The organism is Streptomyces sp. NPDC059454 (assembly GCF_042749965.1).
GTDB lineage: Bacteria > Actinomycetota > Actinomycetes > Streptomycetales > Streptomycetaceae > Streptomyces.
Map to the genome: position 1 here is coordinate 1 of NZ_JBHYVC010000013.1, position 111859 is coordinate 111859.

At 70.9% G+C, this 111859-nt stretch carries 101 protein-coding genes, 4 tRNA genes and 3 pseudogenes (1 of these 108 cut by a window edge); 49 read left to right on the plus strand and 59 right to left on the minus strand.

Features of this window, described 5'->3' with window-relative positions:
• Positions 1 to 173: 173 nt before the first annotated feature.
• From ACFXAE_RS12000 to ACFXAE_RS12015, 4 genes are all read left to right on the plus strand, one after another.
• Complete coding sequence (locus ACFXAE_RS12000) at positions 174 to 548, plus strand: VOC family protein (RefSeq protein ID WP_384711925.1); 375 nt, start codon at positions 174 to 176, stop codon at positions 546 to 548.
• 95 nt (positions 549 to 643) lie between these two features.
• Positions 644 to 1228: a sugar O-acetyltransferase gene (locus ACFXAE_RS12005; RefSeq protein ID WP_384711927.1), complete on the plus strand. Its 585-nt coding sequence runs from the start codon at positions 644 to 646 to the stop codon at positions 1226 to 1228.
• Between the two features lie 16 nt (positions 1229 to 1244).
• Entirely contained in the window at positions 1245 to 1790 is a 546-nt protein-coding gene (locus ACFXAE_RS12010; RefSeq protein WP_384711930.1) for a TetR/AcrR family transcriptional regulator, read from the plus strand.
• Between the two features lie 40 nt (positions 1791 to 1830).
• Positions 1831 to 2289 carry a PPOX class F420-dependent oxidoreductase gene (locus ACFXAE_RS12015; protein WP_384711933.1) on the plus strand — a complete coding sequence of 153 codons (459 nt, stop codon included), beginning with the start codon at positions 1831 to 1833 and terminating at the stop codon, positions 2287 to 2289.
• A gap of 120 nt (positions 2290 to 2409) precedes the next feature.
• Here the strand turns inward: ACFXAE_RS12015 and ACFXAE_RS12020 are convergent, their stop codons facing one another.
• The gene (locus ACFXAE_RS12020) at positions 2410 to 3033 is read right to left on the minus strand and encodes a hypothetical protein (protein ID WP_384711936.1); all 624 of its coding nucleotides are present in this window, start codon (positions 3031 to 3033) and stop codon (positions 2410 to 2412) included.
• A gap of 244 nt (positions 3034 to 3277) precedes the next feature.
• Here ACFXAE_RS12020 and ACFXAE_RS12025 point away from each other — a divergent pair, with 244 nt between their 5' ends.
• The 4 genes from ACFXAE_RS12025 (at position 3278) to ACFXAE_RS12040 (ending at position 7070) form a co-directional block, all read left to right on the plus strand.
• Positions 3278 to 4120, plus strand: a complete 843-nt coding sequence (locus tag ACFXAE_RS12025; RefSeq protein ID WP_384711939.1) for an aldo/keto reductase — start codon at positions 3278 to 3280, stop codon at positions 4118 to 4120.
• A 383-nt stretch (positions 4121 to 4503) separates the two neighbouring features.
• Positions 4504 to 5559: a peptidoglycan-binding protein gene (locus tag ACFXAE_RS12030; protein WP_384711942.1), complete on the plus strand. Its 1056-nt coding sequence runs from the start codon at positions 4504 to 4506 to the stop codon at positions 5557 to 5559.
• 326 nt (positions 5560 to 5885) lie between these two features.
• Positions 5886 to 6236, plus strand: coding sequence for a hypothetical protein (locus tag ACFXAE_RS12035; RefSeq protein ID WP_384711945.1), 351 nt, complete (start codon positions 5886 to 5888; stop codon positions 6234 to 6236).
• Between the two features lie 264 nt (positions 6237 to 6500).
• Entirely contained in the window at positions 6501 to 7070 is a 570-nt protein-coding gene (locus ACFXAE_RS12040) for a L,D-transpeptidase family protein (protein ID WP_384711948.1), read from the plus strand.
• A gap of 347 nt (positions 7071 to 7417) precedes the next feature.
• Here ACFXAE_RS12040 and ACFXAE_RS12045 read toward each other — a convergent pair whose 3' ends face one another.
• Positions 7418 to 7828: a RidA family protein gene (locus ACFXAE_RS12045; RefSeq protein ID WP_384711951.1), complete on the minus strand. Its 411-nt coding sequence runs from the start codon at positions 7826 to 7828 to the stop codon at positions 7418 to 7420.
• Positions 7829 to 7909: 81 nt separating this feature from the next.
• Between ACFXAE_RS12045 and ACFXAE_RS12050 the strand changes: the two genes are divergently transcribed.
• The 4 genes from ACFXAE_RS12050 to ACFXAE_RS12065 all read left to right on the plus strand — a co-directional run bounded on the left by ACFXAE_RS12050 (position 7910) and on the right by ACFXAE_RS12065 (position 10159).
• Entirely contained in the window at positions 7910 to 8281 is a 372-nt protein-coding gene (locus ACFXAE_RS12050; RefSeq protein WP_384711954.1) for a winged helix-turn-helix transcriptional regulator, read from the plus strand.
• A 281-nt stretch (positions 8282 to 8562) separates the two neighbouring features.
• The gene (locus ACFXAE_RS12055) at positions 8563 to 8898 is read left to right on the plus strand and encodes a hypothetical protein (protein WP_384711957.1); all 336 of its coding nucleotides are present in this window, start codon (positions 8563 to 8565) and stop codon (positions 8896 to 8898) included.
• Positions 8899 to 9019: 121 nt separating this feature from the next.
• Positions 9020 to 9397: a hypothetical protein gene (locus ACFXAE_RS12060; protein WP_384711960.1), complete on the plus strand. Its 378-nt coding sequence runs from the start codon at positions 9020 to 9022 to the stop codon at positions 9395 to 9397.
• 243 nt (positions 9398 to 9640) lie between these two features.
• Positions 9641 to 10159 carry a DinB family protein gene (locus ACFXAE_RS12065; protein ID WP_384712306.1) on the plus strand — a complete coding sequence of 173 codons (519 nt, stop codon included), beginning with the start codon at positions 9641 to 9643 and terminating at the stop codon, positions 10157 to 10159.
• Positions 10160 to 10274: 115 nt separating this feature from the next.
• Here the strand turns inward: ACFXAE_RS12065 and ACFXAE_RS12070 are convergent, their stop codons facing one another.
• Positions 10275 to 10511 (minus strand): hypothetical protein, encoded by a 237-nt coding sequence (locus ACFXAE_RS12070; protein WP_384711964.1) that lies wholly within the window; start codon positions 10509 to 10511, stop codon positions 10275 to 10277.
• A gap of 214 nt (positions 10512 to 10725) precedes the next feature.
• On the opposite strand from ACFXAE_RS12070, the gene ACFXAE_RS12075 reads away from it, so the two are divergent.
• Complete coding sequence (locus ACFXAE_RS12075; RefSeq protein ID WP_384711967.1) at positions 10726 to 11634, plus strand: ADP-ribosylglycohydrolase family protein; 909 nt, start codon at positions 10726 to 10728, stop codon at positions 11632 to 11634.
• 505 nt (positions 11635 to 12139) lie between these two features.
• Here the strand turns inward: ACFXAE_RS12075 and ACFXAE_RS12080 are convergent.
• The 3 genes from ACFXAE_RS12080 to ACFXAE_RS12090 all read right to left on the minus strand — a co-directional run bounded on the left by ACFXAE_RS12080 (position 12140) and on the right by ACFXAE_RS12090 (position 13681).
• Positions 12140 to 12436 (minus strand): DUF6247 family protein, encoded by a 297-nt coding sequence (locus ACFXAE_RS12080; RefSeq protein WP_384711970.1) that lies wholly within the window; start codon positions 12434 to 12436, stop codon positions 12140 to 12142.
• 199 nt (positions 12437 to 12635) lie between these two features.
• On the minus strand, positions 12636 to 12836 hold the full coding sequence (locus ACFXAE_RS12085; RefSeq protein ID WP_384711973.1) for a DUF397 domain-containing protein: 201 nt from the start codon (positions 12834 to 12836) through the stop codon (positions 12636 to 12638).
• The gene (locus tag ACFXAE_RS12090) at positions 12833 to 13681 is read right to left on the minus strand and encodes a helix-turn-helix domain-containing protein (protein WP_384711976.1); all 849 of its coding nucleotides are present in this window, start codon (positions 13679 to 13681) and stop codon (positions 12833 to 12835) included. The genes ACFXAE_RS12085 and ACFXAE_RS12090 overlap by 4 nt, the downstream gene beginning before the upstream one ends.
• A gap of 211 nt (positions 13682 to 13892) precedes the next feature.
• Between ACFXAE_RS12090 and ACFXAE_RS12095 the strand changes: the two genes are divergently transcribed.
• Positions 13893 to 14558 (plus strand): ATP-binding protein, encoded by a 666-nt coding sequence (locus ACFXAE_RS12095; RefSeq protein ID WP_384711979.1) that lies wholly within the window; start codon positions 13893 to 13895, stop codon positions 14556 to 14558.
• Positions 14559 to 14565: 7 nt separating this feature from the next.
• On the opposite strand, the gene drmB is transcribed toward ACFXAE_RS12095, so the two are convergent.
• The 4 genes from drmB to ACFXAE_RS12115 are packed head-to-tail and all read right to left on the minus strand — an operon-like array spanning position 14566 to position 26334.
• Positions 14566 to 16401 carry a DrmB family protein gene (gene drmB, locus ACFXAE_RS12100; RefSeq protein WP_384711982.1) on the minus strand — a complete coding sequence of 612 codons (1836 nt, stop codon included), beginning with the start codon at positions 16399 to 16401 and terminating at the stop codon, positions 14566 to 14568.
• Positions 16398 to 19646, minus strand: coding sequence for a helicase-related protein (locus tag ACFXAE_RS12105; protein ID WP_384711985.1), 3249 nt, complete (start codon positions 19644 to 19646; stop codon positions 16398 to 16400). The genes drmB and ACFXAE_RS12105 overlap by 4 nt, the downstream gene beginning before the upstream one ends.
• Positions 19643 to 21553 carry a UvrD-helicase domain-containing protein gene (locus ACFXAE_RS12110; RefSeq protein WP_384711988.1) on the minus strand — a complete coding sequence of 637 codons (1911 nt, stop codon included), beginning with the start codon at positions 21551 to 21553 and terminating at the stop codon, positions 19643 to 19645. The genes ACFXAE_RS12105 and ACFXAE_RS12110 overlap by 4 nt, the downstream gene beginning before the upstream one ends.
• Positions 21550 to 26334, minus strand: a complete 4785-nt coding sequence (locus tag ACFXAE_RS12115) for a sacsin N-terminal ATP-binding-like domain-containing protein (protein WP_384711991.1) — start codon at positions 26332 to 26334, stop codon at positions 21550 to 21552. Before ACFXAE_RS12115 ends, ACFXAE_RS12110 begins: the two co-directional genes overlap by 4 nt.
• A gap of 970 nt (positions 26335 to 27304) precedes the next feature.
• Between ACFXAE_RS12115 and ACFXAE_RS12120 the strand changes: the two genes are divergently transcribed.
• From ACFXAE_RS12120 to ACFXAE_RS12130, 3 genes are read left to right on the plus strand one after another with little or no spacing between them, the layout of a single operon-like run.
• Positions 27305 to 29428 carry a helix-turn-helix transcriptional regulator gene (locus tag ACFXAE_RS12120; protein ID WP_384712309.1) on the plus strand — a complete coding sequence of 708 codons (2124 nt, stop codon included), beginning with the start codon at positions 27305 to 27307 and terminating at the stop codon, positions 29426 to 29428.
• Complete coding sequence (locus ACFXAE_RS12125) at positions 29425 to 30408, plus strand: hypothetical protein (protein ID WP_384711994.1); 984 nt, start codon at positions 29425 to 29427, stop codon at positions 30406 to 30408. Before ACFXAE_RS12120 ends, ACFXAE_RS12125 begins: the two co-directional genes overlap by 4 nt.
• 2 nt (positions 30409 to 30410) lie before the next feature.
• The gene (locus tag ACFXAE_RS12130) at positions 30411 to 31274 is read left to right on the plus strand and encodes a DUF6339 family protein (protein ID WP_384711997.1); all 864 of its coding nucleotides are present in this window, start codon (positions 30411 to 30413) and stop codon (positions 31272 to 31274) included.
• A 39-nt stretch (positions 31275 to 31313) separates the two neighbouring features.
• Here ACFXAE_RS12130 and ACFXAE_RS12135 read toward each other — a convergent pair whose 3' ends face one another.
• The 3 genes from ACFXAE_RS12135 to ACFXAE_RS12145 all read right to left on the minus strand — a co-directional run bounded on the left by ACFXAE_RS12135 (position 31314) and on the right by ACFXAE_RS12145 (position 34018).
• The gene (locus ACFXAE_RS12135) at positions 31314 to 32468 is read right to left on the minus strand and encodes a DNA cytosine methyltransferase (protein ID WP_384712000.1); all 1155 of its coding nucleotides are present in this window, start codon (positions 32466 to 32468) and stop codon (positions 31314 to 31316) included.
• 78 nt (positions 32469 to 32546) lie between these two features.
• The gene (locus ACFXAE_RS12140) at positions 32547 to 33521 is read right to left on the minus strand and encodes a DNA cytosine methyltransferase (RefSeq protein WP_384712003.1); all 975 of its coding nucleotides are present in this window, start codon (positions 33519 to 33521) and stop codon (positions 32547 to 32549) included.
• 113 nt (positions 33522 to 33634) lie between these two features.
• Entirely contained in the window at positions 33635 to 34018 is a 384-nt protein-coding gene (locus ACFXAE_RS12145; protein WP_384712006.1) for a very short patch repair endonuclease, read from the minus strand.
• Positions 34019 to 34216: 198 nt separating this feature from the next.
• On the opposite strand from ACFXAE_RS12145, the gene ACFXAE_RS12150 reads away from it, so the two are divergent.
• Positions 34217 to 34732 carry a hypothetical protein gene (locus tag ACFXAE_RS12150; RefSeq protein ID WP_384712008.1) on the plus strand — a complete coding sequence of 172 codons (516 nt, stop codon included), beginning with the start codon at positions 34217 to 34219 and terminating at the stop codon, positions 34730 to 34732.
• A 130-nt stretch (positions 34733 to 34862) separates the two neighbouring features.
• On the opposite strand, the gene ACFXAE_RS12155 is transcribed toward ACFXAE_RS12150, so the two are convergent.
• Complete coding sequence (locus tag ACFXAE_RS12155; RefSeq protein ID WP_384712010.1) at positions 34863 to 35777, minus strand: alpha/beta hydrolase; 915 nt, start codon at positions 35775 to 35777, stop codon at positions 34863 to 34865.
• Positions 35778 to 35884: 107 nt separating this feature from the next.
• On the opposite strand from ACFXAE_RS12155, the gene ACFXAE_RS12160 reads away from it, so the two are divergent.
• The 3 genes from ACFXAE_RS12160 to ACFXAE_RS12170 all read left to right on the plus strand — a co-directional run bounded on the left by ACFXAE_RS12160 (position 35885) and on the right by ACFXAE_RS12170 (position 37729).
• Entirely contained in the window at positions 35885 to 36331 is a 447-nt protein-coding gene (locus tag ACFXAE_RS12160) for a MarR family winged helix-turn-helix transcriptional regulator (protein ID WP_384712012.1), read from the plus strand.
• Between the two features lie 57 nt (positions 36332 to 36388).
• Positions 36389 to 36580: a hypothetical protein gene (locus ACFXAE_RS12165; protein ID WP_384712016.1), complete on the plus strand. Its 192-nt coding sequence runs from the start codon at positions 36389 to 36391 to the stop codon at positions 36578 to 36580.
• A gap of 312 nt (positions 36581 to 36892) precedes the next feature.
• Entirely contained in the window at positions 36893 to 37729 is an 837-nt protein-coding gene (locus ACFXAE_RS12170) for an MBL fold metallo-hydrolase (protein ID WP_384712019.1), read from the plus strand.
• Positions 37730 to 37748: 19 nt separating this feature from the next.
• Here ACFXAE_RS12170 and ACFXAE_RS12175 read toward each other — a convergent pair whose 3' ends face one another.
• Together ACFXAE_RS12175 and ACFXAE_RS12180 are read right to left on the minus strand one after the other, a co-directional pair.
• Positions 37749 to 38207: a DUF3592 domain-containing protein gene (locus tag ACFXAE_RS12175; RefSeq protein ID WP_384712022.1), complete on the minus strand. Its 459-nt coding sequence runs from the start codon at positions 38205 to 38207 to the stop codon at positions 37749 to 37751.
• Positions 38208 to 38301: 94 nt separating this feature from the next.
• Positions 38302 to 39315 carry an SEC-C domain-containing protein gene (locus tag ACFXAE_RS12180; protein WP_384712025.1) on the minus strand — a complete coding sequence of 338 codons (1014 nt, stop codon included), beginning with the start codon at positions 39313 to 39315 and terminating at the stop codon, positions 38302 to 38304.
• Positions 39316 to 39471: 156 nt separating this feature from the next.
• Between ACFXAE_RS12180 and ACFXAE_RS12185 the strand changes: the two genes are divergently transcribed.
• The 4 genes from ACFXAE_RS12185 (at position 39472) to ACFXAE_RS12200 (ending at position 42652) form a co-directional block, all read left to right on the plus strand.
• Entirely contained in the window at positions 39472 to 40233 is a 762-nt protein-coding gene (locus ACFXAE_RS12185) for a hypothetical protein (protein ID WP_384712028.1), read from the plus strand.
• Between the two features lie 153 nt (positions 40234 to 40386).
• Positions 40387 to 40701, plus strand: a complete 315-nt coding sequence (locus tag ACFXAE_RS12190) for a DUF6412 domain-containing protein (protein WP_384712031.1) — start codon at positions 40387 to 40389, stop codon at positions 40699 to 40701.
• Positions 40702 to 40805: 104 nt separating this feature from the next.
• Positions 40806 to 41522, plus strand: coding sequence for a YidC/Oxa1 family membrane protein insertase (locus ACFXAE_RS12195; protein ID WP_384712034.1), 717 nt, complete (start codon positions 40806 to 40808; stop codon positions 41520 to 41522).
• Between the two features lie 272 nt (positions 41523 to 41794).
• Complete coding sequence (locus ACFXAE_RS12200; protein WP_384712037.1) at positions 41795 to 42652, plus strand: fumarylacetoacetate hydrolase family protein; 858 nt, start codon at positions 41795 to 41797, stop codon at positions 42650 to 42652.
• 182 nt (positions 42653 to 42834) lie between these two features.
• Here the strand turns inward: ACFXAE_RS12200 and ACFXAE_RS12205 are convergent, their stop codons facing one another.
• The 3 genes from ACFXAE_RS12205 to ACFXAE_RS12215 form a co-directional block, all read right to left on the minus strand.
• The gene (locus ACFXAE_RS12205; protein ID WP_384712040.1) at positions 42835 to 44220 is read right to left on the minus strand and encodes an erythromycin esterase family protein; all 1386 of its coding nucleotides are present in this window, start codon (positions 44218 to 44220) and stop codon (positions 42835 to 42837) included.
• 240 nt (positions 44221 to 44460) lie between these two features.
• Complete coding sequence (locus tag ACFXAE_RS12210; protein ID WP_384712043.1) at positions 44461 to 44964, minus strand: heme-degrading domain-containing protein; 504 nt, start codon at positions 44962 to 44964, stop codon at positions 44461 to 44463.
• Positions 44961 to 46037 (minus strand): Gfo/Idh/MocA family oxidoreductase, encoded by a 1077-nt coding sequence (locus ACFXAE_RS12215; RefSeq protein ID WP_384712046.1) that lies wholly within the window; start codon positions 46035 to 46037, stop codon positions 44961 to 44963. The genes ACFXAE_RS12210 and ACFXAE_RS12215 overlap by 4 nt, the downstream gene beginning before the upstream one ends.
• Before the next feature lie 56 nt (positions 46038 to 46093).
• Here ACFXAE_RS12215 and ACFXAE_RS12220 point away from each other — a divergent pair, with 56 nt between their 5' ends.
• Positions 46094 to 47251 (plus strand): ROK family transcriptional regulator, encoded by a 1158-nt coding sequence (locus ACFXAE_RS12220; RefSeq protein ID WP_384712050.1) that lies wholly within the window; start codon positions 46094 to 46096, stop codon positions 47249 to 47251.
• Positions 47252 to 47384: 133 nt separating this feature from the next.
• On the opposite strand, the gene ACFXAE_RS12225 is transcribed toward ACFXAE_RS12220, so the two are convergent.
• The 3 genes from ACFXAE_RS12225 to ACFXAE_RS12235 form a co-directional block, all read right to left on the minus strand.
• Positions 47385 to 47993 (minus strand): Fic family protein, encoded by a 609-nt coding sequence (locus ACFXAE_RS12225; protein WP_384712053.1) that lies wholly within the window; start codon positions 47991 to 47993, stop codon positions 47385 to 47387.
• Entirely contained in the window at positions 47980 to 48744 is a 765-nt protein-coding gene (locus ACFXAE_RS12230) for a hypothetical protein (protein WP_384712056.1), read from the minus strand. The genes ACFXAE_RS12225 and ACFXAE_RS12230 overlap by 14 nt, the downstream gene beginning before the upstream one ends.
• Positions 48745 to 49111: 367 nt before the next feature.
• Positions 49112 to 50629 carry a PQQ-dependent sugar dehydrogenase gene (locus ACFXAE_RS12235; RefSeq protein WP_384712059.1) on the minus strand — a complete coding sequence of 506 codons (1518 nt, stop codon included), beginning with the start codon at positions 50627 to 50629 and terminating at the stop codon, positions 49112 to 49114.
• A 325-nt stretch (positions 50630 to 50954) separates the two neighbouring features.
• On the opposite strand from ACFXAE_RS12235, the gene ACFXAE_RS12240 reads away from it, so the two are divergent.
• The 3 genes from ACFXAE_RS12240 (at position 50955) to ACFXAE_RS12250 (ending at position 53955) form a co-directional block, all read left to right on the plus strand.
• Positions 50955 to 51734, plus strand: a complete 780-nt coding sequence (locus tag ACFXAE_RS12240) for an HAD-IIA family hydrolase (protein WP_384712062.1) — start codon at positions 50955 to 50957, stop codon at positions 51732 to 51734.
• A gap of 107 nt (positions 51735 to 51841) precedes the next feature.
• On the plus strand, positions 51842 to 52471 hold the full coding sequence (locus ACFXAE_RS12245; protein ID WP_384712065.1) for a sortase domain-bontaining protein: 630 nt from the start codon (positions 51842 to 51844) through the stop codon (positions 52469 to 52471).
• A gap of 455 nt (positions 52472 to 52926) precedes the next feature.
• Positions 52927 to 53955, plus strand: a complete 1029-nt coding sequence (locus ACFXAE_RS12250; protein WP_384712068.1) for a glycoside hydrolase family 6 protein — start codon at positions 52927 to 52929, stop codon at positions 53953 to 53955.
• 115 nt (positions 53956 to 54070) lie between these two features.
• On the opposite strand, the gene ACFXAE_RS12255 is transcribed toward ACFXAE_RS12250, so the two are convergent.
• From ACFXAE_RS12255 to ACFXAE_RS12265, 3 genes are all read right to left on the minus strand, one after another.
• Positions 54071 to 56011, minus strand: a complete 1941-nt coding sequence (locus tag ACFXAE_RS12255; protein WP_384712071.1) for a galactose oxidase-like domain-containing protein — start codon at positions 56009 to 56011, stop codon at positions 54071 to 54073.
• Positions 56008 to 58014 (minus strand): glycosyltransferase family 2 protein, encoded by a 2007-nt coding sequence (locus ACFXAE_RS12260; protein WP_384712074.1) that lies wholly within the window; start codon positions 58012 to 58014, stop codon positions 56008 to 56010. Before ACFXAE_RS12260 ends, ACFXAE_RS12255 begins: the two co-directional genes overlap by 4 nt.
• Positions 58015 to 58480: 466 nt before the next feature.
• Positions 58481 to 58554: transfer RNA gene (locus tag ACFXAE_RS12265), tRNA-Lys, on the minus strand.
• A 207-nt stretch (positions 58555 to 58761) separates the two neighbouring features.
• On the opposite strand from ACFXAE_RS12265, the gene ACFXAE_RS12270 reads away from it, so the two are divergent.
• The 3 genes from ACFXAE_RS12270 to ACFXAE_RS12280 all read left to right on the plus strand — a co-directional run bounded on the left by ACFXAE_RS12270 (position 58762) and on the right by ACFXAE_RS12280 (position 62082).
• On the plus strand, positions 58762 to 60084 hold the full coding sequence (locus ACFXAE_RS12270) for a peptidoglycan-binding protein (RefSeq protein ID WP_384712077.1): 1323 nt from the start codon (positions 58762 to 58764) through the stop codon (positions 60082 to 60084).
• A gap of 87 nt (positions 60085 to 60171) precedes the next feature.
• Positions 60172 to 61350, plus strand: coding sequence for an SPFH domain-containing protein (locus ACFXAE_RS12275; RefSeq protein WP_384712080.1), 1179 nt, complete (start codon positions 60172 to 60174; stop codon positions 61348 to 61350).
• Positions 61351 to 61476: 126 nt separating this feature from the next.
• Positions 61477 to 62082, plus strand: coding sequence for a lytic polysaccharide monooxygenase (locus ACFXAE_RS12280; RefSeq protein WP_384712083.1), 606 nt, complete (start codon positions 61477 to 61479; stop codon positions 62080 to 62082).
• A 54-nt stretch (positions 62083 to 62136) separates the two neighbouring features.
• Here the strand turns inward: ACFXAE_RS12280 and ACFXAE_RS12285 are convergent.
• From ACFXAE_RS12285 to ehuB, 6 genes are all read right to left on the minus strand, one after another.
• A tRNA-Lys gene (locus ACFXAE_RS12285) sits at positions 62137 to 62210 on the minus strand.
• A 95-nt stretch (positions 62211 to 62305) separates the two neighbouring features.
• Positions 62306 to 63064: an IclR family transcriptional regulator gene (locus ACFXAE_RS12290; RefSeq protein ID WP_384712086.1), complete on the minus strand. Its 759-nt coding sequence runs from the start codon at positions 63062 to 63064 to the stop codon at positions 62306 to 62308.
• A 263-nt stretch (positions 63065 to 63327) separates the two neighbouring features.
• Entirely contained in the window at positions 63328 to 64137 is an 810-nt protein-coding gene (ehuA, locus tag ACFXAE_RS12295) for an ectoine/hydroxyectoine ABC transporter ATP-binding protein EhuA (protein ID WP_384712089.1), read from the minus strand.
• Entirely contained in the window at positions 64127 to 64777 is a 651-nt protein-coding gene (gene ehuD, locus ACFXAE_RS12300) for an ectoine/hydroxyectoine ABC transporter permease subunit EhuD (RefSeq protein WP_384712092.1), read from the minus strand. The genes ehuA and ehuD overlap by 11 nt, the downstream gene beginning before the upstream one ends.
• Positions 64774 to 65490, minus strand: coding sequence for an ectoine/hydroxyectoine ABC transporter permease subunit EhuC (gene ehuC, locus ACFXAE_RS12305; RefSeq protein WP_384712095.1), 717 nt, complete (start codon positions 65488 to 65490; stop codon positions 64774 to 64776). Before ehuC ends, ehuD begins: the two co-directional genes overlap by 4 nt.
• Complete coding sequence (gene ehuB / locus ACFXAE_RS12310; RefSeq protein WP_384712098.1) at positions 65487 to 66401, minus strand: ectoine/hydroxyectoine ABC transporter substrate-binding protein EhuB; 915 nt, start codon at positions 66399 to 66401, stop codon at positions 65487 to 65489. The genes ehuC and ehuB overlap by 4 nt, the downstream gene beginning before the upstream one ends.
• 188 nt (positions 66402 to 66589) lie before the next feature.
• Here ehuB and ACFXAE_RS12315 point away from each other — a divergent pair.
• From ACFXAE_RS12315 to ACFXAE_RS12325, 3 genes and pseudogenes are all read left to right on the plus strand, one after another.
• Positions 66590 to 66997: pseudogene (locus tag ACFXAE_RS12315) on the plus strand (decarboxylase); the annotation flags it as partial.
• Positions 66994 to 67725, plus strand: a complete 732-nt coding sequence (locus ACFXAE_RS12320; protein ID WP_384712101.1) for a decarboxylase — start codon at positions 66994 to 66996, stop codon at positions 67723 to 67725. The pseudogene ACFXAE_RS12315 and the gene ACFXAE_RS12320, both read left to right, overlap by 4 nt.
• 294 nt (positions 67726 to 68019) lie before the next feature.
• Positions 68020 to 69120: an LLM class flavin-dependent oxidoreductase gene (locus ACFXAE_RS12325; RefSeq protein WP_384712104.1), complete on the plus strand. Its 1101-nt coding sequence runs from the start codon at positions 68020 to 68022 to the stop codon at positions 69118 to 69120.
• Here the strand turns inward: ACFXAE_RS12325 and ACFXAE_RS12330 are convergent.
• On the minus strand, positions 69096 to 70937 hold the full coding sequence (locus ACFXAE_RS12330) for a putative bifunctional diguanylate cyclase/phosphodiesterase (protein ID WP_384712107.1): 1842 nt from the start codon (positions 70935 to 70937) through the stop codon (positions 69096 to 69098). The two genes, ACFXAE_RS12325 and ACFXAE_RS12330, sit on opposite strands and share 25 nt — an antisense overlap.
• Before the next feature lie 331 nt (positions 70938 to 71268).
• On the opposite strand from ACFXAE_RS12330, the gene ACFXAE_RS12335 reads away from it, so the two are divergent.
• Positions 71269 to 72612, plus strand: a complete 1344-nt coding sequence (locus ACFXAE_RS12335) for a M6 family metalloprotease domain-containing protein (protein WP_384712110.1) — start codon at positions 71269 to 71271, stop codon at positions 72610 to 72612.
• Positions 72613 to 72658: 46 nt separating this feature from the next.
• Here the strand turns inward: ACFXAE_RS12335 and ACFXAE_RS12340 are convergent.
• From ACFXAE_RS12340 to ACFXAE_RS12360, 5 genes are all read right to left on the minus strand, one after another.
• Positions 72659 to 72732, minus strand: a tRNA-Lys gene (locus ACFXAE_RS12340).
• Complete coding sequence (locus ACFXAE_RS12345) at positions 72723 to 73316, minus strand: bifunctional DNA primase/polymerase (protein ID WP_384712114.1); 594 nt, start codon at positions 73314 to 73316, stop codon at positions 72723 to 72725. The genes ACFXAE_RS12340 and ACFXAE_RS12345 overlap by 10 nt, the downstream gene beginning before the upstream one ends.
• Before the next feature lie 134 nt (positions 73317 to 73450).
• Positions 73451 to 73819: a hypothetical protein gene (locus ACFXAE_RS12350; RefSeq protein ID WP_384712117.1), complete on the minus strand. Its 369-nt coding sequence runs from the start codon at positions 73817 to 73819 to the stop codon at positions 73451 to 73453.
• Positions 73820 to 74013: 194 nt separating this feature from the next.
• Positions 74014 to 74424: a type II toxin-antitoxin system VapC family toxin gene (locus tag ACFXAE_RS12355; RefSeq protein ID WP_384712120.1), complete on the minus strand. Its 411-nt coding sequence runs from the start codon at positions 74422 to 74424 to the stop codon at positions 74014 to 74016.
• Positions 74421 to 74645, minus strand: coding sequence for a hypothetical protein (locus ACFXAE_RS12360; protein ID WP_384712123.1), 225 nt, complete (start codon positions 74643 to 74645; stop codon positions 74421 to 74423). Before ACFXAE_RS12360 ends, ACFXAE_RS12355 begins: the two co-directional genes overlap by 4 nt.
• A gap of 307 nt (positions 74646 to 74952) precedes the next feature.
• Here ACFXAE_RS12360 and ACFXAE_RS12365 point away from each other — a divergent pair, with 307 nt between their 5' ends.
• Positions 74953 to 75282, plus strand: a complete 330-nt coding sequence (locus ACFXAE_RS12365) for a hypothetical protein (RefSeq protein ID WP_384712126.1) — start codon at positions 74953 to 74955, stop codon at positions 75280 to 75282.
• Between the two features lie 195 nt (positions 75283 to 75477).
• Here the strand turns inward: ACFXAE_RS12365 and ACFXAE_RS12370 are convergent, their stop codons facing one another.
• From ACFXAE_RS12370 to ACFXAE_RS12385, 4 genes are read right to left on the minus strand one after another with little or no spacing between them, the layout of a single operon-like run.
• On the minus strand, positions 75478 to 76827 hold the full coding sequence (locus tag ACFXAE_RS12370) for an AAA family ATPase (protein WP_384712129.1): 1350 nt from the start codon (positions 76825 to 76827) through the stop codon (positions 75478 to 75480).
• A complete protein-coding gene (locus tag ACFXAE_RS12375) occupies positions 76824 to 78425 on the minus strand; it encodes a hypothetical protein (RefSeq protein WP_384712132.1) in 1602 nt (533 codons plus the stop codon). The genes ACFXAE_RS12370 and ACFXAE_RS12375 overlap by 4 nt, the downstream gene beginning before the upstream one ends.
• Positions 78416 to 79555 carry a hypothetical protein gene (locus ACFXAE_RS12380; RefSeq protein ID WP_384712135.1) on the minus strand — a complete coding sequence of 380 codons (1140 nt, stop codon included), beginning with the start codon at positions 79553 to 79555 and terminating at the stop codon, positions 78416 to 78418. Before ACFXAE_RS12380 ends, ACFXAE_RS12375 begins: the two co-directional genes overlap by 10 nt.
• Entirely contained in the window at positions 79506 to 80465 is a 960-nt protein-coding gene (locus ACFXAE_RS12385; protein ID WP_384712138.1) for a phosphatase PAP2 family protein, read from the minus strand. The genes ACFXAE_RS12380 and ACFXAE_RS12385 overlap by 50 nt, the downstream gene beginning before the upstream one ends.
• A gap of 187 nt (positions 80466 to 80652) precedes the next feature.
• On the opposite strand from ACFXAE_RS12385, the gene ACFXAE_RS12390 reads away from it, so the two are divergent.
• A complete protein-coding gene (locus tag ACFXAE_RS12390) occupies positions 80653 to 81252 on the plus strand; it encodes a histidine phosphatase family protein (RefSeq protein WP_384712141.1) in 600 nt (199 codons plus the stop codon).
• 321 nt (positions 81253 to 81573) lie between these two features.
• Here ACFXAE_RS12390 and ACFXAE_RS12395 read toward each other — a convergent pair whose 3' ends face one another.
• Positions 81574 to 83022: a hypothetical protein gene (locus ACFXAE_RS12395; RefSeq protein ID WP_384712143.1), complete on the minus strand. Its 1449-nt coding sequence runs from the start codon at positions 83020 to 83022 to the stop codon at positions 81574 to 81576.
• A 256-nt stretch (positions 83023 to 83278) separates the two neighbouring features.
• On the opposite strand from ACFXAE_RS12395, the gene ACFXAE_RS12400 reads away from it, so the two are divergent.
• The 6 genes and pseudogenes from ACFXAE_RS12400 to ACFXAE_RS12425 form a co-directional block, all read left to right on the plus strand.
• The gene (locus tag ACFXAE_RS12400) at positions 83279 to 83665 is read left to right on the plus strand and encodes a hypothetical protein (RefSeq protein ID WP_384712147.1); all 387 of its coding nucleotides are present in this window, start codon (positions 83279 to 83281) and stop codon (positions 83663 to 83665) included.
• Positions 83666 to 83780: 115 nt separating this feature from the next.
• Positions 83781 to 84650, plus strand: a complete 870-nt coding sequence (locus ACFXAE_RS12405) for a spermidine synthase (RefSeq protein WP_384712150.1) — start codon at positions 83781 to 83783, stop codon at positions 84648 to 84650.
• A gap of 113 nt (positions 84651 to 84763) precedes the next feature.
• Entirely contained in the window at positions 84764 to 85996 is a 1233-nt protein-coding gene (locus tag ACFXAE_RS12410; RefSeq protein WP_384712153.1) for a sensor histidine kinase, read from the plus strand.
• On the plus strand, positions 85993 to 86667 hold the full coding sequence (locus ACFXAE_RS12415; protein WP_384712156.1) for a response regulator: 675 nt from the start codon (positions 85993 to 85995) through the stop codon (positions 86665 to 86667). Before ACFXAE_RS12410 ends, ACFXAE_RS12415 begins: the two co-directional genes overlap by 4 nt.
• Before the next feature lie 127 nt (positions 86668 to 86794).
• Positions 86795 to 86962 (plus strand): annotated as a pseudogene (locus ACFXAE_RS12420) (ABC transporter ATP-binding protein); the annotation flags it as partial.
• 5 nt (positions 86963 to 86967) lie between these two features.
• Positions 86968 to 87255: pseudogene (locus ACFXAE_RS12425) on the plus strand (ABC transporter permease); the annotation flags it as partial.
• A 240-nt stretch (positions 87256 to 87495) separates the two neighbouring features.
• On the opposite strand, the gene ACFXAE_RS12430 reads toward ACFXAE_RS12425, so the two are convergent.
• Positions 87496 to 88050: a hypothetical protein gene (locus ACFXAE_RS12430; protein WP_384712312.1), complete on the minus strand. Its 555-nt coding sequence runs from the start codon at positions 88048 to 88050 to the stop codon at positions 87496 to 87498.
• A 110-nt stretch (positions 88051 to 88160) separates the two neighbouring features.
• On the opposite strand from ACFXAE_RS12430, the gene ACFXAE_RS12435 reads away from it, so the two are divergent.
• The 3 genes from ACFXAE_RS12435 (at position 88161) to ACFXAE_RS12445 (ending at position 91869) form a co-directional block, all read left to right on the plus strand.
• A complete protein-coding gene (locus ACFXAE_RS12435; protein WP_384712159.1) occupies positions 88161 to 88898 on the plus strand; it encodes a response regulator transcription factor in 738 nt (245 codons plus the stop codon).
• Entirely contained in the window at positions 88895 to 90307 is a 1413-nt protein-coding gene (locus tag ACFXAE_RS12440; protein ID WP_384712162.1) for a sensor histidine kinase, read from the plus strand. The genes ACFXAE_RS12435 and ACFXAE_RS12440 overlap by 4 nt, the downstream gene beginning before the upstream one ends.
• A gap of 107 nt (positions 90308 to 90414) precedes the next feature.
• Positions 90415 to 91869: a cellulose binding domain-containing protein gene (locus ACFXAE_RS12445; protein ID WP_384712165.1), complete on the plus strand. Its 1455-nt coding sequence runs from the start codon at positions 90415 to 90417 to the stop codon at positions 91867 to 91869.
• A gap of 91 nt (positions 91870 to 91960) precedes the next feature.
• Here ACFXAE_RS12445 and ACFXAE_RS12450 read toward each other — a convergent pair whose 3' ends face one another.
• From ACFXAE_RS12450 to ACFXAE_RS12465, 4 genes are all read right to left on the minus strand, one after another.
• Positions 91961 to 93400: a GH1 family beta-glucosidase gene (locus ACFXAE_RS12450; protein ID WP_384712168.1), complete on the minus strand. Its 1440-nt coding sequence runs from the start codon at positions 93398 to 93400 to the stop codon at positions 91961 to 91963.
• Between the two features lie 112 nt (positions 93401 to 93512).
• Positions 93513 to 94418, minus strand: coding sequence for a carbohydrate ABC transporter permease (locus ACFXAE_RS12455; RefSeq protein WP_384712171.1), 906 nt, complete (start codon positions 94416 to 94418; stop codon positions 93513 to 93515).
• Between the two features lie 12 nt (positions 94419 to 94430).
• Positions 94431 to 95444: a carbohydrate ABC transporter permease gene (locus tag ACFXAE_RS12460; protein ID WP_384712315.1), complete on the minus strand. Its 1014-nt coding sequence runs from the start codon at positions 95442 to 95444 to the stop codon at positions 94431 to 94433.
• 5 nt (positions 95445 to 95449) lie between these two features.
• Positions 95450 to 96808, minus strand: coding sequence for an ABC transporter substrate-binding protein (locus ACFXAE_RS12465; protein WP_384712174.1), 1359 nt, complete (start codon positions 96806 to 96808; stop codon positions 95450 to 95452).
• A 343-nt stretch (positions 96809 to 97151) separates the two neighbouring features.
• Between ACFXAE_RS12465 and ACFXAE_RS12470 the strand changes: the two genes are divergently transcribed.
• Positions 97152 to 98207 (plus strand): LacI family DNA-binding transcriptional regulator, encoded by a 1056-nt coding sequence (locus tag ACFXAE_RS12470; RefSeq protein ID WP_384712177.1) that lies wholly within the window; start codon positions 97152 to 97154, stop codon positions 98205 to 98207.
• 4 nt (positions 98208 to 98211) lie between these two features.
• On the opposite strand, the gene ACFXAE_RS12475 is transcribed toward ACFXAE_RS12470, so the two are convergent.
• The 4 genes from ACFXAE_RS12475 to ACFXAE_RS12490 form a co-directional block, all read right to left on the minus strand.
• On the minus strand, positions 98212 to 99063 hold the full coding sequence (locus ACFXAE_RS12475; RefSeq protein WP_384712180.1) for a DUF6461 domain-containing protein: 852 nt from the start codon (positions 99061 to 99063) through the stop codon (positions 98212 to 98214).
• A 132-nt stretch (positions 99064 to 99195) separates the two neighbouring features.
• Positions 99196 to 99268: transfer RNA gene (locus tag ACFXAE_RS12480), tRNA-His, on the minus strand.
• Between the two features lie 118 nt (positions 99269 to 99386).
• On the minus strand, positions 99387 to 99989 hold the full coding sequence (gene orn, locus ACFXAE_RS12485) for an oligoribonuclease (protein ID WP_384712184.1): 603 nt from the start codon (positions 99987 to 99989) through the stop codon (positions 99387 to 99389).
• Between the two features lie 165 nt (positions 99990 to 100154).
• Positions 100155 to 101381 carry a helix-turn-helix domain-containing protein gene (locus tag ACFXAE_RS12490; protein ID WP_384712187.1) on the minus strand — a complete coding sequence of 409 codons (1227 nt, stop codon included), beginning with the start codon at positions 101379 to 101381 and terminating at the stop codon, positions 100155 to 100157.
• 824 nt (positions 101382 to 102205) lie between these two features.
• On the opposite strand from ACFXAE_RS12490, the gene ACFXAE_RS12495 reads away from it, so the two are divergent.
• Positions 102206 to 102733, plus strand: coding sequence for a universal stress protein (locus ACFXAE_RS12495; protein WP_384712190.1), 528 nt, complete (start codon positions 102206 to 102208; stop codon positions 102731 to 102733).
• A gap of 113 nt (positions 102734 to 102846) precedes the next feature.
• Here ACFXAE_RS12495 and glmS read toward each other — a convergent pair whose 3' ends face one another.
• The 8 genes from glmS to ACFXAE_RS12535 all read right to left on the minus strand — a co-directional run.
• Positions 102847 to 104664 carry a glutamine--fructose-6-phosphate transaminase (isomerizing) gene (gene glmS, locus ACFXAE_RS12500; RefSeq protein ID WP_384712193.1) on the minus strand — a complete coding sequence of 606 codons (1818 nt, stop codon included), beginning with the start codon at positions 104662 to 104664 and terminating at the stop codon, positions 102847 to 102849.
• 26 nt (positions 104665 to 104690) lie between these two features.
• Positions 104691 to 104948, minus strand: coding sequence for a hypothetical protein (locus ACFXAE_RS12505; RefSeq protein WP_030217181.1), 258 nt, complete (start codon positions 104946 to 104948; stop codon positions 104691 to 104693).
• Between the two features lie 85 nt (positions 104949 to 105033).
• Complete coding sequence (locus ACFXAE_RS12510; protein ID WP_384712197.1) at positions 105034 to 105918, minus strand: DUF4429 domain-containing protein; 885 nt, start codon at positions 105916 to 105918, stop codon at positions 105034 to 105036.
• A gap of 140 nt (positions 105919 to 106058) precedes the next feature.
• Positions 106059 to 107831: an IucA/IucC family protein gene (locus ACFXAE_RS12515; RefSeq protein ID WP_384712200.1), complete on the minus strand. Its 1773-nt coding sequence runs from the start codon at positions 107829 to 107831 to the stop codon at positions 106059 to 106061.
• Positions 107828 to 108385, minus strand: a complete 558-nt coding sequence (locus ACFXAE_RS12520; RefSeq protein WP_384712204.1) for a GNAT family N-acetyltransferase — start codon at positions 108383 to 108385, stop codon at positions 107828 to 107830. Before ACFXAE_RS12520 ends, ACFXAE_RS12515 begins: the two co-directional genes overlap by 4 nt.
• Positions 108382 to 109674: a lysine N(6)-hydroxylase/L-ornithine N(5)-oxygenase family protein gene (locus tag ACFXAE_RS12525; protein WP_384712207.1), complete on the minus strand. Its 1293-nt coding sequence runs from the start codon at positions 109672 to 109674 to the stop codon at positions 108382 to 108384. The genes ACFXAE_RS12520 and ACFXAE_RS12525 overlap by 4 nt, the downstream gene beginning before the upstream one ends.
• Entirely contained in the window at positions 109658 to 111100 is a 1443-nt protein-coding gene (gene desA / locus ACFXAE_RS12530) for a lysine decarboxylase DesA (RefSeq protein ID WP_384712210.1), read from the minus strand. Before desA ends, ACFXAE_RS12525 begins: the two co-directional genes overlap by 17 nt.
• A 182-nt stretch (positions 111101 to 111282) precedes the next feature.
• A protein-coding gene (locus tag ACFXAE_RS12535; protein WP_384712213.1) for an ABC transporter substrate-binding protein crosses the window boundary here: on the minus strand, positions 111283 to 111859 show its 3' portion. The gene runs 473 nt beyond the window's last position; only the last 577 of its 1050 coding nucleotides appear in the window; the start codon falls outside the window, past its right edge; the stop codon is at positions 111283 to 111285.

Here is a 111859-nt window from a genome sequence, read left to right on the forward strand (position 1 = left end):
CCGCGGCGGGCGGCCGCGCCCCCGGGCCGGGCCCCCGCGCCCCCCCACGTCCGGGTTCCCGTCACCACCCCCGAGTGGTTCGACGACACCCCTCAAATGGTTCGACGGCACCCCTCCCCGCGCGCCATCCTGCGAGCCGGAAGCCACACCGACCGCCCGCCCCCGGAGGACCGTTGAACCCCGCCATCCGCCACATCACCTTCGACTGCACCGGTGACCCCTACGACCTCGCCACGTTCTGGAGCGCGATGCTGGGCAACCCGCTCGCCGACGACGACAAGCCCGGCGACCCGGAGGCCCTGATCGCGGACCCCGCCGGCGGACCCGGCCTGCTCTTCGTGCGCGTGGCGGAGGGCAAGACCGCCAAGAACCGCCTCCACTTCGACCTCCGGCCGACCGGCCGCACCCGCGCACAGGAGGTCGCCCGCGCCATCGGGCTCGGCGCCCGCCAACTGGCCGACCACACCCGCCCCGACGGCGGAGGCTGGGTCACCCTGGCCGACCCCGAGGGAAACGAGTTCTGCATAGAGCGCGGCGACCTGGACTGAAACGAACACGCGGTGACCGAAGCGCACGGACGCGCGTGCGTCCCTGCGTCCCTGCGTCCCTGCGTCCCTGCGTCCGAGAGTGTACGATCGTACGCATGTCGACGGACGACCACTTCGCGAACGATCCGCGCACGAATCTCGAGCGTATGCTCGCGGGCGACCTCTACATCGCCGACGACCCGGAGATCGCCCGCCGTCAGCAGCGTGCGATGCGGCTCGCGGCCCGCTACCAGGCCGCCTACCCCGAGAACCCCGCCGAGGCGAGGCCGATCCTGACCGAGCTCCTCGCCTCGGTGGGCGAGGACGTCGACGTACGCCCGCCGCTGTACGTCGACTACGGCAGCAACATCAGCATCGGCGCCCGCACCTTCGTCAACTACCACCTGACCGCCCTGGACGTCGCCCGGATCACCATCGGCGAGGACTGCCAGATCGGCCCGAACGTCCAACTCCTCACGCCCACCCACCCCGTGGAGCCGGAGCCCCGCCGCGACAAGCTCGAGGCCGCGCTCCCCATCACCATCGGCGACAACGTCTGGCTCGGCGGCGGCGCGATCGTCTGCCCCGGCGTGACCATCGGTGACAACTCCGTCATCGGCGCCGGCGCGGTGGTCACCAAGGACATCCCCGCGAACGTGGTGGCCGTGGGCAACCCGGCCCGCCCGGTCCGCACCCTCTGAGCCCCGGCCGCGGACCATGGCCACCGGACACACCGACCCCCGCCGCCGCGAGCGCATCCTCGCGGCGGCGCTCGACCTGATCGCCGAGGAGGGCGTCGCCGGCGTCTCCCACCGCAAGATCGCCGCCCGCGCCCGGGTCCCCCTGGGCTCGATGACGTACCACTTCACCGGCATCGACGACCTGCTGCTCCAGGCCTTCACCGGCTACGCCGACCACGTGGTGACCCTCTTCGAGGACCACCTCGCCGGCGCCACCACCGCCGACGAGGCCCGCGAAGCGGTCACCGACCTCATCCACACCCTCTCCGAGGGCCCCCGCCGCGACCTGATCCTCACCCAGGAGCTCTACACCCTGGCCGCCCGCCACGAGCCGTACCGCGACCTGTGCGCACGCTGGATGCGCCGCAGCCGCACCCTCCTGGAGCACCACTTCCCCCCGTCCACGGCCCGCCGACTGGACGCCCTCATCGAGGGCCTCGCCCTCCACCGCGCCCTGGACGACACCCCGTCCGACCGCGCACTCACCCGCGAGGCGGTCGCCCGCATCACTTTCACACCCTGAACCTTGAAATGCCGCGGGAGAAAAGGTTGTTGACGACTGCATGACCCGACAACCGGCCCCCCGCGCCCTGTCCGACGAAGCCCTCTCCGCCCTGCTCGGCCGACAGCGGTTCGGCACCCTCGCCACCGTCAAGCGCAGCGGCCACCCCCACCTGACCACCATGCTGTACAGCTGGGACCCCGGGGCCCGCACCGCCCGCTTCTCGACCACGGCCGACCGGGTCAAGCTCAAGCACCTGCGACACGACCCGCGCGCGGCCCTCCACGTACAGGACGGCGACCCGTGGTCCTTCGCCGTGGCCGAGGGCGAGGCCGAGGTCTCCGGCCCCACGACGGTCCCCGGCGACGAGGTCGGCCGTGAACTGCTCGGTCTGGTCCCGGAGACCGCGGGACCCGAGGACGAGGACGCGTTCCTGAAGCAGCTGGTGGCCGAACGCCGGGTGGTCATCCGGCTGAAGGTGAACAGGCTGTACGGAACGGCCCTCGACATCGAGGGGTAGGCGGACGGGGTGAGGGTGCGAGGGCCGGTGCGGGCGGTGATGACGCATCGGCCGCCCGCACCGCTCCGATGCCGGTACCCGCACCCGAGTGCCCCCGGGCGCGGGCCGGTTCGGTTCGGTTCAGTTCAGCATGTTCCAGATGACCGCCGAACGGGCCTCGGAGACCAGATCGTCGAGGGCCGAGCCGCCGTCGCCGCCGCGTCGGGGCTCCGGTGCCCGCTGCTGCGGCCCCTCCGGCTTGATGGCCCACAACGAACCACCGCCGGGGAGGGCGGCGACGCCCGGGAAACGCAGATCACCGGCGATCCACAGCACCCCCCGGCCGTCGGCCATCCCGAGCCAGACGTCGGCGGGGACGTTCCCCCGGAACGACGCCGCGACGCTCTTGTCCGGTGCCAGCAGCAGTACGCGGCGCTCGGCAGACTTCTCCGGGGTCTCCTCCAGCCGGCACGGCCACACCTGCCAACGGTTGTTCTCCAGGACCCGCAGCAACCGCTTCGGAGCCACCACCGACATCGATATCCAGGCCACCGCGCCGCCGATGAGGACGGGAACGAGCACGAGGAAGGGTATGTACGTCCCCAGCACCGCGCTGAGGACGGCCATGACGACCAGCATGAACAGGATCAGCCAGAGGCAGCCGCGGTTCGCGCCTCTCCTGATCTGCTCCACCTGCGCCCGCACCCCGGGCGTGCCCACCGCGGGATGCGGTGACACCTGGTACCCGTACTCCTCGGCAAGCATCCGTTCCCCCGATGCGTCGGCTGTGCCGGACGTGTCGTCCGCATGCTAGGGCAGCCGTCGGCGCACCTGCCAGACGGGTTCGTGCCGGACCGGAACACGCGCTCCGCGTCCTGACCGCCCGTGCCGTTCCCGCACGGTGGCGCGCCGGCGGCCTTGACCCGTCTCCGCGTGACCTGACGGGCCGGACGGCCGGCCGTGGTGCGCTGTTAGCGTTCCTCCTCGGGCGAGGGGGAGAGGACACGAGATGACACCGACGGCGTTTCCCATCGGCGGGGACCTCCCCGTAAGGCGGCTGGGGTTCGGGGCGATGCACCTGCCCACGGAACCGGGCCCGGCCCGCGGGACCTCCCTCGCGGTCGTCCGGCGGGCCGTCGAACTGGGCGTCACACTGATCGACACCGCGTACCTGTACGGCGGGGGAGCCAACGAGGAACTCCTGGCCGAGGCCCTGCACCCCTACCCCGAGGGCCTGTTGGTCACCACCAAGGTCGGCGTCGCCCGGACGGGCCACGGCGGCGAGTGGAAGCTCGACGGCCGGCCGGCCGTCCTGCGCGACCAGGTCGAGCAGGCCCTGCGCCGCCTGCGCGTCGAACGGATCGAGCTGCTCCAACTGCACCGCGTCGACCCCGAGACACCGCTCGCCGACCAGGTGGGCACGCTGCGGGACCTGCGGACCGAGGGCAGGATCGGCAGGATCGGCCTGTCCGAGGTCACCGTCGGCCAACTCGACGAGGCACGCCGGATCACCGACATCGCGAGCGTCCAGAACCGGTACAACCTGCTCGACCGCGAGCACGAGCCCGTTCTCGCCGCCTGCGAGGCGGCGGGCATCGCGTTCCTGCCCTGGCGCCCCGCCGCCTGGGGCGAGTCGGGGGCGAGGGAGGAGGTCACCGCCGTCGCGGCCGAGCTCGACGCGACCCCCACCCAGGTCGCCCTCGCCTGGCTCCTCGCCCGCTCACCGGTGATCCTCCCGATCCCCGGCACCACTCGGATCGACCACCTGCAGGAGAACCTCGCCGCGGACCGCCTCGACCTGCCCCCGGAACACCGCGAGCGCCTCGACCGTCTGTCCGGGGCGGTGGCGTAGGGCTCCGTGAGGACCGATGGGGGCCCGCTGGACGCCGACGCGGGCCGGCTGTCCTTCCTGTGGGTGAGTGACGTGTGCCGGGAGCGCATCGCCCCGGCACTCGTCCGGGTGAACGCGTGCTCTTTGCACCGGTTCTCGGCGCGACTCCCCGAAGGGGCCGTGGGCAGCCCGGTCGCGGGGCCGCGGAACGTCTGACGGCCACGCGGGGCTGCGAAGGGTCCGGAACGGACGTGCCGGACCCTTCGCCCGGCATCACTACGATCTGCGCTGCTGTGGGCCGATGCATCCGCACCTACCGCCATGCACGCGATCGACCTGCTGCTATGCGGCGATGCAGGCGGCGTGGACGCCCGGCCGTTCCGCGAGACGACGGGGAGGGACACATGGCGCACGAGCCGGAGGTGCAGGACCGGGGACAACGGCCTGGGCAACAGCCGGGGGAACGGCCGGGGGAACGGCCGGGGGAACGGCTGGCGCGGCTGCTGCGACGCTGGTGGGAGGAGGCCGGGAGCGTGTCCGGCGGCACACGCCCCACACAGCAGGCACTGGCCTCGCGACTGGGCATCGACCAGACGACGCTCTCGCGCTACCTCAACCCGAAGCACGCGTCGACCGCTCCGCCGAGGGTGGTGGAGGCGCTGCACGCCCACCTGCGTGCCCCGGCGGCGGAGCTGGAACGGGCACGTGAGCTGTGCCGGGCGGTGCTGGAGGAGAACAGCGGCCAAGCGGCCGCCGTCACCGGCCCGGAGCCCACCGACGCGGCCGACGCCGCGGGCGGCACGGGCGGGCGCGACACCTCGGATCGGCCGGGGCGGTCCCGGTGGGTGCGGCCGACGCTGGTGGCCGCGGCGGTGGTACTGGCCTTCGTCGCCGGAGCGGTCGTACGTGACCAGTACACCCCCCACCCCCGGACCGCGGCCGACGGCGTGGCGGCCGGCGCCGTTCCGGCGAGCGGCGCGCCGCTGGAGTGGCCGCTGCTGAAGAAGCGGAAGGAGGACCAGTTCACCCGTGGCCGCGCCCTGCAGCACCTGCTGAGGGCGCACGGCTACGAGGTGAAGGCGGACGGGTTCTTCGGGGACGAGACCCGGGACGCCGTCATGGACTTCCAGCGCGGGAACAACCTGCCGTCCGACGGCAAGGTGGGCAAGGACACGTGGCCCGAACTGGTGAAGCCCTTCGGACGGGGAGCCGACGGGCACGCGGTCCTGGCCCTCCAGGAGCTTCTGCACAACGCGGGCCAGGGCGGCACGGAGGTCTCGGGGAAGTTCACCGCGGCGACCGCCGAGGACCTGAGGTTCTTCCAGAACAGCCACGGCCTGCGGCCGAACGGCCACGCGGACGTCGACACCTGGCTGGCCCTGCTGGTGTTCCAGCGTCCGCCGGCCGGCGCCCCCGCGTACCAGGGGTCCACGAGCCCGCTGCCCTCCACACCGGCGTGAGCGGGCCGTCCCGGCCGTCCACGTGAGACACCCGCACGGGGCGGGCGGCCCGTATGCACGCCGCCCGCCCCGTGCCGCATGATGCGCGACGTCCTCTCCCGTCGGGCATAACAGCAGGTCAAAGCTCCTTCCTGTGGATTGCACGAGGGCTGCATGGATGCGCCTGTGCAGACCCCCGGGAATGTCTTCCCGCACCCCGCTCCCGCGGTCAGTCTGGGTGCTGTGCCCGGCGCTCCCCGGACAACCCGCCCTCGTCGGCGGACGACGTGCCCGGGGCGCCACGCCGGTGCGCTTCCCGACCACTCTCCACCCGAAGGGGTACCTCCATGTCCGCTGTCCGCAAGACCGTCCTGTCCGCGCTGTCGACGATCGTCCTCGCCGGTGGGCTGGCCGTCGGCGCCACCGGCACGGCGAGCGCCGCCGCCTGCCCGTCCACGGCCTCCCCGAAGATCGACGGCGCGATCGCCGGCTGGTCCCTGAGCTGCTCGGGCGGCTCCGTGCGGGTGTCCGGCTGGCTCGAGGACACCCGCATGGACGGCAAGTGCGCCCTGGTCCGCATCGTCGGCGGCAACGGCGAGTACCGCACGAAGCAGGCCTGCGGCTCCGGGGTCCGCGAGCAGTTCGACTTCGCCTTCGCCGGGACGAGCGAGGCCCAGGTGCGCCTGGCCATCGCCTGAACCCCGTTCCGGAGCGGGCCGCGACGCCCGCCCCGGAACGTCCGAGGTGCGCACCCGCCCGACGGGGAGCCCGGGCGGGTGCGCACCCCCTGCCGGCACGACCGGCGGCGGAGGCCGGTGCGCGCCGCCGGTCCGGCGGAGAACCGGCCTCCGCCGGCCATGGCGGACCGCGGCATCCAGGACAGCCGTCCTTCCGGGTCCGTCCACGGATGCGTGGCCGTACGGAGCCGGCCGCGAGGAAAGAACGAGGAACGAGGCAGGCACGTGAACGCGGACAAGGGTTCCCTGCGCGACCTCATGACGGCGTGGGCGGTGATGACTGCCCTGGCCCTCACCCCGGCCGTCTTCACAGGCGCCCCTGCCGGAGCCGAGGCCGAGGCGCCGGCGACCACCCTGGTCTTCGACAAGAACCCCGACGATCCCACCGATTCGACGCTCTCGGTCCACCGGGGCGGGAAACCGTGGGCCACCTACCGGGCCGGATCGGGTCTCGGCGTCCAGGACGACTGCGCCCGCGCCAAGGGCTGGATGCCGGTCGGGAACTGGCGGATCCGGTCCAGGACGCGCACCTACGACGGCAACCTCGTCAAGGGGTACGCCGTCCACCTCCAGGACATGACGTGCTCCCGGGGCACGGTGACGCGCACGGAGATGTTCATCCACTCCGAGACGAACCGCGACGGCAGCGCGGGCACGTCCGAAGCCCGGCGTTGGGACGGCCCCGGCGACTACAGGTCCAACGGCTGCGTGAAACTGCACCCGACGGACATCAGGGCGATGTTCCGCCTCCTCGACCGCATCGGCTGGCCGACCCACCTGCGCGTGGTGCCCTGACCCGGGCGGAGCGGCCCGGCATGTCGGGCGGAGCGGCCCGGCACACCGGGCGGAGCGGCCCGGCACACCGGGCGGAGCCACCCGGCACACCGGGCGGAGCCACCCGGCACACCGGGCGGAGCCACCCGGCACACCGGGCGGACCCCCGGCCGCCGGAGGGCTTCGGCAACGGCTGCTCCGGCGCCGCGGGGGCACGTCACCGGTCGGGCAGGTCCCCGGGTGACGAACCGGGAGAACGGGACCGGACGTCCTCGCCCGGCCGGGGCACGCGCAGCCCACGAACACGCGCCGCCGAGGAGCGCGATCCCTTCACCCGCCCAGGCGGACGGGCCCGTGCGAGCGGCCGGTCAGTCGACGAGGGCGGTGGCCTCGATTTCGACGAGGACGCCCGGCTCGAAGAGGCAGTCGACGCCGATGAGCGACGACGGGGGAAAGGGCTGCGGCAGCCCTATCTCGTCCGCGACGCTCTCGACGCCCGCCATGAAGGCGCCCATCTTCTCCGGCTCCCACTGGGTGACGTAGAACGTCAGCCGCACCACGTCGTCGAACGTCGCGCCGGCCCCGGCGAGACCGCGTGCGGTGTTCCGCAGCGCCTGCGCGACCTGTCCGGAGAGGTCTCCTGGCGCGACGGCTGTCCCGTCCGCGAGGCTGGAAATCTGCCCACTGACGTGGACATGCTTGCTTCCGGTGCCGACGGCGACGTGATGGTAAGGCGTGGGCTGCAGCAAGCCCTCAGGGGTGAAACGGCGAACGGACATGATGGTCTCTCCTTCGGATGACGGACCTGGTATAGCTTTGATATCTAGGAGACGAAGGACACTTCAACGAGACCAGGTTTCATGACCGATACCGCCGCTTCCCGTGACGATGAGCTGAGCATCCCGGCGCCGCACCGTGAACTGCTCGACCAAGTGCTGGACAAGTGGTCGTTGAGCGTGCTCAGCGAGCTGTGCGAGGGACCGTGCCGGTTCAACGAGCTGCGTCGCGCGATCCCCTCGGTCACACAGAAGTCACTGACCGCCACCCTGCGCAGGCTGGAGCGCAACGGCATCGTCGAGCGCGAGGTCGTGAGCTCCAGGCCCGTCGCGGTGGAGTACCGGATCACTCCCCTGGGGAAGACCATGCGCCCTCCCGTCGACGTCCTCCTGGACTGGGCGCGGACGTACATGCCCCAGATCGAGAAGGCACGAGAGGCCTTCGACGCCGAGTGAGAAGCGGAACGGGAAACCCGCCCGCGCTCCACCCCACGCCTCGGTCGTCACCGACAAGGCGACATGCCGCTCCGCCCCTCCCTCCGGACGAACCTGCCGGGCCTGTCACCGGTTCCCCGGAACCGGCCCGCCCCGCGCCACGACGTGCACACGGTCCGCGAACCGGGCGCCGGGAAACAGCGAACGAAGAAGCCGGCGAACCCACGCCCCGCCGCACCGGCCAAAGACCGGGCCAGGCCCGCCCGGCGGGTCACGGGGCCGTACGCCGTAGGCTCCCGGCCATGCACAGCACCCTGACGGAGCACGCCCGGTGCCTGTACGGCGACGAGTACCGCCCCGCACCGGAGTGCGGCCTCGACCACGACGAGAGCCACTTCCTCGAGGAGCTGACCTTCGCCGACGCGGACGCGATCCTCACCATGCTGCGCGAGCTCTGCCCCCACCTCGTCGACGGCCATCTGCCCGTCCGGATCCGCAACCTCGCCTACCGGCTGGCGCTGCTGCAACGCCCCGACGACGCGCCCCTGATGCGCGAGGCCGCCGACAGCCTGCGGCTCCACGGCCCGGACTGGGACCACATCGCGGCGGACCTGACGAGACGCGCGGACGCCCTGTGAAGAACGGTCTGCTCAGGCCCTGATGCGTAGGCAGCGCCGAGGGAAGGCCGAAAAGTGGTGCTTGACGGTTCAACATACTTGTTGTGAGCATGCGCATGACGTCCTGAGATCGGAGTCCTTCATGCGTCTGAAGTCTCTCGCCCTCGCGGCGATACCCGCGGCCTTCCTCGGTGTCATGGCATCCGCGCCCAGCGCGTCGGCGTGGTCTCCCGGGAACTGCCAGACGGGTACGTTCTGCGTCTGGCCCGAGTACTGGTACGGCGACACGGACATGCCGCCGTCGCTGGTGACCGACGGTGAATGGTCGGGCAGCGCTCTCGGCCACATCTTCTACAACAGGACGTCCCAGGACGTCACGATGACGTACGTCGTCGTCGGACACGAGGAGCAGGGGCCTGAGACGGCATGCGTCTCCAGCAATCACGGCAGCTACTTCACGATGCCCATGCACGTCACGGACATCGCCTGGCGCGAGGACGACGGCAGCCCCTGCTGGTGACCGCCCCGAGCCGCCGTCTCCAGCAGCGCCGGAGCACGCCGAGTGTCCTCGACCCACGGGTGGAGACCTCTCCGGGGGAGAGCCTCCACCGCTGACGGTCAGGAGACACCGGTACGGCCGTCTCGCGGGCTCCGCCGTCCGGGAGGGCCGTTCACCCGATTCCCAGCGGCACCGACGGTGTGCGAGGCTCGGCCGGTGTCCGTCTCCCGAAACGAATCCGCCTCGCGGTACGCCCTCGACCTGATGCGCCGGCAGTTCGACCTGACGTGGTCGCTGTTCGAATACCACCTGGAGAGGCTCGAACCCGACGACTTCCTGTGGGAGCCCGTCGGCAACTGCTGGACGGTGCGTCGGGCCGACGACGGGACGTGGGCGCCGGACTGGGCGGAGAGCGAGCCCGACCCCGTCCCCCTGCCGACTGTCGGCTGGCTGAGCTGGCACATCGGCTGGTGGTGGAGCGTGGCCATCGACCACGCCCGGAACAGGACGCCCCGGGAGCGGGGCGACATCACCTGGCCGGGCGCGGGCGAGCCGACCGTCGAGTGGCTGCGCGCTCTGCGCACCGACTGGCTGGAGGCCCTGGACCGGCTCACCACCGCCGACCTGGACTCGACCGCCCCGTTCCCGTGGCAGGACGACCCCCGGCACACCGTCGCGGACATGGTCGCCTGGGTGAACGCCGAGCTGATGAAGAACGTCGCGGAGATCGGCCAACTCCGCCTCCAGCGAGCGGCCGACCACCCGCCGGCCGCCACGAACTGACGGCCGGTCCCTGCGGCAAGGCCCCGCTCACCACCATGCGTCGAGGACCGCGGCCGGCACGGCCGCCTCGGAACGTGATCACCGTGCAGGGGTGAGCAGGAGTCCGGAAAACCTTTCAGCCGGCCCGGCCCAAGGCCACGGTGCGGGAGCCGGGTGCGAAGTCGCCGAAGGACTGGTGCCAGGACTCACCGGGCCAGTAGTACGTCACACGGCCCTCGACGGGCCGGTAGCGGGCTGTGTAGAGCGTCCCCGGCCCCTGCTCGTCGGCGGATCGGTACAGCGGCGGCTTCAGCATCGCCGCCACGTCCGCACCCGCGGCGCGAACGGCGCGCAGCCGCTCCTGCGTCCGCATGGCCCGCCGGACGAGGAGAGGGCAACCTAGCCAATTGTGCGGGAGATCCACCAGGCGTCCGCCGTCACACCGCTCACGCGCGTGGATCCTCGATCTCCCCGTTCCACGGAGAGCGTTCCGCACGTCTGCACCCTGTGCGGGCATCGCCCGGATCAGAAGCCCGGCGGCTCCGAAAGGGAGTGCGGGAGAGCCGTCGTGCTGCGAGACTGCGCCGATGATCGACGTGCCTGCTGCTGTGCTGGATTCGTTGTACGGACTCGCGTTCGGCGACGCGTTCGGCGACCGCTGGTTCGGCATCCTGCGCAGGAACGGTCCGGCAGCCCTGGAGGCGCGGACGCCGCCCCCGGAACCGCTGTGGCGGTGGAGCGACGACACCGCTCAGGCGCTGGTTCTCGTCCGGGAGCTCGTCGAGGGCGGGGGCATCGTCGACCAGGACCGCCTGGCCCTGCGCCTCGCGGCGGCCTACGCCGAGGACACGCACCGCGGCTACGGAGCCTCGATGCACGACGTGCTGCGCCGGATCGATGCGGGCGAGCCCTGGCAGGAGGTGGTCGCCGGACAGTTCGGCGGCCAGGGCTCCTGGGGCAACGGCGCGGCCATGCGCGCCGCCCCGCTCGGTGCCTGGCACGGCGCCGACCTCGACGCGGTCGCCGAACAGGCCGCCCGCCAGGGCGCGGTCTCGCACCACCACCCCGAGGCGGTCACCGGAGCGGTGGCGGTCGCCCTGGCCGCGGCGCTGGCGACTCGCAGCCGGGGCGGTCCCACCCCGGCCAGATCGGACTTCCTCCGGGCAGTCGCCGAACGACTCCCCGACAGCGACGTCCGGTCGGGAGTGCGGATCGCGTCCCGGATGCCGGAGCACACCTCGGTCCGGCACGCCGCGGAGGTCCTGGGCTCCGGCTACCGGATGTCGGGGCCCGACACCGTCCCGTACGCCCTGTGGTGTGCGGCGGGGCACCTCGACGACCTGCACGAGGGCCTGTGGGTCACGGTCGCCGGGCGCGGCGACATCGACACCACCTGCGCCATCGCGGGCGGGGTCATCGCCGCCCGCACCGGCGTTTCCGCCCTTCCTCCCGCATGGCACGCGGCCCGTGAACCGCTGCCCCCGGTCGTGGCGTAGCAAGGATTCCCACCGGGATGAGTTCAGCTGCCGCCGGCAGATGAGTGCGTATCCGGGAAGCGAGGAAGACTTCGTGGGTGCTGTCGTGGTTCTCCCGATGGCTCCGCAGGCGGTGGAACCAGTGCAGGTGGGCGAATGCGCGCTCCACGGCCGAGTGTCGGGTGTCCGGGCCGGAGCCGTGTTCGGTGCCGCGGCGGTATGACGCGATCGCATGTGCTCTTCTACTCTTCGCGGCCTCCGTCATCCGGTGTCACAGCGACGATCGCCACGGTCGGGGGCGGCGGAGACGGCGTGTACACGTACGCCACGGCCAACCCCGGCACGCCGTCTCGGGGCTCGATTCTCGTCTTGCGTACCTCTGTACCGTCGTGACGGGGAGGCCCGAGCCGCACGCCGAGACGCGGAGCCTGTTCAAGCTCCTGCCGTAGCGCTTCCAGGTCCTGCTCGGCTCCTAAATCCTTCGCTCGCTGGGCAGCCCGTACGGTGACGGCCGCAATCACACCACTCACGTGCGTGGATCCTCCTGCTTCAGCTGTGCCGCCAAGTCGAGGCCCTCCTGTATGGCGATGTCGAAGTCAGGGTCCTGGTAGAGGCGAATCCGTCCCCGGTAGTCGACGATCACTGCAGCGACCGCATTGAGGTCCGTCTCCGACGAGGCCTCCAACGCACGCTGGAGATCCGCTTCGAAGGTTTCCTGATCGCCAGGGAAGCCATGCCCGGACCGCAGAGCGGCCCGGATGTCGCCGATGGTCCTCAACGGCAATGGCGCAGGGATGGGTGTTTCTACGTGCTCCGCGCTCACGATCTTTCACTCCTTGATCTCCCGCGTCTTACGAAGAGTGTCCTACATGTCCGCATCCTGTGCAGTGATCGTTCAAGGTCGAAGGAGGGGGCCTCGGCAAGGGACGGCTTTCAGGTTTCCGCAGGTGCGCGAGGGTCGGGCATCGTCCTCTGACCTCGGCACATGGCATTGCCGGAGAGCGGGCAGGGAAGCGTGCCGGCTACTTCCGCCGGATCGTCCGTACGAAGGACGCCCAGGTGGCGTGGCCCACTGTGATCACGGGGCCCTCCTCGTTCTTGGAGTCGCGGATGTGCATCCTGTCGTCGCGGATCGCGCATTCCACGCACTCACCTCCGGCGCCGTTGCTGTACGACGACCTGACCCAAACCAGAGAGTGCCCTGCCGGGGCTGTGGTGCTCACTTCGAGTACTCCTTCACGACAGACTTGATGAGCTGGGCGGAGCGCTGTGGACTGAGCGCCGCGGCGCGTAGGCCGTCGAACGCCCTCGTGTACTCCCGGACATGGTGCTCGCCCTCCAGGTAGACGGCATCCGTGATGCCGTCCCGGTACACCAGGTCCGGGTCTTCCGGTGCCGGGAAACCGAGCATGGTGAAGGAGCCAGTGATCGGATAGGTGCCCGAGTCGAAGGGCAGTACCTGCAGGGTCACGTTGGACAACGCGGCTGAGTCGAGGACCCGCTCGAGTTGCTCCCGCATCAGCTCCCGATCGCCGATGACGTTGCGGACGGCCCCCTCGTTCACGATGAACCAGGCTTCGGGAGCGTCCGGTCGTGTCAGCATCTCCTGACGCTCCAGCCGCACACGTACGGCCCGGTCGATGTCCTCGGCCGACAGGTAGGCGCCCGTCGTGTGCAACTCGCGGGCATACGACGTGGTCTGCATGAGGCCCGGCAGCACCTCGCACTGGTATTGACGGAGCGTGGAGGCGTCCTGTTCCAGGCCGATGTAGATGTTGAACCACTCGGGCACGCCCGCACCATGGACCTGCCACCACCCGCGCGTCTTTGCCTCCCGCGCCAGTGACTTGAGGAACTCGCGCAGCTCGTCGCTCGTGTCGTAGAACCGGCACAGTGCGTCGATGTCGGACGGCTGGACCCTGCCGCTGCCCGTCTCCATGCGGTTGACCTTGGAGCCGCTCCAGTCCAGTGCCTCGCCGACCTGGACGCAGGTCAGTGCGCTCTTCTCCCGGAGCTTCTTCAGCTCGATCGACAGACGCCGTCGGCGTGCCGTCGGTGAACCGGCCATTTCGATCCTCTCAAACCCCGGGCCTGTAACGAGTGTTCAGTCTCGTGCCAAGAGGGTGACTTGCCAATCACACGGAAGTGGGAATCCCGCCGTGCACATTGCATGGCGGGATGTGCCGGCTCCATGCTGAACACCGGCGGAAGACGCAGAGTGATGACTCGTGACGCTCCGCTGGTGAACGACGGGTGTGAACACCGATGGGAGAGCCCTCTTGATCCAGGAAGCGTGCCCGACACGAAAGCCGTGGAACGTGGAGTTCACCGCCCACCCCGAGGAGGTGGCCGCACTGAGGCGCGTCGTACGCCTCTGTCTGACGGCCTGGAACCTGCACGGGCTCGTCGACGCGGCCCAACTGTGCGTCAGCGAGCTCGTGTCCAACGTCGTCACCCACGTCGGCCTCGGCACGCCGGGCTCACTCGCGGTCTCCGTGAACGGCGCGTACCTGCGCATCGAGGTCCACGACCCCGACACCCGGGCCCTGCCCACCCTCGTCACCGCCGACATCGACGCCGAGGGCGGGCGGGGCATGGCACTCGTCGAAGCCCTCACCGACCGCTGGGGTGTCCAGCTCCACGAGGACCGCAAGGTGACGTGGTGCGAACTGGCCACCGGGCTCACGCCACCGGCCGGCATCACGACGGACCCGTCGGTGACGCGTGCCGAGGCGCTGCTGGACATGTACGCGACGCTGAGGCCGCCGACCTGCCGCTACGAACTCGGGTTCGGCAGGGTGGGCCGTACGGTGGCGGAGGAGTCCGTGATCGACGTCATCACGGACTTCCTCCGTTGGCTCCAGGTCCACGGCTGCGACGTGGACGAGGTGCTCGACCGTGCGCAGAGCCGGTTTGACGATGCTTTGTCGAGTAGCGGGTCGTGAGGTTGGATCAGGACGTCAACGCATCTCGGAAGAAACCCACAGAAGGGCCCTCCGGTGCCCCCACTAGTAGGGCCCGATCGAGCAGCCCGTTGTTCTGTTCGCAACTGGTCTCCGGGAGCAGGACGCAGGCGTGACAGGCGGCGAGGTTGATGCTGTCCGCGCCGGACGCCTCCGACTCGATGCATAGGGGATCGGCGCTGCACCACTCGGCCCGGCGCAGCGCCGACCGAAGGCTCGTGACCAGTTTGCGAGGTTCACCCTGAGCGACGAGTCCACCGAGGCTCCCCGCCGAATCACTGGTCGCTGTGTAGATCAACAATCCGGCCATGGAGCCGTCGGTGTACAGACGCTCCCTCAGAGACGCCGCGGGGTAGCCGGCCTCCAGGCTCCACTCGTTGATGAGGACGTGGGCCAGCGTGTGCAGTAGCACCATGCGGGGCGTTGCAGGTGACGACGGAACCGACTGTGCGTCCGAGGCCCTCTCGCGCAGAAGACGTTCATGGTTCTTCCGGATTCGCTCCACGCGTGCCGCCACGCCGACCTGGTCGGCCCACTTGTCCAGACGCTCCGTCTCCAGGCGGAGGAAAACGCCCTCGCCCTCCACCTCCATGGCGGGCAGCCAGTCCTGTTCGGCCAGGGACAGGGGCGCCTCGTGGGTGTCGGTGTGCGAGTCGGGGGTGTGGACGCGGGTGAAGGACTTCAGGGCTCGCACCTCACGGAGTCGCTTCACCAGCATGGGAGTGGCCAAACCGTATGGCCGGAGCGATGTCGACGACGAGTTCGGAGGCTCGCAGATGAACTGCTCGTCGCGCGTGTTGTCGCGTTCCGCGTTCCCCGCTTGCAGGCGCTCGTACTCTTGCTTGCGTAGGGCGACATATCGACTGTTGTGGTCGGCTTCCTCCCCGGCCTGCGCCTCCTCGTGTCGTTCGGCCTCCAGTAGGGCGAGCACCGCCTCGACCGGGATTTCCTCTGCCTGCCGCAGTGTGAGTGCCTTGAGATATATCTTGATGCCGGCGCGGTCGAGGGTGCGCAGATCCTCCCAGTGGTCGGCGAGGCGGGCGGCGAGACCGTCGCTCCACGGCGGAATGGACAGCGCGGACCTGACGACGGGCTGCCAGGCCATGGAGGAGCCGCGTTGCAGTGTTCGCGGGCTCTCCGTGCAGAACTCCGTCGGGGCGTCCTTCAGCCATGGGCGTTTCCCTGTGCAGCGGACGTGCAGGTCCTGCAGGGCCCTGCTCCGGAAAGCGCCCTCCATGGAGACTTCGGGGATGCCGCAGGTGCACGAGATGACGATGGAACGCAGGGACGCGGTCCTGCCCGTCGTACGCAGACGCAGCTCGCCGCCGCAGAGGCCTGTCGCGCCCTCATCCCGGTTGTTCCGGTGCGCCCATTTCCAGTAGGGAAAGTCGTCAATGTGTCCATGGGGGCAAGCGATCACGAAGCGAGAGGGGACCAGGTCCTCCTGACAGTCGCCGCACTCGTTCTTCCCAGGTGGGGAGTTGAAACCCCGCACGTGCTGGAGGGAATTGCAGCTCGGGCAGGAATGCCAGAGTGGGAAGCGGCGGACGCGTACACCGTCCTTGCTCGTGTCGTCGGAAGCGGGAGGGAGCCGGAAGTCCTTCACTCCCAGGACACGGGCGAGGCGAGGTTCGTAAATGCGGGGTGCTCCCGCGGTGTTCCAGGAGTCCGTCCCCGCGACGATGAACGACTCACTGTCGACCGCGACCATCGAACCGACACCGTAGGTGGTGATCATCTGCGCGCGTCGGACGGATCCCTTGCGCGGGTAGCTGCGCTCGGGAGCACCGGAGCCGCGCCGACGGCGGGGCGGGGGAGGGGTCATCGGGATGCCTCCAGGAACAGGGCGGACTCGGCGTCGACGTCGCGCAGGCTCCACAGTGTTCGCCATGCCTCGTCGTTGATTTCGTCGTCGAAGGCGCACAGCAGGGACGGAACCCTGCTGCCACGCACGGGCTCGTAGTACAGGCCGCCGTGGGCCGCGGCCTCGCCGGACCACCAGTCGACGAACTCGTCGAAGGCCTGAGCGGTCGCCTCGTATTCGACGTCGCTGGTGTGCTGGTCTTCCTCGGGCAGAGCGCCACGCACCCGGGCGAGGACGACCGGTCGGACGATCTCCCGCAGTTCCCGGCGGAAGAGGTGGATCTGCCCGGCCCCGTCATTCGGGCGTGCGTCCGGGATGAGGAGACGGGCCAGGGCGACGACCACCGCGTGCAGACCTCGATCGCGGGCACGGGCCGAGAACGGGGTGACGGACGTCGATTCGACCTCGCGGTACAGCGCGGAGTGGAAGTGCTGGAAACCTTCGTAGTGTGAACGGTCCCTGGAGCGAGCCGAGTTGAGCATGACAGCCACCAGGCCAGGATGACTTCGGCCCACCCGGCTGGTCGCCTGGATGTACTCGGCCGTCGTCTGCGGCTGACCCATGACGGCCATGAGGCCCAACCGGTCCACATCGACGCCGACGGAGATCATGTTGGTGGCCAGGAGGACGTCGACCGTCTCCTCGTGCGGGAGCCCGCGCTCGATCTGCTTGAGGCGGGAGGGGATCTCGCTGGAGTTGGCACGACTGGTCAGCTCCGTCAACTCCAGGATCTTCCTCCGGGGTGTCCCGTCCCGCTCGGCCAGGTACTCCAAATAGGCCTCGACGTCGTCGTGGACCTGGAGCTCGGCGGCGGCGAGCAGGCGCAGACTGTTGAAGTAGCCGACGAGGGTCCAGTACGCGTCCCGCACCTCCTCGGTGGTGTCCATACGCAGCGCCTGATGCAGGAGAGTGGCGTACGTGCGGATCAACAGTGTCGACTGACTCGTGCTCGGCGTGAGCAGCCCCACGTACTGGCGGCTCGCCTTCTTCTCGCGAGGTGTCTCGACGGCGAACCAGGAGTCCCGGGCGTCCAGGCCGGCCGGCGGGAATTGCTTCACCTTCCGGTCGAACAGCGCTCGCCCCTGCTCGGAGGCCCGCCGGATGGTCGCGGTGGAGGCGATCACCTTCGGCCGGTCGGCCAGCGCGTCGACCGCCGTCTCGTACAGGCCGGTGAGTGTGCCGAGTGGACCGGAGATGAGGTGCAGCTCGTCCTGGACGATCAGCTCGGGAGGAGGCGTGTCGTCCTCACGGTCGCGATTGAAGAGCGCGGCCGTCTGCTCGCGCCACGGCATGGAGGCGAACTTGTCGACGGTGGCGATGACCAAGGTGGGACGGGCGTCGTACACGGCCTCGTCCACCAAGTGCACGGGGAGCCCGCCGGTGAATTCGCACGTGGGGTCGGGACAGCGGACGTGCATCCGTCGGGCGTCGAGCTCCACCTCGTACTGGTGGGCGTCCAGCCGGGTTCCGCACCACGGGCAGCCGTGCAACTGCACGGGATTCTTCTCCTGCAGGGACTTGCCCTTGCGCAGCTCCGCGAGGCTGTCGTCGGCGACCGTGAGTCGGTTGGGCGTCGCCGACTGCCCCACCCACATGCCGATGGAGATCGACTCGGAACCCAGCAATTCCTCGTCTGCCCGGCGCATTTGCTCCATGGCACAGATGAGGATGGCCGCGCGCTCGAACTGTTGCAGGGTGAGCAGTCGCAGGGTGTACCGCATCAGGACGGTCACGCCGGCGCCGCACTCCTTGCGCCGGATGCGGCGGAGGAAGGTGGTGAAGGCGATCAGGCCCAGGTACGCCTCCGTCTTGCCGCCACCGGTCGGGAACCAGAGGAGGTCGGCGAGTTCACGGTCGGGGTGGTTCGGGTCCACGATCCCTTCGAGGCACAGCAGTACGAAGGAAACCTGGAAGGGACGCCACCGACCGGCCTGCGGATCCGGGGAGCCCACGCGACCATCCTTGACCCAGGCGCTCCGCGCCCGCTGCTGAGCCATCGCCTCGTTCGCGAGCCGAAAGGCGCGCATCGCCTCGGGAGTGCTCCGCAGCACCTTGATGCCGCGCTGCATGCGCGCGAGAGCGTCGTCACACGCGGCCAGTTGTTCCCCGGCGGCCTTCTCGAAGGAGGTGCCCGCCAGGCTCGCCGCCTCGGAACGCTTGGCGTCGATCCAACCGGCGTACCCCGTCGTCAGCCCTTCGAGCGCACTCAGAACCCGGCTGTCGGGCAGCGTGGCGAGATCCCACATGCCGAGGGCCTCGCTGTCGATCTCCGGATTGGAGTCGGTGAGCAGCACCTCGTGTGTCGGTACGAACTCCGTGCGGACCATCGCCACCACGGCTCGCCTCGTGTTCGGTGCACCGATGGGCGGTGGTGTCCACTCCCAGTGCGCCGCGCACCCGTGCCCCACCGCGAACGTCGGGGTGTGACGGTGGAGCAACCGGCTGGTGGCCTGTTCGTCGTCGACGGCGCCCAAGGGAGCCGGGCGCTCCACGAACACCTTCTCGCCCGCCGGGCCGGTGACGGTGAGGCGGGGCTGGAAGAGGCTGAAGGCGTCCTGGAGTTCGTGCTCCCCGACGCGCTTGTCGTTGACGAGGGTGAGGGTGACGGTGACCGTGCCGGACGGTTCGGACCGCCTGCGCACGAGGGCACGCAGCAGAACTCCGTCGGCCAGGAGCTCGGGCTCACGCATGCCGGAAGTGGTCACGTCGAGGGTGACGGGAGGCAGAGACAGAGGCCGCCGACGCCAGTGCTCGGACTGCTGGTCGGTGCTGCGTGCCTGGGCCCTCTTGGCCGACACGACGCGTCCCTTCCCGTCGATCGGTTCGTACATCGCCGCCTCGGCCCTGACCACCACGGTGGACGAGACGGTGGGATCGACGGCGAAGGTGAGGCCCATGGAGGACGGCCGCCGGGCGTTGGCGAGGGAGACACCGAGCTCGTAGCCTGTGTCCTCTATGTCCTTGTACGCCTGAACGGGTGCCTCGTCCGGTCCGTCCGCCTCCTGAATGTCTGCGACCTGCTCGTGGTCTGCGGCCTCGTCGGCCGGGCGCGGGAACAGGACGCCGATCGGATACGTCGTGATGGGCGCGTCCCGGGTGAGGACCTCGTCCTCGGCTCCCGGCCCGAGCAGGTCCCGGCGGAGCTGCTCGACGAGGCTTTCCCGGGCTGTGTAGTGCGCGGAGTGAGGATCCTCGCTGTTCGTCATCGGTCTTTCCCCTTCTGGCCGTTCCCGTTCGACTTGTACCGCCCCAGCCCGATCAGACGGGGGACGAGCCAAACCCCGTGGTCACCGAGGCCCGCGCGGGCGCCGGACGCGGTGCTGCCCGCGATGCTTTCCAGCGTCTCCACCCGGAGGCCGTGCACCTCGTCCGGCCACCGGACCTCCCACGTCCTGTTGATCTTGAGCGTGGCGTGGAGATCACGTCGGAACCACTCCGAGACCACGGCTATGGGCCGTTCGTCGTGCAGGACGACGTACGGAGGGCTCTGGTCGGGACCGAGGGGCAGGTCGTGTGCGCGACGCAGCACCACGGAGTCGCCAGGACGGACCCCGCGTGCCAGGTGGTCCTGCAGGGCGAGGGGATCGTCGTGGAACACGTCGGTGCCCGGAGGGTGCTCCCCACACACGTCTCGGGCAGAGGCCTCGATGCCGTACCTCTCGTACGTCTTCCAACCACCGACGTACCAGCGGTCGGTGACCCGGTCGAGGCGCAATCGTGAGGTGTCGGGAGCGGAGAGCCGGAACAGGTCGTACCGGGGTCGGGTCATGGCGACGTAGAGAGCACGGGCCTCGGCTGCGGGATCGACGTGCGTGTGTTGCTTGTGCAGCTCGGCCATGGTGGGTGGTTCGACGACGACGACCCGGTCGAACTCCAGGCCCTTGGCCCTGTGCACGGTCGACACGAGCAGACGTGCCGGGGCGGGCGCGGACAGTTCATCGGGGAACCGCCCCTCGACGATCAGCCGGCGCACCCGGGCGAGGTCCACCAGACCACGACGGTCGCGTGCGACACCTCGCAGGGAACGCCACAGAAGATCGAGGTCGGTGCCGTCCGGCACACCGATCTCCTTGACGAGCTCCCGGAAGCGTTCCTCCCCGAGCGCCGTCGTGCCCGTGCGACGCAGCACACCGGCCACCCAGGCGGGAACCGGTCGGTCCCTGAGCGAGCGCTGCATACGGTGCGGGACACCGTGTTCGAACAGCGTCTGTGAGAGGACCAGAGCCTGGCGGTTGTCCCTGCACAGCAGGGCGCAGGTGTCGGGGAACTCCCGGAGCGAGTCGATCGTGAACGGGGCGGTGACATCCCCGAACGACGGCAGGTTCAGCAGCCGGGACCGCAGGTCCTGGTAGAACGCATCTCCGGCCGATGCGGTCTCGTCCATCTCCCCGGGGAGCGCCTGCAAGGAAGGACCCAGGGAGAGAGCGGTCCGGGCCTCCTCCGTCGAGGCCCGGAAGTTCTCCGTGAGTCGCAGTTCGACCAGGTCGTCGGGGTACGAGGCGCGAAGCCAGGCGAAGAACGCGTCGGTCTCGGCGGCCCGGGCCTCCGGGTCGGACACCTGGAAGCCGTAGATCGCCTGCGCGGAGTCCCCGACCAGGGTGAAGCCGCAGGATTCCTGGAAGTGGTCCAGCAACGTCTCGACCATGTTGCGTCGGTCGCCCACGAGGTCCTGCACCTCGTCGATCACCACATGCGCCGGCGCACCGTTCTCACCGGCCTCGACGGCGCCCATGACGATCGCGTCGTCCGCCGCACGAATGCGCTCATCGAAGCTGTGACGGCTCCACTCCTCATCCGGGTAGGCGGTGGTCAGCAGACTGTAGGCCCAGGAGTCGAAGGTCTGGACCCGCACCCGCCGGGCATGCCGCGCGTGCTTGCGAATCCGCTCCTTCAACTCTCGCACGGCAGCCCGGGAAAAACTCAGGACGAGGATCTCCCTGGCCTCCAGGGCGTCGTCCTCCCGGCTCATCAGGGCATCGAGTCGACGGACCAGAGTGTGTGTCTTGCCCGCGCCCGCTCCGGCGGTGACCAGGACCCGGGCGTCCCAGGGCCGGTCGACGACAGCCTGCTGCTCCGGGGTGAGCAGCGGGCTGTCGGCGTACACGTCGGTCACTTGACGCTCCAGAGGTGCTCGAACTGCGTGAAGGCCAATGCCTTGCCGTAGTTGGTGATGTTGTCGCGGACGTTGAGGATCAGACAGGTGTCCTTGCCGCCGTTGCGCGGGCCACGCAGACCGCGTCCGATCATCTGCTGGTAGACGTTCGGGCTGTAGGTCGGCCGGGCCACCACCACGGCGCGGGTTGCCGGGGCGTCGAAGCCCTGGGTGAGGACGCCGTAGTTGGTCAGGACCCGAAGTCGCTTCTGTCGGAAGGCCGCGATGCGATTGGTCCGGTCGGTGGCACTGGTCGCCGAGTCGACGGCCGCCGCGCTGATGTTGCGGTCATTGAGCTTCGCGGCGAGGAACTTGGCGTGCGCGACGGAGGTGGCGAAGACCAGCACGGGCCAGTCGTGCGGCATGGCGACGATCTCGTCGATGATGCGCCGGTTGCGGTCGTGATCCTCGGCCAGTCGCTGCTCGGCGGCTTTGGACAGGACGCTCAACTGATCGGCGCGCGCGATCTCGTCCTCGGTCAGCTCGATCGTTCCACCGGTCAGCTCGCGGTGCTCGACACGGGCCAGCATGCCGAGCTCCTGGAGTTCGGCGTACGGGTCGCCGGAGGTGAAGACGCCCTCGTCGAGTCGCCTGCCGCCGAACCGCCTGATCAGACGCCGGGTCTCCTCCTCGTTGGTGTTGCGGAAGGGGGTCGCGGTGAGTCCGAGAAGGTGACGATCGGCACGGGAGGCGGAAATGCCCAGGTGCGACAGCAGCTCCGTGTACTGGGGAGCGATCGCCACATGGGCCTCGTCCACGATCACGAGAGCCGCCTCGCGCAGCCAGGCGTATCCGTCCGTGTGCAGGCAGTTGCGCAGTTTGGCGTCGGTGGCGACCACCAGATGAGGACGTTCCGTCACCGGCCCGGCCTCGTTCGACGACCAGAGCCGGCTGATCGCGAGCGGAGTTTCGGCGCCCACCTTGGACCACACGAACTTCCAGCTCTGGACGGCCTGCTCGCACAGCTCCTCGGTCTGCGCGATCCACAGGACCGGACCACCGATGTCCCCGTCCTGCTTGATCCAGCGGATGACGGCCTCGGAGGCGACACGCGTCTTGCCCGCGCCGGTGGGCAGGGAGAGCATCCCGCGCTGGGGACTCACCCGGTCCAGCATGGCGAAGATGTTGGCGGCCAGTCGCTCCTGGTAGTCGTGCAGGCGGGGAAACTCCGACGGCCCTTCCACGTCGATCCGCGGCTCCAGGGAGGGCGCGCGGGAGCCGGCGAAGGAGTCCGGGAAGCCCAAGTCCGAGACGAACTTGACCGCCGGGCTCATGCCGGTGAAGGACGACGGCGCGTGGTTCGGATAGGCGGCCTGGAGATCCTTCACATGGACCTGGAGCACGCCGTCACCGTGGGAGTTGTATGCCATCTGGGCGATACGTTCCGGACTCGGATCTTCTCCACCCAACTCGCTCTGTTCGCTGGCCAGGAGACCGGCGGGAAGACGGTCGCGAAGGGCCTCCGGGCCCAACAGGAGGGCGAGTTTCCCCACCACGCTGTCGGCTTCCCGCACCGCCCTCAGGGCGGACTGCACTTTCTGGTCCTGCTCCTGCTGCCGCTGCGCCTCCAGGACGGCCCGACAACCGGACTCGCCCAGCCGTAGGCGGAGCTCGCGGTCCACGGCGATCAGCGCGTCCAACGGGGACTTCGGGTCGAGCACGAGCACCGTGGTGCCCTGCACCGCGCTTCTGAGCGGGGTGGACTTGATGCCGTTGGGAGTACGGGTGACCTGCTCCAGCTCCGAGCAGCGCAGGAGACTGTGGTTGCTGATCGAGTTGCCCACCCGCAGACGCAGGGTCGGGAACTCGTCACGCAGGGGGGTCGGCTCTCCGCTCGCCACGAACCGGATCTCCTTGGAGACGACATCCGTGTAGCGGAGCATGCCCCACCTGTTGACCAGGAGCTCGGCGTTCTCCGTGCTGCCTGCCAACAGCGCCGGCAGCCGTTCCGCCCTCAGTGTGCGGTACTCGTCGGGTGTCGCGGCGACCGCGATCTCGCCGTCCTCCTTGGTGCTCCACTCGTCACCGATACGGCAACGGGTCGGGGAGTCCTCTGGGAACGGGACGTCCAGGCGGGTCAGCAGTACGTAGGTGTTGCCGACGAAGGCGTCGTCCTCGCTGTGCAGGAGCTGCTTCAGGAGCTTCTCCCACTGGCTCTCGGGGACGGTGTCGACCGTCAGGGGCAGACCGAGCTTGCGGGCCTTCTCGGCACTGATGTCGGCGACGGGCAGGACGTCCGCGTAGGACGAGAGCTGCGGACCGACGGCCTCGGAGAGTCGCCTGGCACCCTGTGAGGTGGGCACCAGGCCGTACTTGCGTACCATCCAGCGCAGAGGGGACGAAATCACCCGGTGGGTGCTCGCCTGGGAACCGAACTGCAGGGTCCAGGAACCGACGACGTGCTGGTCCGGCAGGTGTTTGACGAACGCGGCCCTCCCCTCGTCGGAGAGGCGCAGCAGCAGATGCAGCGACGTCGCCGTGGCCGAACCGTTCAGGTTCATGCGGGCGATCTGGGGACGGCTGTCACGGGAGCCGAGGCTTCGGCAGTACTGCTCGTACTGCTCGTTCCGGTACCTGTTGAACCAGGGTTCCTCGTCCGGTTGGTGTCCTCCGGCCGGGATCGTGTGCAGTCCGAGCTCGCGCAGTACGGACATGTCGTCCGCGTGAAAGGCGGTGTCCACTGCAACGGAGGAGTCCCGCGACCCGTCACCCGGAACGATCGGCCCCGGGAGCAGGCAGTCCCGCATCGGGTGGAAGCGACCGTCCACGGTGCGCACGTGCAGCGTCTTGAGCGGCTCCTTGATCCTGGAATGCACTTCGGGGGTGGCAGACCTCCCTCCCGCGCTGCGGAAGAGCTCCCAGAACCGCGTCCAGTCCCGAGGGCCGTAGGTGGCGAAGCCCTGCTGGTCCAGGACGCCGGCGAAGCGACCGCGGTTGTCGGCCTGGCGGATGCCGATGGTGGTGAGGGCGCTCTGGAGCGAGGGGTCGTCCGCGAGGCTCGGATGCACGTAGACGAGGTCGTCCTTGAGACCGTCCTGGACGATGCGACGCCAGACCTCGCCCGCCACCGGCGGCACCATCCCGTGGGACTCGGTCAGGACGAAGTGCGCCGTGCGTGCTTCCTCCACGAAGGGGGAACCGGACGCGACCATCTCGGCGAAGATACGGATCGCGGTGGCCGAGGCCTCGGCGGTCCCGATGCCGACCAAGGCTTCCAACCACTCGCGTACCGTGGCCCGTTGGTGCTTTGCCTCGTGCAGGATGTGCTCCACCTTGCCGGACCGGATCTCCGCAGCCTCGACCGACGGGTGGACCCAGTTCGACGGTCGTCCGGGGTAGGTGTTCCACATACGGAGCCACTCGGGCTTGAGCACCTTCTTGCTGGCGCGTCCCCCGTCAGGGTGAAACCTCAGGTCGCGGGGGGCGCGGAGGACGCCGTCCTGGTCCGGCAGGGAGGGCAGGTCGGCAGCCAGCTTCCAGATCCGCTGGGTGAGCAGCAGGTCCGCCCAGCTGACCGTCTCCGACTCACGGGGGCGTCCCGGCAGGAGGGGCAGATAGGCGGCAGGATCGCTCAGCGGCGCGAGCTGGGGCAGGGACTCCACGACGAGGCGGGCCGCCACCTCAATCAACTCACGGTTGAAGACGGTCGAGTCGAGCAGGTTCTGACGGTCCTCGTTCGTCTTCCACGCGCCGTTGAGTGCGCCACTCAGGCTCATCTCGTACTTGGTGGGGAAGAAGGACCAGAACTTTCCGCGGCCCCTGGCCGTACTGAAAGGAGGCTTTCCCGTGTACTCCGGAACCGCCCACGCGATGTCGATGGTGCCCCGGTCGTGCATTTCGCCGGCACTGCGACGGGCCTCCGCGGTCGGTTCGTGCGTGACGGTGAAAACCTTCCAGTCACTGGTGACGTCCACCCGGCCGGTGCGCTGCTCCTTGACCGTGCGGCGGATCCCGTTCTGATCCGCCGTGATCACACGGCGGATCCTGGGTCGTCCGTTGCCCACCCGGCGGTCTTCCAGGACCACGGTGCCCACGTGGGGCGAGAAGAGCTGGAAGAGAGCGGGAAACTCCTCCTGCTCGGCGTCGGTCCCGGTCTGGTGTATGTCCTTGCCCAACCGGTCTGCGGCCCTCTCCAACAGGGGAAGCCTGACCACGGTGGTGGCCCACTCCAGCAACTCGTCCAGGACGGGGTCGGCACGTCGCTCCGCGGCTTCGTCCAACGGCCGGGCCATGCGGAGGACGGGGGTCTCGACGGCGTCGTCGGGGCGAGCGCCGATGGCTCGAAAGATCTCCGCCTGGGACCACTCGCGGTCGAAGCCGAAGCTCCCCGACCTGCTGAAGAATTGAGGAGTGTCGGTCACCACCAGTACGGACTTCACGCCCACGCCGAATCGACCGATCTGACCGCCTCGTTTCCGGGAGACGCTCATCCGAAGAATGGTCTCGGCGCCTTCCGGCGTCACTTCCGTTCCGGTGTTGGCGCAGTAGAGATGCGATTCGGTGAGAACCACGTGGACGGTCCCACCTGGCTCGTTCGCGATCTCGTCCGCGGCGTTCTGCACCAGTTCGAAGAGCTGCCTGTCTCCGTATCCGCCCTGCGTGATGCGACGTTCACCGTTGGCGTGTTCCTGTACCAGACCGGGATCGACACGGTAGGTCTCCAGCACGCGAACAGACTGCTCGAGAATCTTGGAGATGACGGGGCGCGTGGACGGAGCGCTCGACAACTGCTGGTCGGTCACGGGAAATCCGTTCTTTGTGCGATCCTAAGGGAGGCCGGGGCCGGCCGTGCGGTCACGTACGATGCGCGGCCGGCCCCGGTCACAAGTGAGAAGTGGGGGAAAGTACTTACGGCGAGATAGGAGGGTCGAGTCCTACGAACCGTCCGGGGAGTCAGGTGGGAGGACGATGACGAAAAAGACGACGCGGTTGCGGATGCTTCGGTTCCGGCGCGAGTCACCCGGCCGGGTGGTGTCATTCGTGCGAGAGGAAGGCGACGACAGAGCCCGTCGCGGACGCCTCCGGCGGGGGGTGCGGACGAAACCTTCCCCGGACATGGGCTGCGTGGGGGAGGCGCGAAGATCGGCGCGAGCGACGATCTTTCGGTAGTTGATGATGACGTCACGCGTTAAACCGCGAGCGTCCAAGTACTCGGACTTGAGCCAGGGGTCCTCACAGGACTCGCATTCGGCGACGATCCGGCGCATGCGCGCGATTTCGGGCGCGTCGGAATTAGGGTCGGGAAAATTCATGGACGGCATGAAGCGGCCCCCCTTGTTTGCTGACATGGGCGATGTGCGGATGCTGCGGAAAAGCGCGTGGGGGGAGATATGCCAAGGAGTGGAGGCATGCAAAACAAGGCCCATCGAAGAATATTTTGTATCCATCGGTGGAGCTGCTGACTCTACGACAAGATTATGTGATCGATGGGTGATGTTCAAGGGGAGGGGGGAGTTAAGTGTGTTGAATCTCGGCTGAGTTGAGGTGCCGTCATGTCGGGCTGGAGCGATCACGCGCATGGAGAAGGTCGACAAAAAAGACTTGTGGACCCAAGAGTGCGCAGAAGTTGACTTAAGTGAGAAAAAGTCATGCGGAAGCTGTTCATGAGTGGTCGACGAGCTCAACGTCAAAGGAAATTGTCTCAAGATTCAACTGTCAAATTCACATGCTAGGCTGACGCCTGACCTGCAATCGAACGAGTGGGGGCCGCACATGGACGACGGAAGCGGAGAGGACTTCGGTCCATGGCTCGCCCGGCAGTTGCGTCGTACGGGCATGAACCAGGCCGACCTCGCTGAGCGAGTGGGGCTCACCCGAGCGGCGGTCTCGGCGTGGATCACAGGGCGAGCCACCCCTCGCGAAGAGACGATGCGCGCCATCGCCGCCGTGTTCGGGTTGGACCACGCCAGCGTGCACGTCCGGACGACCGACGTGATGAGCAACCGCCCGGTCTCCTGGTACCACCGCCCGGCCTACGCGGACGGCGGCCGAGACTTCGGAAACGCTGCCACCTTTGCCTTCGAGGCCGACGTCGAGGTTCTCGCCCGTGAGGCCACCCAGAACAGCCTGGACGAACGACTCGACCGCACCAAGGCGGTGCGCGTCCGTTACACGTTGCACGAGTTGACCGGAGAGACCCTCGCCCGCTTCCGCGAGGCCATCGCGTGGGACTCCCTCTTCCCTCACTACGAAGCGGCGGCCGTGCAGGAGCAGAAGGTCGGCCGGGTCATCGCCGAGGGGCTGCGCGACATGTACGAGCGCGATCGGCTCGTCCTTCTCAGAATCGACGACTACAACGCCTCGGGTCTCACCGGGGACGACTATGAGGACGGCAGGTTCGCCGCCGTCGTGCGACGTCAGCTCGACAGTCACAAGTCCGACGCCGGCGCGGGCGGTTCGTACGGCTTGGGCAAGGCCACGCTCTGGGCCAGCAGCCGGCTCGGCATGGTGCTCATCAACTCCACGCTCTCCGTGCCGCACGAAGGCCGGACCGAACGACGTCTCGTCGGGCGCCTCGAACTGCCGTGGCGTGTCGTCGATGACAAGGCGTGGGCGGGACCGGCCTGGTTCGGTGAACCCGATACGACGCCCGGCAGCGAGAATGTGGCCCGTTCCTGGTGGGCGGACGGGGCGACCGTCGAGAGCCTCCACCTCACCCGGGAGAGTTCCGACCCCGGCACGTCCTTCCTGATCGTCGGTGCGCATGACGTGGCGAGCCTGGCGGCCGACGCGTCGGGAGGAGGGGAACGGGCCGATGAGGAGGAGACCGTTCAGGCGATGCACGAGCGCCTGGTGGAGGCCCTCGGTCGCAACTTCTGGGCCGCCATGACGGCCGGCAGGAACAGGACGCCGTTGTTGGAGGCGTCCGTTCGCACTCTGCGCAACGGACACGTGGTCATCGACGAGGAACGTGTCGAACCCCAGCGCGTGCAGCCGTCCCGCACCCGGGCGCTCAAGGCATACCTCGACGGCGAAACCGTGGACCGTATGACGGAGACGGGACAGGTCGCGCTGGCGCGCGTGCCTTTGAGAGTCCCGCCGTTGCGTGGCGGCAGGGGAATCGTCGAGCACGAAGCTGTCCTGTTGGTCACGGCCGCCGAGGACCTAGACGGCAAGCCGAACCAGGTCACCACGATGAGGGGCAACCGCATGGTGATCAGGACGGCCAGAGTGCCCGATCTGCCATGGGGAACGAACCCCTTTCAGGCGGTGTTGCTCGCCGGCCACGCAGCCGGTGAGGACGCGGAGAACGCGGACCTCGCCGAGGCATTCCTCCGGGCCTCGGAGCCGCCCGAGCACAACAAGTGGGGTCAGACCGACGAATTGAGGGCGCTCTACTCGTCCACCGCCCATCGCCGCATTAGCGAGTTCACCCGCGCGACCAATATCGCCGTACGGGAGATCGTCGGGTGCGCCAAGGAGAGGGGATCCGGGGGATCGAAGGTGTTGCGCGACCTTCTGGGACTCGACACGGGGTCGACCTCTCCTCCCGCACGCGCAGGAAAGGCGCCGACGATCCGTGGCCTGGACGCGGACTTGGACGAGACGGGCGCGTGGCGAGTCAGGGCGGAGATCAGACTGCCAGCGAGCCAAGACCCCTGGTTGATGACTCCCGTGGCGAAGTTCGACGTCCTTTCGGGAGGACGCCCCTCGGTCCGGTGGGCGGAGATCGTCGCCGGGCAGAACTGTGAGCTCGTGGACGGCAGACTGCGTTTCAAGGCGGGCGCCCGCACCGCATCCTTCAGTGGAGTGACCGATGTGTACACCCACCCCATCCGGGCGGAGCTGGCCGGTCTGATCGTCGAGCTGCAGAGGACCGGGGAAGGAGCCGCGTGAAGGTCTACCCGTACCGGAGACTGACCGGTGAACTCACTTTTCAGGTGACAGGTGTACGTCAGGAATTGGAGGGGCGTTACCAACACGACCTGGACACAAGGAGCTTCTCCACTCAGGAGCGTATTGTCGCCCTCCACCAGACCGATCGGCAGGACTGGGAGAGTGCCCGTCTCACGATCTCGGCCACCCTGCCGGTCAAGGAGCTTGCCGAAGGCCCGTGGACCGATGTGTCGGTCGTCGCGGTCCTGACGGAGAAGACCACCAACTCCCGTACGACAGCCCGACTGGTGAGGGAGAGCGGGACGGACGGGGAGACCTGGACCGGACATCTGCGCTTCTGGCGATCGGCTCATCGCAACCAGGCCGACTTGTCGGTCGTGGCCGTGGCCACGGTGGGCGATGTGCAGGGACGAATCATCGGCGAGTCCGAGGAGCCCTGGATCGTCGACCTGATGGCCACCGCCCCCACGCGTCAGCGGGAGATGGTCGTCAACGAGGTCGACTTCACTGTCGGACCGGAGTGGCTGCGCCCCTTCAAGGACGCACCCTGGATCGTGGAAATCTCGGGTGACCTGCCCACCGTGCACCTCAACACGGCTTTCGAAGGCGTCTCGCAACTCCTGAACTCGGCCGGCAGTCCGCTGGAGCGGGCGGTCCGTGACATGCTCGCGGCCCAGATCGCCGCCGACGTGTGGACGGCCGTCTTCCATTCTCTCGTCAGCGATCTGGAAGTGGACGAGCGTGGTGGTCCGCAATGGCCCGGCGGCTGGCGGGACGGCGTACTGAGCGGAATGCTCGCCGACGTCCTTCCCGACCGCTCCGAGGCCGACGCCCTCCGCGAGATCCACCTCCGCCGCTCCGAGGCCGCCTGGAACGAGCTGCAACCGCGCATCAACTACGCGGCAGTCCGTCGTGCGAAGGTGGCAAGGAACCTGGGAACGGCTATCCGTACCCTCGATGTGTCGCAGCGGGAGAGCTGAGCATGACCGACAAACCTGAGCACCTGCCGGAGCGACTGGCATGGCTCTCCGACATCAACGCGGCGAAGTACCTCAGTATGGAGGTGCTCTCCGGGCAGGAGGCGCCGCCGTACATCGCGCTGAACAAGCTCACCGAGCCGCTCGGAGACATGGGGGCACGCTCGGAAGTCGTTCCGGTGCGTGACCTCATCGACGACGTGATGCACCTTTTTCGGAACGACACTCCGACAAAGGCGGATGCCTGGCTCGCTCCCAGGCTGCACTCCATATTGAGGTTGAGGAGGAGCGAAGCGGCTGACAGCAGGTTGTGGAACTTCCTCGCCCTTGCCGTCGCTCCCGACTACGTGGTCTGGAGGCACCTGCCGGAGAAAGGGAGGGGCGACCTTCCTCCCATGGTCGCCGCGAGCCGTTTTCGCGGGCCGCACTATACCCAGGCCTTCTCCCGTCTGTGGTGGGCCGCCGAATTGTTCAGGGACGGGAACGACTATGGCCCGGTGCAGGTCGCCTGTGGAAACCAGGACGTCCTGAACACGGTTCTCCGCCTCGATATCATCGACCACCGCCCTACCGCACAGGCTCTGATACGTCTGGTGAAACGGGGAAAGGCCCGGACGGGGCGAGAGGTGAACGCCCTGGCACGAGCGGTGAACACCTCGGCGAGCACACTGCTGTACGACGTTCTCGCTGAGGACGAGGCGTGGGACGGCAGTCTTTTGGAGGAGTGGATCGAGGAGGCCGAATCGGCGCCCCCCGTCCCTCGCAAGATTCTCCCGGAAGGGCCCGACGACGGGCCTGTCCCCCCGGAAGCTGTGGATGCTCTCGAGGATCTTTTCGATGATTTTGCTTCGGTGAGCGGAAAAGGATGAACCAGCGGTGGTTGGCGTCCGTTCAGGACGTGTGCCGCTCTACGACCCGGATGGGAGTTCAGCAGCTGTTCCGGAGCGTGGATTCTTCGGTTCCCAGGAAGCGAGCAGGTTCAATGCCTCATCCGACGGGCGACCGAGACCGAGTGCCGCACTGATGATGTGCATTCCGAGCCTGGGTGGTACAGCATTTCCGATCTGTTGCGAGATATCCTTTCCGCTCCAGGGGTACTTCGCAGGGAACGTCTGTAGGCGACCTGCCTCGGAGAAGGTAAAACGGTCGGTTCCGGTAGGCCCGACCACCCGGTTCCTGGAAATTTTGCCCGTGACGGTCGCGGAAGGCTGGTCGGAAGTGCGCTCACCCCGGGCCTTGGGGTCACCTCCGGTGCCGTAGTTGGAGATGACGGTGAAGGGCGCGGGACGCTCCGGAAGCACCTTTCCCATGCTCACCCACTTCTGCCGCGCTGTGCCGTCCAGGGGGAGGCCGTCGCCCACGGGGATCGCCCTGCTGCGGTAGCGCTGATGGGTTGGCTCGGGAAGCTTGAGTGGCGGCACACCGGTCGAAACCGCAGTGTGGTCGCGACGTCGTGCGATCAGTACGGCGCGTCGACGCGTCTGAGGAACTCCGAACTCCTCGGTGTGGAGGATGTCGAAGTCGGTTTCGTACTCGTCGCTGAGCGCCTTCGCATACGCCTCCCATACAGGGAGGACCGCAGGCACCTGTTCCAGCACAATCGCGTGGAAAGGGTCGAGATCGGGATTGTCGATGGCTTCCAGGATCCAGTGCAGGGGTTGCAGGACCAAGCCGGTCCGTTCGTCTTCCAGGGCATCCAGATCTGCCGCGATGTCGGCCCACTTCTCGCGGTCCACGAGACGCTGGACGAACTGCAACACGGTGTCAAGGGCACGCCGGCCGGCGCCGTGGCCGGCGACGGTGAACGTCTGGCACGGCGGGCCCCCGGCCAGCACGTTGGCACCTTTGAACTCGGGATCAGTGGGCTTGCACTCGCGTACATCCTTGTGAACCGTGAGTAGCCCTGCCTCCGTCCGGGTGGCGTATGCGCCGGCGTCCCACTCGACGCCGACGCTCGGCACTCCAAGGGCCTCGGCTGCGATGTCAAGACCACCGGGGCCCGCGAACAGGTCGACGATGCGGAAATGCGCAGGGTGGGGCGATCGAGGCTCTACGGGGGTCATGGCATTGAAGTGTAGCCGGCGACGAGCGGTGGTCTTGTTCGAGCTTCGAAAACGGTTGGAACGACCTTGGTCGGTTGCTCAGTCCCCTCGCAGGGCTGCGGCGATTGCGGTGCCGACCGCCTCGCCCGCCGGAGGTGGGGACGCGTGTCCGATCTGACGGTACCGCGCGGTCTTCTTGCCTGCGAAAACCCAGTCCTCGGGGAATGACTGGAGCACGGCGGTCTGTTCCACGGTCAGCTTCTTGAGGGGGGAGCCGGATGTGTCCGATTCCTGGACACCGTTCGGTCCTGGCACCTCGTCACTCAAGGCTGATCCATTTATGCCCATTTGCGCCCAAAGGCTCTTAGTTCCCGTCAGTCCGAGATCTGCGCCTCCGCGCTTGTCGGAACCGCCGACGAGTGTTGGAGCCACGCGGCCGGCTTGAAGGGCCCACTCTGCGGCTCCCGTCCATCCGCGAGAGGACATCGACGGAAGCAGCGCCTCGCCTGCCGTTGTGTGCTCGGTCACCGTGGGTGCAGGTGAGTGGAAGCGGTCGAAGTGCGGTTCCTTCAGTGCAACCAGCAAGCCCTGCTTGCGGTCCTGGGGTACGCCGAAGTCTGCCGCGTTCAGGATGAACCAGCGAAATCGGTAGCCAAGGTGCGAAAGTTCGCTCTGTATGTAGTTGCGAACCTCTTCGAACTGTACGGAATCCACCAGGTCCGGCACGTTCTCGATGAGTACGGCCTTCGGCTGGATCGCGTGGGCGAGGAGAACTGTGGCCTTGAGCAGACGCAGCTCGAGACCGGTTTCCACGCGCTTCGTCGTTGCCGGCGACTTCACTCGGGGCAGGCCTGCGGACAGAAGGTCGACGTCGTAAGCCACTGGGTACTCAACGGGGTCGAAATCCAAGAGATCCAGCTCAACGACATTCCATGCCGGCCGGTTGCGGCGCAAGGTCTCGCAGGCGACCGGCTTGTTGTCCAAGAGAAGCACGGGGTCGAAGCCGGCGCGTTCCAGGCCCAACGCGAGACCCCCCGCGCCAGAACACAAGTCGACAGATGTCAGTCTCCCCATGGAGGGCCTCCCCACCCTAGTGGATCAACGAAACGGGTTCCGACAATAGGTGTAGTGGGCCGCGATGTCGATGGTGGGCACCCTGCTGCGACCTTCAGTTCCGGACCAAATACTCATCCTCGCGGCTTGTGCCGTAGAACGGCCGAGCGCACCTCTTGTGCCACGGTGTTTGGCGCCTCATGCTCCCAATAACGCAGCACTGTCCATCCTGTGGCACGCAAATGCTCAGTCGTTTCAATGTCCCGCGCCATGTTCTTGTCCAGCTTTGCTCGCCACCACTCCGCGTTGGCCTTGGGACTGGTTGCGTGCTGAGGGCAGCCGTGCCAGAAGCAACCGTCCATGAAGACCGCGATCTTGGCCTTGGGGAAGACGATGTCGATCGTGCGGCGAGACATTCCGGGGACGGGCACGTTCACCCGGTACCGCAGACCTGCCGCATGCAGGATTTTCCGGACAGCCACCTCGGGAGCCGTGTCGCGGGAGCTCTGGCGACTCATGCGGGCGGAGACGCTGGGGGAGGATGGGACAGCACCGGGCACACAAGCATTCTGCCGGCGCAGTGGAAGCAGTGGCGGACGACCTGGTGCTGCTCGGCGGACCTGTGCGCCAGGCTTGGTCATTGATCCAGGTGACCCCATGGTCTACCGCTGGCGTATGCGATAGACACACCTCTCGTGGATCAAGGATTAGCGGCGTTGCTAGGAGCGACGGTCGGTGTAGCAGGGACCGTCCTCGCCTCGGCGATCACCGGGTGGTCGGCGCGGCAGCAGGTGCAGGCCCAGGCGAGGGCCGAGCATGCGCACTGGCGCAGGCAGGTGCGTCGGGACGCCTACAGTGCCTTCCTCGCTCCGGCGTCCGAGTGCCAGCACGCTCTGAAGACGGCCGGGCGTGCGTTCATCGGCGAACGGGACACCGAGGAGGTCGATCGCAGACTGCAGCAGGCGCAAGGACAGCTGGCGCTCGCGCAGGCCGCGTGGGCCAATCTTGCCGTCGAGGGGCCGGAGGCGGTGGAGCAGACCGCCCGGAACGTCTACACCACGCTCAAGTCGACGCAGACGAACCTGCTCGCCTTCCGTGACGCGTCGGCGAACGCCCCGGACGGCAACGTCCGCTTCGTGGAGCGTCACGCCGTCGAAGTGGCCCGGCTCTCCGAACGTATCGGCGAGTTCACCGTGGCGGCCCGGTCGGCCCTGGACGACGTCGGGGACTGAGGTCCTGCGCTGTCGGTCCACGGGGACATGAGGCGCGCGGATACGGGGAGCGGGACGCGTGATGTCGGCGGCGGTGCTTACGCGGGCGGCGGTGCCGCCGACATCCGTGCGGAGGCCGTCGGGGCCGGCGTCAGTGGGCCGGTTCGGGGCGGTCGGCGTTCAGGTGGGCGGTCAGGAAGCGGGCGGCGCGGTCGAGTGCGGCGTCCGCCTCGTCGAGCCGGCCGTAGTGGTGCTGGAAGACGTGGGGGAGGCCGGGGCCGATTTCGAGGGTGACCTCGACGTCGGCGGCGCCCGCGCGGGCGGCCAGCCTGACCGCGTCGTCGAGCAGGACCTCGTTCGCCCCGACCTGGACGAGGAGTGGGGGCAGTCCGGTGAGGTCGGCGAGGACCGGGCTGGCCAGGGGGTGCGTCCGGTCGCCCGTGCCGACGTAGAGATCGGCGTAGGCGCGTATGTCGGCCTCGGTGAAGATGGGGTCGGCGTCCTCCTTGGAGCGGATGCTCTCTCCGGAGAGGGTGAGGTCGGTCCAGGGGGAGAAGACGACCACGGCGGCCGGCTGCGGCAGTCCGGCCTCCCGGGCCGCGAGCAGGGTGGCGAGGGTCAGGCCGCCGCCGGCGGAGTCGCCGGCCATGACGAGGTCCCGTGGGTCGGTGCCCGCCGCCAGCAGTTCGCGGTAGGCCGCGAGCCCGTCGTCGACGGCCGCGGGGAAGGGGTGTTCGGGTGCCAGCCGGTAGTCCACCGACAGCGCTCGCAGCCCGGCGCGACGGGCCAGTTCGCCGACCAGCCCCGCGTGGGTGTCCGGTGAGCCGACGACGTAGCCGCCGCCGTGCAGGTAGAGCAGCCGACCACGGCCGGAGGCTTCGGTCGGCTCCAGTTCCAGGGTCGGCCGCCCGCCCAGGACGGTCCTGCGGGTGACCACGTCCTCCGGCGCGGGGCGGGTGAGCACCGCGTTGAAATCGTCGCGCTGCTTCTCGGGAGTGGGCTGTGTCTCGCCGCGGGGGGCGGAACGGAGTACGGCGTCCAGGGCCTTGCGCTGCTGTCGGGACATGCGGGCCTCCACGAGTCGAGTGCGAGGATGGATTCCTGGGAATCCATCTGTCCGACGCCAACCGGATTCCGAGGAAGACGATTCCCAGGAATCCATTGGAGGCTGGTGTGGGCCACGTCACTTCTGTCTTTGTCGATCTCGTCCGTGTCGAGACCCGGCTCTACAACGCGGTGAACGCCCGGCTGCGCGCCGAACGGGGCCTGGGGCTCGGGCAGTTCGAGTTCCTGGAGGTCATCGACCGCGTGCCGGGGTGTCGCGTGCTCGACATCGTCGGCGAGCTGGCGATCACCGTGGGGGCCGTCAGCAAGGCGGTCGACCGGCTGGTGGCGGCGGGCTGGTGCCTGCGGGTCGCGCACCCCCAGGACCGTCGCTCGTCCGTCCTCCGCCTCACGCCCGAGGGCGAGGAGCAGTTGGCCGCTTCCCGCCCCGTCGTCGAGAGCGAACTCGCCTCGCTGACCGCGACGGTTCCCCCTGACGACCTGGCCCGCGTCGCCTCGACCCTGGCCACCCTTCGCGTGGCCCTCGAGGCGGGCTCCCATGGCCGGCCGGGCTGAGGGTCGCGAGGTCGGCCACGTTGCGGGAGGGGTGCGGCGGCAGGGGAGAATGAGGGCATGGCGATGTGCAAGAAGTGCGGTGCGCGCAAGCGCAGTTGGCCCCGTTCCTGCTCCCGGTGCCGCTCGGGGAGGGACTGGAAGGAGCCTGCCGCGGACGCCGTCGACCTCGCTTCGGGGGCAGGTCTGTTCGGCTGGCTCTGGCGAGGAGTCAAGGGGGTCGTGCGGCTGGTGCTGCGCGCGGGCGACTGACCGGACCCGGCGGACGCGTTCGGGCCGGGAGGGCTCCGCCGGGACGAGCCAAGGGGGAAGCGGCCTCCGGGTGACTCCCGAAGGCACCGGCACGGATCATGGCGCGGGGACGCGCGGCGGCTCCGGGGGTACGGCGGTCGGCCGGGTCCGCTTCCTGGACGCCTCGCCCCGAAGCCACTGCGGGAACGTCCCCACCCTCATTTTCGCCCTGAACACCGGTCGGCCCCGGACCACACGCCCCGGGAGGTGTAGAACCGCCCCCACCGCTCACCCGGCCCCCACGGGACCCGTGAACGACGGAGGGAGCCGGCCGTGCGGCAGCATCCGCCCGAGGGCACTGCGGAGATCCTCTTCATCGGCAACGCCACCCTGCTGATCCGCTACGGGGAGCTGACGCTGCTGACCGATCCGAACTTCCTGCACCGGGGGCAGTACGCCCACCTCGGCTACGGGCTCCGCTCGCGCCGGCTGACCGAGCCCGCCGTCGGCGTGGCGGAGCTGCCCCACGGGGACCTGGACGCCGTCGTGCTCTCGCACCTGCACGGCGACCACTTCGACCGGGTGGCGCGGCGCGGGCTGGACCGGGGGCTGCCGTTCGTCACCACCCCGCACGGTGCCCGTATGCTGAAGGGGCTGTACGGGTTCCGGCGCGCCACCGGGCTGCGCACCTGGCAGAGCCGCACCCTGCGGCACGGGGACTCCTCCGTGCGCGTCACCTCGCTGCCGGGCCGCCACGCGCCCGGCCCGCTGCGGGTCCTGCTGCCGCCCGTGATGGGGAGCATGCTGGAGTTCGGCGACCGCTCGGGGGAGATCCGGCTGGTCCTCTACCTCTCCGGCGACACCCTGATGTACGACGGACTGCGCGAGATCGCCGGACGCTACCCGGACATCCACCTGGCCGTCCTGCACCTCGGCGGTACGACCCTGCCCGGCGGCCTGGTGGTCACCATGGACGCCGGGCAGGGCGCCGACCTGCTCGACCTGCTGCGCCCGCGACGGGCGCTGCCCGTGCACCACAGCGACTACACGGTCTTCCGTTCCCCGCTGGAGGACTTCCTCGCGGAGGCGGGGCGCCGGGGCCACGACGCACGCCTGGTGCGGTGCGCCCCGGGTGAGCGGGTGACCGTCGGCGACCGGGCGACGGCCTGACCCGCACACCCCGCGGCCGCTACAGGAACGCCCCCACCCCCATGGCCACCCCGAACAGCACGAAGAAGATCCCCCAGGTCAGGTTCGCCGTGGCCGAGTACGACACCTTCCCCGGGCGCCCGTCCTTCGTGTGGACGACCACCGTCCTGCGCGGGTCCCTGGGGTCGTACCGGAGGACGACCGGGATGCCGGCGTGCAGGGGGTGGGACTCGTGGTTGAGGGGGACGCTGCGGTAGGTCTGCGTGGGCGGTGCGTCGAGGTTGTTCACGGGTGGGGCCTGGTAGCGGACCTGCGGGGGGTGGACGGTCGGGCCCTCGCGGCGGGCGCCGCGGGCGACCTCGCCGCGGGTGCGGACGCCCCGGACGCCGAGGCGGTGCAGGGCGCGGCGCCGGCGGAGGGCGTCGCGCAGGACCGAGATGCCCAGGGCCAGCGCACCGGCGGCCATGACGAGTGCGATCGTGAGCCACGGCTGATCCATGTGGCGCCCCCCGGAGCCGACTTCAGGTCTCCATGGAGACGGGCGCGGTCACGGGGTGGTTCCCCGTGGCGCTTCCCGGGCGCACGGCCGGTCGTCAGTCCGCGCCGTGGCACTCCCCGTACGCCCGCCCCGAACCGCACCAGCACGCCGCCGACCGCTCCGGGGGCCACGCCACCGCCCGGCCCCGGGCCGCCAGCGTCGTGGCGTACTGGGGCAGCAGGGCCGGGTCTGCGGGGGAGGCGAGCTCCGAGGCGGCGAAGGCCTCGTACGAGGGGACCGTGCCCGTGACGATGCCCAGGTTCGGCGTGCCCGACGCCGACAGCTCCCGCAGCGCCGCCTCTATGGCCACGAGGTGCTCCTCGTAGGAGGGGTACTCCTCCGCCAGGGACGGGTACGCCTCCGTCAGCTCCGCCAGCTCGCCGGCCGGCCAGTGCAGCACCGCCACCGGGAACGGGCGGGACAACGCCTCCCGGTACGCGCCCAGTTCCGCGCGCAGGCGGACGATCTCCGCCTCCAGCTCCACGGGGTTCTCCGAGCCCAGGGACCACACCCGCTTCGGGTCGTGGAGCTCGTCCAGGGTGATCGGGAGGGTGTGGACGGTGTCCGCGAGCGCGTCCCACTCGTCGTGCGCCGCGCCGAGCATCCTGCGCACGCGGTGGCGGCCGAAGAGGAGGGGGTGGGTGGCGCGCGGGGGCGCCTCGACACCGGTCAGGAGGAGGCGCACCGCCTCCGTGAACGTCTCGTGCGCCTGCTCCAGCTCGTCGTGCGACTCCAGGGACTCCGCGACGATCACCCAGGGGGCGGGATCGCGCGGGGCCGCCGTGCGGATGCCGGTGATGATCGCGCGGGCCTCCGCCTCGTGGCCGTACTCCCAGAGGTTCGACGCCTTGAGGGCCCGTACCAGGTACGGGTCGTCCAGTTCCCGGGAGGAGGCCAGCAGGCGGTCGTAGAGGGCGGTCGCGGCGGGGCGGTCGCCGGAGAGCTCGCGGTGGGCGGCGGCCCGCAGCAGCAGGGCCTCGGCGTCCTCGGGGTAGAGGTCGGCGGTCCGCTCCAGGCGGGCGGCTTCGGCGGTGTGGTCGACGTTTTCGGCAGGCGTGTCGGGGCGCATGGGGGACACCGTACTGCCGGTGGGTGACAAAGGTGAGACGGCCGCAGGCCGGAGCGGGGTCCGGGGCCGGAAGGGAACGTTCCGTCGTCGTCGGGGGGACGGGACGGCCGTGGCGGACCTACCCTTCCAAGGGGCAGGCGACCGAGGGGGCGGGGCGTGCGCAGGACGTTGGCCAACGGGTGTCTGGTGCTGCTGATGATTCCCGCCGCGCTGGTGGCCTACTTCTGGTTCACGGTCTGGCACACCGGGCACGAGAACGACCGGCGCCGGCAGGACGCGCTCGACTCGCTGCTCCGCCAGGCCCATGAGGCGGCGGACCGGACCGCCGACGCGCTGACCAGGAGCGGCGAGACCGGCACCGACGCGTTGACGGGCGTGATCTGGGAGCACACGGAGAGTCCCGTCATCGCGTACGACGAGGAGCGGCGCGTGTTCACCGCCGTCGCCGCGCGGTCCGCCGTGTACGAGGAGAAGCCCATCCTGTTCGCCGGCGGACCGGGCACGGTGGAGCGCTGCTTCACCTACACCTACGCACGGCGCCCCGGTTCGGAATGGACCTCCACGACCACCGAGTCGGACAACGAAGCCTGCCGGGGGAGCGGAGAGATCGGTGACCGGGTGCGGTTCGCGCGCGTGCGGATGGGCGGCATGGAGGCGGCCGGGCTGACGCGCGCCGGTCTGCGGCGTGCTCTCGATCCGAGCGGCCGTCCCGGCGACGAGAGCCGGTCCGACGTGCGGAGCGTCGTCCGGAAGGGGCGGACGGTCGTCGCCGTCGTCCTCTTCCGGCACCTGGACCGGTACCGGTCCCAGGACGACGGGTCGGCGCCGGTCGAGCAGTGCTACCGCCTCACCCGGATTCTCGATCCCGATGCCGGTGTCGAGGGACCGGTCACCGCCGTCCCCGTGGCGGATTGCTGAGCCGCCGCGGGAACGGCGGCACGCCGACCGGGGCACCGGGACCGGCCCGTACGGTGGATGTCAGGCCCGCGGAACCGTAGCGTGGTGCCGGACGTTGAGGTGGTGCGGGGCCCCGTGGGGGCCGGGGACGGTGCTGAGGGGAGGGGGCGAGTGATGCGCGGACGGACGGTCCGGCTTGCCGCCGTGCTCCTGCCTCTCGTTCAGGTCCTCCTGCTCCTGATGCCGGCCGCCGGCGGGCTCTCCGTGGTCGATGTCGCGCTCGCCGCGACCGCCGCCGCCGGTACCGCGCTCGCCGTCTGCGCGCTCCTCGCCGCCCGCTGCGCGCCCGCCGTGCCGCCCACCCGGGTGCGTACGGCCATACGCGACCGTGACCGGCGTACGGCCTTCCTGCCCCAGCGCGATCCCGACGCCAGGGGGCGCACCAGACCCCGGGCACCCGGACACGCCCTCCCGGCGACCGCCGCGTAGGGCACTTCCTCCGTACGTTCACGTACGCTCACCACGCCCCGCTGCGGGTCGTCATGCCGCCATCGCGTACTTCCGGCACGACGAGACCCCCGGAGGGCTCACCCATGTCCGTCTTCGCCAGCCTGGTCGAGCACCTGGCCGACCTGCTCCGGCCGCTGTTCGGCGTCTCCGCGGCGGCCGCCGCGATCGTCCTGTTCACCGCCTTCGTACGACTCCTCGTCCACCCCCTGTCCCGGGCCGCCGCCCGCGGACAGAAGGCCCGGACCGCGCTCCAGCCGCGCATCGCCGAGCTGCGCCGCAAGCACGGCCGCGACCCCGAGAAACTGCGGCGGGCCGTACTGGAACTGCACGCGAGCGAGAAGGTGTCGCCGCTCTCCGGGTGCCTGCCCAGCCTGTTCCAGTTGCCCGCCTTCTTCCTGCTGTACCACCTCTTCTCCAGCGGGACGATCGGCGGGCGGCCCAACGAGCTGCTCGGGCACCGGCTGTTCGAGGCGCCGCTCGGCGGCAGGTGGGCGGACGCGCTCGGGGACGGCGGGGTGTTCGGCGGGCCCGGACTCGTGTACGTCGGACTGTTCGCGGTCGTCACCGTGGTCGCCTGGTTCGGCTACCGGCTGTCCCGGCGGATGATGGCCGCCGGCCCCGCGATGCCCGCGGCCGGTGAGGGGGAGCAGGTGCCGGGGCTGGCGGCGGTGACCAAGGTGATGCCGTTCATGTCCTTCTTCACGCTCGTCACCGTCGCCGTCATGCCGCTGGCCGCCGCGCTCTACATGGTGACCAGTACGACGTGGAGCGTGGCGGAGCGGGCCGTGCTGTACCGCTGAGCGCGGGGCGGGGCGAGTCGGGGGTGCCGTGGGCTGACGGTTGTGGGGGTGTGGGGGCTGGGTGCGCAGTTCCCCGCGCCCCTGGGGGTTGTGGCTGCCGTCGGTCGGCAGCTGGAGGGCTGGATGCGCGGTTCTCCGCGGTCCAGTACGTGAACGGGGTCTTGCGGAGTGGAACGCCGGATCGGAGGATCGACCAGTCCTCCGATGGCTGCGCCCCGCCGCAACCGGGCCGTGTCCATCGGGCGGACCCGCGATCGAGGGAGACGGGAATCATGAAGCTGCTGCGAGTCGGCACGGCGGGACGGGAGCGGCCCGCGCTGCTCGACGACGAGGGGACCCTGCGCGACCTGTCGGGTCTCGTCGCGGACATCGACGGGACGCTGCTCGCCGACGAGGCCGCGCTCGGCCGGATCAGGGCCGCCGCCGGCGCCGGCGAGCTGCCCGCGCTGGACGGGACGGGGCTGCGGACCGGACCGCCGGTGGCACGGATCGGGAAGATCGTCTGCATCGGGCTGAACTACCACGACCACGCCCGCGAGACCGGGGCCGAGCCGCCCGCCGAGCCGGTGATCTTCTTCAAGGCGGCGGACACGGTCGTCGGACCCCAGGACACGGTGCTGGTGCCGCGCGGGTCGGTGAAGACCGACTGGGAGGTCGAACTGGCGGTCGTGATCGGGCGTACGGCGCGGTACCTGGAGTCGGCGGAGGAAGGGCTCGCGCACGTCGCCGGGTACGCCGTCGCGCACGACGTCTCCGAGCGGGAGTTCCAGATCGAGCGGGGCGGGACCTGGGACAAGGGGAAGAACTGCGAGACGTTCAACCCGCTGGGGCCGTGGCTGGTGACCGCCGACGAGGTCGGCGACCCGCAGGACCTGTCGCTGCGGCTGTGGGTCAACGGGGAACTGAAGCAGGACGGGACGACCGCCGAGCAGATCTTCCCGGTGGGGGAAGTCGTGCGGTACGTCAGTCAGTTCATGACGCTGTATCCCGGTGACGTCATCAACACCGGGACGCCGGCGGGGGTGGCCATGGGGCGGCCCGAGCCGAAGCCGTACCTGCGGGCGGGGGACGTGGTCGAGCTGGAGATCGCCGGGCTCGGGCGGCAGCGGCAGGAGTTCAAGCAGGCGTAGCGCTCCGAGGGGGAGGCGGGGGGCGGGGAGTTGCGGTGCGGGTGCGGGTGCGTTGTGGTTTGTCGCGCGGTTCCCCGCGCCCCCGAGCGGTCGTTCCGGAAGGGGACGCGGAGCCGCTCGGACCGAGGAAGCCGGACGCGTTCCTCCGGCTTCCCGGTCCGACCCCGTCCGCCCGGCGGAGCTCAGCCGCGCGGGAGCGGGCGGCTCGGCCGGATCTCGTCCAGGTGCACCACCAGGTCCATCGACCTCAGCAGGTTGACCTGGTCGCCGGTCGGCGGGTAGTCGGTGCCGATCTCCCGTTTGGGCCGGGTGACGTCCAGCAGGGCGCGGGCGGCGGGCGGCGCGGTGCGCAGGTCGGCGTACCAGTTCCGGTGGCTCACCCGGTCCAGGACGTGCTCGGCCGAGCCGGGAGCGGCGGGCTCCACGGCGAACCGCCTGACGTCGTCGTCGGCCGGGTTCTGCAGGCCCTGTGCGGTGGCGTGCACGGCGCCCCGGTCGAAGGAGAGCCCCACCGCCAGGTAGCCGTCGCCCAGCCGCTGCCGGAGCACCGATCCCTGGGGGAGGGGGAGGCTGGGCGTGGAACTCCTGGTGTACAGGTGGCTGTTGTGCCCGCCGAGCACCACCCGGTGGCCGGTGTGGCGGTGCCACCACAGGGTGTTCTCCGCCATGGCGGTGTCGCGGTGGGCCATGGCCTTCGGCCCGGCCAGGGGGTCGGAGAGGTCGAAGGCGTACAGGCGCGCCACCTGGTCGATCACGGTGGCGTGCTGGAGCGCCCAGGCGTGGTCCTCGCCCGTCCCGGCGGGCTCGCGGGCGCGCAGCAGTGCCAGGACGCGGCCGGTGCGCTCGGCCCGCGCGCGGCGCTCGTCCAGGGGCGCGGCCACGGCGGCGCGCATCCACGCGTCGACGGGCAGGGTGGGGCGCAGCCCCTCGTACAGGCCGGTGACGGCGGGCAGCAGGTCGGGGTGGGCGCGCCGGACGTGGTCGACGACCCGGTCGTACAGTTCCGGGCCGGCGTAACCGTTGTCGTTGCCGGCGAACCTGACCGGGTCGTCGGGGTGGGCGACGTTGTACGCGCGCATCCAGCGGATCATGTCCAGGTACTCCTGGCTGTGCAGCAGCAGGAAGGCGTTGTGGAACTCCTCGGACATGATCCGGGCGGGGTCGCCGCGCCCGGTGAGCAGGTGGTCGTCCAGGCGGAGCCCCGCGCTCCAGTTGGCCTCCAGGACGAAGGAGCGGAAGCCCTTCTCCTCGACCAGGTACCGCAGCACCCGGTGCCGGAAGGCGACGAAGTCGTGGGAGCCGTGGGCGGCCTCGCCGACACCGACCACCACGGCGTCACCGACCGCCTTCCCGAAGGGGCGCAGGTCCTCGAAGGGGCCCGAGGGCTCGGTGGTGCGCAGCGGGCGGGCGGCCTCCGTCAGGGGCGACAGCGCGTCGCCGGCGGTCGTGGAAGGTCCGTCCGAGGCCCCGGTGTCCCCGCCGGCCGGGACCGCCACGGCCGTCCCGGGCACGACGGCGAGCCAGACGAGCAGCACGGCAGCCAGCCGCCTCGCTATGAAGGGTGTCATGACGCCAGCGTCGCCGCCGCGACGTCGGACCGCGCTCCGAGTGTCACTCGGCCGGAGCAGCGTCGCAGGCGGGGCGGCGGTCGGGCGGAGGAAGCACGTCCGCGCCTTCCGCCGTACCGGCGAGCGCCGGACGGACCTGGCAGGACCACCCCGCGCCGACGAGGACGGCCTGGTGGCGCGGGGCGCCGGACCCGGCACGGCGGTCGGTCCGTGAGGGGTCCGGGGGCGGCCCGAAAGTGCCTACGCGCGGGTCAGGAAGTGCTCCAGGGCCTCCACCACCATCTGGTGGTCCTGGAGTTGGGGGAGGCCCGAGACGGTCACCGCGCCGATGACGCCCGCGCCCTCCACCGTGATGGGGAAGGAGCCGCCGTGGGCCGCGTAGGTGTCGGGGTCCAGGCGGGAGGACGCCTCGAACGTCGTGCCCTTGGCGCGGTGACGGGCGCCCACCAGGTAGGAGGCGGAGCCGTAGCGCTCGACGACCCGGCGCTTGCGGGCGATCCAGGCGTCGTTGTCGGGGGCGGAGCCGGGCAGGGCGGCGTGGAAGAGCTGCTGGCCCGCGCGGTGGATGTCGATGGCGACGGGGGCCTGGCGTTCGCGCGCCATCTCCACCAGCAGGGAGCCCAGCGCCCACGCGTCGTCGTACGTGAACCGGGGGAAGACCAGGCGGCGTTCCTGCGCCTCCAGCTCCTCCACGCTCGGGGTGAGCTCCGGGGTCTGCTCCGGGGTCTGCTCCGGGGTGGTCACAGCGTCACCGTCACCTTCTCCAGGGCCGACCGGCGGGCGGCCTCCAGTACGTCCAGGGCGGCGGCCGCCTCCCGCGCGGTCACCGGGTTGGGGGCGCCGGTCAGCAGGGCCTTCGCCACGGCCGCGTAGTAGGCGGGGTAGTCGCCCGGGAGGGTCGGCACGGGCTGTCCGCCGCCGGTCACCGGGGACTCCCCGGCGCCGATACGGCCCCACAGCTCCTCGGGTTCCATGCCCCAGCCGGCGCCGGTCGCGCCGGGGCGCAGGCCGTCGCGCAGGGCGGCCTCCTGGGGGTCGAGGCCGTGCTTGACGTAGCCGGCCTTCGAGCCCAGGACGCGGAAGCGCGGGCCGAGCTGGGCCGTGGTCGCCGAGACGTAGAGGTGGGAGCGGACGCCGCCGGCGTGCGTCAGCGCGATGAACGTGTCGTCGTCGGTCCGCGCGCCGTCGCGCCGGATGTCCGCCTCGGCGTAGACGGCGGTCACCGGGCCGAAGAGGACCAGCGCCTGGTCGACGACATGACTGCCGAGGTCGTAGAGCAGACCTCCGATCTCCGCGGGGTCGCCGGACTCCCGCCAGCCGCCCTTGAGCTGCGGGCGCCAGCGCTCGAAGCGGGACTCGAAGCGGTACACGTCGCCGAGTTCGCCCTCGTCGACCAGCCTGCGCAGGGTGAGGAAGTCGTTGTCCCAGCGGCGGTTCTGGAAGACGGACAGGAGCAGGCCGCGCTCCTCGGCCAGCGCCGCCAGCTCGCGCGCCTCGGCCGCCGTGCCGGACAGCGGCTTGTCGACGACGACCGGGAGACCGGCCTTCAGGGCGGCCGTGGCGAGCGGGACGTGCGTCCTGTTCGGGGACGCGATGACGATCAGGTCCAGTTCGCCGGCGCGGGCGAACAGCTCGTCCGGGGCCGCGGCGACGCGGACGTCCGGGAACCCGTCGCGGGCCTGCCGCTGCCGCTCGGGGTTCGAGGTGACCACCGTGTCGAGCGCGAGGCCCTCGGTCGCGGCGATCAGCGGGGCGTGGAACACGGAGCCCGCGAGGCCGTAGCCGACGAGGCCGACGCGGAGGGGGGTACCAGTCATGCCTCCTACTTTCGCAACGCTGTTGCCAAAGTGCAAGCAGCGGGGAGAATGAGCGGGTGAAGAGGACGAACGACGGCATCGGCGGGGCGCACGGCACGCACGGCACGCACGGGGCTCCGCTGGGCGTGAACCTGCTCGCCCTGCGCAGCCACAACACCGCGCTCGTGCTCGATCTGCTGCGGACCGCGGGAGCCGAGGGGATCAGCCGGCTGGAACTCGCCGAGCGGACCGGGCTCACCCCGCAGGCGGTCAGCAAGATCACCGCCCGGCTGCGGGCGGACGGGCTCGCGGCCGAGGCGGGGCACCGGGCGTCCACGGGCGGCAAACCGCGCACGGTGCTGCGGCTGGTCCCGGAGGCGGGGCACGCGGTGGGCGTCCACCTGGACCGGGACGAGGTGCGGGCGGTGCTGGTCGACCTCGACGGGACGGTGGTGGACCGGCGGCGGGCCCCGCTGGACCTGGGCGCGGGGGAGGAGGCGGTACTGGCACGGGTGGCCGGGACGGCCGGGGCGCTGCGGACGCCGGGGACGGCCGGGGCGAACCGGTCCCCGCTCGGGGTGGGGGTCGCGCTGCCCGGACCGCTCGACCACGACAGGGGCGTACTGCACCGGGTCACCGGCTTCCCCGAGTGGGACGGCTTCCCGCTCCGGGACGCGCTGGCGCGGCGGCTCGGCGTGCCGGTGGTCGTCGACAAGGACACCAACGCGGCGGCACTGGGGCTGGCGGTCGGCGGCGAGGGCGGCTCCTTCGCCTACCTGCACCTCGGTACGGGGCTGGGGGCCGGGCTGGTGATCGGCGGCAGCGTGTACCGGGGGGCCAGGACCGGTGCCGGCGAGTTCGGGCACCAGGTCATCCAGCTGGACGGGCGGCCCTGTACCTGCGGTGCGCGTGGGTGCGTCGAGGCCCTGTGCCTGGACGCCGTCGCCCGCGGCGACCTCGCCGAGGCGGCCAGGGTGCTGGGGGCGGGGGCGGCGAACCTCGTCGGGCTGCTCGACATCGACCTGGTGCTTCTCGGCGGGCGCACCGTCGCCGCCGCGCCCGAGGCGTTCGTCCACGGGGTCGGCGCCGTCCTCGCCGCCCGTGCCCGGCGTGAGGGCGGCGGGGACGGGGGCGGGGGCGTACCGGTGCGGGTGGCGCCCGGCGGGGTGCAGGGGGTCGCGGAGGGGGCGGCCCAGCTGCTGTTGGCTCCACTGTTCGGGCGGGGGGACGCCTGAGCGGGTGCCTTCGGCGCTTGCGCGCTGTGAGGGGCTGGTGGTGCTTGCCGGCGCTCGCCGGGTGCCTCCCCCCACTCGACGGTGGTCTGTCGAATCCTGGCGGAGGTCTGTCGGCGGTCTCGGCCCGGATGCTTCAGCGCCGGCGACGGTCGAGCACCCCGATGAGAACGGCGAGGTCGGCGGCGCCGGCCGGGTCATCCGCGTAGCGGGTGGTCAGGAGAGGACCGACCTCGGGAAGGACGACGCCCTCCCGGGCCAGGACATGGACCAAGGTCAGCAGCGCGGCGCGGGCATTGCCGTCGGTGAAGGGGTGGAAGAACGCCACATCGAGGTACGCGCGGGCCGCGCGGGCCGCCGGCGGGAGGTCCGGGTCGGTCGTCTCGCGCAGGCAGGAATCGAAATCGGCCCGCGTGTGAGGGGTCAGGCCGTAGCGCTCGCGGCCGGCCTTCGCGTAGGCGCCGCCCACGCGAAACGGTGCCTCTGTCACAGCGAGGACCTCACGCTGCCAGCCGGCGAGCAGGGCGAAATCCAACGGGGCGCGGCGTGCGGCGTCTTCTCGGGCCAGAGCGTACGCGGCGAGCAGACGCCGGGCGCGGACCGGGTCGCGCCGGTACACCGGTCCCTCGCACCAGGACCGGAACCCGTCGCGGCCGGGCGGGACCCGCTGCAGGGCCGGCGCACTTCGCCAGTCGGCCTCTCGGCGCACGCGCAGCCAGACCGAAAGACTGTCAGTAGCGGTCATGGAGATCCTCCAGTGCCGCCCTCTCACGGTGGTCCTGGTACGGGGCGTGGCCGGTGAGGCCGGTGGCCAGGTCCTCGCCGACGGATTCGATCAGCGTCCGTTCCGGATAGACCCAGCTCTCGAACCTGCCGCCGATCGCGCGCTCCACCGCTCGCGCGGCTTCGGCCTGGTCCATGCCGGTGCTGGTGAGGAACCAGCCCAGGACGATCGAGGCCTGGCCGTGCCAGCCGCCCTCCGCGCCCGAGTCCAGAGTGTGGGTCACGAGCCGGACGCAGGCCCGTTCCAGGTGCCAGCTGCGATCCTCGGGTGAGGCGTCCGGCGGTGGCGCCAGTTCGGCGAAGCGCCGGGCCGTCCGCTCCAGCCACTCCCGCCACTCCAGCAGTGCGGCTACGACGCGTGCCGCGGTCTCGTCGGGGGTCGTCACCGACCTCGGCCCGCTGACCCAGTTGCCGATGGGCCCGCCGTAGCGGTAGCACCAGCTCCACCCCCAGGCCCAGGTGCCGTACCGCTCCCGGACGATCGCGTCCACCTGACGCTCACACCAGTGCTCGCCCTGCCACCAGCCGGCCATGCCGGAGAGCACGGGCGGCACCCACTCGCGGACCAGCGAGCGGAGGCGGGCGTCCTCGTCCTCGTCCCAGGCGAACGGGTGGCGAGCCGGGTCGAATTCGTCCCAGTTCCGAATGCCCTCGTAGGCGAGGGAGGGCACACGGTTCTCGGGGAAGGGCAGGGTGTCACGGTTGTACGTCAACGCCGGCCACTCTTCCTGTCCGATGCGGTCGATCCATCAGTCTCGGCTCGAAGCCCCTGGGACCGCGAACGGTTTTCCGGCCCGCACCCCGTGCGGCCGGCGATCCGGGCGGGATCGCCATGGTCCGCGGACGCGCACGTTCTTCCGCTCGACGGCGTCCAGTTCGCCAACAGCTCCTCCGGCGACCACTCCTGCCGCGCATCCGCCCTTTCGGCCTTGACCACTCGATCAGGCCGGCGACGACGCCCGGGACGCGCAGACGGGGCTGTCGAGCTGCCCGGGACCTTGGTGTCCGAGCCGGGACTCCGGGGCCCGGCCGGGGCGGCACCATCGCCCGCAGCCGGGTGACGCAGCCCCCGCCGTCGCCTCAGCGGCCCACCGCGCAGGCGTCGCCGTTCAGTACGAACCGCGGTGGTGCCGTTGTGCCGCCCGTGTGTTCCGCGAGGTACCCCAGCGTGATGCTCGCGCCCGGTGCGATCGTGGCGTTGTGGGTGGCATCGGACGCCCTGATCACGTTGCTCAGCTGGATCAGGTCCGTGTTCCAGTCGGAGACGACCGTCTGGTCGAGGGTCAGCGGGAACTCCAGTGTCCAGCCGTTCACCGGGGCGTCGCCGGTGTTGGTGACGGTGAGGTCGACCGTCATGCCGGTGCCCCAGGCCGTCACCGTGCGGTCCACCCGGCAGGTGGGTTCCTCCCGTGCGAAGGACACCTTGTGCAGGCCGCCGGGCAGGTCGTTGACCATGTAGAACTCCCCGTCGACGGTCGTGCCGACCGACGTCACCTGCGTGGGCGTCCTGCCGATCTCGGCCTGTTCGTAGCCGCCCCGCCCGTCGGGCCGCAGCGCCCAGACCGTGGAGGAGCAGTAGTCGGTGGCGATGTACGTGCCGCCCACCAGGTCGGCGTGCTCCCGGCCCCGGTAGACGTGGCCGCCGATGACCGAGCAGCCGCCGGTGTACGGGGAGTACGTGAAGACCGGCTCGGTGTACGTCTCACCGGGCGCGCAGTCCCCGCCCGTGAACTTCTCCAGGCCCTCGTAGCAGGACCAGCCGAGGTTCAGTCCGCCCCGCCCGGGGGCGAGGTGGTTGATCTCCTCCCAGTGGCCCTGGCCGACGTCGCCGATCCACATCGAGCCGTCGGCCGCGTCGAAGGAGAACCGCCACGGGTTGCGCAGCCCGTACAGCCAGATCTCCGCGCGGGCGCCGGGGGTGTCCACGAAGGGGTTGTCGGCGGGGACGCAGTACGCGAGCGGGGCGCACGCGCGGCTCACGTCGATCCGCATGATCTTGCCCAGCAGGGTGTCCAGCCGCTGCCCGGACTTGAAGGGGTCCCCGGAGCCGCCGCCGTCGCCGATGCTCCAGTACAGGTTGCCGTCGGGGCCGAAGGCGAGCTGGCCGCCGTTGTGGTTGCTGTACTCGGCGTGCTCCTGGGAGAGCAGGGGTTCCAGGCGGGACTCGTCGAGCCGGTAGCGGGCGAGGGTGACCGCGCCGTCGGGCAGCGCCGTGTACGCCAGGTACAGGTCCTGGCTGTCGGCGAAGTCGGCCGGGAGCGCGATGCCGAGCAGACCGCGCTCGTTGCCCGACTCGTCGACGGCCGGGGTGATGTCGAGCAGCGGGGCGGAGGCCAGGCCGGTGTCCGGGTGGTAGACGCGGACGGTGCCGCGCTTCTCGGTGATGAACAGCCGGTCCGTGCCGTCGTCGGGGGCGACGACGGCGGTGGGCCGTCTCAGCCCGGAGGCGACCTGGGTGGTGGTCGCGCTGATCGACGGCAGGGGGACGGACGACGCGTCCTCCGCCGCCGCGGCGGGTGACGGGGTGAGGGCGGTCAGCAGGAGGGCCGGCAGCACCGCGAGCAGGGTGCTCAGGACGAACGTCAGGCGGAGCCGCACTTTATGAGCATGCATATGACAAGCCACGATCTCCTTCTTTCCGGGTGTCGGCGGGCGCTGAAGGGACTGTGAGGGCGTGCGGACGTTCATGGGAGCGCTCCCGCCACTTCACACTGCGGCTCACACGGCACAGCGGCAACACGTGATTGCGCCACTTTCGCGCCGCCCGGCGCGAACACCGCTCCTGCCCCGCCACCGCCGAACCGCCCGCGTGCCCGCAAGCCCCTGTGTCCGCAAGCCGAGCCGTATCCGGCGTTCCCTCAAGATCCGGGTCTGTTTAGGCTGAAGCGCACGCAGGACCGCGTACGGCAGGGAGATCCCGCACATGGCAGACCGCAAGCCGATCGAATCGTGGCTCACCGACATGGACGGGGTGCTGATCCACGAGGGTGTACCGATCCCCGGCGCCGATGCCTTCATCAAGAAGCTGCGCGAGTCGGGGAAGCCCTTCCTGGTCCTCACCAACAACTCGATCTACACCCCGCGCGACCTGCACGCCCGGCTGCGCCGCATGGGCCTGGAGGTGCCGATCGAGAACATCTGGACCTCCGCCCTCGCCACCGCCAAGTTCCTGGACGACCAGCGCCCCAGCGGCTCGGCGTACGTCATCGGCGAGGCCGGTCTGACCACCGCGCTGCACGACATCGGCTACATCCTCACCGACCACGAGCCCGATTATGTGGTTCTGGGAGAAACGCGAACGTACTCCTTCGAGGCGATGACGAAGGCCGTCCGTCTCATCAACGACGGCGCCCGCTTCATCTGCACCAACCCCGACGAGACCGGCCCCTCCGCCGAGGGCCCGCTCCCGGCGACCGGCGCGGTGGCCGCGCTCATCACCAAGGCGACCGGCAGGCAGCCGTACTTCGCGGGCAAGCCCAACCCGCTGATGATGCGCACCGGCCTCAACACCATCGGGGCCCACTCCGAGAGCAGCGCGATGATCGGCGACCGGATGGACACCGACGTGCTGGCCGGCATCGAGGCCGGGATGCGGACGTTCCTGGTGCTCACCGGGCTGACCCGGACCGAGCAGGTGGAGAACTGGCCGTACCGGCCGTCCAAGGTCGTGGACTCCATCGCGGACATCGTCGACCTCGTCTGACGCGTCGACCCCTCCGACGCCGTTCACCCGTACGGAGTAGTCGCCGCGTTCACGGGGATGCGGTGCCGACCCCCGCGCGGGACCCTCCAGGTGTCTGGAGGTGCACGATGGGTTCCCCGCGCAACACTCTCCGTACGGGCCTCCCGTCCGGCACCGGGCGGCTGCTCACCGGTGTGGCCTGGGTGGTGCTGCTGCTCGGGCTGTGGCTGTGGGGCGGCGAGCGGGCCGGCGTGCCCGCCGGGATGTCAGGGACCGCCACCGGTGACATGGCGGCGGCCGGGCGGCCGCCCAGGAGCGAACTCCCGCCCGCGCACCGCCCCTTGGCCGCCGCGGTGCCACGGCGCCTCGACATCCCGGCCCTCGGCGTCCACGTACCGGTGGTGGCCGGTGGGAACGGCCGGCCGGGCGCGGTCCGCCGGTACGCGGACGGAGTGACACCGGGGGAGCCCGGCGCCGCGCTGATGGTGGGATCCGCGGCCCTCCGTCCCGTGGACGCGCTCGAGCCCGGCCGGACGATCCGGGTGGCCCGCGCGGACGCCGTGACCGCCGAGTTCACCGTGGAGGACGTCCAGGTCCTCGCCCACGAACGGTTCGACGCCCGGCGGGCCCACGAGCCGCGCCGCGCGGGACGGGCCGAACTCCGGCTGGTCGTCTGCGGGGAGGAACCCGACCGGGTCACCGGCCGTTGCACGGCCGACGCGATCGTCTCGGCGTATCTGACCGGAACCGGCCCCTGAATCCCGCACACCCCGGCTGCTTCGCACACCATCCGGCCCGCACCACCCGGCCCGGTCGGCGACCCGCTCCCCGGGGCCCGCCGACCGGGCCGGCCCTCGACCGCGCGGGGTCCGGGCCGCGGGAGTGCCCCGGCGACCGGCGCGGGAGGCCGCGACGGCACTCGGTGCGCGGGAGCACCGGCCGGGGCGGTCCGGCCGGAGTCGGCGGGCACGCATCCGGAGCGGGGGGCGGGCCGGACCCAGGGGCCGGCCGGTGCCGGGCCCCGGGCCGGTCGCGATCCGTGATCACCGCAGGTGGCCCCGTGCGCCGGACCGTACGGCACGGCCGGGCGTGCCCGTGCCACCGGGCTGTAACAGACGGCGGACAAGGCGGGTTCGGCCTCGTGGGCGTCGCGGGACGTATGTCAGGATTGGGGCTCGGAGCACATGGAACAAGTGCACCCAAGGGGGGCTGGATGTACGGCAGCAGGGGGGTCGGGGCGTTCGCCGGGAGGCGGGCGTCCGCAGCGGTGCTGGGGGCGGCGCTGCTGATCACGGGATGTTCGTCCTCGGACGGTGAGGGGGACGAGCCGGACGCCGGTGCGGGGATCACGCAGCAGCCGAAGGAGTCCGACCCGTTCTGGGTCAACCCGAACGGCAACGCCGTCCGGCAGGTCGCCCGACTGGTGGAGGACGGCAGGAAGTCGGAGGCCGACCGGATCCGCAGGATCGCGGAGCAGCCCGTCGGCGAGTGGATCAGCCCGGAGAACCCCGAGGAACAGGCCCGCGGTTTCACCGAGGGCGCGGACGCGGCAGGCCGCACCGCGCTGCTGGTCCTCTACAACATCCCGCACCGCGACTGCGGCCAGTACTCGCAGGGCGGCGCCGCCGACGGCAACGCCTACCGCGACTTCGTCGACGGTGTCGCCAAGGGCATCGGGGACCGTCCGGCGACCGTGATCCTGGAACCCGACGCGGTGCTGCACCTGGTGGACGGCTGCACCCCGGGCGAGTTCCACGAGGAGCGCTACGACCTCCTCAAGGGCGCCGTCGCCAAGCTGAAGGGCCTGAAGAACACCAAGGTCTACCTGGACGCGGGCAACGCCGGCTGGGGCGACCCCGACCAGATCCACGAGCCGCTGAAGCGGGCGGGCATCGACCGGGCCGACGGCTTCTCGGTGAACGTCTCCAACTTCTACTCCACCGAGGACTCCGTCGCCTACGGCAAGCGGCTCTCCGCCAAGACCGGCGGCAAGCCCTTCGTCATCGACACCAGCCGCAACGGCAACGGCCCCTACACCGAGGGCGCCGAGGGCGAACGCTGGTGCAACCCGCCCGGCCGCGCCCTCGGCGAAACCCCGACGATCAAGACGTCCGACCCCCTGGTGGACGCCTACCTGTGGGTCAAGCGTCCGGGAGAGTCGGACGGCGAGTGCAAGGGCGGCCCGAAGGCGGGCGAGTGGTGGCCCGAGTACGCCCTGGAACTGACCGAGGGATCCGACTGACGGCGAGTTCCCCGCGCCCGAGGGGCGCGGGGAACTGACCTGTGCGGCTACCGCCGCGTGGGCGCGACCGGCCACGACGGATCCGCGGCCGGAGGAACGGCCGAGCCGCGCGGCGCTACGGCACCTGCACCCACTGTGCCTTGCTCGGCGTCCCGTCGCCGTCGTTCACGAACAGCATGTACCACCCGGACTGAACCAGGTTCTTGTTCTCCGGCACCGTCACGGTGATCTTGTCCCCGTCGGCCTCGAAGTCCAACGCGATCGACCGCTGGTCCACGTCCGTGACGTGCGTGGACGCACTCGGCCGGATCAACCGCACGCTCTTGACCGACGCCGCGTCCGCGGAGGTGAACGTGCCGGACCCACCGCGCTCGATGGTCTTCGGCCCGCCCGACAGGTCGGGCTGCTCGTTGTCGCCGTACAGGTACGGCGGCGTGTAGATCTCGATGCGCTGCTCGAACTCGCCCGGCTTGGTGTTGGCCTTGTCGGCGTAGAGCGAGTCGGAGCCGAAGACCATGATGCGGCCGTCGGGCAGCAGGATCGAGCCCGAGTGGTAGTTGCGTCCCACCAGCGGGTCGGCGACCCGCTGGAACTCGTTCTTCTCCGTGTCGTAGATCCGTGCCTCGAGGATGTCGGAGTCGCTGCGGCCCCGGTAGTCCTCCGAGCCGCCCGTGACCAGCACCTCGTCGTTCGGCAGGATCGACGCCTGCGGGTAGCGGGTGCCCTTGTCCAGTGAGGGGCCGTCCACGAACTCCGGGTCGTCCGCCTTGAGGTCGACGATCCGGGTCTTCTCGCTGGACAGCTCGGACTCGCCGACCCCGCCGCCGCCGATCACCATGTACTTCTCGTCCTGGGCCGGCGGCAGCAGTACCGTGCCGGACGTCTCCATCAGCTTCGGGTCGCTGAGCCCGGGGACCTTCGTGAACTTGTTGGTCTCCACGTCCCAGACGCCCGGGTCGCGGCCCACGTCGTCCGGTCCGTAGCCGGCGTTGGAACCCGAGTAGAAGACCTTGCCGTTCTGCATCAGGAACAGCGCCGGGTACGTCGGGAACTGGCGGACCTTCTCGGTGTAGGTCCACTCCTTGGTCTCGGGGTCGTAGATCTCGTTCTTGCCCGGGACCAGCTGGCCGATGTCGTCGAGGCCGGAGACGCTGAGGATCTTCCCGTCGCTCAGGGTGGTGAGCGTCGGATACCAGCGGGCCTCCTTCATCGGGTCGACCTTGATGTACTTCTCGGCGACCGGGTCGAACTCGTAGGCGTCCCGGATGCCCTGGAAGTCCTTCTTGTCCAGGGCGAGCTTCTCCGCGATGCCGTACGTGTTGCGGGCGTCGGCGCCGGTCAGGCCCCGCACCCGGTAGTTGTCCTGGGTGCCGGTCTCGTACCGGGCGCCTTCCTTCTGCGCCTCGACGTAGATACGGCCGACGCCCGGGGTGTTGCCCAGGAACTCGCCGGTCGCCGGGTCGAAGTTCTTCTCGGCGCGCGGGACGAGCACCGGGTCCTTCGAGACGAAGGTCCTGCCGTTCTCCTTGCCGGTGAACTTCGTTCCCGCGGGCAGGGTGATCGGCTTGTCCGGGTTCTCGTTGTGGACGATCATCAGGCCGCCGGCCTTCTTCACGTCACCCTTGAGCTTCTCGTACCGCTTGGTGCCGCCCGCGATCAGCAGATTGCCGTTGGCGAGCTGGGTGTGGCCGGTGCAGAACAGGTCGGTGGGCGTCGGCACCTTCTTGACGGTCCCCTTGACGGGGTCCCAGATCCGGGTGTCGTACTTCTTCGCGTCGAAGTTGTCCTGGTTGTTGCCGGACCCGGCGACGAGCAGCACCTTGCCGGTGCGCAGCAGCGCCGCGTGAATGGTGTTCTGCCGGTACTCCTCGGGGAACTCGACGATCTCCCACTTGCCGTTCTCGGCCTTGTACTCGGGCTGGTCGATCTTGTACTGGTGGTATTTCTCGGTGCCGAAGCGGTACAGCCACGGCCCGTTCATTCCGGCCAGCGCCAGCACCACCGCCGTGCCTATCGCGATCCGACGGGCCCGACGGCGGCCTGCACGGTCCTTCATTCCTTACGTCCCCCAAGTCCACCAAGGGCGATCTGCATGGTCTGGTCGTTTCCGGGGGTCTCCCCGGGGCCTCCGGGCCCGCCGTGCGAGGCGGCCCAGGTGGGCCGGTCCTGCGGGGCGTGCTGCTGTTGCGGCAGCCGCGGCAGCTCCTGCGTGCGGGGCGCCTCGGCGACGTCCGGCCGCCCTCCCCCGGCGTGGGCGCCGGGCTTCTTCCGGTCCTGCCGCATGCCGTGCCGCCAGGCGAACATCGGCGCGGCGGTGATCAGCAGGGCGAAGGTCGCCCAGATCACCATCGCCGGGTGCGAGTGCCCGTAGACGAAGCCCGCGGCGATGGAGCCGGCGAAGATCAGAATGAAGTACCAGTGGTACCGGAAGGTCCCGAACCAGGTGTCCGGGCTGGCCGAGTCACCCTTGGGGGTGACCACGAACTTGCTCTTCCTGCGCAGGACGGAGTCGATCAGCGCCTTCGCGTACAGCGGCGCGGACAGCGCGGACATCACCATGCCGGCCACACCGCCGGAGCCCTCCGGCTCGTGCGGCGAGACGTTGTGACGGCGGTTCCAGACGTACAGGCCGATCTGCAGCGCGGAGGCGTTGCCGTAGAGCATCAGCCACACCGCGGGGTCGATGTTCACACCCGAGGCGCCCAGGCCCAGGAACAGCGCGCAGCTCAGTGCCGCCAGGATCCAGTTCAGGGCCGACATCGGGTAGAAGATGATCATCATCGTGTAGTTGAAGAGCTTGCTCGGCGGGAGCGAGTACCAGCCCTTCCAGTACTGCTTGAGGATCGTCTCGTACGTACCGCGCGACCAGCGCATCTGCTGGGTGAAGAAGTCCGTCCAGGCGTTGGGGCCCTCACCGACCGCGAGCACGTCCGGGGTGTAGACCGAGCGCCACTTCCGCCCCGTCTCCGGGTTCTTGTGGCGGTGCATCTCGAAGCCGGTCGCCATGTCCTCGGTGATCGAGTCGTACAGACCGCCGATCTGCTTCAGCGCCTTGATGCGTACGGCGTTGGAGGTGCCCACGAACATCGGCGAGCCGTAGCGGTTGCCGGCGCGCTGGATCAGCGCGTGGAAGAGGAACTGCTGGGACTCGGCGGCCTTGGTGACGAAGTTGTCGTAGTTGCCGTAGACCTGCGGGCCGATGACGAAGCCGACGTCCGGGTCGCGGAAGAAGCCGAGCATTCGCTCCAGGTAGTTCGGCAGCGGCACGTGGTCGGTGTCGACCGAGGCGAAGTAGTCGTAGTGGTCGCCGTGCGCGTCCAGCCAGGCGTTGTAGTTGCCGTGCTTGGTCTTGGCGCGGTGCGCGCCCTTCTTCTGGTTCCACTTCGCGACGCCCTTGCGGGAGAAGTGGTGCACGCCGAGACGGGCGCAGACCTCCTTCACCTCGGGGTCGTCGCCCTCGTCGAGCAGCCAGACGTGCATCAGGCCCCGGTGGCGGATCCTGACCGCCGCCTCCAGGGTCTTCGTCACCATCTCCAGCGGCTCCTTGCCGGGCACGAAGGAGGTGAGGAAGGCGACCCGGGTGCCGGTCTCGGGCACCACCGGGATCGGGTCGCGGGCGACCAGTGTGGCGTGCGCGTTCGACAGCACGTTCATGCAGCGGAAGAACTCGATCAGGCCGATCGAGACGAGCATGACGATGTCGAGGGCGGGCAGCCACGCGAACTCCACGTAGTCCCGCTCGGTCCAGTGCGAGGGCTGCAGCAGCCAGAACAGCAGCACCAGCGACAGCACCGGGGCGGCGGCCAGCATCAGCGCGATCCGGATGCGGTGCGGCTCCTGCGAGATCAGCGAGCGGTACTGCACCTTGTACGGTCTGTTCGGATCGGGCTGGGTGAGGGGACCCGAGAGCCGGCTGTAGTGCTCGTAGTCGTATCTCGGCAGCGTCTTCCTGATCCGGCGGAACGCGCCCGTGTTCCAGTTCCGATGCGAAGGCACCCTGAGCTGGGTGGTCTGGGACGGGTCGTCGTCCCTACCGGCGCCCGTCGGCGTCGACGTCATGAGTCATCCCCCCAACACCCGGCGGTCGCCGCGTGTCTCATCGCTTCCTTCACGTCCGCTCCGGCCCCCTCGACCGTCACGGGCGTCTCAGTGATTGACCGCTGTCACCACGTCGCCCACACCTTATAGACACGGCACAGCGCTGTTCCGGTTGCATGATGCCCCCCTCGGCATCGCTTCATGAAACGGGACCCCTTCTCCCGCATCGTCGGCAACCGGTTTCTTGCCCCCCAACCGCCGCGAACCCGCAGCAACTTGAAGAACCAGGTTCTACGGTGCCCATCATGATCGCAAGATGCGAAACACGGTGTTCACCGGCCATAGGGGTCCATTGTGAACGGTGGGGGAGGCTGAGGGGGCCAATGTTGAGTACGTGCGCCGAGTGGGTTGCGTTCAACGGGCGCGAGAGGGTATCCGGCCAAAAACCGACGGGCCCCTCGCGTGCACGAGGAGCCCGTCGGGTCGGTGCGCCGCCAGGGACTCGAACCCCGGACCCGCTGATTAAGAGTCAGCTGCTCTAACCAACTGAGCTAGCGGCGCGCGCTGACGGCGTCACTCTACAGGACCCCGGCGGATGCTTCCGACCGCCGGCCACCCGGCCGCCACGCGCGGTCCACGCCCGGGACGGGCCCGGTCCATCGCCCGTACATCATTCGGACCGTCAACATGCGCGTGCGGAAGACAGTTGCGAAACTGACCGTCGTGCACGGACATGGCGAAATCGACCGGGAGTGTGAGGGGAACCGCATGGATTCTCCGGTATTCGAGGAAATCGATCCGGCGGACGACTGCGGCTGCCCCGGCTGCGCGCACTGGCGACGCGTACTTCCGCATTCCCGGACCGGCCGCTTCCCCGGCCATCCGGCGCACCGGACCGCTCTCGTCGTGGCCGCCGTGACCTCCGCCGTGATCGCCGCGCCCGCCGCCCCCGCGGTCGCCGTCCCCCAGGCCCAGCAGCCCGCCGATCCGGACGTTCCCGCAGGTGACGGGCCCGCGACCCCGCAGGGGAGGCGGGCCCCGCTGCACGGCCCCGGCGGTCAGGCGGCCCCGCCCGCGGGCCCCGCGCGGGTGCCCGCGATCACCCGCGCGGACATCGTCGAGCGGGCCCGGAACTGGGTCACCCGGAAGGTCCCCTACGACGTGACCTCGTACGGGGCCGACGGTTACCGGCAGGACTGTTCGGGTTATGTCTCGATGGCCTGGCGACTGCCCGGGAACGAATGGACCGGAAGCCTCGGGAATTACGCCGAGAGAATCACCAAGGACGAACTCCAGCCGGGCGACATACTGCTGTTCCACAATGCGGCCGACCCGTACGGCGGATCCCATGCCGTTCTTTTCGGCGGCTGGGCGGACACCGCCCGTTCCCGGTACGTCGCCTACGAGCAGACCGCACCGCACACCCTCCGGAGAACCACCCCGTACGCCTACTGGAGCAACTCCGCGCGCTATGTCCCGTACCGCTACAAGGGGGTGAGTGACGGCGCGGCGGGGGCGGGGGCGTCCCTCCCGGCGGTCCGGATCCCGTTCCCCGGAGCGGCATATTTCGGCCCCGGCGCGGAGAACGAGTACGTCGCCGAGCTCGGCCGGATGCTCGTCGCCCGCGGTGCCGGGCGCTTCTACCCCGCTCCTCCCGGACCGCGCTGGACGGACGCGGACCGCAGGGCGACCCGGGCGTTCCAGGAAGCCCAGGGGTGGCGGGGCGCGGCGGCGGACGGGCTGCCGGGGCCGCTGACCTGGGAGCTGCTGGTGGCCGGAGAGGGCCGGGACGTCCAAAGCGGAGATTCCGCTTCCGGCTCATCCGCCTCGTCCGCTCCCTCCTCGCACGGGGTGCCGGGCTATCCGGGCCGGGCGTCGTTCCGGCCGGGCGCCGTCAACGACCATGTCACGCGACTCGGGAGACAGCTGGTGAAGAAGGGGTTCGGCCGGCACTACACGAAGGGGCCGGGGCCGCGCTGGAGCGAGGCCGACCGCCGCAATGTGGAGGCCTTCCAGCGGGCCCAGGGCTGGCGCGGCGGAGCGGCGGACGGACTGCCGGGACCGGAGACCTGGCGGCGGCTTTTCGCATGACCCACCCCGGGCGCGCGGCATTCCCCGGCGCCCACGTCCCTCGAAGTGACCGGTGTGACGCATCTGGCGCGGAGGCTGGAGGCACTCATGACCACGACGACATCCCCCCTTCCCGAGAACCTCCCCGAGCCCGGCGGCCCGGTGGACGGCGGCGCGGCGGCCGCCCGGCCGGTTCGGCTCATCCACGCCGAGTCCACCACCGAGATCCCCGTCCACCTGCTGTTCCGCGACGCCCCCGAGCCGGCGCCGGTGCGGCTGCGCCCGGCGGTCGTCGCCCGCCGGGCGGACGCGGACGGGAAGGTCCCCCAGGGGCAGGGCACGGGGGAGCGGCCCCGGCTGCGCGGTCCGGCCGGCGGGCGGTCCCGGCCCGCCGGCCCGTGGATCGATCCCGAGCTGGTGGAGCGGCCCGCCCGGGTGCTGCCCGGTGCCGTGGGGGTGCTCGCCGGGGTGTGCGGGGCGGCCGGCTGCGCGGCCACCTCGTGGTGGGCGGGCGTGCTGCCGCCGCTGGTGGTGGAGGCGCTCGGTCCGGTGGCGCGCGCCGGTGCCGCGGGGCCCGGCCCCGCGCAGTGGGCGGCGTACGCGGGGGCCGGGGCGCTCGGCCTGTTCGGGTTCGGCGGGCTGGCCCGCGGGCGGACCGGGCGGGCCTGGGTGCTCGGCCTGTTCGGCCGCTACCGGGGGACCGTCCGGCGGACCGGGCTGATGTGGGTCAACCCGCTGCTGCTGCGCCGCCGGGTCGACGTACGGCTGCGGCACTGGCGCGGTGAGCCGCTGCGGGCGGTCGACCGCAGCGGGGTCGCGCTGCGGGTGGCCGTCCTGGTGGTGTGGCGGGTGCGGGACACCGCGCGGGCGACGCTGGGCGTCGAGGACCACGAGGCGTATCTGCGCGCGTGCGTCGAGGCGGCGCTGGTGCGGGTGCCGGTGGCGGCGCCGGGCGCGGGCAAGGGCGCGGTGGAGGCGGCGCAGGACGCGCTGACCCGGCTGGTGGCGGCGGACACCGCGCCGGTGGGGGTGGAGGTGTTCGCGGTGCGGCCGGTCCGGGTGGAGTACGCGCCCGAGGTGGCCGCCGCGATGCACCGGCGCCGGATCGCCGCGCTGGACGCCCAGCACCGGGCGAGCGTGCTCGGTTCGGTCGTGGACTCGGTGGAGGACACGGTGACCCGGCTGACCGTGCGGGGGCTGGTGGAGCTGGACGACTACGAACGCAAGGCGCTGGTGAAGGACCTGACGGTGGCGTTCTGCGCGGGACGGGGGGAGACGGGTCCGTGAACGCCGGGGGAACAGGCCCTGCGATTGGTATGGACATGCTCAGTCCGTGCCCATAATCTCAGACTTGGTCTAGACCTACCTGCACGGCTCACGGAAACTCCCCCCACGTTCACCAGGAGCGGCAGCATGCGCACAAGGACCACGATGTACGCAGCCGCGGTGGGACTGGCCACGACCGGAGCGCTTGTGCTCTCCTCCGGTGGTGCCAGCGGCCACGGCTACACCGATCTGCCGGTCAGCCGGCAGAAGCTCTGCCAGAACGGCTCGGTGACCAACTGCGGATCCATCCAGTGGGAGCCGCAGAGCGTCGAGGGCCCGAAGGGCTTCCCCGCCTCGGGTCCCGCCGACGGGCGGCTCTGCTCCGCGGGCAACGCGCCGTTCGCCCAGCTCGACAGCCCGAAGACCCCCTCGGGCGGCGCCTGGCCCACGACCCGGGTGTCCGGCGGCCAGAACTACACCTTCCGGTGGCAGTTCACGGCCATGCACGCCACCACCGACTTCACGTACTACGTCACCAGGCCGGGCTGGAACCAGAACCACAACCTGACCCGGTCCGACCTCAACCTCACGCCGTTCCTGACGGTGCCCTACAACGGCCAGCGTCCGCCGCAGACGCTGTCGCACAGCGGCCGGCTGCCGTCCGGGCTCAGCGGACACCACGTGATCCTCGCGGTGTGGACGGTCCACGACACGGGCAACGCGTTCTACGCCTGCTCCGACGTCACGTTCTGATTCCCGTCCGGGCACGCCAAAGGGCCTCTCGCTCCCACGAGAGGCCCTTCTGGGTGCGCCGCCAGGGACTCGAACCCCGGACCCGCTGATTAAGAGTCAGCTGCTCTAACCAACTGAGCTAGCGGCGCATGACTCCCGCCGTCCGCTTTCGCGGGCGGCGACAGGGAAAATAATACCCGGTCCCCGGGGGTGGTCCGCACCACCGCCGGCTCGTCCGGATCGTCTAGATCGTCAGTGACAGCAGCACCGGGGCCGCGCTGCGGTTGAGGGTGTCGGCGGCCTGGCGCAGGCGGTGGGCGTGCGCCAGGGGCAGGGACAGCGCCAGACAGCCCACCGAGGAGCCGGCCGTGATCGGGACGGCCGCGCAGACCGTGCCGACCGCGTACTCCTGGAGGTCCAGCACCGGCACGGTGGGCGGCTGCGCCGCCAGCCGGGACAGCAGCAGCGTGTCACTGGTGATGGTGCGCGAGGTGAGCCGGGCCATCCGGTGCCGGGCGAGATGGTCGCGCCGGCCGTTGTGGTCGAGCTGGGTGAGCAGACTCTTGCCCACCGCGGTGGCGTGCGCGGAGTGGCGGAAGTCCACCCACTCGTTGACCTTCGGGGTGGCCGGGCTGTCGGCGTACTGGGTGACCCTGACCTCGCCGTCGATGTACCGGCTGAGGTAGACGGCGGCGCCCACCCGGTCGCGGAGCCGGTCCAGGGTGCGCTGGAGCTTCTCGCGCAACGCCTCCTCGTGCCCCTCGGCGGCGCCCAGGCGGGCGAAGGCCGCTCCGGTGACGTACGCGCCGTCGGCGATCTGCTCGACGTAGGCCTCGCGGCGCAGCATCCGCAGGAGCGCGGTCAGCCGCTCCGCGGTGAGGCCGGTCCCGCGGGCGAGTTCGGTGTCGGTGACTCCTGTGGTGTGCCGCGCCACCGTCTCCAGGACGCGCAGCGCGTCCTGGACCGAGTGGTACGGCGCGGTCGGCTCGTGCCTCAGCGCCACGGTTTCCCCCTGCGCTCGCTCTTAGGTCCCGTCGTCACCTTCCTGTCCGCCCGACGCCGTCGGGCGGACAGGAAGGTGACGTACAGGACCCGGGGCCGCAATCCGGTCAGCGAATCCCCTCCACGATAGCCGTCAAACGGCTCCGGGGAAGCGGGTGTTGACGAGATTCCGGCCCCCTCATCTGCGGCGCCGACCCTCCGGCACATGCCAGAGGGATGCTCCACTGTGTGGACCTCGGGCATCGCCCCGTTCACGGTCCGTGGCTACAGCACCGCGCTGAGGAATTCCCGCGTCCGGTCGTGCTCCGGCTCGCTGAAGATCTTCTCCGGCGGACCGGCCTCGATGATCCGGCCCGAGTCGAACATCAGCACCTGGTCGGAGATGTCCCGGGCGAAGTTCATCTCGTGGGTGACGCAGAGCATGGTGATGTCGGTGGAGCGGGCGATGTCCCGCAGCACGTCCAGGACGCCCGCGACCAGCTCCGGGTCCAGCGCCGAGGTCACCTCGTCGAGCAGCAGCACCTGCGGCCGCATCGCCAGCGCCCGGGCGATCGCCACCCGCTGCTGCTGACCGCCGGACAGCTGGGCGGGGTGCTTGTCGACGTGGTCGGTCAGCCCGACCATCTCCAGCAGCTCCCGCGCCCGCTCCTCGGCCGCGTCCTTGGACATGCCGAGCACGGTGACCGGGGCCTCGGTGATGTTCCTCAGCACCGTCATGTTCGGGAACAGGTTGAACTGCTGGAACACCATCCCGATCTTCTTGCGGACCTCGCGGACCTGCTTCTCGGGCGCCGGGAACAGCTGCTCCCCGTCGACGGTGATCGTGCCCTCGTCCGGCTTCAGCAGCGTCATCAGCAGCCGCAGGATCGTGGTCTTGCCCGAACCGGACGGACCGATCAGCGTGACGTGCTTGCCGGCGTCCACGGAGAAGTCCAGATGGTCCAGGACCGTGTGGTCCCCGAACCGCTTGGTGACCTGCTCCAGGCGGATCAGCTCGCCGTTGCTCCTCGGGTTCCCGGGCCTTCCCGGCTGCTCGGGCTTCTTGTCGAACGGGGCGTGGGTGTCAGTGGACAAGGCGTCGCTCCAGGGCTCGCAGGGCAAGGGAGGCCAGGTAGGAGATGACGACGAAGGCGAAGCCGATCACCGTCAGGGGCTCGGTGAACTGGAAGCTCTGCTGGGAGAACAGCCGCGCCTCGCCGAGCATCTCCAGCACGGTGATCACCATCAGCAGGGGTGTGTCCTTCAGCATCGAGATGACGTAGTTGCCGAGCGCGGGCACCACCCTGCGCACGGCCTGCGGCAGGATCACCGCGGTCCACGTCCGGCGCAGCGGCAGGTTCAGCGCCGTCGCCGCCTCCCACTGGCCCACCGGCACGGCCTCGATGCCCGCGCGGTAGACCTGCATCGTGTACGTCGAGTAGTGCAGCCCGATGGCGAAGACACCGGTGGTCAGCGCCGAGAAGGTCACGCCCCACTCGGGCAGCACGTAGAACAGGAAGAACAGCTGCACCAGCAGCGGGGTGTTGCGGACGAACTCCGTCACCGCGCCCACCGGCCAGGTCACCCAGCGCGTCGGCACCCGCATCAGCAGCGCCCACACCAGACCCAGCGTGAACGAGATCAGCGACCCGAGGGCCAGGATCTGCAGGGTGACCAGCAGACCGTCCCAGAAGTGCGGCATGAAGTCGGAGACCGCGCTCCAGTCCCACTTCATCGGACGGCACCCCCCACGTCGGTCGTCTCGGGCCGCTTCAGCTCCACGTCCGGATTACGGACCGGAGCCTTGCCGGCCCCCGCCTTCAGCTTCCTCTCCAGACCGCGCATGATCCGGGTGAGCAGGAAGGCGATCACGAAGTAGATGACCAGGACGTACGTGTAGATCTCCGCGCTCTCCTGCAGCGCCAGCCGCACCAGGTTGCCGCTGAACGCCAGATCGCCCATGCCCATGACCGACACCAGGGCGGTGCCCTTGAGCAGCTCGATCAGCAGGTTGGAGAACGGCGGGATCATCTCCGGCACCGCCTGCGGCAGCAGGATCAGCCTCATCCGCTGCCAGGGCGTGAAGCTGAGCGCGACACCGCCCTCACGCTGGGCCGGGTCGACCGCGGCGAGGGCACCGCGCACGATCTCCGAGCCGTACGCCCCGTAGGTCAGGCCGAGTGCCAGCGTGCCCGCCCACAGCGGCACCAGCTGCCAGCCGAAGGCCGTGGGCAGCACGAAGAACACCCAGAAGATCATCACCAGTGCCGAGGTCCCGCGGAACACCTCGGTGTAGAAGCCGGCGAGGAAGCGGACGACCCACAGCCGGTGGGTGCGCGCGACGCCGACCACGAAGGAGACCACCGCCGCCAGCAGCGCGCTGAGCACGAGCAGCTGGACCGTCACCCAGACGCCACCCAGTACGAGTTCCCAGAGTCCCGATGTCATCCGCCGCACAGCTCCTTCGCGGTCAGATCCGTCATCTCGTCCTCGGTGAACCCGAAGGGCCGGAGGATACGGAGCAGTTCGCCGCTCTCCTTGAGCTTGGCCAGCTCGACGTTGAAGGCGTCCCGCAGCTTCGTCTCGTTCGGCCGGAAGGCGAACGCGCCGCCGTCGACATGCGGCTTCCCGTCGACGATCGGCTTGAAGGCCTCCGTGACCTCCGCCTTGCTCGACTTCTTCACCACCTCGCGGGTGGTGAGGGCGGTCCCGGCGAAGACGTCGACACGTCCGGCCTCGACGGCGTTCAGGCCGGCGACCTGATCGGGGACGATCAGGATGTCGCTCTCCGCGTACCCGGCCTCGACGGCGTACGCGATCTCCGCGTACCCGGTGCCGGTGGCGAACTTCGCCTTCTTCTCCACGACGTCCCGGTAGTCGTGCAGGTCCTTCGGGTTGCCCTTGCGCACGATGAACGAGTCGAGCATCTGGTAGTCGGGGTCGGAGAAGATGACCTGCTCGCAGCGCTCGGGATTGACGTACATCCCGGCGGCCACGACGTCGAACTGCTGGGAGCTCAGCCCGGGTATCAGCGAGCCGAACTCGGTGGGCACGGGCTGCACCCGGTCCACGCCGAGCCGTTTGAAGATGACCTTGGCCAGCTCCGGCGCCTCGCCGGTCAGATCGCCGTTCTTGTCGATGTAACCGAACGGGATCTCGCCGGCTATGCCCAGACGGACGACGCCCGCCGCCTTGAGCCGGTCCAGCAGGTCACCGCCGCCCGTGGCCGCCGCCGTCGGCACGCGGGAACAGCCCGCGGCACCCAGCGCGCCGAGCGCCGCGACCCCCGCGAGCAGCGACCGACGTGAGGGCCCGGAGGCTTCTCGGAATCGTCTCAGTGGTTGTAGTGGTGGAGCCATGGCGGCGCGGCTACCCGAAGCGATGCGAGTTATTCCGGCCAGTTCCGGCCCCGTTCGGCGGTCGGGCGGTCCTGACCGGAGTGGGTCGACGGGGGACCGGCGGACCGGTCTCCCGGGATCTCCGTGGTCGAGCGCGGGGCCGGCGGCACGGCCCGACTGCTCGGCGACCGGGCGCCGGGAGCTGTGCGGCGGGGGCCGGCGGCACGGTCACCGGGTGCGCCCGCACGGGTCTGACCCGGCAGATCCGGAAGGCCACCTACCGCGAGGTGGTGGACACGGCGCGGCGGGCGGCGGTGCGCGGCCGGCCCGGCGCGGCGGACGCGCTGTTCCTCCCGTGCGCCGACCTGCCGACCCACGACGTCATCCCGCAGCCGGAAGCCGAACCGTCCATACCGGCCATCTCGGCCAACCAGGTGATCATGTGGGCGGCGTTGCGCCGATTGGGTACCCGGGCGGTGGGACCGTATCAGGCGCTGATCGGCGCGTCGGCACGCTCCGGGACCGTACTGCCGGGCCAGGTGCCCGGTCCCGTACTGCCGGACGTGCCGGACGTGCCGGACGTGCCGGAAGAGAAGCAGCAGGAAGGCTGGAGATGACCGCACTGGGATTCCTCTATCCGGGCCACTCGGCAGAGGACGACTATCCGCGTATCGAGCAGTTGCTGGGCAGCGACATCCGGGTGGACCTGGTGCACACCGACATCGGTGAGGGCGCGCACCGGGTGGACGTGCTGCGGGAGATGGGCTCGCCCGAGCGGCTGGCGGCCGGCCTCCAGCAGCTGCGCCTCTCGGGTGCCGAGGCGGTGGTGTGGGCCTGCACCAGCGGCAGCTTCGTGCACGGCTGGGACGGCGCCCACGAGCAGGTGCGCGGTCTCGCCCTGGCGGCGGGCATGCCGGCGTCGTCGACGTCGTTCGCCTTCGTGCACGCACTGCGGGAGGTCGGGGCGCGGCGGGTCGCCGTCGGCGCGACCTATCCGGACGACGTGGCCCTGCTCTTCGCCGAGTTCCTGCGGGCCGGCGGCGCGGAGGTGACCGGGACGCGCGGCTCCGGGACCGTCACGGCGGCGGAGGTCGGCACCTGGGGCGAGGAGGAGCTGTTCGCGCTGGCCCGCGCGGCCGACACCCCGGACGCGGACGCCCTGCTCCTGCCGGACACGGCCCTGCACACGATCGCCCACATCCCCGCCCTGGAGAAGGAACTCGGCAAGCCGGTCCTGACCGCCAACCAGGTCACGGTCTGGGAGGCGCTGAGGCTGGCGGACCGCAGGGTGAACGCCCCCGGGCTGGGGGCGCTGTTCACGCGGGAACCGATCGTGCAGGTCTGAGTGGTCGTTCCGCACACGGAAGAACCCCGGTCCCGCTGGAGCGGGGCCGGGGTTCTCGTCGAGCGCCGGGCAGGCCTTGCACCTGCATCTCCCCGCAGGAAGCGGGGCGTCTTTCCTTGGACCACCAACGCGTGATCACTGTCGGGGGCGACCCCCTCAGCGAGCGAGATGATCGTATCGCATGATCGTCGGGTGTGCACGCCGCCGGGTGCCGGGGAGGGGGAGGGAATAACCGGGGACTGTCTCCTGTTACGTCACGCAGCGACCGTCACACCCCACAGGAGGCACCCCACCATGGCCGCAGACGCCGCAGAGGAGATCCGGGGCACCGCCCACGGCACCGCACCCGTCCCGCTCTCCGTGCTGGACCTGGTGACCGTCGGCGCGGGCCGGACCGCGAGCGACGCCCTGCGGACCGGCGTGGACATCGCCCGCCTCGCCGAGTCCCGCGGCTTCCACCGCTACTGGGTCGCCGAGCACCACTCCATGCCCGGGGTGGCCTCCTCCTCGCCCGCCGTGATCCTGGCCCACCTCGCCGCGCACACCGGGCGCATCCGCCTCGGCTCCGGCGGGGTGATGCTGCCCAACCACGCGCCGCTGGTCATCGCCGAGCAGTTCGGCACCCTGGAGGCCATGGCCCCGGGCCGGATCGACCTCGGTCTCGGACGCGCCCCCGGCACCGACGGGGCCACGGCGGCCGCCCTGCGCCGCAGCGACCGGTTGAACGAGGGCGCCGACGACTTCCCCCAGCAGCTCGCCGAGCTGACCCGCTTCCTCGACGACGACTTCCCCGACGGGCACCCCTACCGCCGCATCCACGCCGTTCCCGGCCCGGTGCAGGCGACGTCACCCGGCGGTGTGCAGTCCCCGCACCGCCCGCCCATCTGGCTGCTCGGCTCCTCCGGCTTCAGCGCCCGGCTGGCCGGCACGCTCGGTCTGCCGTTCGCCTTCGCCCACCACTTCTCGGCCCAGAACACCGTCCCCGCGCTGGACCTGTACCGCGAGACCTTCCGCCCGAGCGAGGTCCTCGACGCGCCCTACGCCCTCATCGGCGTCTCCGCGCTCGCGACGGACGACGAGAAGGAGGCCCGCCGCCAGGTGCTGGCCGCCGCGCTCAACATGGTCCGGCTGCGCACCGGCCGCCCCGGCCTCGTGCCCACCCCCGAGGAGGCGGAGGCGTACGACTTCAGCCCCATGGAGCGGGAGTTCGTCGACTCCTGGAACGCCAACGTGATCCACGGCACCCCCGACGAGGTCCGCACCGGCCTGGACGACCTGCAGAAGCGCACCGGCGCCGACGAGCTGATGCTCACCGCCAACGCCCACGGTGGCGACGTACGCCTGCGCTCCTACGAACTGATCGCCGACGCCTACGGGTTGCCCACGCCCGCCTGAACCCCGGGCGTGCCCAGCAGCTCGGAGATGCGGTCCGGCGACACCGGACGGGAGTACAGCCACCCCTGGCCGGTGTCGCACCCGATCCGGCGCAGCCGGGTGGCCTGCGCCGAGGTCTCCACGCACTCCGCGGTGACCGTCAGACCGAGCCGGTGGGCGAGCTGCACCATCGCCTCGACGATGACCTCGTCCGCCGGGTTCGGCGGGGCGGCGGCGCGCTCCTCGTACTGGAAGCCCCGGACGAAGGAGCCGTCCAGCTTCAGCACCGACACCGGCAGCCGGCTGAGGTAGGCCAGGTTCGAGTAGCCGGTGCCGAAGTCGTCGATGGCGATGCGTACGCCCATGTCGCTGAGCGCCTTCAGGGCCTCGATCGGCCGGCCGGAGGAGCCCATCACCGCCGACTCGGTCAGCTCCAGCTGGAGCAGCTCCGGCGCGAGGCCCGTCTCCTTCAGGGTCTCGGCGACGTCCGCCACCAGGTCGGAGTCCCACACCTGACGGACCGCCACGTTCACACTGACGAAGATCGGCGGCTCGTCCGGGTGCTCCGCCTGCCAGTCGCGGGCCTGCCGGCAGGCGGTGCGCAGCACCCAGCGGCCGAGCGGCACGATCGAGCCGTCCTCCTCGGCGAGCGAGATGAACCGATTCGGCGTCAGCGTGCCGAACCGGGGGTGGTGCCAGCGGACCAGCGCCTCCACGCCGTGCACCCGGTCGTCCTCCATGCCCACCAGCGGCTGGTACTCCAGCGCGAACTCGCCCCGGTCGATGGCCGGGCGGAGCGCGGAGGCGAGGGCCTGGCGGGTCACGCGGGAGGCGTTGCGCTCCGGGTCGAACAGTGTCCAGCGGGCCCTGCCGTCGGCCTTCGCCCAGTACAGGGTGGTGTCGGCGGCCTGCATCAGCGCGGTGGGCGTGGTCCCGGCGGCGTGCCGCTCGACCACCCCGATCGACGCGGACACCGACAGCCGGCGCCCGGAGAGGTCGAAGGGGGCCTGGATCGCGTCGAGCAGCGACTCGGCGAGGTCGGCGAGCTGCTCGGTGCCGGTGGAGTCCTCGACCAGCAGCGCGAACTCGTCCCCGCCGAGCCGGGCGACCAGCGGCGTGCCGGTCCTGGCCGCGTCCTTCGCGCAACTCGTGAGCCGTTCGGCGACGGCGGCAAGGAGCTGGTCGCCGACGCGGTGGCCGAGGGTGTCGTTGACGGCCTTGAACCCGTCCAGGTCGAGGTAGCACAGTCCGATCCGGCCGGTGCCGCCCTCCTCGTACGACTCCGCCTCCAGCGCGGCCGTCAGCCGTTCGAAGAACAGGGTGCGGTTGGGCAGCCGGGTCACCGGGTCGTGCATCCGCAGGTGCCGCAGCCGGTCCTGGAGTTCGCGGTGGTCGCCGATGTCGGCGACCGACAGCAGCACGCCCCCGTCGTCGGCGGGCAGCGGGGTGACCGTCACCCGCACCCACAGCGGGTGCCCCTCCGGGTGCTTCAGCCGGCGCGTGCAGCGCAGTCCGGACCGCCGTCCGCGCAGCAGCTCCCGGTAGGCGTGCCAGGTGCGGGCGTCGGAGGCCAGGTCCACCAGATCGGCGGCGACGGCACCGGTCAGGGTCTCCGGGGCGCGGCCCAGCAGGGTGGCGAGGGCCGCGTTGGCGCCGGTCACCGTGCCCGCGCGGTCGACCACGGCCATGGCGAGCGGCGCGGCCGTGAAGACGGAGTGGTACGAGGGGGACGGCGGGGGCGGTGATTCCGTACGCGGAGACGTAGCGATCTCACTCTCTGTGACGGTCGGCCGGTTGAGTCCTGCCGCGGGCGCCGGCCCCTCGGACGTTCCGCTCACCGCTCGCTCCCGCAGTGCACTCGATCGCTGTCCGTGCAGAAAGTTCAGGAAGTGTGCCGATCATAGAGGCCCGCGCCGGGGCCTTCCAGCCACTTTCCGGTCTCCGGGACGGATCCGCATCCCTGCCCGATCGTTTCTGCCCACGGGTGGACGGGTTCTGCGGGCCTCCGACCAGTTGTGACGTTCCGTGAGTGCACGGGGTGTCGGTCCCGCCCGGTCCCGCCCGGATACCCGCGCTTCTCACTCGTCCGGTGCAGCCGAACAGGGCGTAGTACGACAAATACACACACTCTGGGTGCGGTGTCCCGCGAACCGTTTCCCGGAGGTCCCCGTGCCGCGTCAGCTCACCCCGAGAGGACTCGGCCGTGAGGCCTTTCGGCGGCGACTGGGGAGACTGAGCCGATCGGGTGCATCGGGTGCATCGGGCGTACGGCCCCGGCTGCGCAGCACCGCCGCGATGTGCACCACGATGTCGGCGCTCGCGGCGACCTCGATGGTGAGCGTCCCCTCCGTCGCCGAGCCGTTCTCGGCGGCGCCCTGCGCCCTCACCCGCACCGCCGCCCACCACTCCGAGGGCCTGGACACCTGGAACGCCGCCTACCCCCGCCCCGCCCGCGGTCTGGACGCGGTGATGGTGTTCCTGTCCTTCCCCGACTCCCACCCCCTGACCACGCCCGCCGAACTCGCCACCGACCACTTCCCCGCCACCAGCCGCTTCTTCGAGCGGTCCTCCTACGGCAGGTTCACCCTGCGCCCGCACCCCCTGCGGCAGTGGTTCCGGATGCCGCGCCCCTCCACGGCGTACGCCATACAGCGCGACTGGACCGTCGCCCACCGGGCCGCCTACCTGCGGGACGCGCTCTCGGTGGCCGACCGGCACGTCGACTTCTCGCGCTACGACATCGTGTACTTCGTCGCCGACCCGGACGCGCCGGGCGTGGACTCCGACGCCACGAAGGTCGTCAACCTGGACCGTCCGCTGCGCGCCGACGGCACCGACATCCGCCGGGTCGTCACCGTGTTCGAGAACCACCCCCCGGACCGGCTCGTCCTCGCCCACGAGACCGGGCACGTCTTCGACCTGCCCGACCTCTACCACCGGCCCGTGGACGGCAAGGGCGACTGGGACACCCATGTCGGCGACTGGGACCTCATGGGCAGCCAGTTCGCCCTCGCGCCGGACCTCTTCGGCTGGCACAAGTGGAAGCTGGGCTGGCTGGAGCCCCGGCAGGTGCGGTGCGTGCAGGACGCGGGGCCGGTACGGCTGACGCTGGAGCCGCTCGGGGCGGGGCCGGGGACGCCGGTCACGGGAGCCGCCGGGGCGCCGTCCTTCGGACTGGGGCGGGGCACCAAGCTCGCGGTCGTGCGCACCGGGCCCGACAGCGTGCTCGCCTTCGAGGCCCGCGGGCCGGTCGGCAACGACACGAGGGCCTGCCGGCAGGGGGTGCTGGTGTACCGGGTGAGCAGTGGCACCCGGTCCGGGCGTGGCCCCGTCGAGGTCGTCGACGCCCATCCGCACACCGAGGCGTGCCGGGAGGACTCGGTCTATCCGCCGCTCGCCGACGCGCCGGTCGCCCTCGGCGAGAGCTTCACGGTGCCGGGGGAGTCCGTACGGGTGGCGGTGGAGGGGCGTACGGCGTCGGGGGCATGGACGGTGCGGATCACCGCGGGGTAGACGCGGAGAAGGCCCCCCGCTTTCACGAGGGACCTTCTCCGTGTCGTGCGCCGCCAGGGACTCGAACCCCGGACCCGCTGATTAAGAGTCAGCTGCTCTAACCAACTGAGCTAGCGGCGCCTGCTGACGTCGTAGACATTAGCATCACGTCCTGCGGGAGGAAAAATCGATATCCGCACGGCCGCGCGGGCCGCCCGCACGGCCGCCCACAGCAGCACCTCCGGGCCCGGCAGCCAGGGGTGACGGGTGTCGGGGGCGACGAGCCAGCGGGAGCCGGAGCGGGGGGCGGGCGCGGTCGCGCCGGTGAGGGCGGGGACGGTCACCGCGTCGCCGGCGCCGTGGCACAGCAGCGGCGGAACGCCGTCCGTGCGCGAGCCGTGCGCGCCCCACTCCTCCCACTCCATGAGCGCCGGGAGCCGCTGAGCCGTACCGGGCGCGGCGAACAGCAGCATCCGCCCCCGGAACTCCGCCACCGGCCCCGAGCCCGGCCCCTCGTCCCACATCCGGTCCAGCATCCGCCGCCCGAAGATCGCGGGCGCGCTCACCACGTCGAAGACCGCACCGCAGGGCAGCACGACCGGGGCGTTTGGCCGCTCGTCCCAGTGCGAGAGGGTGCTGCGCGGATACGTACCCGCCGAGGCGAGCCAGGCGGCACCGTCCGGCGTGACACCGCTGACGTCGGAGGCGTTCCGTGGGCTGCTCATGACGGATACGTCTACCCGCCGTGAGGGAACGCTTCCGCAGGGTTGCCGGAATCCGGGACGCGAGAGCGGAAGGAGGGGTATCTTGCCCGCCGGGCATATGCCCGGCATATGCCCGGCCGTACGGGCCGTACGCGCTACGCGGGGTCGGCGTGCCCGGAGCCGCCCTCGCCGCCCCGCATCAGGCCCTGGCCGAACTCGACCATCTTCTTCGCGTAGTCCTCGGTCCACTCGGCGCGCTCGGCGATGTCCGCCGGCGTCAGCCGGTCGAAGCGGCGGGGGTCGGCGAGCTGCGCCGCCGCCATCGCCTGGAACTCCGTCGCCCGGTCCGCCGCGGCACGGAACGCGAGCGTCAGCTCGGTCGCCCGCTCCAGCAGCGCGCGCGGATCCTCGATCGACTCCAGGTCGAAGAAGTGCTCGGGATCGGAGGCCGCCTCCGCGGGCTCGAACAGCAGGGGCGCGGGGCGTAGCCGCGGCTGCTCCCGGCGCGGCGTGTGCTCCGCCATGACTTCTCCTTCGTACGTCGCGGTCGACCCCCCCGGGAAGGCGGGCCACCGTCCATTGTCCCGCGCCCCCGCAAGAGGGCCCGAGTGCTGCGCCCTCGGACGCCGCGTGAATGGCTTCCCAGCCGTCCGGGCCGTATGCATGGGCTGCTGATTCCCTGCCGAGGACTCAAGCAGCGCGGCAGCCGTGAGCGTCGCTACGGCAGCAAGGTGAAGGCAGGCGCGTGTACGGGCCGGACGATGCCGAAGTGTCGGCGGTCCAGTGTCGCGATGGTGACCGCACGGAACTTCTCGGCGACGGCCACGACGAACGCGTCGGCGGTGCCCAGGGGGAGATCCGCGTACCGCTCCACCGGATCGGCGGCCCGCGCGGCTTCGGAGGAGGTGACCGGCACCAGGTCGTACACACCGTCGGCGACATCGCGCAGGAAATCGGCCTCGGCCTTTACTCCGGCGCGGCTGGAGAGCATGTACCCGATCTCCGCGACGAGCGGGGACGGCAGCAGAAGCGGTCCGGGGTGGTTCTCCAGCAGGTGCACGCAGTCGGTGTGATGGTCGTCCTTACGGTTCGCCGCCGCGACCACGGGGCCGGTGTCGATCACGATCACGCGCTGCGCCGCTCCTGATCGTTCCACGCCTCACGCGCGATGTCCTTGGCGCGTTCACCGAGGTCCGGGTCGCCGTCGAAGGAAGCGGTCGTCCGGAAGCGGCGGCGCGGGCGCTCACCCCGTTCCACTTCGGCCCACTCGCGCAGCAACTCTATGGCGTCCATCAGCCGGTCGTCCGGCAGCGCGTCGAGCAGGCGGTGTGCTTCCTCACGAACGGTCATACCGGCCAGTGTATGGCTCGGCGACCCACCTGACCCAGGTCTCCAGACACTCCGCCGGACTCAGGAACAAGAAGGAAACCGAGTCAGCTGACGGCGGCCCCGCACACTCACGGACGTCCACGCAGGCCCTCTTTCCGTGGCGAGCAGTGTGGCTCCGGTGGCGACACCGGTGAATCCTCTGAGCAGGGTGTGGCGAAAAATCGGTGTTCATGAGGGCACTCCAGAAGTTTTTCCGACTCGCTTGCGCAGGTACACGGAGGTGCCGGCCGAGACGAGGGCGGCACCTGCCAGCAGGCACACGAACACGGTGACCGACATCGAGACGTACTCCACGGCCGATCCGTCGGAGTACACGCAGGCGTTTCGAAGAGGCCAGTACTGTTGCTCGACGGCCGTCAAGCCGGCGCCGGTGTCGTTCCGGCTCGTGCACAGTTCGGGGAAAGGGCCCCCCGTGGTGACGGAGAACCAGCCGAAGCAGTACGCCGCCACCGCCGACGAAGCCAGGGTCAGGGCGAGGAACGCGTACACACCGGGCACGGGCAGCGGCGGGCGGCTCAGCAGGATGAGGATCACCACGATGCCCACCGCTGCAGAGACCACACTCGCAGCCAGCGACACGCCCATCAGGAACATGTGAGACCTGCCTCTTCTCTGCTTTCTGCGCGGCAAGGAACCTCGCCCGGCGTGCCACCCGCTGGTCGATGAGTTTCTGCGGCGTCTCGGCGAAACCCGCGTAGAACTCGCCCATCACGGAGTCGGACTCGTCCCACGGTGCCTTGCCCACCGGGCAGTTCCTGTGTGTACTCCCGCACCTCGGGCCGGGCAGCGGGTTTCAGCGCCGCCAGGCCACCCGATGCTCCGCCAGATGCGCCAGCACCGCGTGGTTCGCCTCCCAGCCGTCCGGGAACTTCACCAGCGTGCCCAACTGGACCGGCTCCGTGGACGGGTAGTCGTCCAGGAGGTCGGTCACTCCCTCGCGGCAGACCACGATGCAGGCGTGGCGGTGGCGGGAGGCGAGGACGCACAGGCGGCCCGTCTCCAGGTGGAAGGCGGTGGCGTCGGGGCGGCCGGAGAGGGGGTGGAGGACGACCGTCACGTCGTACTCGCGGCCCTGGAGGCGGTTCGCCGTGTCGACGGTGACGTCCGTCACGCCGAGTTCCGTGAGGGCTGCCCGTACCGCTGCCGCCTGGTCGCGGTGGGCGGTGCCGACGGCGATCCGGTCGGCGGTGAGGGGGGTGGGGTCGGGGGAGCGTTCGGAGGTCGCCGCGCCGCCGCGGTCCAGCAGGCGGCGTACGACCAGGGCCACCGCCCGGACCGCCTCCGGGTCCGTGCGCGGGGTGTGGCGGGCGGGGAGTTCCAGCAGGCCCCAGCCGGACTCCGCCGCCTCGTCGATCACCCGGTCCGGGGCCGAACCGTCCGACGGGACGCCGAAGGAGAGCGCGCGGTCGCCGTGGCCCGTGCCGCTGCGGAACGGCGTGTACGGGTAGAAGGCGTCGGAGACCAGGGGGGCCGCCGACGCGGGGAGGCGCCAGGACACCGGGAGGCGGTGCTGCGGCAGTTCGGGGTTGTGCGCGAGCAGGGTGGTGACGGCGGAGGCCGACGGGTCGTACGACAGGCCCGCCCACTGCTCGCCGCCCACGATCGAGAACGGGTCCAACTGGCCCGGGTCGCCCACGAACAGCGCCCGCTCGAACAGGTTGGCCACGGCGAGCAGCGCGTCCGAGCGCATCTGGTACGCCTCGTCGACGATCGCGTGCTCCCACGGTTCGACGCCCTTGACGTGCGCCCACTTCGCCGCCGTGGAGATCACCACGTCCAGGCCGGCGAGGTCGGCCGCCTTCGCCGACGTGCGGACGTTGTCCAGCGCGTCGAGCGCCTTGTCGTAAGGGTCGGTGTCGCTGCTGTGCAGCCGGCCCACCGGCAGGTCCGGGTTCTTCTCGGCGAGGCGCAGGACCAGGTCGTCGACCTGCGCGTTGGTCTGCGCCACCACCATCAGCGGACGCCCCGCCTCCGCCAGCTCCAGCGCCGCCCGCACCACCAGCGTGGACTTGCCGGCGCCGGGCGGGGAGTCGACGACGACACCGCGCGCGGTGCCGCGCAGGGTGTCGCGGAGGATCGCGTCGGTGGCGCGGCCGGCCGCCGCGCCGGGGTCGAACACGGCCTGCCGGGCAGGGGCGGTCACAGTACGTCCTCCTCGGTCACCGGGTCGGCGGGCTCCGGTGCGGCCTCCTCACCGGGTGGACCGCCATGGGTCCACGGGGTTTCCTCCGGGTCGGGCAACTTCGCGCCGCCGCGCGGTTCGTGCTCGAACAGCGTGAAGCACACGCGGTCGCCCTTCTCCGGGACCGATCCCTCCTCCGGCTCCTTGCCGCGGCCCATCTTGTCCATGACGCGGAGGACGAGCAGGCCGCCCTCCGGACCGTCCTCGTAGCCGACGAACTCCGCCGCCTGCGGCTTCCCGCCCAGCGAGCGGTACACCCTCGTCCGCTCGCCGAGGTGCGGGCGGTCGTCCGTGAGCACGGTGACCAGCGGGCGTGGGCTCGGCCGCCTGCTCTCGCTGTACGCCATCACCACGTCGACCACCTCGCCCGCGAACGCCTCCCCGGACAGTCGCCGGGCCGCCATCACCAGCGGGTCGTCGAGCGCCTCCTGCGCCTCAAGGCGGGCCTGTTCCCGCTCGCGCACGGCGAGCTTGTTGGCCGCGGTCACCGCGTCGTCGCGGCGCGGCTGCGGCGGCTCACCGGACAGGACCCGGTCCCGGTGACCGGTGAACGACCAGCGGTCGCGCGTCCACCGCTCCTCGACGCGCGCACCCTCCGGGAGCTCCGCCAGCAGGTCGAGGCCCCGCCACACCGCGTCCCACGTGGGTCGCGTACGACTCCCCACCAGCGCGCGGATCTCCCGCTCGGCCCCTGTCAGCGCGCCGAGGTGGTCGTCGGCCTCCAGGCCGTCCTCCGCCGCCGCGAGCGCGCTGCGGGCACGGTCGTAGCGCTCGATCGCCGGGGCGAGCAGCTTGTTGTCGAACGCCGGGTCGGTCGCCGGGCCCGCGGGCGGGCACACCAACTGGCCGTCGGCGTCCCGCGCGAGTTCCGCCTCCTGCGCGGCCTCCGCGCCCGAGCGTCCCTCGGGCGGGTCGATCCAGGCGAGCAGCGCCCCCAGATGCTGATCCTCCAGGGAGGACTGTCCGGTCGCCCAGTGCCGGGCCAGTACGTCGCTCATGGCCAGGAGGAGGGAGGAGCCGGGCACCCGGGCCCGCTCCCCGAAGTGCGTCAGCCACCGCCCGAGCAGCGGTACGCGCGGCGGCGCGGGGAAGGGGGCCTCCGGGTCCTGCTCCGCCGTGCGGCGGAAACGCATGGAGCGCCCCAGGAGCCGTACGAGGTCGATGCCGGCCCGGGACGGCACGATCAGCTGGGGCGCGTCCGCGCACAGCTCCACCTCGACCTTGACCCGCTTGCCGGTCTCCGGGTCGGTCTCGGAGCGCTCGGCGGCCTCCACGGCGTCCGCGAAACCGTCGACGTACGGCAGCACCACGTCGGCCAGCTCGGCCAGGAACGCGAACCGCAGATCGCGGTCGCGCGGCTGCGGCACCACCAGCAGCCGCGGCGCGTCCCGGTCGGTGCCCACCAGCGCGCCGAGCGGGGCGCCCGCCTCACCGGCGGTGATGAGCGGCACGAGGACCAGGGGCCGTTCGGAGAGGTGCCGGTGCCGGACGGTGGCGGCGGGCTGGGCACGGCCGGTGCTGACGGCCTCGAGCCGGGCGAGGGTGGCGATCAGCGACAAGGGGCCACCTCCATGGCGGCCGCTTCCAGTGCCTCCGCGCGCAGGGCCGCCGCCCTGCGCAGTGCCGCCACCGCCGGATCGTCGGGGTCACCGGCCTCCCCGCGGGCCGCCGCCAGCACGTCCCCGACCGTCGTCAGACCGCCCAGCTCCGCCCGTACCGGACGGCCCAGGCGGGTCACCGCGTCCTGCGCGCGGGAACGGTCCCGGCAGTGGAAGGCCAGCTCGCACGCGGACAGGCACTCCGGCGCGTAGGCCGCCGGGACCGACTCCACGGCCTCGGCCAGCCGCTCGGCGGGCAGCTCCGGCGAGAAGCACGTGCCCTCGGGGAGCGTGTCGGCGATCTCCTCGAGCCGGGTGAGCCGGTCCAGCTGACGGGCGGTCACCGCGCGCTGCTTGCGCACGTCCACGGCGGACGCGGTGGGCAGGTTGGAGAAGTCCTTCGGGCACACCAGCAGGATGCGGTGCCGCACGCGCGGGGCAGGGTCCAGCCGCGCGGCGACCCGCTCCAGGGCCAGCACGTACACCGCCGCCTGGCGCGCCGCCGCACCGACCTTCGCCGGGTCCGCGGCGCCGTCCAGCATCGGGAAGGACTTGATCTCCACGACCGTCCAGCTGCCGTCCGGGTGCACCACCACCGCGTCCGGCTCCAGGAAGGCGGGGGAGCTCGCGACGTCGAGCGCGAGCATGGGGTGGTCGAGCAGCGTCCACGCGCCGGGCGCCTCGCCGGCCTCGCGCAGCGCCAGCTCCGTACGGGCCGTGCGGCCCTGCGGGCCCTGGGCGGTGAGGTCGGGCACTCGCGCGCCGGCGGGCGGTTCGGCTCCGCGGTCCAGCTTCTCGTGGGCGAGACGCAGCAGTTCCGTACCGCCGTCCGCCTTGACCTTCGCCTCGAACGCGTTGCCCCGCACGAACGCGAACTGGGACTGGCCGAAGACCGACGGCGAGCCCAACGCGTCCGCCAGCAGCGCCTTGTTCACCCCGGCGCCGTCGAGGATCGCGCGCCGTCTGCAGCCCGGGTTGGCGGCGAGGGCGGCCAGGGCGCGCGCGTCCAGCGCCTTGGCCTGCACCTCCGGGCCGCGCAGCTCAGCGAGCCGGTGCCGGAGCGCCTTCTCCCGCGCCCGAGGGGGAGGCACCCGATTCGGTTCCTGATCCGTACCGCGACTCGGGGTGCCGCTGCCGTGGAAATCGCTCACCCGCGGAAGTCTGGCATCCGGCACTGACAATGGGGGAATTCGCGCCGGAGGAGTCCGCCGGGGCGACCGCGGGACGGGGCAGGAAGCGGGACTTGGCCCGGTCCGCCCACCGCGTCACGGCGGGGGCCAGCAGCAGGCCGGCGCCCATGACGGCGGCGCCCGCGGCCGCGTCGAGGAAGTAGTGGTTCGCGGTGCCCATCACCACGATCACGGTCACCAGCGGGTAGACGACGGCGGCCGTCCTCGTCAGGCGCGTACGGCCGTACCGCCAGAGGATCACCCCGCACCACAGCGCCCAGCCCACGTGCAGGCTAGGCATCGCCGCGTACTGGTTGGTCAGCCCGCCGAGGCCCCGCGGGGCGCTGGCCTCGCCGGCCCACCAGCCGTACGCGCTGTAGTGGGCCATGGTGTCCACGAAGCCGTGGCTCGCGTCGAGCAGCCGGGGCGGGCAGGTGGGCAGCAGGGTGAAGCCGATCAGGCCGATGAAGGTCGAGGTCATCAGCCAGGTGCGGGCGGCGCGGAAGTGCGCCGCGCGGGAGCGGAACAGCCAGACGAGGAGCGCCGGGGTCACCAGGTAGTGCAGCGACGCGTACCAGAAGTCGGCCGGTATGCCGAGCCACGGCTCGCGGGTGAAGAGACGGTTCAGCGGGTGCTCGGCGTTGAGGTACAGCGCCTTCTCGATGCGCAGGATCGCCAGGCCGTGGTCGACGGCGTCGGAGGCGTCGCCCCGGACGACCAGCCGTCCCGCCGAGTAGCAGGCGTACACCAGGAGGATGAGCGGCAGCTCCGTCCACCAGCGCAGCCGGGTCGCCGGGGCAACCTCGGTGCCCGGTGTCTCGGTGTGCGGCATCCGATCGCTCCCCCTTTGTTCTCGCGCGGCGCTCCGTCGGCGGCCAGCCACTCTACGGTGCGCGCGCGTCCCCCGTGACATGCCCTCGGCACTGAGAGACGTCGAGATCGCCCTTCGGGTTGCCCGCGACCAGGGTGCGCGATGATGGGGGAGTTCCGCCTGCGAATTTTCACCCGGAAGGTCTCCCATGGCACCGCGCATCCTGCTGGCCCGGCACGGACAGACCGAGTGGTCGCTGTCCGGCAAGCACACCGGCAGGACCGATGTGCCGCTCCTGGAGGAGGGCCGCCGGGGCGCCGAGCTGCTCGGCGAGCGCCTGCGCCGGGCGCCGTACGACGGGCTGCCCGGCGTCGAGGTGCGCACCAGCCCGCTGTCCCGCGCGCGGGAGACCTGCGAGCTCGCCGGTTTCGGCGACCGCGCGGAGATCTGGGACACGCTCATGGAGTGGGACTACGGGGCGTACGAGGGGATGACCCCGGCGGAGATACAGGCGGTGCGGCCCGGGTGGCTGATCTGGCGCGACGGGGTTCCCGAGGGGGAGTCCCTGGCCGAGGTGACGGCGCGCGCGGACGAGGTGGTGGCCTGGGCCCGGTCCGCCGACCGTGACGTGCTGGTCTTCGCCCACGGACACATGCTTCGCTCGATCGGCGCGCGCTGGCTGGGGCTGTCGCTCGATTTCGCGGCCCGTATCCGGCTGAATCCGACGTCCCTGTCGGTGCTGGGCTGGGCGTACGGCGAGCCGGCCGTGGAGTCCTGGAACGAGACGGGGCATCTGGCGGCTGCCTGACGCCTGGGCACCGGTCGCGCGGCCCGGTGCTCACGACGTGCCCCGCGTGGGTGCCGGGCCGGGGTGGGTCGCGCGGCCCAGCGCTCGCGGAGTGCCTCCCCCGCTCCCGGCTTCTCCCCCATTCTCGGCTTCTCCCCCACTCTCGACTTCGCTCGAGCGGGAGGGACCCCCATGAGCGGGAGGTGCCCCCACCGCCCACCCGTGCCGCCCTGGGGGAACCTCCCAGGCCCTCAAGGCACTGGGGGAGGCGCGATCGCCCGCAGCTACGCGGCACGATCGCCCGCAGCTACGCGGCACGATCGCCCGCAGCCGTGCAGGCGGTCACACCGCGCGCGGCAGTGAGGCGTGGCGGTCCAGGAAGGCCGAAACCCCCGACGCGCGCCGGTGCGGGAGGAGGACGCGGGACGTGCCCGCCAGCATCGTCCGCACCCGCGACGACTGCACGTCGTTCAGCAGGTCCAGTACCCGCATACCCGCCTCGGCCGCCTCGTCCGGCCGGCCCCCGCGGGCCAGGTCGTCCGCCAGCTCCGCCGTGTACAGGGCGATGTTGCGGGTGAAGTGCGGGTCCTGGAGTTCCGCCGCCCGCCGTGCGTGCCGGGCCGCGCGCGGCCAGTCGCCCAGCGTCGACCAGCACTGCGCCTCCAGGCCCTCCAGCTCCGCCTCCCCGTAGAAGCTCATCCACTCCGGGTCCGCCTCCGAGGTCCCGCGCTCGAAGTACGCCCCCGCCCGGGCCAGCGCCTGCTCGCAGCCCGTGCGGTCGGCGAGCCCCGCCCAGCCGCCCGCCTCCCGCAGCGCCAGCAGCGACATCAGCCGGGGGGAGCCGAGCGGACGCGCGGCCCGCTGCGCGGCCTGCGCCGCCCGCACCGCTTCCCGGGGCCGGCCCGCGTCCCGCGCGAGGAACGCCGTATTGCAGAAGGCGTGCGCCTCCACACCCGGATCCCCGGTCACCCGCGCGGTCGCCAGCGCCTCCGCGTAGTGCGAGCGCGCGTCGTCGAAGCGGCCCGAGTCGTGCGCCAGCCAGCCCACCGAGATGGCCAGCTCACCGGCGCCCGAGTACAGCCGGTCCGCCGTCCGCTGCCGGGTCGTCCCCGCGTCCAGCAGCGCGTAGGCGGCACGCAAGGGGGCCGCCGCGCGGCGGTAGAGCCCGTCCGCCCCGTGCCGGTCGTCCAGCAGCCGGATGCGGCGGACGGCCTCCTCCAGGGCGCCCGCGTCGCTCGCCCCCGCGCGGCGCACGGCGCGCTGCGCCGCCGAGGCGTCCGAGGCGAACCCGTACGGGCTCAGTGAGGCGGCGGCCACCGTGGCGCCCCCGCCGGTCATGAATGCGCGACGTAGCACGTCGCTCTCCTCGTAGTCGTGCGTGTCGTACGTGTCGTACCGGTTCTGCGTCTCATACGGCTCGTACGCCCCGCTGTTCTCACTCGTGGCGTCCGCCGGGTTCTCGGTGGGAGCCGGGGGCGTTCCCCCGGCGGCCCGGGCCCCGCGCCCGCGCACCGACGAACGGGGCGCGAAACCCAGGTCGGTCAGCGTGCGGCCGGGGAACATGTGCAGGAACACCCGCTCATAGGCGTAGTTCGGGCAGCGGATCTCGCCCGCCTCCACCCGGTGCACATACCGCGCGTCACAGCTGACCCGCTCACCGATCTCGCGGGCGGCCCGCCGGACCGCCGCGGCGAACTCGGCCGGCGAGCGCGGTCCGCGCAGGTGCCGGAAGACGAGGTTCGGCCGCGGGGGCCGAGGGGGCTGGGACGAGGGCACCGTTGACGACGCCATGGCCGGGTCCTCTCTGCGAACCGTCGAACCATGCCGGAATCGGGGCGATTTGTCCGTGTGAAGCCCTGTTTCCGGCGGGCTAGAACGTACCTGTTGTGACGGAGTCACTACGCGAAGTTTGGCAACAATCCGGATATGTCATCCGCGTTCCGCCATGAACTGCCATCCTTTGCGGCGGACTTTCGTCGTAGCCGTTGACGTGCCGACTCGTTGAGCCCTACAGACCGGGGGCCCGATGTGCGCGTTGGAGGCCGGGATGACGACCAGGCGGAGCAAGGATCCGTTGGAACTGCCGAGTACGGACTGTGACGTGGTCACGGTTCCGGTGCGACAGGGCCTGGAGGCGGTCGACATCCTGCGGCGCGGAGCCGGGGACGCGGTGGGGCCGGTGCTGCACGACGACGGGTGCGACACACTCGGTTTCCTGGTGCCGCCGGGGACGGCCGCGGCCTGGGACGTGCCGGGCAGTGTCTGTACGGAGACGGACGGCTGCGGGCCGAGACCGGCGCCGGGGCTCCCTGTGGCGGGGGCGGTCTGGCTGCTGCCGCCCGGGGAGGCGGAGCCGGCGACGGATCCCGCGGTGCTGCGGGAGGCGCTGGACGCGGCCCGGCGGATGATCGAGGCCGCGGACGGGTGTGCGTGAAGGGTGGGGTTCTCCCGCCCCCGCCGCCCTTGCCCCTTCCCGTCCCCGTTCCCCCCGGGTGCTCCGCCCCGGACCCCCGCTCCCCGAACTCCGGAGGGGCTGAAAACATGGGGGAATGGGAAGGAACAGGAACAGCGGGCGTCACCAGGCATCCGTCGAGGCCGTTGTCGAGCGGGTCGACGGTGGGCTCGCCCGGCTCGTCCCGGACCGGGAGCGGGTGCGGGGCCGGACGCTGCTGATCGACGACGCGCCGCAGTCGCACGTCGACCTCGACGACCCCGCGTATCTGTCCTTCGAGTACCAGCGCCGGTTCGGCCATGTCGTCGATCTCGTCGCCCCGCCCGGCAAGCCCCTGCGGGCCGTGCACCTCGGCGGCGGCGCCTTCACCCTCGCCCGGTACGTCGCCGCCACCCGCCCCCGCTCCACCCAGCAGGTCGTCGAACGGGACGCGGCGCTGGTGCGACTGGTCCGGCGGGAACTGCCGTTGGATGCCGGAGCCCGTATCCGGGTGCGTTCCGTGGACGCCCGTGAGGGACTCGCCAAGGTGCCGGACGGCTGGGCCGGACTCGTCGTCGCCGACGTCTTCAGCGGGGCCCGCACCCCCGCCCACCTCACCTCGACCGAGTTCCTCGACGACGTCCGCAGGGCACTCGCCCCCGGCGGGGTCTACGCCGCCAACCTCGCCGACGGGCCGCCGCTGGCGCACCTGCGGGGCCAGATCGCCACCGCCGCCGCCCGGTTCGCCGAACTCGCGCTGATCGCCGACCCCGCGATGCTGCGCGGCAAACGCTTCGGCAACGCCGTCCTGGTCGCCTCCGACGGCCCCCTGCCGATCGCCGAGCTGACCCGCCGGGCCGCCTCCGACCCGCACCCGGGCCGCGTCCAGCACGGCAGGGACCTCATCGACTTCACCGGCGGGGCCGCCCCCGTGACGGACCGGGCGGCGGTCGCCTCACCGGCGCCACCCGCGTCCGTCTTCCGGTGACCGGGCGGGCCGGTGAGGTCCGACCGGGCGGGCCGGTGAGACCTGCACGGCCTGAGTCCGCCCGACGGTCGTGCGTCTCCTGACGCCGCCCCGCCGCGCATAGGCTGGGGCCCATGACCCCAGTGGAGGAGGAACGCCCCCGTGCGCTGCTCGCGGGGGCTTCGCGTCGGTGGATACGGGTGTTGCCCTGGGGCGTGGCGTTCGTGCTGTGCGTCGCCCTCCTGCCCACCACCATCCAGGTGCTCACCGTCGACTACGGCCTGAACGGCGGCATCGCGAGCGCGCTGGCCGTGGCGCAGGCGGCACCGCTGCTGCTCGCCGTCGTCCACCCGCTGCGGGCCTGGTACGTGATCTTCGTCGCGGATGTGGCTGGGGCGCTCGCCCTGCTCGGCGTCGACTTCGAGGAGCGGCTTCTGTGGCCGTTCCCGCCCATGGAGATCGTCGGGTACATCGGCCTCTGCCTCGCCCTCGGCCTGCGCGAGCCGCGCCGGACGCTGGTGCTGGTGTGGCTGGCGACGGCGGGCGCCAACGTCGGCCTGGGATTTGCCGCGCCGCACGGCACGAGCGCCATGGAGGTGCTGCTGACCATACTCAGCGGCGTCGCGCTCCTGCTCGCCGCCGCGCTCCGCGAGCGGTACGAGGCGCAGCGCAGGCTGGCGGAGCAGGAGACGATCAGCGAGGCCGAGCGCGACCGGCGGACGCTGCTGGAGGAACGCGCCCGCATCGCACGCGAGCTGCACGACGTGGTGGCGCACCACATGTCCGTCATCACCGTGCAGGCGGACACCGCGGCGTACCGCCTCGACGGGCTGTCGCCGGACGTGCGGGAGGAGTTCACGTCCGTCGCGGCGACCGCGCGCGAGTCGCTCGGCGAGATGCGGCGGCTCCTCGGAGTGCTGCGGAACGAGGAGGGGCACGGCGAACTCGCGCCCCAGCCGGGCCTGAAGCGGATCGGGCAGCTGGTGGAGGCGACGGCAAGGGCGGGCGTGCCGGTCGAGTTCACCCCCTGCGACGCCGACGTGCCCGAGACGGTGGGCCTCTCCGCGTACCGCATCGTCCAGGAGGCCCTCGCGAACGTCGTGCGGCACGCCCCGGGTGCTCCGACGCAGGTGTCGGTGTCGGAGTCCGTCACGGAGGACGACACACGGCTCACCGTCCTCGTCGTCAACGGGCCGCCGCCCGAGCCGCCCGCCGCGCCGCTGGAGGAGGGCGGCACCGGGCACGGCCTCGTCGGCATGCGCGAGCGGGTGCGGCTGGCCGGTGGCACCCTCGACGTGGGACCGCTGCCGGACGGCGGCTTCCGGGTGGCCGCCCGACTCCCCCTGACCGGAAAGGACTTCACGTGACAACGCGCGTCATCGTCGTCGACGACCAGGCCATGGTGCGGGCCGGCTTCGCCGCGCTGCTGGCCGCCCAGAGCGACATCGACGTGGTGGGCGAGGCCCCCGACGGCGCGCAGGGCGTCGAGCTGAGCCGCCGCACCCATCCGGACGTCGTGCTGATGGACGTCCGCATGCCCGAGATGGACGGCCTCGAGGCCACGCGCCGCCTCCTCGCGCCTCCGCCGGGTGTGACTCACCGGCCGCGCGTGCTGATGCTCACCACGTTCGACGTCGACGACTACGTCTACGAGGCGCTGCGGGCGGGCGCGAGCGGCTTCCTGCTGAAGGACGCGCCGCCGGCCGACCTCATCGCGGCGGTACGCGTCGTGGCCTCGGGCGACGCGCTGCTCGCCCCCTCCGTGACGCGCCGCCTCATCGCGGACTTCGCCCGGCAACGTCCCGCGGCCCGGGGCAGGCCCGCGCTGCGGCTCAAGGCCCTGACGGAACGCGAGACCGAGGTCCTCACCCTGGTGGCCCGCGGCCGGTCCAACGCCGAGATCGCGGCGACGCTGGTGCTGGCCGAGCAGACGGTGAAGACACACGTGAGCCGCGTCTTCACCAAGCTCGACCTGCGCGACCGCGCCCAGGCGGTGGTCTTCGCCTACGAATCGGGGCTGGTGACCCCGGGCGAGTAGGGCGGCCCCTCATCCACCCCCTACCGCGGTAGCACCTCCGCATTGGCTCCCGGGTATGACGCCCGGCGCGCAGCCGTGCCCGCACTCTCCACCCCATCGGCACGAGAACATCGCGAGAGGGCGGAACATGAGGCTACGCAACGGCAAGCGGCAGAAGGCGGACGACCGACCGGAGGCCCCGGCCGCCGCACCCGGTCCCGCCGTCGAACTGCGCGGTGTCCGGCGGCAGTACGGCCGGGGCGCGGGCGCCGTGCACGCCCTCGCGGGCGTCGACCTCGGCCTCCCGCGCGGTACTTCGCCCCGTACGGCCTCGCGCGCGCGGCCGTACGCTTCAAACCCGCGTCGTTCGCGGGCACGTTCGTCGCGCTGATGATGTCGGCGCTGATCGTCGCGGCCTGCGGCATCCTGCTGGAGACGGGCGTCCGCGCCTCGGTGCCGGCGGAGCGGTACGCGAAGGCGCCGGTCGTCGCGGCGGCCGACCAGTCCGCGCGGCTCGTCGCCGACACCATCGACGGTCCCGAGGAATCCGCGTACCCGCTGCCGGACACCGCCCGCGTGGGGATTCGTCGAACTGAACCAGGCGCGGGCCGGTGAAGGCGACACAGCGCTCTTCCCCACCACCGCCGAAGCCCTGGAAAAACGCAACGACAGGCTTCGCGGCCTCACCGCCTCGCCACCGGAGACCGGGCGCCCGGCCCACACGGCCCTCGTACTGCCCGAACCCGCCGAGGGCTGACCCGGCAACGGCCGCGCACCTCTCGGCGCATACGGACCCGACGCCACCGTCACCGCGTCCGTCCATCGGTGGCGGTGGCGGTGGCGGTGGCGTCAGTACGTTCCGATCTCCACCCGCGGCGGTCCGTCGTGCCAGGTGCAGAAGACCGACACCCGGTCCGCGCCCGAGGAGAACTCCACCCGGATCCACGTCTCCGTCTTCCACACCTGCATCGACCAGCCGGCCCCCGGTGTCGCCGACACCAGCGACGCGGAGGTCTCGCCGAGGTCGAACACCGCCCGGCCGCCCTTGGTGTCGTAGCTCTTCACCCGGCCGGAGGCGGCCGGAACGGCGGGGGAGGGGGTGGGCGGGGGAGTGGTGGTCCGGGACGGCTCCGGCTCCGGTTCGGGGGACGCCGTGTCGGGCTTCGCCGACGGTCTCCGCGTCTCCCCGGCGTCCTTCGGACCGGCCGTCCCGGAGGGCCGCCGTGTCGACGACGACACCGGCTTCGACTGCTCGGTGGCCACGTCGGCCGCCGCGATGGGCAGGGCGCGGGGCGGGTCGTAGGCGGTGCCCGCCATCACCGTGCTGACACCCCACCACGACAGTGTGACCGCCGCGCCCGTGGCGAGCAGCCAAGCCAGTACGTGTACGAGTCCTCTGCGTATCGTCGGCCCATACTGCCCCATCGGCCTCAGGGGTGTCGCGCCGGCGGAGGCATCCGGAGTTGTCCACAGGCCCGCACCCGGCCCGTCCGCCATGGCGTACGGTGCGGCGCATGGCAAGTGTTCTCGTGGTCGAGGACGACCAGTTCGTCCGCTCGGCGCTCATCCGGCAGCTCACCGACGCCTCGCACACCGTGCGCAGCGTGGGCACGGCGCTGGAGGCGCTGCGCGAGGTCGCCCACCACCGTTTCGACGTGGTCGTCCTGGACCTCGGACTGCCCGATCTCGACGGCTCCGAGGCCCTGAAGATGCTGCGTGGCATCACCGACGTACCGGTGATCATCGCCACCGCCCGGGACGACGAGACCGAGATCGTGCGGCTGTTGAACGCCGGCGCGGACGACTATCTGACCAAACCCTTCTCGGTGGAGCACCTCTCGGCCCGGATGGCGGCCGTGCTGCGCCGGGCCCGGGCCGGCGGAGGGGAGGCCGCGCCCTCTGCCGTCATTCGGGTCGGCGGCCTGACCGTCGACCCGCTGCGCCGCCAGGCCGAACTGGACGGCGTACGTCTCGACCTGACCCGGCGCGAGTTCGACCTGCTGGCCTTCCTCGCCGGACGCCCCGGTGTGGTCGTCCCCCGCAAGGAGCTGCTCGCCGAGGTGTGGCAGCAGTCCTACGGCGACGACCAGACCATCGACGTCCACCTGTCCTGGCTGCGCCGGAAGCTGGGGGAGACCGCCGCCCGGCCCCGCTATCTGCACACCCTGCGGGGCGTCGGTGTGAAGCTGGAGCCCCCCGCCGCGCAGACGCCGCACACGCCGCACACGCCCGGAGCGGAGCCGCCGCGATGAGATGGGCCCTGGTGAAGGTGTCGCTGGCGGTGACCGCGATGGTCGTGGTCGCCTTCGCGGTGCCGCTGGGTCTGGTCATCCGGGAGATGGCCCGCGACCGGGCCTTCTCCAACGCCGAGCGGGAGGCGGCGGCCGTCGCCCCCGCGCTGTCCATCACCACCGACCGCGACCAGCTCGAACGCGTCGTCGCCTCCGCCGGTTCCGACACCGCGATGGCCGTGCACATCCCGGCCGGCGACGGCAGCGAGGCCCTCGGCATAGGGCGGCGGCGGGCCGCCGAGAAGGACATCGCGGCGGTGCGGAAACTGGGCCGTGCCTCCACCTCCACCGTGTCCGGTGGCTCGACCCTGCTCCAGCCGGTCGCGCTGAGCAGTGGTGAGATCGCCATCGTCGAGGTGTTCGTCCCCGAGTCCGAGGTCACCAACGGCGTCGGCACCGCCTGGGCGGTGCTCGCCGGGGTCGGTGTCGCGCTGATCCTCGGCTCGGTCGCGGTCGCCGACCGGCTGGGCGTACGGATGGTGCGGCCCGCCCAGCGGCTGGTGGAGGGGGCGCACGAGCTGGGCGAGGGCAAACTGGGCGCCCGGGTACCGGAGGAGGGGCCGACCGAACTGCGGCTGGCGGCCGTGGCGTTCAACTCCATGGCCGACCAGGTCGTCCAGCTGCTCGCCAACGAGCGGGAACTGGCCGCCGACCTGTCCCACCGGCTGCGTACGCCGCTGACCGTGCTGCGGCTCAACGCCGCCTCCCTCGGCGACGGTCCGGCCGCCGAGCAGACCCGGGCGGCGGTCGAGCAGCTGGAGCGGGAGGTGGACACCATCATCCGCACCGCCCGCGACGCCAAGCCGCAGACGGCCGCCGCCGGACCCGGCGCCGGGTGCGACGCGGCCGAAGTGGTGCGGGAGCGGATGGTGTTCTGGTCGGCGCTCGCCGAGGACGAGGGCCGCACATGGCGGGTGGCCGGCGCCGACCGGCCGGTGCGCATACCCGTGGCCCGCACCGACCTGGCCGCCGCCCTCGACGCACTGCTCGGCAACGTCTTCCGGCACACCGCCGAGGGCACCGCGTTCGCGGTCGACGTGCACAACGGCGAGGACGCGGTGATCGTGCTGGTCTCCGACGCCGGCCCCGGCATACCCGACCCCGGGGCGGCGATGGCCCGCGGCCGGGGCTCCGGCAGCGACGGCTCCACCGGGCTCGGTCTGGACATCGTGCGCCGGCTCGCGGAGTCGACCGGCGGGGACGTACGGATCGGCTCGTCCGTGCTCGGCGGGACCGAGGTGCGGATCTGGATCCAGCTCGACGGACGCGAGCGGGCACCCCGGCGGCGCGGGCACCGGGGGAGCGTGCGCCGGCGTCGCGGACCGGGCCGGCTGGTGGCGTCCTTTAACCGGCCCCGATCCCTTCCTTAAGCGCACCCTAAGATCCTCAAAGGCCTCCCGGATCAAGAACTTTGTCCGAATCCGGCTCGCTAGCGTGCTGCCGCACACCCCCGAACGGCAACGAAGGCAGGCACGCGATGAGCACGCACCGGCGCAGGGTCAGCGGCAGGAACAAGGCGATCGGCGTGGTGACCGCCGCGGCCGTCGCCGGCGGCGGCGCGTTCCTGTTCACCGGCACCGCCCAGGCGGCCGGCGTGGGCGCGGCGTACACCAGGACCAGCGAGTGGTCGACCGGGTACACCGCCCAGTACGTGGTGACCAACGACAGCGGCGAGCGGAACCAGGACTGGAAGCTGGAGTTCGACCTGCCCGCCGGCACCGAACTCGGCTCGCTGTGGAACGCCGAGTCCCGTGTGGACGGCCGGCACGTCACCGTGCGGTCGGCCACGTGGGACACCGACGGCCTGGCCGCCGGCGAGTCCGTCACCATCGGCTTCGTCGCCAAGGGCACCGGCGACCCGACCGGCTGCCTGGTCGACGGCGCCGAGTGCGGCACGGACAGCGCCCCCACGCCCGAACCCAGCGGCCGTCCCACCGACGCCCCCACCCCCACCACACAGCCGACCCCCACCGAGGAGCCGACGCGGACCGAGGAGCCGACCGCCGAGCCCACCGAGAGCACCGGCACCGGTACGGGCACCAACGCCGGTTTCGCGCCCTACGTCGACACCTCCCTCTTCCCCGCCTTCGACCTGGTCGCGAGCGCCGAGGCGACCGGCGTGAAGAACTACAACCTCGCCTTCATCACCGACGGCGGCGGCTGCACCCCCAAGTGGGGCGGCGTCAGCGACCTCGGGAGCAACGCCGTGGCCGGCCAGATCGGCGCGCTGCGCGCCAAGGGCGGCGACGTCCGCGTCTCCTTCGGCGGCGCGGCCGGCTCCGAACTGGGCACCACCTGCGCCTCGGCGGACGCGCTGGCCGCCGCCTACACCAAGGTCGTCGACACCTACAAGCTCACCAAGGTCGACTTCGACGTCGAGGGCGGCGCCCTGCCCGACGCGGCGGCCAACACCCGCCGCGCCCGGGCGATCGCCGAGCTCCAGAAGGCCCACCCGGACCTGGACGTCTCCTTCACCCTCCCGGTCATGCCGGAGGGCCTCACCCAGGACGGCGTGAACCTGCTCGCCGACGCCGAGAAGAACGGGGTACGGATCGACGCCGTCAACATCATGGCGATGGACTACGGCCCCGCCTACAGCGACGACATGGGCACCTACGCCGAGCAGGCCGCCACCGCCACCCAGGCCCAGATCAAGGGCGTCCTCGGACTGAGCGACGCCGACGCCTGGAAGACGGTCGCCGTCACCCCGATGATCGGCGTCAACGACGTCGTCACCGAGGTCTTCAAGGTCGACGACGCCACCCAGCTGGTGAACTTCGCCGAGTCCAAGGGCCTCGGCTGGCTGTCCATGTGGTCCGGCACCCGTGACCAGCAGTGCGCCGGCGGCACCAAGCCGGCCGCCGACCCCACCTGCAGCTCGATCCTCCAGGACAAGTTCGCCTTCACGAAGGCGTTCGCGGCCTACAAGTGATCCGCGCGGGAAAACGGGGCGCGGCACTCCCCTAGGGTGCCGCGCCCCGCCCCCCGTTCCCCGCTCCCCCGTCTCCCGGAGCCGGAGCCGGTCAGATCTGCTCCGTCTCCGGAAGCGCTCCCGACTTCGCGGCCCGCGCGTACCACAGGGCGCTGGACTTCGGGGTCCGCTGCTGGGTCACGTAGTCGACGTACACCGCGCCGAAGCGCTTGTCGTAGCCGTACGCCCACTCGAAGTTGTCCATCAGGGACCACAGGTAGTAGCCGCGCACGTCCGCGCCGTCGGCGATGGCCCGGCGCACCGCCGAGAGGTGGCCGTGCAGGTAGGCGACGCGATCCGGGTCGTGCACCTTGCCGTCGGCGTCCGGCTTGTCGTCGTAGGCCGCGCCGTTCTCGGTGATGTACAGCGGCAGACCGGGCGCCTCACGGTGGTAGCGCATGATCAGCTCGTGCAGGCCGGTCGGGTCGACGGACCAGCCCATCTCGGTCTGCTCGCCCGGCGACTGGTGGAAGGCGACGTCGTCCGCGGCGGGCCACGGCGAGTGCGCGCTCGCCCCGTGACCGTCGGCCCGCGGGCCCTTCGCGTCCGGGTCGGCCGCCGACACCAGGGTGGGCGTGTAGTAGTTGAGGCCGAGCGCGTCCAGCGGCTGGTGGATCAGGTCCAGGTCGCCGTCCTCGATGCACGACCAGTCGGTGAGCGACGAGGTCGCCTCCAGCAGCGTCTCCGGGTAGGAGCCGTGCAGGATCGGGCCGTGGAAGATGCCGCTGGACAGGTCGTCGATCTTGCGCGCCGCCGCCTGGTCCGCCGGGTCGCTCGGCGAGAGCGGGCGCACCACCGAGGAGTTGAGACTGAGCGCGACCTGGTTGCGGGCCGGCATCACCGAGCGCAGCGCCTTGGTGCCCAGGCCGTGCGCCAGGTTCAGGTGGTGGGCGGCCCTCAGGGAGGCCGCCGGGTCGGTGCGGCCGGGGGCGTGCACCCCGGAGGCGTACCCCAGGAAGGCGCTGCACCAGGGCTCGTTGAGCGTGATCCACTGCTCCACCCGGTCGCCGAGCGCCTCGCCGACGATCCCCGCGTACTCCGCGAAGCGGTACGCGGTGTCACGCTCCGGCCAGCCGCCCGCGTCCTCCAGCTCCTGCGGCAGGTCCCAGTGGTAGAGGGTGACGGCCGGCTTGATGCCCTTGGCCAGCAGCTCGTCGACCAGCCGGCGGTAGAAGTCCAGACCGCGCTGCACGGCCGGGCCGCGGCCGGTCGGCTGCACCCGAGACCAGGAGACGGAGAAGCGGTAGGCGCTCAGGTTCAGGTCCGCCATCATCGCCACGTCGTCGCGGTAGCGGTGGTAGTGGTCGTTGGCGATGTCACCGGTGTCACCACCGGCCGTCTTGCCCGGCGTGTGGCTGAAGGTGTCCCAGATGGAAGGCGTGCGCCCGTCCTCCCGCACCGCCCCCTCGATCTGGTACGCGGAGGTCGCGGCGCCCCAGAGGAAGGCGGGAGGAAAGGTCACCGGGGTCGCCGGCGTTGCGGAGTCAGACATGGAAGCGCTCCCATAGGAGGTCGTGGAAGACCGACGAGTACGGAAAGAGGGGGAGGGGAGGGGGCCGAGGCGGCGGTGACCCGGCCCCCAGGGTACGAACGTGGAGCGGGCGTCAGCCCTTGACGGCACCCTGCATGATGCCGCCCACGATCTGCTTGCCGAAGATCGCGAAGACCAGCAGCAGGGGCAGCGTACCCAGCAGCGCACCCGCCATGATCAGGGACTGGTCCGGGGTGTACCCGCGGCCCAGGCCCGCGACCGCCACCTGCACGGTCGGGCTGCCGGTCTGGGTCAGCACCAGGAACGGCCACAGGAAGTCGTTCCAGGTCTGCACGAACATCAGCATGCCGAGCACGGCCATCGCCGGCCGCGCGGCGGGGAACACCACGTGCCAGATCACGCGCCAGCTGCTCGCGCCGTCCACCCGGGCGGCCTCGATGACCTCGTCCGGCAGCGCCTGGAGCAGGTACTGCCGCATGAAGAACACGCCGAACGCGCTCACCAGCGACGGGAAGATGACCGCCTGCAGCTGGTCGGACCAGTCGAGCTTGGCGACCATCATGTACAGCGGGATGATGCTGAGCTGCGGCGGCACCATCATCGTGCCGATCACGATCAGCATCAGCGCGTTGCGGCCCTTGAAGCGCAGCTTGGCGAAGGCGAACCCGGCGATCGTCGACAGCACGACGATGGTCACCGCCGAGATGCCCGCCACGATCGTGGTGTTGAGGAAGGCCTCACCGAGGTTGGCGTCCTTCCAGGCGATCTCCAGGTTCTTGAACAGGTTGGAACCGAACCAGAGCGGCGGCGGGTTCTGCGCCAGCCGCTGGGTGTCCCGGGAGGCGGCGATCGCGGTCCACACCAGGGGGAACAGCGACACGATCGTGAACACGATCAGGATCGCGTACGCGATCGGACCGCCGTGCAGTGTCCCGCCGGCCCGCGCCGACTTCGGCAGGCGCGGGCGCCTGGACTCCTTGGCGGGCGTGGTCTCGGGGGGCGTCACAGTCGTCGTCACGGCCACACCTCCTTAACTGCTGGCGCGCAGCCGGCGCGAGATGAGCTGGTTGATGATGCCGATGACGATCAGGATCGCGAACATCGTCCAGGCGATGGCCGAGGCACGGCCCAGGTGCTGGTTCACCCAGCCCTGCTCGTACAGGTACAGGCCGAGCGTCTGGAACTGGTGCTCCGCGCCGCCGGACGCGCCCTTGTTGGCGTCGAACAGCAGCGGCTCCCCGAAGACCTGGCTGGCGCCGATGGTGGAGACCACCACCGTGAACAGGATCGTCGGACGCAGCGAGGGCAGCGTCACGTGGAGGAACTGCTTCCAGCGGCTGGCGCCGTCCAGCGCCGCCGACTCGTACAGGTCCTGCGGGATCGCCTGCATCGCGGCCAGGTAGATCAGCGCGTTGTAGCCGGTCCAGCGCCAGATGATGATCGCCGAGACGGCGAACTGCGAGGGCCACTTGTCGCCCTGCCAGTCGACCGGATCGATCCCGACGAGGTCGAGCGTCCAGTTGATCATGCCGTAGTCGTAACCGAAGAGCAGCACGAACACCAGGGAGGCGGAGGCGATCGAGGTGGCGTACGGCGCGAGCATCGCGACCCGGTAGAAGGTCGAGGCCCGCAGCTTGTAGTTGAGGATGTGGGCGATGCCCATCGCGATCAGCAGCTGCGGAACGGTCGCGATGATGCCGATGGTCAGGGTGTTCTGCGCGGCGTTCCAGAAGAACTCGTCGTCGAAGATCCGGGTGTAGTTCTTCAGCCCGACCCAGCTCATGTCGGTCGGGGCGGTCAGCTCCACCTGGTGCAGCGAGGCCCAGCCGGTGTAGATCAGCGGGAACAGGCCGAAGGCGATGAACAGCAGGAAGAACGGCGAGACGAACGCGTACGGGCTCCAGCGCATGTCGCGCTGCCAGCGCCGGGACAGCTTGGCCCGGCGTCGCTGCTCCTTGTCCGCGGGCGCGGAGCTCCCGGGCGGACGGCCCGGGGCCGCGCCCCCCTTGACGGGGAGCGCGGCGGTGTCGTGGCGGGTGGTCATGCGGGTCACTTGTCCAGGCTGTTGTCGATGGTCTTGGTGGCCGTCTCCCAGGCCTCATCGACCGACTTGCCCTTGGTCACCAGGATGACGCCGTTGTCCGTCAGACCCTGCTGGATGATCTGGTCCTTCGGGCCGATGACCTGGTCCGGGATCTGCTTGGCGGCCGCCGAGAAGATCTCGCCGATCGGGGAGTCACCGGTCATGTCGTTCTTCGCGCCCTTCACCTCGGCGCTGTCGTACGCGCCCGGGGTGCTCGGGAAGCTGCCCTGCACCTTGAACAGCTTCGTCTGCTGCTCGGGCGCGGTCAGCCAGGCCACCAGCTTCTGCGCCTCCTCGACGTTCTTGCCGCTCTTCGGCACGCCGAGGAAGGAGCCGCCCCAGTTGCCGGACTTGGGCGCCACGGCCACGTCCCACTTGCCGGCGGCCTCCGGCTGCGACTTGCCCTTGATGTAGCCGAGCATCCACGGCGGGCAGGCGACGGTGGCGAACTTGCTGTTGGCGATGGTCGTGTCCCAGGCCGGCTGGAACTGCGTCTGCGACTGGACCAGGCCCTTCTCGGCGGCCTCGGAGGTCAGGTCGAAGGCGTCCTTGACGGCCGGGTTGGTCTTGTAGATGACCTCGCCGGAGGCGTCGTAGAACTTCTCCTTCTCACTGCTGAGGACGGCGTTGAGCAGGCCACCGGGGGAGTCCATGAAGAAGGTGTCCTTGCCGGCCTTCTTCTTGTACTTCTCACCGGTCGCGACGAACTTGTTCCAGTCACCGGCCCACAGCTTGCCGACCTCCTCGCGGTCGGTCGGCAGGCCGGCCTTCTCGAAGAGGTCCTTGCGGTAACAGATCGCCATCGGGCCGATGTCGGTGCCGAGAGCGACGGTCTGGCCGTCCTTGGTGGTGGCCTGCTGCCACTTCCAGCTGAGCCAGTTGTTCTTGTCCACGCCCTCGGCCTTGGACATGTCCGCGAACTTGTCCGCCTGGGTGCCGACGATCTCGGCGATGTTGGCGATCTCGATGGCCTGGATGTCCATCAGACCGCTGTTGGTGGTGAGGTGGTTGAGCAGCGGGGGGTAGTAGTTCTCGTTCCGCTCGATGACGTTCTGCTCGATCTTGATGTCCGGGTTCAGCTTCTCGTACTCGGCGTAGAGGCCGGCTTCCTTGAAGCCCATGGTGCCGAACAGGCCAAGCGTGATCTTGGTCTTGCCCTCGCTGTCGGACGAGGATCCGGAACCGCCGTCACCACCGTCGTCGGCACAGCCGGCCAGCAGCCCGGTGCCCAGCGACACCACGGCCGCGATGGCCAGCGCCTTACGGGCGATGGGCTTCCCCCCGCCCGACCGCTGACGGGAGAGGGGGAGGGTACGTGCTCGCATTGCGTCCTCCTGTTGCCCTGACGTGCCGACCCCCCGGCCAACGGCTTTGTTGGACCCGTATCTTGCGCGTTGCGGCTCGGGCGGGGAACGTGCGGGTTGTGTATGTGTCAGGTACCGTGGGAGCGCTCCCACAAGTGATGTGTTGAAGAGTCGCGGGTCGGAGCGGGGGTGTCAAGGGAACAGACGCGGCAAAGTGCCTTCAGTTATCTGCCTGTTAACTTGACGCCGGACACCCGCCCCCGGAAGCCCGGAGTCCGCCGGAGGCGCTCCCGGCGGTGGCCACCGTCACTGACGGGGCTGTTACATTCCAGGCCAGCGTGACACACGACGGAAGGCGGAGCCGATGGCAAGCCACGGAGCGCGGGGCCGGAGCGGCGGCCGTCCCACCCTCGAAGAGGTGGCCGCGCGCGCCGGTGTCGGCCGCGGCACGGTCTCCCGGGTGATCAACGGTTCGCCCCGGGTGAGCGACGCCACACGCGCCGCCGTGGAAGCCGCGGTCGCCGAGCTCGGTTATGTCCCGAACACGGCCGCCCGCGCCCTGGCCGCCAACCGCACGGACGCCATCGCCCTCGTCGTGCCCGAGCCGGAGACCCGGTTCTTCGCCGAGCCGTACTTCTCCGACATGCTCCGGGGTGTCGGCGCGGCGCTCTCCGACACCCAGATGCAGTTGCTGCTGATCTTCGCGGGCAGCGACCGGGAACGGCAGCGGCTCGCCGAGTACCTCGCCGCCCACCGGGTGGACGGGGTGCTGCTGGTCTCGGTGCACGCCGACGACCCGCTGCCCGACATGCTGTCCCGGCTGGAGATCCCGGCCGTGATCAGCGGACCCCGCTCGGCCGCCGAGACGCTCGCCTCCGTGGACTCGGACAACTACGGCGGCGCCCGCCAGGCCGTCGAGCACCTCATCGGCCGGGGCCGGCGCACCATAGCCCACATCACCGGCCGCCTCGACGTGTACGGCGCCCAGCGGCGCATCGACGGCTACCGCGACGCCCTGCGTGAGGCGGGCCACGAGGTGGACGAGCTGCTGATCGAGGCCGGTGACTTCTCCGAGGACGGCGGCCGGCGCGCGATGGCGGCCCTGCTGGAGCGCCGCCCCGACCTGGACGCCGTCTTCGCCGCCTCGGACGTCACCGCGGCCGGCGCCCGGCACGCCCTGCGCGACGCGGGCCGCCGCATCCCCGACGACGTGGCCCTGGTCGGCTACGACGACTCCGCCATCGCCCGTCACATGGACCCGCCGCTGACCAGCGTGCGCCAGCCGATCGAGGAGATGGGCCGCGCGATGATCGACCTCCTCCTCGCGGAGGTCGCCGACCGCCGTCCCTCGGTGTCCCGGGAGCTGGAGCGGCGTCAGATGGTGCTGGCGACGGAGCTGGTGGGCCGCGCCTCGTCGTGACGCCTCAGTGCTCCGTGCCGGGGGCCGGGTCCTTCCGGACCGCTTCGGCGTGAAGCGTGCCGGCGGCGACGCGGTGTGCTGCCCCGCGCTCCCCCCACCGGGGATCGGTGGCCTGCTCGTATTCCCTGCGCAGGCCGACCGGGACCAGGCCCAGGCGCCGGTCCGGCAGGGGTCTGCCGCCGGCCTCCGCCCAGGCGCTGATCTCCTCGAAGTCGCCCGCCGGTGAACCCGCGACCGCGTACACGGGAAGGCGGTCGGTGAGCACGGTGCGGGGCAGGGAGAGGCCGAGGCGCTCCTCGAAGACGGCCAGGCTGCGGCGGTCGCGTTCGTGGTAGTCGTGGATGTCGTAGTCGTCGTACTCCTCTTCGGGGACGGGGTCGCTCACGCCGTCGGGGAGCAGGAGCCCGGCGGCCACCAGGTCGGGCAGGAGCAGATCGGGTTCCTCGCCCCAGCGGACGCCCTCCTCGCCCAGTCCGTGTCCGCAGACGGTGCGGCCGTCGCGCGCGTACAGGACGGTGGTGGGAGGGTGCTCCGAGTTGTAGTGGTAGTGGACGGCCTCCACGCCGTCGCGCGAGACCTCCTCCCGCCGTTCGAGGTAGCGGCCGTAGAGGACGGCGAACGCCCAGCCGGCGTGCTCGCCGACGCGGACCGCGGCGCTGCCCGGCCCGGTCCGGGGGTAACCGTCGACGTCGACGTCGGCCATCTCGGCGTCGGTCATCGGCCCGGCGGCCGCTCCGCGCCGCGCCCCCATGCGGACCGCCAGCTCCTCGGCGTCGATGCCGCGGGCGAAGTGCACGTCGAACATGTACCCGGAACTCGTCACCGTGCCGACCATCCACCGCACACCGTCGCCCACGCGCCCTCCCCTACAGCGATGGGCAGACCCCCTGCCCGTTCGCCGACGACCATAGGACGGCCCACTGACATCCCGGTGGTGGAAACGAGTACAGCCGGTGACCTCGTACGAGGTCACCGGCTGACTGGTGAGGGTGAGTGACGGGACTCGAACCCGCGGCATCCTGGACCACAACCAGGTGCTCTACCAGCTGAGCTACACCCACCATGGCCTTGTCGGTTGAGGTCAGTGACTTCTCCGACCGGCCGAGAAAAAGTGTACAGGGTCCGAAGGGGTGCTCGCGCACGACTTTCGGCAGCGGCCCCCGACGACCCCCGATCCGCCTACTGAGCAGGCAGGACGTGTTTCGCGGCGATCTTCTTCGCGGTGTCCGAATCGGGCCCCGGCAGCGGTACGAAGACGGCCTCGCGGTAGTAGCGCAGCTCCGCGATGGACTCGCGGATGTCGGCGAGGGCGCGGTGGTTGCCGTTCTTCTCGGGGCTGTTGAAGTAGGCCCTCGGGTACCAGCGGCGGGCCAGCTCCTTGATGCTGGACACGTCCACGATGCGGTAGTGGAGGTAGTCCTCCAGGGTCGGCATGTCCCGCAGCAGGAAACCGCGGTCGGTGCCGACGGAGTTGCCGCACAGGGGGGCCTTGCCGGGCTCCTTGACGTGTTCCCTCACGTAGTCGAGGACCTGCCGCTCGGCCTCCTCCAGCGTCGTGCCGCCCTCCAGCTCGGCGAGCAGCCCGGACGCGGTGTGCATCTCCCGCACCACCTCCGGCATCGTCTCCAGGGCCCGCTCCGGCGGGCGGATAACGATGTCCACGCCTTCGCCGAGCACGTTCAGTTCGGAGTCGGTGACGAGGGCGGCCACTTCGATGAGCGCGTCGTCCGACAGCGAGAGGCCGGTCATCTCGCAGTCGATCCACACCATGCGATCGTTCATGTGTCTAACCTTACGGGGCGCCGCGCCGTGCGGGGCCGGGTGGTGAAGCGCGGGTTTCCGTGATGTGCCGGTACCGGTGTGAACGTCACGGGGCCGGACATGCGGACGGACACGGCGAACGGGCCGGAAGCTGGTGCCTCCGGCCCGTCGGACGTCGCCGTCACCTCACGGCGCGCTGCGCTGGCCCGGGAGGGCCGAGGCCGTCAGGGACGGGCCCAGGGCGCCGGCCGCCGCCGTGCGGCGGGACTGGTGCGGGAGGGGGCTGTCCGGGTGCGGGGCGGGCGGCACCTGGGGTCCCGCGTGGCCCTGCTGGCCCGGTGGGAGGGCTCCCGCGGTGCTCGGGGCGCCCTCGGTGTCCCGGTTCCGGTCGGCCTGCGGGCGCCGCGCGCGGTACGCGGCCCGGTAGGCGGCCGGGGACGAACCCAGCTGGCGCCGGAAGTGGCCGCGCAGTGCCACCGGTGAGCGGAAGCCGCAGCGGCCGGCGACCTCGTCCACCGAGTAGTCCGACGTCTCCAGCAGGCGCTGCGCCTGGAGCACCCGCTGCGTGATCAGCCACTGCAGCGGCGCGCTGCCGGTCAGCGAGCGGAAGCGGCGGTCGAACGTACGACGGCTCATGTACGCGCGTGCCGCCAGCGTCTCCACGTCGAACTGTTCGTGGAGGTGCTCCAGCGCCCAGGCGACGACCTCGGCGAGCGGGTCGGCGCCGATCTCCTCCGGTAAAGACCTGTCCAGGTAGCGCTCCTGGCCTCCGCTGCGACGCGGCGGCACCACCAGGCGGCGGGCCAGCGCGCCGGCCGCCTCGTTGCCGTGATCGGTGCGCACGATGTGCAGGCACAGATCGATTCCGGCCGCGGTGCCCGCGGACGTCAGCACGTCGCCGTCGTCCACGAAGAGCTCCCGCGGATCCACGTGCACCGACGGATAGCGTTTCGCCAGCGTCGGCGCGTACATCCAGTGTGTGGTCGCGGGACGGCCGTCCAGCAGGCCCGCCGCCGCGAGGACGAAGGCGCCGGTGCACAGCCCGACGATGCGGGCACCCTCCTCGTGGGCCCGGCGCAGTGCGTCCAGGGCCTCCTCCGGCGGTGGCGAGGTGATCGAACGCCAGGCCGGCACCACGACGGTGCCCGCCCGGGATATCGCCTCCAGGCCATGTGGCGCGGTGAGTTCCATGCCTCCCGTCGTCCGCAGCGGGCCCTCTTCGCCTCCGCAGACGAGCAGGCGGTAGCGCGGTACGCCGGCGTCCTGGCGGTCAACCCCGAACACCGACAGCGGTATGGAACTCTCGAAAATGGGGCCGCCGCTGAACAGCAGCACCGCGACGATCTCCTTGCGGCGGCGCCCGGAGAGTTTCCGGGCCGCCGTTTCCGGCGTGGCGGTGGAGTCGTGGCTCATGCTGCTAAGCCCCCCTCGGTGGTCGCGGCGCCCTCTACCCTTACCTTTCGGGTCTGTCGCTCCTGCACGTTTCCCCTCGGTCCTGCACGAGTCCCCCGCCGTAAGACATCAAGATCGAATCTACTGCGTCCCGTCGAGCGCCGGTGGCCGGTTCGCCCCCGGCGCATTGTCGACTTGGCAACTTGGCGTGAAGCATTCGATCACGAAGCGTTGCACTCGTGGGCCGTGCGGGGAAGTGCGCCTTGTCGCGGTGGCCAATCCCCGTAGGGCACGCAGGGTCCGTCGGACCCTTTCCGCGCAGGTCGAACGGGGGTTGGGGGGTGGTTGCGGCGGGGGACGCACACAAGCCAGAAGTTGGCTGAAAAGATACGGGCGAGGGCGCGGAAACCGGTCAGTTGACCGGTGTACCCCCGCCATTGTGCCGCCGGCCCCGTCGCACCCCGGTTCCGGCCCGCCCGCGCCGGCCCCGCAAGGGCTCCGGCCCTCCCGGACGGTCGGCGCGAAGCGCCCTGTGGCATGGCTCACGGGGCTCGGCACACGGCCGGGCCGTCGGTCACCGCGGATCCGCGGCGGACCGCGCACGACGGCTCACTCCCACCGGCAAGTGAACCCTGAGCAAACCACCTGTACAGGACAGCAACCATTGCGTGACGGGCGGACCCTCGTGCATGCTCCGGGGAACCCGCCTGCCGGTATGCGCGGGATCTGGGCTTAGGAGGCGTGCCGCCGTACCCTGAGGGGTATGGGGTTGGGAAGGTAATTCCCGGACACAGCTCCGCCGCACACTGTCGTCCCCCACAAAGGATCACACCCCCGAGACAGCCATGGCCGGTCACGAATTCTTCGAACCCGCGGACCGCAAGCGGCCGGTCGCCGATCCCACGGCGGCCGAACCCCTGGCGGCGGAGGAGCCACGCCACCCCTGCGACCCCGCGTTCCGGCACGGTGTCGTCGTCGGCTTCGACGGCTCCACCTCCAGTGAACGGGCCCTCGCGTACGCCATCGGCATGACGCGGCGCCTCGGCTCGGGCCTGATCATCGTCCACGTCGCCAACCGGCTGCCCACCACGGTGTGGGCGGGGTGCGAGCCCCCGGTCTTCGTGGACGTCCCCGACCATCGCACGGAGGTGCTCGGGCTCGAGCTCGCCTGTGCGGACTATCTGGCCGAGGTGCCGTGGATCCTCGTCGAGCGTGGTGGGGACATCTGCCACGAACTCGAGGAGGTGGGGCGGGAGTATGCCGCCGACGCGATCGTCGTGGGTTCCACCCACGGTCTCGTGGGGCGGCTTTTCGGGTCCGTCGCCGGGCGGCTGGCGAAGCGGGCGCAGCGGCCGGTTGTTGTCATCCCGTAAGTCGGTACGGGCCCCCGCGTGTTGGGTGGCAACACGTGGGGGCCCGTTCTGTTTCGTCGGCCCGCGCGGGCGCGTGAGGGCCGGCCGCGCGGTTGCCCGCGCCCCTGGAAGCCCTACTCGACCGTTACCGACTTCGCCAGGTTCCTCGGCTTGTCGATGTCCCGGCCCAGGGCCAGGGCCGTGTGGTAGGCGAGGAGTTGGAGGGGGATGCCCATGAGGATGGGGTCGAGTTCGTCCTCGTTCTTGGGGACGAGGAGCGTGTGGTCGGCCTTCTCCTGCTCCTGGTGGGCGACCGCCACGATCTGGCCGCTGCGGGCCTTGATCTCCTCCATGGCCGCGCGGTTCTTCTCCAGCAGGTCGTCGTCCGGGACGATCGCGACCGTGGGGAGGGCCGGCTCGATCAGGGCCAGCGGGCCGTGCTTCAGCTCGGAGGCCGGGTACGCCTCGGCGTGGATGTAGGAGACCTCCTTGAGCTTCAGGGAGGCCTCACGGGCCACCGGGTAGCCCCGCACGCGGCCGATGAAGAGCATCGAGCGGGCCTCGGCGTAACGCAGGGCCAGCTTCTTGATCTCCTCCTCCTGCTTCATGATCTCGGCGATCTGGCCCGGGAGCCTGCGCAGGCCCTCGATGATCCGCTTGCCGTCGCGCACCGACAGGTCACGGGTGCGGCCCAGGTGCAGGGCGAGCAGGGCGAAGGCGACCGTGGTGTTGGTGAAGCACTTGGTGGACACCACGCAGACCTCGGGACCGGCGTGGACGTAGACGCCGCCGTCCGCCTCGCGGGCGATCGCGGAGCCGACGACGTTGACCACGCCCAGCACCCGCGCGCCCTTGCGCTTCAGCTCCTGCACGGCCGCCAGCACGTCGTACGTCTCACCGGACTGGGAGACCGCGATGTACAGGGTGTCGGGGTCCACGACCGCGTTGCGGTAGCGGAACTCGGAGGCCGGCTCGGCGTCGGCGGGGATCCTGGCCAGCTCCTCGATCATCTGCGCGCCGATCATGCCGGCGTGGTACGAGGTGCCGCAGCCGAGGATCTTCACCCGGCGGATCCGGCGCGCCTCGCGGGCGTCCAGGTTGAGGCCGCCCAGGTGCACGGTGGAGAAGCGGTCGTCGATCCGGCCGCGCAGCACGCGGTCCACGGCCTCCGCCTGCTCGTGGATCTCCTTGTGCATGTAGGTGTCGTGGCCGCCCATGTCGTACGAGGCCGCCTCCCACTCCACGGTGGTCGGCTCGGCGGTCGTACGGGTGCCCTCGGTGGTGTAGGTGCGGAAGTCGTCGGCCTTCAGCGTCGCCATCTCGCCGTCGTCCAGCGTCACGATCTGGCGGGTGTGGGCGACCAGCGCGGCGATGTCGGAGGCGACGAACATCTCCTTCTCGCCGATGCCGAGCACGACCGGCGAGCCGTTGCGGGCCACCACGATGCGGTCCGGGAAGTCGGCGTGCAGCACGGCGATGCCGTAGGTGCCCTCGATGAGGCGCACGGTCTCGCGGACCTTGTCCTCCAGCTTCTCGGCCGTCGAGCGGGCGATCAGGTGGACGAGGACCTCGGTGTCCGTCTCGGAGAGGAACTCGACCCCGTCCGCCTCCAGCTTGCGGCGCAGGTCGGAGGCGTTGTCGATGATGCCGTTGTGGACGACGGCGACCTTGCCCCCGGCGTCCAGATGCGGGTGGGCGTTCACGTCGGAGGGTGCGCCGTGGGTGGCCCAGCGGGTGTGGGCGATGCCGGTGGTGCCCTTGAAGCGCGCCGGAACCTTGGCCTCGAGGTCGCGCACCCGGCCCTTGGCCTTGACCATCTTCAGGCCGGACGCCTTCGGCGACGTGACGGCGATGCCCGCCGAGTCGTAGCCGCGGTACTCCAGCCGCTGCAGGCCCTCGAGCAGCAGGGGAGCGACCTCACGCCTGCCGATGTATCCGACGATTCCGCACATGTGAGTATGTTCCTAGCCGTAGGGGATTATCCGTAGACGATGCGGCGCAGTTGCCGGAGCGAGAGCTCGGGCGGGGCCACCGCGCGGTATCTGAGGTCCGCCTCGATCCGTTCGAAGATCGTCGCGTTCACCAGGCCCTGGGCCTGGAGCTCGCGGTGGCGGCGACGGACGTACTCCTCGGTCGTCTCGTCGAAGTAGGCGAGCACGTCCTGGACCACGCGCAGCGCCTCGCCCCGGCTGAGGGGCGTGGACCGCGTCAGATGATCAACAAGTTCGTCGTGCACCCGATGATCCTGGGGCACCGGCCACGGTTTCGCAAGAATCGTGCCCGATTTCGGGCAGGACTCACCGGCGGGGTTCAGGATCGGCTCACATGCGCTTGAGGACCGCCTGTTTGGCGAGGGTGAACTCCTCGTCCGTCAGTACCCCGGAACGGTGCAGTTCGCCCAGCTCCCGCAGGCGGCGCAGCAGGGCGTCGTGATCGTCCTCGGCCGGAGCGGGGGCCGCCTGCGGCTGTGCGTCCCCGGGCTCCCGGGGGCGCTCGTCGACGGGTGCGGCCGGGTGCGGCAGACGGGCCTGGACGGCGGCGGCGACGAGCGCCATCAGCGGGTCCTTCTTGAAGCCCCACAGCTCCACCGCGTTGGGGTCGTACTTGGCGGGCGCCTTGGTGGGGGAGTGCCGCACGAGGAAGCGGAGGTGTCCGTTCTCCAGTCCGACCGCCGGCTGCCACTCCACGCCGGCCAGGTCCGCCACCGCGAGGGTGCGGGCACCGGCGGCGGCCTTGGCGTCCTCCGTCTTCCAGTTCCACTCCAGCCGTATGCGCTCGCCGTCGAAGCTCACCGTGCCGTCCCCGGCGGAGACGGACAGCGGTACGGACGGGCCGGGCAGCAGGTACTCGGTGACCGGGTCGGCGGGGACCTGGTCCAGCAGCAGGGCGGTGCGGACCTCCTCCGTGAAGTACTCGGCGACGCCGTAGCGGTCGGAGTCGACGATCAGCCGGTAGGGGTCGTGCGGCTCGGTGAGCCGGCCGCCGGCCGCGTGCAGCAGGGGGTCGGCGCCGTCGCGCAGCCGCAGCCTGAGCCGTCCCGACTTCTTGCCCTGCTCCAGGGAGATACCCGCCAGCGCCCGCAGCGGCAGCACCAGTTCACCCAGAGCTCTGCGGAGCAGCCCGACGTTCTTGTCCCGTCCGGGAGTCAGCCGCAGGGTGTCCCCGTCGAAGGCCCAGGTGCCGTCCTTCTGGATGATTTCCGCCATGGGGGGATTGTTCCACCGGATCCGCGGGAGAGTCGCCCGTACCTCGTGCGGATTCCCTTGCGAGACAACGGAGTTGAAGGGTGTTCGTGCTGACGGGCGTCCCGGAGGACCGTACTCCGGGACGCCCGTCCGTTTGTGGGTCAGCGCCCCGCGAGGGGGTTCTTCAGCGTGCCCACCAGCTGGAGCGCGCCCGACGGGTCCGCGAGGTCCACCATCTGCCGGTTGTCGCGCAGCTGGAGGCGGTTGAGGCAGGACAGGGCGAACTCGGGGGCGAACATGTCGTACCGGGCGAACTTGTCGGCGAGTTCGGGCACCGACGCCTGGTACTCGCGGGTGATCTCCGCGACCGTGCCCCAGAAGCCGTCCTCCTCCAGGACGCCCTCCTCGGCCAGGTTCGCCGCGAGGAAGCGGAAGAAGCAGTCGAAGACGTCCGTGAAGATCGACAGCAGCTTCGTGTCGTCCGGGACCTCCACCCGGATGCGGGAGACCTCCGGCGGCAGCACCGCGTCCGGGTCCATCACCGCGATCTCCTCGGCGATGTCCTTGTAGACCGCGCGCTTCACGAGGCCGTCCTCCAGGACGAGGATCACGTTCTCGCCGTGCGGCATGTACACCAGGTCGTAGGCGTAGAAGCTGTGCAGCAGCGGGACGTAGTACGCCCGCAGATAGTGCCGCAGCCACGCGGCCGGGGCGAGCCCCGAGCGCTCGATCAGCGCGCCCGCGAAGGACCTCCCCTCGTGGTCGACGTGGACCAGCGAGGCCATGGTGGCGAGGGACTCGCCGTCCGCCAGGGACGGCACGGGGCTCTCCCGCCACAGCGCGGCCAGCATCTTCCGGTACGGCGAGTAGCGGTCCGTGGCCTGCTCGTACTCCAGGTGCCGGTAGCCCACGGCGGCCCGCTCCCGGATGATGGACAGCCCCGTGGCCCGCAGCACCGGGTCGTTGTCGATCAGCCGGGCCAGCCAGTCGTTGATCGCCGGGGTCGCCTCCATGTAGGCGGCGGACAGCCCGCGCATGAAGCCCATGTTGAGGACGGACAGGGCCGTCTTCACGTAGTGCTTCTCGGGGTGCGAGGTGTTGAAGAAGGTGCGGATGGACTGCTGGGCCAGGTACTCGTCGTCGCCCTCGCCCAGGCAGACCAGGTGCCCGCGCGCCACCTCGGCGGCGAAGGTGACGGACAGCTTGTTCCACCACTGCCAGGGGTGGACGGGGATCAGGAGGTAGTCGTCGGGGTCGAGGTCCCGCTCGCGCAGGACGCCGTGGAAGCCCTCGACGGTCTCCTCGCCCAGCTCCTGCCGGATGAACGACTCGTACGCGATCCCGACGCCGGCCGTGAACGCGGCCCGCGAGCGGTGGGCGGCCAGCCACACCAGCTTCACCGGGTTCGCGGTCTCCGGCGCGTACGCCAGGTACTCGTGGACGCCGAAGCCGAGCCGCCCGTTGTTGGCGACGAAGCAGGGGTGGCCCTCGGTCATCCCGGTCTCGATGGCCTGGAAGCCGGCGTCGACCAGCTCGGCGACCGGTACCTGTGGCTTGGTGAGCTTGTAGCAGGTGCCGGAGAGGGTGGAGGAGATCTCCTCCAGGTACACCGGCAGGATCTCCTCGCTCAGGCCCAGCGACTTCTGCAGCTCGATGAAGAAGTCCAGGGCCGCGAGCTCGAGTTCGGTGTCGTCGCGGTGGCGGGTGATCGAGTCGGCGTCGACCTGCCAGTGGTCCAGGGCGCGCTTCGTCCCCGTGAAGGTGTACCGGGTCAGGCCGTCGTCGCTGCGGACGACCCACCCGCCGTCGCCGGTGGCCTCCGGCGTGACGAGCCGCTCGTGCGCGAACTCGGCGAGCGCCTTGCGGATCAGCAGGCGGTTGGCCCGCGCCCAGCGGTGGGGGGACAGGTGCGCCACGGCGTCGGACAGGGTCATACGGCTACTCCTCGGGCGGCCTCGAACTGCTCGCGCGTGCAGAAGCTCAGCAGCGCGCGCTTCTCCGGCTTGTCGATCTCACGCTCGGGCACGAAGCCCACGGCCTCGTTGAGCGCGTGTACGGCCTTGTTGGTCACGTCCGGTTCGACCACCACCCGCCGGGTGTCCGGGTCGGCGAACAGCTCCTCCATCACGGCGGTGATGACGGCCCGGGTGAAGCCGTGGACCGGCCGGTCGGTGGGGGCGACCAGGAAGTGCATGCCGACGTCGCCGGGCTCGGGGTCGTACAGGCCGGTCAGTTCGACGTACCGGGGGTCGTACTTCTCCATCAGGAAGGCCGGTGTGCCGTCGTGCAGGCCGAGGTAGGCGTGGTGGTGCTCGTGCGCGGCGATCCGCATGTACTCGCGTTCGACGTCCTGGAGCCTGGCGTCCTGCATCATCCAGAACGCCGCCTTGGGGTCGGTGACCCAGCGGTGCAGCAGCTCCGCGTCCTTCAGCGGGTCCAGGGGGCGGACGGTGAACGTACCGATGCTCGTACCGCTCGTACCGCTCATACCGCGAACTCCTGGAACGCGATCGTCTTCTCGACCGGGTAGTACTCGGTGCCGAGCAGTTCGCGGATGATGGTCGCGTTCCGGTACGGGCCCATGCCCAGGTCGGGGCTGGTGATGCTGTGCGTGTGGACGCCGGCGTTCTGCAGGAAGATGCCGCGGCCGGTGACGTCGACGGCGTAGTCACGGCTCACGTCGAAGCGGCCGTGCCCGTCGAAGCGGATCCGGCTCCGGACCGGGTCGAGGAAGGCCGGCGGCTCGTAGTGGTAGCCGGTGGCCAGCACCAGGCCCTCGGTGCGGATCTCGAAGTCCTTGTCCTGTTCGTCCTGGTGGAAGCCGAGCGTGTACCCGCCGTCCTCGTACCGGGCGTCCGTGAGCGAGGAGTTGGTGAGCAGCCGGGTGGGGACGCCGCGGTCGCCGCTCTCGACGTTCTTCTGGTACAGCAGGTCGAAGATCGCGTCGATCAGCTCCGAGTTGATGCCCTTGAACAGGCCCTTCTGCTGCTTCTCCAGCCGGTAGCGGGTCTCCTCGGGCAGCGCGCGGAAGTAGTCGATGTAGTCGGGGGAGGTCATCTCCAGGGTCAGCTTGGTGTACTCCAGCGGGAAGAACCGCGGGGAGCGGGTGACCCAGTTGAGCCGGTAGCCGTGGACGTCGATCCCGGAGAGCAGTTCGTAGTAGATCTCGGCGGCGCTCTGTCCGCTGCCGACGATCGTGATGGACTCCTTGTCCAGCAGCTCCGCCTTGCGGTGCATGTACTGCGCGTTGTGGAACAGGCCGCCGTCCAGTCCGCGGCACGGCTCGGGCACGAACGGCACGGTCCCGGTGCCGAGCACCAGGTGCCGGGCGCGGTACGTCCCGCCGGCCGCCGTCGCCACGGCGTACAGCCCGTCGCCCTCGTCGTACGTCACCTCGGTGACCGTCGTGCCGAAGCGGATGCTGCTCAGCTTCCCGGCGGCCCAGCGGCAGTAGTCGTCGTACTCGACCCGCAGCGGGTAGAAGTTCTCGCGTATGTAGAACGAGTACAGCCGCCCCTTCTCCTTCAGGTAGTTGAGGAAGGAGTAGGGGGACGTCGGGTCGGCCAGGGTGACCAGGTCCGACATGAACGGGGTCTGCAGGTGGGCGCCGTCGAGGAACATCCCGGCGTGCCAGGCGAAGTCCGGCTTGGACTCCAGGAAGACGCCGTTCAGCTCGTCGATGGGCTCGGTGAGACAGGCGAGGCCGAGGTTGAAGGGGCCCAGTCCGATCCCCACGAAGTCGTAGGTGGTTCCATGGGCTTCAGGAAGCGCGGTCAAGGGACTCTCCCAGGTACTGCTCGGCGTGGCCGGCGATCAGATCGAGGACGGCGGCGATGTCGGACGTCGTGGTCTCGGGGTTGAGCAGGGTGAACTTCAGGTAGTGGCGCCCCGCCACCTTGGTGCCCGCGACCACCGCGTCACCGGAGGCGAACAGGGCCTTGCGGGCGTAGAGGTTGGCCCGGTCGATCTCGGCGGGGTCGGTGACGGCGGCCGGGACGAAGCGGAAGACCAGGGTGGACAGGCTCGGCTCGACCACGACGTCGAAACGGGGGTCGGCGGCCAGCAGTTTCCAGCCCTCGGCGGCCAGGTCGCACACCTCGTCGAAGAGCTGCCCGATGCCGTCGGCCCCCATCACGCGCAGCGTCATCCACAGCTTGAGCGCGTCGAAGCGGCGGGTGGTCTGCAGGGACTTGTCCACCTGGTTGGGGATACGTTCCTGCACCATGCGGCGCGGGTTGAGGTACTCGGCGTGGTAGGTGGCGTGCCGCAGCGTGGCCGCGTCGCGGACCAGCACGGCCGACGAACTGACCGGCTGGAAGAAGGACTTGTGGTAATCGACGGTGACGGAGTCGGCGCGCTCGATGCCGTCGGCACGGCCGCGGTACTTCAGTGAGGCGAGCAGGCCGCAGCCGTAGGCGGCGTCGACGTGCATCCAGGTGCCGTGCCGCGCGCACAGTTCGGCGATCTCCGGCAGCGGGTCGATGGAGCCGAAGTCGGTGGTGCCGGCGGTGGCGACGACGGCCATGGGGACCAGGCCCGCCTCGGCGCAGCGCTCCAGTTCGCGGGCGAGGGCGACGGTCTGCATGCGCTTGTCGTGGTCGACGGGGACCGTCACCACGGCGTCGGGTCCGAGGCCGAGCAGTTTCGCGGACTTCTGCACGCTGAAGTGGCTGACCTCGGAGGTGAAGACGCGCAGTTTCGCCAGGTCGTCGGTCTTGGCCTCCTCGCGCGCCAGCAGCAGTGCCTGGAGGTTGGACTGGGTGCCGCCGGAGGTGAACACGCCGTCGGCGGCCGGGCCGAGGCCGATGCGGCCGGTCGTCCAGTCGATGAGTTTCCGCTCGATGAGGGTGCCGCCGGCCGACTGGTCCCAGGTGTCCAGGGAGGAGTTGACGGCGGAGAGCACGGCCTCGCCGAGCACGGCCGGGATGACGACCGGGCAGTTGAGGTGGGCGAGGTAGCGGGGGTGGTGGAAGTAGACGGCGTCCCGGAGGTAGACGTCCTCCAGTTCGTCCAGCGCGGCGGTGGTGTCGTGCAGCGGCCGGTCGAGGTCGATGCCGTCGATGCGGGGGGAGAGCGCGTCGACGGTGACTCCGGTGAACGGCCGTTCGGTGGTGGCGAGTTTGGCCGCCACCCGCTCGACTCCTTCGGTCACGGAGCGGCGGTAGTGCTCCGCGGTGGTGTCGTTGAGCAGGTGCGAGCGCATGTGGGGGTCCTCCGGTGGGGACGATCCGGTGCGGGGAAAGGCCGGCGGCGTGTTACTTAGGTTAGCCTAACCTAAGTAACACGCCGCGGAGTCGGACCCTGCCGTGACCGTGATCACTCCTGCATCAGGAGAGCCGGCGTCGGATCCGTTTCCCGCCGCCCCCGTTCGGGCGGTCGGAGGGGTCAGCCGACCTTCTTGGCCTTCTCGATGGCCTCGGCGAGGTTGTCGAGCAGCGGCGTGCACTTGTCGTAGGACAGGATCGGCTCGGGCGAGCGGGCGATGACCTGGCCGGCCTTGACCGCGGGGAGCTTCTTCCAGGTCGCCTCGGTGATGTCGGCGGGCTGGATGGTGGAGGCGCGGTCGTCCATGATGATGACGTCGGCCGGGTACTTGTCGACGTTCTCCCAGCTCAGCGTCTCGAACCAGCCGCCGGTCGCCTTCTTGGCCTCCTCCGGGGGCTCCACGATGTTCACCCCGAGGGCCTTGAAGTACTCCAGGTCGATGGAGAAGTTCGAGCCGGAGACGTAGAAGACGTCCTGCGCCGCGGAGCCGGCCAGCACCCTGATCTCCGGGCGGGCCTTCGCGGCCTTGCGCAGCCGCTCGGCGGCGGCCTCGAACTTCTTCTTCGCCTCGACGACCTTCGTCGCCTTCATGTCGGCGCCCAGCGACTCGGCCAGCTCGGCCATGCGCTGCAGCGGCTCCGGCATCTGACGGTCGTAGACGGAGACGGCCACGCTCGGAGCGAGCTTGGCGATCTTG

What these genes read in the sequence shown, in the direction of transcription:
- ACFXAE_RS12385 (WP_384712138.1), bottom strand. Translation starts at nt 80,465, where the DNA reads ATGCCGCACACCGAGACACCGGGCACCGAGGTTGCCCCGGCGACCCGG.
- ACFXAE_RS12200 (WP_384712037.1), top strand. Translation starts at nt 41,795, where the DNA reads ATGAAGCTGCTGCGAGTCGGCACGGCGGGACGGGAGCGGCCCGCGCTG.
- ACFXAE_RS12435 (WP_384712159.1), top strand. Translation starts at nt 88,161, where the DNA reads ATGGCAAGTGTTCTCGTGGTCGAGGACGACCAGTTCGTCCGCTCGGCG.
- ACFXAE_RS12065 (WP_384712306.1), top strand. Translation starts at nt 9,641, where the DNA reads ATGCGCCGGCAGTTCGACCTGACGTGGTCGCTGTTCGAATACCACCTG.
- ACFXAE_RS12400 (WP_384712147.1), top strand. Translation starts at nt 83,279, where the DNA reads ATGACGACCAGGCGGAGCAAGGATCCGTTGGAACTGCCGAGTACGGAC.
- ACFXAE_RS12465 (WP_384712174.1), bottom strand. Translation starts at nt 96,808, where the DNA reads ATGCGAGCACGTACCCTCCCCCTCTCCCGTCAGCGGTCGGGCGGGGGG.
- ACFXAE_RS12175 (WP_384712022.1), bottom strand. Translation starts at nt 38,207, where the DNA reads ATGGATCAGCCGTGGCTCACGATCGCACTCGTCATGGCCGCCGGTGCG.
- ACFXAE_RS12060 (WP_384711960.1), top strand. Translation starts at nt 9,020, where the DNA reads ATGCGTCTGAAGTCTCTCGCCCTCGCGGCGATACCCGCGGCCTTCCTC.
- ACFXAE_RS12280 (WP_384712083.1), top strand. Translation starts at nt 61,477, where the DNA reads ATGCGCACAAGGACCACGATGTACGCAGCCGCGGTGGGACTGGCCACG.
- ACFXAE_RS12165 (WP_384712016.1), top strand. Translation starts at nt 36,389, where the DNA reads ATGGCGATGTGCAAGAAGTGCGGTGCGCGCAAGCGCAGTTGGCCCCGT.
- ACFXAE_RS12490 (WP_384712187.1), bottom strand. Translation starts at nt 101,381, where the DNA reads ATGAGCCACGACTCCACCGCCACGCCGGAAACGGCGGCCCGGAAACTC.
- ACFXAE_RS12255 (WP_384712071.1), bottom strand. Translation starts at nt 56,011, where the DNA reads ATGAAGGACCGTGCAGGCCGCCGTCGGGCCCGTCGGATCGCGATAGGC.
- ACFXAE_RS12155 (WP_384712010.1), bottom strand. Translation starts at nt 35,777, where the DNA reads ATGTCCCGACAGCAGCGCAAGGCCCTGGACGCCGTACTCCGTTCCGCC.
- ACFXAE_RS12350 (WP_384712117.1), bottom strand. Translation starts at nt 73,819, where the DNA reads ATGGCGGAGCACACGCCGCGCCGGGAGCAGCCGCGGCTACGCCCCGCG.
- ACFXAE_RS12015 (WP_384711933.1), top strand. Translation starts at nt 1,831, where the DNA reads ATGACCCGACAACCGGCCCCCCGCGCCCTGTCCGACGAAGCCCTCTCC.
- ACFXAE_RS12135 (WP_384712000.1), bottom strand. Translation starts at nt 32,468, where the DNA reads ATGACCCCCGTAGAGCCTCGATCGCCCCACCCTGCGCATTTCCGCATC.
- ACFXAE_RS12105 (WP_384711985.1), bottom strand. Translation starts at nt 19,646, where the DNA reads ATGACGAACAGCGAGGATCCTCACTCCGCGCACTACACAGCCCGGGAA.
- ACFXAE_RS12520 (WP_384712204.1), bottom strand. Translation starts at nt 108,385, where the DNA reads ATGAGCGGTACGAGCGGTACGAGCATCGGTACGTTCACCGTCCGCCCC.
- ACFXAE_RS12440 (WP_384712162.1), top strand. Translation starts at nt 88,895, where the DNA reads ATGAGATGGGCCCTGGTGAAGGTGTCGCTGGCGGTGACCGCGATGGTC.
- ACFXAE_RS12410 (WP_384712153.1), top strand. Translation starts at nt 84,764, where the DNA reads ATGACCCCAGTGGAGGAGGAACGCCCCCGTGCGCTGCTCGCGGGGGCT.
- ACFXAE_RS12405 (WP_384712150.1), top strand. Translation starts at nt 83,781, where the DNA reads ATGGGAAGGAACAGGAACAGCGGGCGTCACCAGGCATCCGTCGAGGCC.
- ACFXAE_RS12205 (WP_384712040.1), bottom strand. Translation starts at nt 44,220, where the DNA reads ATGACACCCTTCATAGCGAGGCGGCTGGCTGCCGTGCTGCTCGTCTGG.
- ACFXAE_RS12055 (WP_384711957.1), top strand. Translation starts at nt 8,563, where the DNA reads ATGCACAGCACCCTGACGGAGCACGCCCGGTGCCTGTACGGCGACGAG.
- ACFXAE_RS12470 (WP_384712177.1), top strand. Translation starts at nt 97,152, where the DNA reads ATGGCAAGCCACGGAGCGCGGGGCCGGAGCGGCGGCCGTCCCACCCTC.
- ACFXAE_RS12275 (WP_384712080.1), top strand. Translation starts at nt 60,172, where the DNA reads ATGACCACGACGACATCCCCCCTTCCCGAGAACCTCCCCGAGCCCGGC.
- ACFXAE_RS12025 (WP_384711939.1), top strand. Translation starts at nt 3,278, where the DNA reads ATGACACCGACGGCGTTTCCCATCGGCGGGGACCTCCCCGTAAGGCGG.
- ACFXAE_RS12070 (WP_384711964.1), bottom strand. Translation starts at nt 10,511, where the DNA reads ATGCGGACGCAGGAGCGGCTGCGCGCCGTTCGCGCCGCGGGTGCGGAC.
- ACFXAE_RS12225 (WP_384712053.1), bottom strand. Translation starts at nt 47,993, where the DNA reads ATGACCGCTACTGACAGTCTTTCGGTCTGGCTGCGCGTGCGCCGAGAG.
- ACFXAE_RS12020 (WP_384711936.1), bottom strand. Translation starts at nt 3,033, where the DNA reads ATGCTTGCCGAGGAGTACGGGTACCAGGTGTCACCGCATCCCGCGGTG.
- ACFXAE_RS12030 (WP_384711942.1), top strand. Translation starts at nt 4,504, where the DNA reads ATGGCGCACGAGCCGGAGGTGCAGGACCGGGGACAACGGCCTGGGCAA.
- ACFXAE_RS12510 (WP_384712197.1), bottom strand. Translation starts at nt 105,918, where the DNA reads ATGGCGGAAATCATCCAGAAGGACGGCACCTGGGCCTTCGACGGGGAC.
- ACFXAE_RS12075 (WP_384711967.1), top strand. Translation starts at nt 10,726, where the DNA reads ATGATCGACGTGCCTGCTGCTGTGCTGGATTCGTTGTACGGACTCGCG.
- ACFXAE_RS12345 (WP_384712114.1), bottom strand. Translation starts at nt 73,316, where the DNA reads ATGAGCAGCCCACGGAACGCCTCCGACGTCAGCGGTGTCACGCCGGAC.
- ACFXAE_RS12245 (WP_384712065.1), top strand. Translation starts at nt 51,842, where the DNA reads ATGGGTTCCCCGCGCAACACTCTCCGTACGGGCCTCCCGTCCGGCACC.
- ACFXAE_RS12320 (WP_384712101.1), top strand. Translation starts at nt 66,994, where the DNA reads ATGACCGCACTGGGATTCCTCTATCCGGGCCACTCGGCAGAGGACGAC.
- ACFXAE_RS12145 (WP_384712006.1), bottom strand. Translation starts at nt 34,018, where the DNA reads ATGAGTCGCCAGAGCTCCCGCGACACGGCTCCCGAGGTGGCTGTCCGG.
- ACFXAE_RS12250 (WP_384712068.1), top strand. Translation starts at nt 52,927, where the DNA reads ATGTACGGCAGCAGGGGGGTCGGGGCGTTCGCCGGGAGGCGGGCGTCC.
- desA (WP_384712210.1), bottom strand. Translation starts at nt 111,100, where the DNA reads ATGCGCTCGCACCTGCTCAACGACACCACCGCGGAGCACTACCGCCGC.
- ACFXAE_RS12180 (WP_384712025.1), bottom strand. Translation starts at nt 39,315, where the DNA reads ATGCGCCCCGACACGCCTGCCGAAAACGTCGACCACACCGCCGAAGCC.
- ACFXAE_RS12090 (WP_384711976.1), bottom strand. Translation starts at nt 13,681, where the DNA reads ATGGCCGGTTCACCGACGGCACGCCGACGGCGTCTGTCGATCGAGCTG.
- ACFXAE_RS12140 (WP_384712003.1), bottom strand. Translation starts at nt 33,521, where the DNA reads ATGGGGAGACTGACATCTGTCGACTTGTGTTCTGGCGCGGGGGGTCTC.
- ACFXAE_RS12325 (WP_384712104.1), top strand. Translation starts at nt 68,020, where the DNA reads ATGGCCGCAGACGCCGCAGAGGAGATCCGGGGCACCGCCCACGGCACC.
- ACFXAE_RS12035 (WP_384711945.1), top strand. Translation starts at nt 5,886, where the DNA reads ATGTCCGCTGTCCGCAAGACCGTCCTGTCCGCGCTGTCGACGATCGTC.
- ACFXAE_RS12050 (WP_384711954.1), top strand. Translation starts at nt 7,910, where the DNA reads ATGACCGATACCGCCGCTTCCCGTGACGATGAGCTGAGCATCCCGGCG.
- ACFXAE_RS12240 (WP_384712062.1), top strand. Translation starts at nt 50,955, where the DNA reads ATGGCAGACCGCAAGCCGATCGAATCGTGGCTCACCGACATGGACGGG.
- ehuB (WP_384712098.1), bottom strand. Translation starts at nt 66,401, where the DNA reads ATGGCTCCACCACTACAACCACTGAGACGATTCCGAGAAGCCTCCGGG.
- ACFXAE_RS12260 (WP_384712074.1), bottom strand. Translation starts at nt 58,014, where the DNA reads ATGACGTCGACGCCGACGGGCGCCGGTAGGGACGACGACCCGTCCCAG.
- ACFXAE_RS12390 (WP_384712141.1), top strand. Translation starts at nt 80,653, where the DNA reads ATGGCACCGCGCATCCTGCTGGCCCGGCACGGACAGACCGAGTGGTCG.
- ACFXAE_RS12460 (WP_384712315.1), bottom strand. Translation starts at nt 95,444, where the DNA reads ATGACCACCCGCCACGACACCGCCGCGCTCCCCGTCAAGGGGGGCGCG.
- ACFXAE_RS12515 (WP_384712200.1), bottom strand. Translation starts at nt 107,831, where the DNA reads ATGACCCTGTCCGACGCCGTGGCGCACCTGTCCCCCCACCGCTGGGCG.
- ACFXAE_RS12195 (WP_384712034.1), top strand. Translation starts at nt 40,806, where the DNA reads ATGTCCGTCTTCGCCAGCCTGGTCGAGCACCTGGCCGACCTGCTCCGG.
- orn (WP_384712184.1), bottom strand. Translation starts at nt 99,989, where the DNA reads ATGAACGATCGCATGGTGTGGATCGACTGCGAGATGACCGGCCTCTCG.
- ACFXAE_RS12495 (WP_384712190.1), top strand. Translation starts at nt 102,206, where the DNA reads ATGGCCGGTCACGAATTCTTCGAACCCGCGGACCGCAAGCGGCCGGTC.
- ehuC (WP_384712095.1), bottom strand. Translation starts at nt 65,490, where the DNA reads ATGACATCGGGACTCTGGGAACTCGTACTGGGTGGCGTCTGGGTGACG.
- ACFXAE_RS12130 (WP_384711997.1), top strand. Translation starts at nt 30,411, where the DNA reads ATGACCGACAAACCTGAGCACCTGCCGGAGCGACTGGCATGGCTCTCC.
- ACFXAE_RS12270 (WP_384712077.1), top strand. Translation starts at nt 58,762, where the DNA reads ATGGATTCTCCGGTATTCGAGGAAATCGATCCGGCGGACGACTGCGGC.
- ACFXAE_RS12010 (WP_384711930.1), top strand. Translation starts at nt 1,245, where the DNA reads ATGGCCACCGGACACACCGACCCCCGCCGCCGCGAGCGCATCCTCGCG.
- drmB (WP_384711982.1), bottom strand. Translation starts at nt 16,401, where the DNA reads ATGACCCCTCCCCCGCCCCGCCGTCGGCGCGGCTCCGGTGCTCCCGAG.
- ACFXAE_RS12190 (WP_384712031.1), top strand. Translation starts at nt 40,387, where the DNA reads ATGCGCGGACGGACGGTCCGGCTTGCCGCCGTGCTCCTGCCTCTCGTT.
- ACFXAE_RS12005 (WP_384711927.1), top strand. Translation starts at nt 644, where the DNA reads ATGTCGACGGACGACCACTTCGCGAACGATCCGCGCACGAATCTCGAG.
- ACFXAE_RS12450 (WP_384712168.1), bottom strand. Translation starts at nt 93,400, where the DNA reads ATGTCTGACTCCGCAACGCCGGCGACCCCGGTGACCTTTCCTCCCGCC.
- ehuD (WP_384712092.1), bottom strand. Translation starts at nt 64,777, where the DNA reads ATGAAGTGGGACTGGAGCGCGGTCTCCGACTTCATGCCGCACTTCTGG.
- glmS (WP_384712193.1), bottom strand. Translation starts at nt 104,664, where the DNA reads ATGTGCGGAATCGTCGGATACATCGGCAGGCGTGAGGTCGCTCCCCTG.
- ACFXAE_RS12045 (WP_384711951.1), bottom strand. Translation starts at nt 7,828, where the DNA reads ATGTCCGTTCGCCGTTTCACCCCTGAGGGCTTGCTGCAGCCCACGCCT.
- ACFXAE_RS12445 (WP_384712165.1), top strand. Translation starts at nt 90,415, where the DNA reads ATGAGCACGCACCGGCGCAGGGTCAGCGGCAGGAACAAGGCGATCGGC.
- ACFXAE_RS12215 (WP_384712046.1), bottom strand. Translation starts at nt 46,037, where the DNA reads ATGACTGGTACCCCCCTCCGCGTCGGCCTCGTCGGCTACGGCCTCGCG.
- ACFXAE_RS12395 (WP_384712143.1), bottom strand. Translation starts at nt 83,022, where the DNA reads ATGGCGTCGTCAACGGTGCCCTCGTCCCAGCCCCCTCGGCCCCCGCGG.
- ACFXAE_RS12360 (WP_384712123.1), bottom strand. Translation starts at nt 74,645, where the DNA reads ATGACCGTTCGTGAGGAAGCACACCGCCTGCTCGACGCGCTGCCGGAC.
- ACFXAE_RS12120 (WP_384712309.1), top strand. Translation starts at nt 27,305, where the DNA reads ATGGACGACGGAAGCGGAGAGGACTTCGGTCCATGGCTCGCCCGGCAG.